The organism is Streptomyces sp. NPDC050617, from assembly GCF_040654795.1.
GTDB lineage: Bacteria > Actinomycetota > Actinomycetes > Streptomycetales > Streptomycetaceae > Streptomyces.
In genome coordinates this window covers 172,214-286,951 of sequence record NZ_JBFAIS010000006.1, presented here as the reverse complement: position 1 = coordinate 286,951, position 114,738 = coordinate 172,214, and the positions used below count along the sequence as shown (strand labels likewise).

The following is a 114,738-nucleotide window of genomic DNA, read 5'->3' as shown; positions in this document are numbered from 1 at the left end:
ACCGGCACGAAGAAGGGCTGCGACCAAGGCCAGTGCGGCGCCTGCACGGTGCTGATCGACGGGCGGCGGGCCGTGTCCTGCCTCCAGCTCGCGGTCGCCGCCGAGGGGCGGGAGATCACCACCATCGAGGGCGTCGCGGACGGCGACACGCTGCACCCGGTGCAGCAGGCGTTCCTCGACCTCGACGGCTACCAGTGCGGCTACTGCACGCCCGGCCAGATATGTTCCGCCCTCGGCGTCATCGAGGAGCACGCCGCCGGCTGGCCGAGCGCCGTCACCGCCGACGTCCGGCCCGAGGCGGGGGCGCCGCAGCTCACCGCCGAGGAGATCAGCGAGCGGATGAGCGGCAACCTGTGCCGCTGCGGCGCGTACGTGTCGATCGTGCAGGCCGTCGCCCGCGCGGCCGGGCTCGCGGCGGAGGGTGCACCGGACGCGCCCCGACAGTCAGGCGACACAGCGGAATCGGGAGCGGCGGTATGAGGGAATTCGGCTATCAGCGGGTGTTCGACGTCTCCGGCGCGGTCGCGCTGCTGGACGCGGACCCCGAGGCGCGCTTCCTCGGCGGCGGCACCAACCTCGTCGACCTCATGAAGACCGGCGTCGAGCGGCCCGCGCGCCTCATCGACGTACGCGAACTGCCCCTCGGCCGCATCGAGTCCACGCCGGACGGCGGGCTCCGCATCGGCGCGACCGTCACCAACAGCGAGCTGGCCGCCGACCCCGAGGTGCGGCGCAGGTACCCCGCGCTGGCTCAGGCCGTCCTCGCGGGCGCCTCCGGGCAACTGCGCAACATGGCGACCGTCGGCGGAAACCTGCTCCAGCGCACCCGCTGCGCCTACTTCGCCGACACGGCCCAGCCGTGCAACAAACGCGCCCCCGGCAGCGGCTGCCCCGCCATCGAGGGCGAGCACCACAACCACGCCATCCTCGGGGCCTCCGCGCACTGCGTGGCCACCCACCCCTCGGACATGGGCGTGGCGCTCGCCGCCTTCGACGCCTCCGTCTCGTACGAAACGGCCGACGGGCCGGGGGAGTTGCCGCTCGCCGAGTTCTATCTGCCCGTGGGCGACACCCCGCACCTGGAGACCGCGCTGCCGGCCGGCGCGCTGATCACCGGCGTCACCCTGCCGCCCGCCCCCGTCGCCGCCGTCTCCCGCTACCGCAAGGTGCGCGAGCGCGCTTCGTACGCCTTCGCCATCGGCTCGATCGCCGCCGCCCTCGACGTCGAGGAGGGCGCCGTACGCGAGGTGCGCCTCGCCTTCGGGGCGGTCGCGTCCCGCCCGTGGCGCGCCCGTACTGCGGAACAGGCGCTGACCGGGGGACCGGCCACCGCCGACGCGTTCGCCGCCGCGGCGGACGCCGAACTGGCCGCGGCCGAGCCGCTGCCCCACAACGGATACAAGGTGACGCTGATGCGCAACCTCGTCGTCGCCGTACTGACCGAACTCACCCAGGAGGCCGCCCGATGACGGTGACGACCGGAACCGCTGCGGTCACCGGCGCCGTTGGCACCGCGCACACCCGAGTGGAGGGCCGCGAGAAGGTCACCGGAGCGGCCCGCTACGCCGGGGAGATCCCGTTCGCCGAACTCGCCCACGGCTGGCTGGTGCTGTCCACCGTCGCCCGCGGCCGCGTCAGCGCCGTGGAGACCGGGCCCGTGCTCGCGATGCCCGGCGTCCTCGCCGTGCTGCACCACGGCAACGCCCCGCGCGTCGAGTCGGAGTACATGACGCCCATGGGGCCGCCCGACCCGATCCTCCAGGTCTTCCAGCACGACCGGGTGCCGCACCTCGGCTGGCCCGTGGCGCTCGTCGTCGCCGAGACGTCCGAGCAGGCGCGCGAGGCCGCCGAGGCGCTGACCGTCCGCTACGAGGAGGAGCCGCACGACGTCGCCTTCTCGGCGGAACACCCCGGCCTGTACGCGCCGGACGCGCCCCAGGGCCCGCCGTCGGACACGGAGAAAGGGGACCTCGAAGCCCAACTGGCCGCGTCCGCGGTCGTGGTGGACGAGCGGTACACCACGCCCGAAGAGCACCACAACCCGATGGAGCCGCACGCGGCGACGGCGCGCTGGGACAGCGGCCGGCTCGAAGTCGTCGACTCCAACCAGGGCAGCATGTTCGTGGCCCAGGAGCTCGCGAGCATCTTCTCCCTCGACGCGGAGTCGGTGCGGGTACGGTCCGAGCACGTCGGCGGCGGCTTCGGGTCCAAGGCGGTCCGCCCGCACCAGGTGGTCGCCGCGATGGCGGCGACCGTGCTGCACCGCCCGGTCCGCGTCGTACTGACCCGCCGTCAGATGTTCTCGCTCGTCGGCTACCGCACCCCGACCGAGCAGCGCGTGCGGCTCGGCGCCGACGCGGACGGCCGGCTGCTCGCCCTCGACCACCAGGCGTTCTCCGTCACCTCGACGTTCCGCGAGTTCGTCGAGCGCAGTGCCGACGTGTCGCGCGTGATGTACGACGCCGAGGCGCACCGCACCGCGCACCGCCTCGTACGGCTCGACGTGCCCACGCCGAGCTGGATGCGCGCGCCGGGCGAGGCGCCGGGCTCCTTCGCGCTGGAGTCGGCCTTCGACGAGCTCGCCGAGAAGTGCGGCGTCGACCCGATCGAGCTGCGGGTGCGCAACGAACCGGCCGCGGGGCCCGTCTCCGGGCTGCCCTTCGCCACCCGCCGCCTGCCCGAGTGCTTCCGGGAGGGCGCCCGCAGGTTCGGCTGGGCGGACCGGGATCCGCGCCCCGGCCTGCGCCGCGACGGACGCTGGCTGCTCGGCACCGGCACCGCGGCGGCCTCGTTCTTCGTCGGAGCCGCCCCGTCCACGGCCGCCGTCACGGCGGAGGCGGACGGAACCTTCACCGTGCGGATCACCGCCGCGGACATCGGGACCGGGGCCCGCACCGCACTGACCCTGGTCGCCGCGGACGCGCTGGAGGTCGCACCGGAACGCATCCATATGAAGATCGGCGACAGCGACTTCGGGCCGGCGATGCTCGCCGGCGGTTCGATGGGCACCCGCTCCTGGTCCTGGGCCATCACGCAGGCCGCGCGCGACCTGCGCGAGCAACTCGCCCTGGGCGGCGCCATTCCCCCGCAGGGGATCACCGCGCGGTCCAACACCGCCGAGGCGATCGCCGCGCTGGCGGCCAAGGAACGGCACTCCTTCGGCGCGCAGTTCGCGGAGGTCGCCGTGGACGTCGCCACGGGCGAGGTGAGGGTCCGGCGGATGCTCGGGATCTTCGCCGCGGGCCGGATCATCAACCCGCTGACCGCGCGCGGCCAGTTCGTCGGCGGCATGATCTGGGGGCTGTCCATGGCGCTGCACGAGGAAGCGGCCAGGGACCGGGCGTCGGGCGGCGTCGTCGGCGCCGACCTCGCGGGCTACCACTTCGCCGCGAACGCCGACATCCCGCACATCGAGGCGGACTGGATCGACGACCCGGACCCGGACGACCCCGTCGGGATCAAGGGGATCGGAGAGGTCGGCATCGTGGGGGTCGCGGCGGCCATCGCCAACGCGGTCTGGCACGCCACCGGCGTACGCCACCGCGCCCTGCCGATCCGGCCCGACCGCGTCCTGCTCGCGGGCGCGGCGAGCGCGTCCGCGGGCGGCGGGGCCGCCTGAGCCCCGAGCCCCGAGCGGCACGCGGGGCGGGGCGGCCGTCGCCGGCCGCCCCGCGTACAGAGAGGAGACCGACATGCTGGACATCGCCGACGACCTGAACCGATGGGTGGAGGAGGGCCGTGACTTCGCCGTCGCCACCGTCGTGGCCGTCGAGGGCAGCGCGCCCCGGTCGCCCGGAGCCGCCCTCGCCGTCGACGGCGACGGCGTGGTCATCGGCTCGGTCTCCGGCGGCTGCGTGGAAGGGGCGGTGTACGAACTGTGCGTACAGGCCCTCCAGGACGGCGAACCGGTCCTGGAGCGGTTCGGCTACAGCGCCGAGGACGCCTTCGCGGTCGGTCTGACCTGCGGCGGTGTCATCGAGGTCCTCGTCACGCCGGTGACTGCGCGGGCGCCCGGCCGGGAGGTGTTCGCGGCGGCGCTGGCCGCCGCCGCGCGCGGCGAGACCGCGGCCCTCGTCCGCGTGGCCCGAAGCCCCGATGGGCCGCCGCCCGCCGGCGTCCTGCTCGTCCACCCCGACGGCACGTACGAGGGCGGGCTCGACGGACCCGCCGAACTGTCCCGCACGGCGGCGGCGGAGGCCCGCGCCCTGCTGGCCGCGGGCCGCACCGGAACCGTCGACGTCTCCACGGCCGGCCGGCACTGCGAACCGGACCGCACCCTGCTCGTCGAGTCCAGCGTGCCGCCGCCCCGCATGATCGTCTTCGGTGCGGTGGACTTCGCGTCGGCCCTCGTGCGTACGGGCAAGTTCCTCGGCTACCACGTGACCCTGTGCGACGCCCGGCCCGTCTTCGCCACCCGCGTCCGCTTCCCCGAGGCCGACGACATCGTGGTCGAGTGGCCGCACCGCTACCTCCGGCGCACCGCGACCGACAGCCGCACGGTCCTGTGCGTACTGACCCACGACGCCAAGTTCGACGTGCCCCTGTTGGAGGAGGCCCTGCGGCTGCCGGTCGCCTTCGTCGGCGCGATGGGCTCCCGCCGCACCCACGAGGACCGCGACCGCCGACTCCGCGAGGTCGGCCTCACCGAGACCGAACTCGCCCGCCTCCACTCACCGATCGGCCTCGACCTCGGCGCCCGCACGCCCGAGGAGACCGCCCTCTCCATCGCCGCCGAAATCGTCGCCGCCAGAGAAGGCGGCACGGGCCGCCCGCTGACGGGCGCGGAGACGCCGATCCACCGCGAGGCGGGCCGCGGTACGGGCCGCGACGCGGACCGGGCGGGGCCGGGTGCGGTGGGCGCGCACGCGGCGGCTTGAGGGGCTGCGCCCCGCCTGTGCCGCCCAGGGACGGCCCCGGCGGCAGCAGGTCTTCGTCCCGTCAAGCGGCTGATCCCGGACGGCCGGTGTGATCGGCCTTCCCAGCGGGTCCCGGTGGGGGCCAGGCTGATCCTCATGGGATTTGATGTAGCAGCCATACGTGCCATGTATCCCGCCCTGCGCGACGGATACGCCTACCTCGACGGCGCCGCCGGCACCCAGGTGCCGACGGCCGTGATCGACGCCGTCGCCGCCGCCTGCCGGGCCGGGATCGGCAACGCCGGCGGGCCGTTCCCGGCCAGTCGACGCGCGGAGGCGGTCGTCGCCGAGGCCCGGAGCGCGGTGGCCGACCTGGTGGGCGGCGAGCCGGGCGGAGTGGTGCTCGGGCCGAACGCCACGACGCTGGTGTACCGCCTCGCGCCGGTCCTCGCCGACACCTGGCGGCCCGGCGACCGCATCGTGCTCTCCCGCCTCGACCACGACGCCAACGTCCGGCCCTGGGCGCAGGCCGCCGCCCGCGCGGGGGTCGAGGTGCGGTGGGCCGAAGCGGACCCCTCCACCGGCGAGTTGCCGGCCGAGCAGTACGACGCGCTCCTCGACGAGCGCACCCGGCTGGTCGCCGTCACCGCCGCGAGCAACATCCTCGGCACCCGTCCCGACGTCGCCGCGATCACCGCCAAGGCGCACGCGGCCGGTGCGCTGACCTTCGTCGACGGCGTCCACGCGACGCCGCACGGCCCCGTCGACGTACGGGAGACGGGCGCGGACTTCTTCATCACCAGCGCCTACAAATGGTCGGGACCGCACGTCGGGGCTCTCATCGCCGCGCCCGAACTGCTGGACACCCTGCGGCCCGACAAGCTGCTGCCCGCGCCCGACGGGGTACCGGAGCGGTTCGAGACCGGCACCCCGCCGTACGCGGACTTCGCCGGGCTCGCGGCGGCCGTGGACCACCTGGCCTCGCTCGCCGCCCCCGACCCGTCGCTCTCCCGCCGCCGGCGGCTGCTCGCTTCGATGGCGGCGGTGGAGCGTTACGAGCACGAGCTGTTCGGCACTCTGCTGCACGGCCTGGAGGAGCTGCCGTACGTCACGCTGTACGGTAAGCCCGCCCGTCGCACCGCCACCGCCTTCTTCCGGGTGGCCGGCCGCACCCCGCGCGAGGTCGCCGAACACCTCGCGGACCAGCGCGTGAACGTATGGCACGGCCACAACTACGCCTGGGAGCTGACCGGCGCCCTCGGCCTGCGGGAGAGCGGCGGCGCGGTCCGGGCGGGACTCGTCCACTACAACGACCGCTCCGACGTCGACCGCCTGCTCAGCGCCGTCGCGGAGCTCGGGGCGGGCGACGGCTGAGGGTTGAGGGACGGGGGAGGGCCGAGGGCTCCGGCATTCCGTACGGGAGATCGCCGGGTTACGGTGATGATCCCTGGCGGAGGCCGGAGCACCAGCGGCCGCGACAGCCCACACAGGAGAGACGGATGACTCTTCCCCCGGCCGCACCCGAGACGTTCGACCAGTTCCTCGCCCGGCTCGAAGAAGGCCAAGCGGCCGGCTCGTACGACGGCGCCCCGGCGCCCTGGCCCGCGCAGGTCATCGGCGCGCTCTTCGACGGCCAGGACGCCGCCGCAGCCGCGAGGTGGGCCCGGCGCGTCCACGGCGAACTCGCGCGCCGCGGCGGGGACGTGCCCTTCGCCGTGGTCCACGACTGGCACGCGGGCACCGTCGCGCCGCTGCTGGCGGAGGCCGCCGCGCGCCGCGGCGACGACGCCGGGCCCCAGGAGGCGGTGCGGGCGCTGCACGTACGGGCGCTGGCGGGGGAGCGGGTCGGGGCGGACGCGTGGGAGGCGGCGCTCGGCGCGGCGCTGGCGGAGGTGTACCGGCACGCCTACGCCTACGGCGAGGCGTTCGCCACGGCCTCCGCCGACGCCCACGCCTACGCGATGGCGAACGACTACGGCGAGCAGAAGGCCGCCGAGTTCGCCGACAGCTACGCGAAGCTCAGCACCGACGCCAACGCCCGCTCCTACGCCGCCGCCAACACGCTCGCGAACGCCCGCGCCGCCGCTGCCGCGTACGCGTCGGCAGACGCCCGCGCCTACGCCGAGACCTACCCCTTCGCCCACGTACGCGCCTACGCCCTGGCCCTCGCCGACGGTGACTGTGCCGAGGGCGAGGGCCCGGACGAGGCCGAGGGCCGCGACGAGCGGCGCCGAGAAGCCTGCGCCCGGCTGGCCGACGGCCTCGCCGACAGCCTGGGCCGGGCGGCGGCCTGAGCCATGGTGCCGTCGCCGCGTGGGGGGCGGACGGGCCGGAGGGCTCAAGCCTGGGGCCGTTGCCCCTTGATGGCGATGCGCTGGCCGTAGCGTGAGTGCGGGTAGTAGTCCCACGTCGCGTGGTGCTGGACGCAGCGGTTGTCCCAGAACACGAGGGTGTTCGGGGCCCAGCGGACTCGGCAGGACAGCATGGGGGTGCCCGCGATGTGGGCGTACAGCATGTCGAGCACCGCTCGGCTCTCGGCGCGGGTGAGCTGCGGTATGTGGGATGTGTAGGCGCCGTTGACGAACAGCAGCTTGCGGCCGGTCTCGGGGTGGCGGGCCACCACCGGGTGCTCGTTCTTGGGCACGACGTAGTCGGCCGGCGGGGTCTCGCCCTGCCAGGGCAGCAGCCCGTCGTGGACCGCCGTCAGCCCGTCGAGGAACGTCTTCATGGCCGGTGACAGCAGCTCGTAGGCCATGTGCATGTCGGCGAACAGTGTGTCCCCGCCGCTGCCGATCTCCGGGGTGCGGGTGATGTAGAGCATCGAGCCGAGCGACGGCTCGGCGTCGGCGGTGCCGTCGGCGTGCCAGCCGTTGCCGGCCACGGCGCGCGAGTCCTTGGTGGTGCTGAGTTCGAGGATGTACGGGTCCGAGTCCTCGACCGGCGCCGCCACAAGGTGCAGTTCGCCGAAGTGGCCGGCGATCCGCTTGTGGTCGTCGCCCGACATGTGCTGGTCCCGGAAGACCAGCACATGGTGGGCGAGGAAGGCGCGCTTGAGCTCGTCTCCCTGATCCTCCGTCAGCTCCTTCGACAGGTCCAGGCCCGAGATCTCCGCGCCGATCAGCGGCGTCAGCGGGTCGACGCCGATGGAGCCGTAGCCCTCCGGCGGCCTGGTGGTGATGCGCTCGACGGCATCCAGTGCGTACTGCTCCATTGCGTCCTCCTGAGGATCGGGGTCGAGGGCGTGTGAGTGGGTGTGGGGTGGTGCCGTGCGGGCTTACAGGCCCCGGTCCAGCAGCTCCGTCAGGATCATCCGGCCGAACGCCAGATTGCCGTGGATCACGTCGTTGCTCTCGCACAGTTCGGGGCGCTGGAAGCCGTCCTCGCCGGTCACGCGCGACCGCAGGTCCACGATCTCCACGCCGGCTTCGGCCAGCGCGCCGCGCACCACGTCCTGCGCCGCCCTGAAGACCACCGGATCGGAGAAGCTCGGCACCCGCTGCGGCCCCATCACGGCCAGCACCCGCAGGCCCACGGCGCGCGCGTGCGCGTAGAAGGCCAGCGCGTCGCGGACCGTGGCGCGGACGACGGCGTCGAACAGCGAACCGGTCAGGAAGCCGGGCGGGAAGCCGCCGTCGCGCGTGCGGTAGATGTGCCAGTTCTGGGTCGTGGCGATGAAGTGCGCGCTGAAGCCGAACGTCGCCACCAGCGGGACCGTCAGCCGGTCGAGTCCAGCCGCGTCCAGCTCGGTCAGGAAGCCGCGGTAGTACGCGTCCGCCTGCGGCTTGCGGAACACGACGTCGCCCTCGCGCACGTCGAAGAAGTCGGCGTTGAAGTCGCGCCCCGCGCCGATCGGTCCACCGCTGAACGCGATTCCGGCCTCCTTCGCGGCCCGACCGATCGGCCCGGCGTGCGAGTCGCCCAGCAGCAGGAACCTGGCCGGGGGCGTCGTGCTAGCGGGGGTTGTAGTAGTCGAGTAGGGCGTCGTCACACCAGATGTCCTCTCCGGCGGCGGGTGTGGGTGTGGGTGCGGCTTCGGCTTGGGGGACGGGGACGGGGACGGGGACGGGGACGGGTGCGGCTTCGGGGCCGGGGTCGGCTGGGCCTTGGGCGAGGCCGTCGAAGAAGTGGCGCATGACGAAGGCGACGCCCTCCGGTGCGACCGTCCGCAGGTTCGGCTCGAAGCACGTCGCCTTGAAGGGGAAGCCCGTGACCAGCTCGTACGCGGGAAAGTAGTCGACGTGGTCCAGTTCCTGGGCCAGTTGGCCGGCCACCGCGCGCAGGACGGACTTGGAGTAGGTGGTGGCCGTGAGGGCGTGGCCGCCGGTGGCCGTCGCGGTCAGCGGCACCGGCGAGACGGTCAGCAGCACCCGCAGCCGGGGGTTGGCGGTGCGGGCCAGCCCGATGGCGGCCGAGAGGTCCTCGTACACCTCGGGGTAGGCGAAGTTGTGGAACGCGTACCGCTCGGCGTCGTACGTGCCGCGCACCGTGCCGGGACACACCGGGTGGACCGTGCCCGTGGCCCGGTCCCGCCACGCCTCGGTCAGGCCGAGGGTGAAGATCAGCACGCCCGCCCCGGACACGGCGCCCCGGACGGCCTTGAGCGTCGCCTCGCGCGCGGCCAGCACCTCCTCGGCCGAAGCGTGGCCCGAGGGCTCGACGGCCGGGCGGAACGGGTCGTAGAAACGGCCGTCCTCGCTCCAGACCTCGTCGGGCGGCGCGGTCTCGCCGTGCGCCCAGGACAGCCACTGCCGCAGCATGGCGGCGGTGTAGATGTTCCCGGTGCGGAAGGAGAACACGCCGTAGTGGCGGGCCGCCCGCTCGGCCTCGGCCAGCCCCGGCGGGGCCGGTTCGGCGTCGCGCCAGTTCATGCCGCGCTCGCGCAGCGCCCGGCCGATATGGCGGGCGAAGCACGAACCGGCGGTCAGGACGGGCTCGTCCTGACCGATGCCGAACTTGGGCGACCACAGACCGCCGATGTCCGCCATGTCCGGCTCGGCCACGGCGGAGCGCCAGAACGAGCGCGGCGGCAGCGATTGATAGGGGTGGCCCGTCGCGGGGTCCGGGCTCGGCCCGGTGCCGGTGGTGTCCAAGTCCAACTCTTCCTGTCGTGGGCGGGGCCGGTCCGTGCCCGGCGCCGCTCCGTGGCCGGTGTCATCCCGTCCGTATCCCGTGTCGTCCCGCAGCGGCTGTCGTCCCGGCTGTCCTCCCATGGCCCGTACCCGGTGTCAGCGCGGCGCGGGGTCCGGCAGCGACGCGGCGTTGATGGCGTCGGCCACCGACTGCACCTGCGGCGGCCGGACGATGCTGTAGTGGGTGGTGTCGAGGACGTACGAGCTCGCGGGCTCCGGCAGCAGCGCCCGCCACCGCTCCTGCTGCTCCCGCGGCGAACCCAGCGCGGGCAGACCCGCCACCGGCCGCCCGGCGAGCCACAGCCGGCTCGGCGTGCGGGACAGCGGCGGCGGTTCGTGGCGCGCCATACCCGCCATATTGGCGCGGCAGCAGCGCGCCAGCCGCTCCGCGTACGCCGCCGCCTCCCGGCTCGCGGACGATCCCGCGCCGCCCTGGCCCAGTTCGTGGGCGAAGACCGCTTCGAGCTGCGACTCGTCGTACGCGGCGAAGCGCGGCCCGGCGTCCGGCGGCGGCGGGTCCACCAGGTAGAGCCCGGCCGCCGGGCGGCCCGCCGCCTCCGCCTCGGCCGCCATCGACTGCGCCACCCAGGCCCCGAAGGACCAGCCCGCCAGCTGCCGGCGCCACTCGCCGTGCGGGAAGCGGGCCTGGAGCGCGGCGTGGTAGCGGCGCGCCCGTTCGGCCAGCGACCAGGCGGGCGGGTCGGGGCGGAGCAGTCCGGGGTCGGCGATCAGGCAGACGGTGAGGCGCGGATCGAGGGCCGAGACCAGCGCCCGGTACGCCTGGATGTCCCCGCCCACCGGGTGGACCAGGCACAGCACGTCGCGTCCCTCGCCCGGCTGCCAGACCTCCAGCGTCACGGGGGCCTCGGCCGACTCCGCGGTGGATGCCGCGGTCTGCTGCCAGGCGGGCGATTCGGCGGGCGCCGCCGCCTCGCCGAGGCGGGCCAGCACCTCGGAGAGGCTGACCTGGTGGCTCAGCTGGGACAGTTCCAGGTCGACGCCGAAGTGCTCCTTCACCTCGCCGATCAGGTCGAGGAGCGTCAGCGAGTCGGCGCCGTGGTCGTAGAGCGAGGCGGCGGGGTCGAGTTCGTCCAGGCCCAGCCAGTCGCACAGCCGGCCGGAGAGCTGATCGGCTGCCGAAGCCGAAGCCGAAGCCGAAGCCGAAGCCGGGGCGGGGGAGGGGGATTCGCTGATCACGGCCTTGAGCGCGTCGGCCTTGAGCGCGTCGGCCTTCGGAACGTCCGCCTTCGCAACGTCGGCGTCCGGTGCGTAGAAGACGCGCGCCCGCTGGATGTCGGTCGTGGAGACCAGCAGCTGCGGCAGTTGCAGCTGGAGCGCCTGCGCGAACAGCCGCTGTCCTTCCTTCACCGCCAGGCCGACCGTCAGATGCGCCTGGTGCCGGGCGTCCGACCGCAGTGCGTGCCGGGCCATGCCGACCTCGCTCCAGATGTCCCAGTCCACGCCGATCCGCACCGTGGTCTCGGACTCCTCGGCCCGGTGCCGGGCGAAACCGTCCAGGAGGCCGCCCGCGGCGGCGTAGTCGAGCTGGCCGATGCCGCCGAACTGCGCGGCCATCGACGAGCAGTACACCGCGAACACCGGCCGGTGACGCTCGATCAGCCGCTCCACCAGCAGGGCGCCGCGCACCTTGCCGGCCATGGCCCGGCCCATCGCGGCGGCGTCGCGCCGGGCGATCAGACTGCCGGCCCCGGCGCCCGCGGCGTGCACGACGCCGTCGATCCGGCGGGCGTATGCGAGACCGTCGAGCCGGTCCATGATCTCCTCGGGGGCCGCCTCGGACAGATCGGCCTCGATCAGCTCGACGCGGTCCGCCCACGGCACCAGGTCGGCCGGCAGCTCCGGCCGCCGGGCCAGCAGGAGCACGCGGCAGTCGGACCGCTCCAGCAGCCAGGCCGCGACGCTGCCGCCGATGCCGCCGGTACCGCCGAGGATCAGATACGTGCCGCCCCGCGCCGGCAGTGCGAAGGGCGCCGTCGCGGCGGGTGCGGGAACCGGCAGCAGCGCCTGATGCCACCAGTAGCCCTGGCGCAGCGCCAGGCGGCGCGGCAGCGCCATGGCGGCGTCGGCTCCGGCGAGGAGGGCCGGGAGCAGCGGCGCCCAGTCGGCCGGGTCGGCGCTGGGCAGGTCCAGCCAGCGGCCGTCGACCGCGCACTCCTGCGGCGCGACCTCGCAGACCCCGGCCAGCAGGCCGGACTCCGGGCGCTCCACGGCCCCTTCGACCGGTTGGGCGCGGTACGAGAGCCACCAGGGGCGCAGCCGGGCGGGCCACGACAGGCCGCCGACCGCCTGGAGCAGGGCGGCCGGGGTGTCCACGCAGGCCCATTGGGCCCGCGCGAGCGCGTCCTCGCCCACCGGGCCGTCGACGGCCAGCGGCAGCGCGTGCAGCCAGTCGACGCCCGCCGCGCCCGCCTCGGACAGTTCGTCCAGGAGCTGCCGCAGCGACCGCGGGTCGGCGGGGTCGACCTCGTACGCGTCCTCGCCGAGCCGGGCGAACGCGTCCGCCGCGCTGACCCGCACCACCCGCTCGTACGCCGCCGCGAAGGGGCGCAGTGCCTCGGGCGGCAGCGGGGCGGCCGTCATCGCCACCAGCAGGCCGGGGGCGGCGGAGGCGGCACCGGCGGTGGCGCGGCCCAGCCGCACCCAGTGCGGCTGGTGCAGCCAGTCGGCCTCGGGCAGCCGCTGCGGCGCCTCCCGGCCGGCCGCGCCGGAGGGCCCGGAAAGCTCTGAGGACGCTGAGGGCTCCGCGGGCTGGGAGAGATCTGATGATTCGGAGGGCATGGAGGGTTTGGCGCGTTCGAAGCCGTAGTCGGCCAGCGCGAAGGCGGGCGGCGGGAAGTCCCAAGGCGCCGACGCCGGTCCGGCGGGCCACTGAAGTGCGGCCCCCGCCAGCCAGGCGGCGACCGTCTCCTCGGACGTCAACTCCTCGGCTCGGACGGCGACTTCCTCCCGCAGTGATCTGGACGTCCGAGCCGTCTCGGAAGGTGCCACGTCACCGGCCCCGACCGCGCGCAGCCAGGTCACCGCGTCCGAAGCGTCGGCGCAGACCGCCGCCGCCCGCAGGCGCCGCTGTACGCGACCGGCCTGGAGGTGGCGCAGCACCCGCCCGTACGCCTCGGGCCGGGCCGCCAGATAGTCGGCGATCCGCAGGGCGTCGGCGCGCAGCCCGGCCGTGCTGCTGCTGGAGAGCATGAGGCACGGTCCGGCGGCGGTCGGCGGCGGCGCGGATTCGGCGGCCTCCAGGACCAGATGGGCGTTGGTGCCGCCGATGCCGAAACTGCTCACCGCCGCGACCCTGGGCCGCCCGGCGGGCCACGGCCCGGAGCGGGTGGGGATGCGGAACGGCGCGAGATCGGCGGCGAGTCGCGGGTTGGGGCGGTGGAAATCGACGTTGGGCGGTATCACCCCGTGGTGGACGGCGAGGGCGGCCCGTACGAGCCCGATCACGCCCGAGGCCGCGCCCAGGTGGCCGATCTGGCTCTTCACCGACGCCAGTGCGCAGCTCTCCGGCCCGGTCGGGCCGAACGCCTGGCGCAACGCGCCGACCTCGACCGGGTCGCCGAGCTGGGTGCCGGTGCCGTGCGCCTCCACGTAGCCGACGTCGGCGCCGCTCCGGCCGCTGCGGCGCAGCGCGGTGCGGATCGCCTCGCGCTGCCCGGCGAGCGAGGGCGCGCTGTAACTGAGCTTGCCCGAACCGTCGTTGTTGAGGGCCGAGCCGGTGATCACCGCGTAGACGGTGTCGCCGTCCCGGCGCGCCAGCCGCAGCGGCTTGAGCACCACCACGCCGACGCCGCTGGCCCCGATCGTGCCGCTGGCGTCGTCGCTGAACGGGCGGCAGTGCCCGTCCTTGGAGAAGATGTGCTGCGGCCGGTACCGGTAGCCGTCCCCGAGCAGCGTGTCGACGAGCACGCCCCCCGCCAGCATCACATCGGCGTCGCCCTGCCGCAGCAGCCCGGCGGCCACGTGCACCGCCGTCAGCGAACTGGCGCAGGACGCCTGCACGGTGAGGGCCGGGCCCGTCAGATCGAGGTGGTAGGCCACCTTGGTGGCGAGAAAGTCCTTCTCGTGGTGGAGAGCGAGCTGAAAGCCGTCGGGCAGCCGGTCCGGATCGGCGTCGCGGAGCATGGACTGGAAGTAGGTGTTCTCGCCACAGCCGGCGACGATGCCGATGCGCCGGCGCCCGGCTGTCGGCGCGGCGTCGGTCGCACCGGGGGCGCCAAGAGTGCCAGGGGGCCCGGCGGTGTCGGCGGAATCGGCGGTTCCGGCGGAATCGGCGGTCGCGGCCGTCTCGGCGGCCCAGTCGGTCCCCGTGATGCCCGCGTGGGCCAGCGCCTGGACGGAGGTCATCAGCAGGTGGCGCTGCTGGGGGTCCATCAGCCGTGCCTCCTGGCGGCTGAGGCCGAAGTGCTCGGGGTCGAAGGAGAGCAGGCCGTTCATCCAGCTGCGGGCGCCGACCAGGCCGTCGGCGGCGTCGAAGTGTTCGATGCCTCGGCCGCCGCTCTCCACCATCTCCCAGAAGGAAGCCAGGTCGTCGGCGCCGGGCACGCGTACCGCCATGCCGACGACGGCCACGGGTTCATCGACCGTTCCAGTCGTTCCGGCCACTTCGGGCCCTCCGGCCGTCTCGCGGGCGGTCGCCTCAGCCGTGGCAGCGGAGGCGGCGGCAGCCGTGGCAGCGGAAGTGGCAGCGGTCGTCGCAGCGGCCGTCGGTCCGTCGAGGAAGCGGGCCAGCCGCCCGATGGTGACGTGCTCGAACAGGTCGGGGATGGAGAAGCGGAGGTCCGGTTCGGCCTGGCAGCGCAGGTGGAAGCGCATCAGGTCGAGACTGGTCGCCCCGGCGTCGAAGAAGCGTTCCTCCGGGCCGATCGGTCTGCCGACGGCCGCCTCGAACAGCTCGGAGAGCCGCGCCTCGCGCGCGGAGCGCACCGCGGGCTCCGCTGCGCGCGGCCGCAGTTCCTCGCCGGGCGCGGTCAGCGCCAGCCGCCGGTCCAGCTTGCCGCTCGGGGTGAGCGGCAGCGCGTCGAGGAGCCGGAAGCGGTCGATACGCGCGTACGACGGCAGCAGCGGTTCCAGATGGGCCGTCAGCTCCTCGCGGGTGGGCCGCGGGGACCCGGCACGGCACTGGAGGCAGGCCGTCAGCCGCTCGCCGTCCCGTACCACCACCGCGTTCACGACGGCCGGATGGCTAAGCAGGGCCGCCTCGACCTGGCCGAGCTCCAGCCGGTGGCCGCTCAGTTTGATCTGCTGGTCGTCGCGGCCGAGGTAGTGCAGCAGGCCCTGCCGGTCGAACCGCGCCCGGTCGCCGCTGCGGTAGAAGGTCCCCAGGCCGGGTACCTCCACGAAGCGTTCCTCATTGAGCGCCGGATCGCCCAGATAGCACGGCGTGACCATCGTGCCGCCGATCAGCAGCCGGCCGGGGCAGCCGGGCGGCACGGTCTCGCCGGACTCGTCGACGACGCGCAGCCAGGCGCCGGGCACGGGGCGGCCGATGGCCGGGCGGGCCGGCCAGTCCGCCGGGTCGCCGTCCAGGCAGAGGCCGCTGACCACGTGCGTCTCGCTCGGCCCATAGTGGTTGAACAGCCGCGCGCCGGGCATTCCCGCGAACCAGCGACGGATGGCGTCGGTGCACAGCAGCTGCTCGCCCGCCGAGACCACCTCCCGCAGCCGGGAGGGGAAGCGGCCCAGCCGCACGCCGTGTTCGGCCAGCATGTGCAGGGCCACATAGGGCATGAACACCCGCTCGGCGCCGGCCGCTTCGAGCTGTTCCAGGAACGCCGGGGCGTCCTGCCGCCAGCGCGGCTGTACGAGCGTGAGGCAGCCGCCCCCGCACAGGGTGCTGAAGACCTCCTGGAAGGACACGTCGAAGGACAGCTTGGAGAACTGCTGCGTGACGGCGCCGCCGGGCAGGCCGCCCGGCCCCGTCTGCCAGTGCAGCAGGTCGCACAGCGTACGGTCCGGCACCTGCACGCCCTTGGGCGTACCGGTGGAACCCGAGGTGAAGAGGGTGTAGAGCGGCCGGCGCCCGTCATGCGGCGGGAGCTGCGGCGCGGCGGCGCCCGACAGCACCACCGGGTGGCGGGGCAGGCCCTCCGGGGCGATCGCGTCGACGTCGGCCTCGCCGCCCGGCGCCACCAGCACGCACAGCGGATCCACCTGGTCCAGGATCTGCCGCAGCAGCGCCGGGGGATAGGACGGGTCGAGCGGCACGATGGTGAGGTTGAGCCGGGCCAGCGCCAGCACCGACACCACGTGCTCGACGGACGGCTCGAAGTGCAGCGCGACGCGGCACGGCAGGCCGTCGTAGTCGCGCAGCGGGAAGCGCGTACGCAGCTCGGCGGCGAGCGCGGCGGAGTACGCGTCGAGTTCGGCGTAGCTCAGGGTGCGGTCGCCGTCCGCGAGCGCCGGTGCCTTCGGCGCCCGGCGGACCTGGCGGGCGAACCCGTCGGCCACCGTGGTGAATTCCGGCGTCAGCGCGGGGGCGCGGCCGGGGTCCGGCAGGCCGCGCCGGTACGGGGCCACCAGCTCGGCCAGGGTCTCCGTGCCGCCTTCGGCCAGGCTGTCCAGGGCGCGCCGGAACAGCCCGTCCAGGGCCCGTATCTCCGCGGCGTCGAACTGGCCGTCGGCGTACTCCCACAGGCAGTCGAAGCCGGCACCGCGCTCGACCACGGACAGTGTGAGCGGGCACTTCGCGTCGGCCGCCGCCGGCCACAGGGGCCGGGAGCGGCAGCCGGGCAGCGCCAGCGCGTCGAAGTCCGTGTTCTCCAGGACGAACATGAAGTCGAAGGGCGGGCCGTCGGCGCGGGGGCCCTGGTCGGCGAGGACGTCGGCCAGCGCCACGTCCTGCCGGTCCAGTACGCGCTGGGCGGCGGTCCCGTGCCGCCGTAGCTGGGCGCGCAGGCGCTCGGCCGGGTCCAGGTCCAGCGGCAGCAGCACGGTGTTGGCGAACATGCCGACGCCGGATTCGAAGTCCTGCACCGGGCGGTTGGCCACCGGTCCGGCGATCCGCGGGCGGCTGCGGCCGGTCACCCCGTACAGGCTCCAGGCGAACACGCCCAGCAGCACCTGGAACCGGGTGAGCCCCAGCTCCGTGCCCAGCCTGTCGAGCGCGTCGCGCCGGTCCGGGCCGAGCGAGGTGTGCAGCAGCCGGCCGGCGCCGCGGGCCGGGACGGGGCTCGGGTCGAACGGCGGCTCGGCTTCGTCGGGTTCGGGGCGGCCGTAGTGCTCCGCGAGCGCGGTGCGCTGGGCCCGGTAGGCGGGCCGGGTGAACCAGTCGGCCTGCCAGGCCGCGTAGTCGAGCGGCGTGGGGACGAGCCCGGTCGCGCTGCCCTCACCGCCCCCGTCATCTTCCGTTCCGCTCAGCGCGGCGGCGTAATCCGCCGAGAGCTCGCGGAAGAGGACGTTGAGCGACCAGCCGTCGACGGCGATGTGGTGCAGGCGGAGCAGCAGCACGCCACCGCCCTCGGCGGGCAGCCAGCACGCCTGGAACAGCCGCGGCCGCCCCAGGTCGAAGGGCTCACCGAAGAACCGGTCGGCGACAGCACGCCAGTCGGCTCCGCCGTCGGCAGTTTCTGGGGCGCTGGCAGGTCCCGCGCCGCCGGGTTCTGTGCCGCGCGGTTCCGCGCGGTCGTGCCCCGCGCCGCCGTGCGCTGCGTCGCCCTGCACCGGGCCGCCGGTCTCCGCGCCGTCCAACTCCGCCCCGCCCGGCGCCGGCGCCGCTATCCAAGGGTCGTACGGCTCCGCCACCACCTGCCGCAGGCCGTCCGGTGCTGCCTCGAAGGCGGTCCGCAGGGCTGGGTGGCGGGTCACCAGTCGGCGCAGTGAGCGGCGGAGCGCGGCGGTGTCGACGGCGCCGTCGATGCGGAAGGCGAGTCCTACGTTGTACGCGCGCGAGTGCGGGGCGCGCTGCTGGAGGAGCCACAGCCGCTGCTGCTCGGACGTGGCGGGCGCGGAGCGCGCGCCCGAGGGCGGGGCGGGCGTCGGGTACGGGGACTCGCCCTCCTCCCGGCCCGCCGCGATCTCGGCGGCCAGCTCCTCGAAGGTCGCGCGCAGGACGAGGGCCTGCGGCACCTCGCGGTCCCAGCGCCGCCGGATCTCGAAGCGCAGCCGCAGCGCCTTGAGGGAGTCGCCGCCGTTCGCGATCCAGCGGTCGCCGAGCCGCAGCCCCGAGGCGCCCAGCACCCGGCCCGCGAGGCCGAGGACCTCGCGCTGGAGGCCGGTGGCGGCCGGGTCGTCCGACTCGTCGCGCCGCCAGGGCGCGCCGGAGCGGCGCAGCAGCGCGGCCTCGTCGACCTTCCCGTTGGCGGTGCGCGGCAGTTCGTGGACCCGGTGGAGCCGGTGCGGGCGCATGTACGCGGGCAGACCGGCGGCGAGGTGCCGGTCGAAGTCGTCGAAGGACAGGTCGGCGCCCAGCACCAGATAGGCCAGCAGCTCGTTCGCCCCGTCGGTCGCGTCGCGGCGGGCGCAGACATGGGCCTGCCGCACCGCCGGGTGGGCGGTGATCCGCGCCTCGATCTCGCCCGGCTCGATGCGGAAGCCGCGTACCTTGACCTGCCGGTCCACGCGCCCCACGTACGTGATGAGCCCGGTGGCGTCCTGGCGTACCAGGTCGCCGCTGCGGTAGTAGCGGGCGCGGCCGCCGTCGAGCCAGGGCAGCCGGACGAACCGGTGCGCGGTCTCCTCGGGCAGATTGCGGTAGCCGGCGGCCAGCGCCTCGCCCGTGATGAGGAGTTCGGCCGGCTCGCCGGCCTCGGCGCGCCGGACGCCGTCGACCACGGGCACCGCCTCGGTGCCCGGCAGTGCGCGCCCGATCGGCACCACCTCCCCGTCGAAGTCGCGGGGGATGGCGTGGCAGACGGCGAAGGTGCTGGTCTCCGTCGGGCCGTACCCGTTGTGGAGCACGGTCCGGCTGTCCGGGTTGTCCCGGTACCAGCGGCGGATGACGCGGGCGTTGAGCTGCTCTCCGCCCACCAGCACCTGGCCGACGGTCGAGAAGCAGTGCGGGACCTTGTCGACCACCGCGTTGAACAGCGCGGCGGTCATGAACAGCGCGTCGATCCGCTCGCGTTCCAGCGCGGCCGCCAGCAGTTCGGGGTCCTGCACGGTCTCGCCGTCGAGGATCACGCAGCTGCCGCCGGTCAGGAGAGGCACCCACACCTCGAAGCTGAGCGCGTCGAAGGCGGGGTTGGACACGCCGGCGAAGCGCAGGGGAGCGTCCAGCCGGATCCAGCCCGGCCGCGCCAGCCGCAGGATTCCGGCGTCGCGGACCTCGACCCCCTTGGGCAGGCCGGTGGTGCCCGAGGTGTAGAAGAGGAACGAGAACGGGGCCTGGACATCCGGCGGTTCGGGCGCCTCGACAGAACCGGCGGCATCAGCGACATCAGCGATATCAGGGGCACCGGAGACACCGGCATCGGCGATATCAGCGACATCAGGGGCACTGGAGACACCGGCATCGGCGACACCACCGACACCGACACTGACACCGCCACCAGCGGCCTCGGCCCCCCGCCCCTCGCCGAGCAGCGCGCCCACGTCCAGCGCCGCGACATCCGCGGGCAGCCCGCCCAGCCCCGCCGCCCCGTGGAGCACCGCGACGCTCGCCGAGTCCGCGAGGATGTGGCGGCGGCGCTCGGGCGGGCTCTGCGCGTCCAGCGGTACGACCGCCGCGCCCAGCCGCAGGATGCCGAGCATGGCGCAGATCAGCTGCCAGGAGCGCGGCAGGCAGACCGCGACGGCCTGGCCCGGCCCGACGCCGCGGCGGCGCAGGGCGCGGGCGACGGCGGCGCTCGCGGCGTCGAGCCCGGCGTAGTCGAGCACCGTCGCGCCGTCGGCGACCGCGACGGCGGCCGGGGTGCGGCGGGCCTGGGCGAGCACGTTCCGGGCGAGGCCGGCCGCCGGGCGGTCGGCCGGAGGTTTCGATGAGGGTGCCATCAGTTCTCCCGCGCCGGGACCGGATCGGGCCTCCGCTCTGGCGGCGGCTGCGTACGGGACGCCGTGATGCGGGCCAGTTCGGCCTCGATCACCGCGGCCACCTGCGGAATCCCGTCGTCCTCCAGGAGCTCCCAGTGGTCGCAGGTCATCGGCTCCACCAGGTAGTCGCCCTCGGCGCGGCGGCGCCAGAAGGCGCGCACGTCGGCCAGGAAGTCCTCCTCCGCGCCCTCGACGGCCTGCATCAGGTACAGCCGGGCCGTGGTCGACGGCGGCTGGTAGTGGCGCGCGGACTCCCGGTTGTGGCAGTAGATGCGGTAGTACTGCTCGATCTGCTCGTCGTCGATGCCCGGGTACATGCCGTTGAACTTGACGAGCTTGTCGCGGAACTCGGCCATGCTCACGTGCTCGATGCCGGGGCGGTTGTCCGGGTCGTCGCTGCCCTGCGCGTCGAGCAGGACGACGCTGAACCCGGTGCGCCCGGCCTCCGCGAGCTGCCGCCCCATCTCGTGGGCGATGAGCCCGCCGAAGGAGAGCCCGGTGATGACCAGCGGGCCGTCCGGCAGCGGTTCGATGAGCCGCAGATAGGACTCGGCCATGGCCTCGACCGTGGGCAGGAACGTCTCGCCGGGGTTCACGCCGGGCGACTGGATGCCGTAGACGCCGCAGTCCGGTCCCAGCGCCTTGGCGAGGGACAGATAGCAGAAGGCGGTGCCGCCCGCCGGGTGGACGCAGACCACTTGGGCCCCGCTGCCCCCGCGGAACTCGATCAGGTTGCTCGGCGGCCTGCCGTCGGCGCCCCGCCGCAGCCGTCCGCCCAGCTCCTCGATGGTCGGGTGCAGCATGATGTCCCGCAGCGGCAGGTTCTCGCCGAACTCCTCCTGGACGGCGTGGGCCATCTTGATCGCGGAGATCGAGCTGCCGCCGATGTCGAAGAAGCTGTCCCGGATGCCGATCCGGGAGCGCAGCAGCAGCCGCTGCCAGATCTGATAGAGCTTCAGCTCGATGTGGTCGCGCGGGCTGGCCGTGTTGACCACGACGGGTCCGCCGTCGGCGGCCCGCTCCAGCAGCGCCGCGCGGTCGAGCTTGCCGTTGACGGTCAGCGGCAGGCTCGGCAGCTCCACGAAGAGCGCCGGGATCATATAGCCCGGCAGCCGCCGGGACAGCGCCTCCCGCCACTCGGCGGCCGACCACGGCTCCTCGTCGCCCCGGCCGACGCAGGCCACCAGCCGCTGCTCGCCGGTCGGCCCGTGGTCCGCCAGCACCGCCGCCTCGCGGACGCCGGGCTGCTCCAGCAGCACCGCCTCGATCTCGCCGGGCTCGATGCGGAAGCCGCGCAGCTTGACCTGGCGGTCGCCGCGGCCGAGGAACTCGATGTCGCCGTCCGGCAGCCGCCGTGCCAGGTCGCCGCTGCGGTACATCCGCTCACCGGGTACGAACGGGTCGGGTACGAACCGCTCGGCGGTCAGGTCCGGCCGGCCCAGGTAGCCGCGGGTCAGCCCCGCGCCGCCGACGTAGAGCTCGCCCGCCACGCCGACCGGCACCGGCTCCAGCCGCTCGTCGAGCAGGTAGACGCGGGTGTTGGCCAGCGGCCGACCGATGGGGCACTGCCGCGCCGCGGGTGTCGGGTCGACGTAGGCGGTGCAGTAGACCGTGGTCTCCGTCGGCCCGTAGCCGTAGAGGACGCGCAGTTCGGGCATCAGCCGCGTCATGCGGTACAGCGCCCCCTCGGGCAGCGACTCCACGCCCGTCAGCAACTGCCGTACCTTCAGCCCCGCCAGGCGCTCCTCGGGGGCCTCGTCGATCCACTTGACGAAGGCCGGCGGCAGGAACGTCTGCACGATGCGGTGCGTGCGCAGCCAGTCCATCAGCGCGCCCGGATCGCCGCGCAGCTCCTCCGGCACCAGGTGCAGGGTGCCGCCGGTGGTCAACGGCAGCAGCGTCTCCTGCACCGAGGAGTCGAAGCCGATGCTCGACCAGAGCGCCGCGCCCTCGCCGGGCTCGGCGCCGAACTGCCCCAGCCCGTGGTCCAGCAGGTTGAGCACATTGCCGTGGGTCGCCGCCACGCCCTTGGGCCGGCCCGTCGAACCCGACGTGTAGATCACATAGGCCAGCCCGTCCGGGTCGTTCACGATGCCGGGCGGCTCCTCGCTCCCGCCCTCGGCCTCGACCGCCGTCAGCGGCGACCAGCCCGCGGGCGGCTCGGCGGCGTCGCTCAGCACCAGGGCGGCGTCCGCCACCATCTCCGTCAGCCGCTCCAGCGGCAGGACGGGATCCATCGGCACATAGGCGGCGCCGGCCTTGAGGACGCCCAGGATGCCGACCACCAGACCGGCGGAGCGCCCGACGTGCAGGCCGACCCGCTGTCCGGGGCGTACCCCGCGGGCGGTCAGCGCGTGCGCCAGCCGGTTGGCGCGCCGCTCCAGCGTGCCGTAGTCCAGCTGCTCACCGGCGCTCACCAGCGCCGCCCGGCCGGGGTTCGCCCGAGCCTGCGCCTCGAAGCGCTCGACGACCCCGCCCGGCGCACCGGCCCGGACGCCGCCGTTCCAGTCCACCAGCGCCTGCCGCCGCTCCCGCTCGTCCAGCAGCGACACGGCCCGCGCCGGGCGCGCGGCGTCCTCCGCCATCCGCGTCAGCACCCGCCGCAGGTAGCCGCCGTAGCGCTCCGCGGTCGCGGCGTCGAAGAGGGCGCCCGCGTAGTCCAGGCTGCCGGTGATGCGGCCGTCCTCCTCCGACAGCGTCAGCGTCAGGTCGAACTTGGCCACCGCGTACGGGGATTCCAGCGGCGACACCTCGACGCCGGGCAGGGACAGGTCGCCGCCCTCGTCGCTCTGCCAGGCGAACATCGTCTGGAACAGCGGCGTATGGGCCTGGCTGCGCGGCGGGTTGACCAGCTCCACGACCCGCTCGAACGGCAGGTCCTGGTGGTCCATCGCGGCCAGCGCGGTGGTACGCACTCGCTTGAGCAGCTCGGCCACGGCCGGCCCGCCGGACAGGTCGATCCGCAGCGCCAGCGTGTTGACGAAGAAGCCGATCAGGCCCTCCAGTTCGCTGCGGCGGCGGTTGGCCACGGGCGTGCCGATCACCACGTCGTCCTGGCCCGACAGCCGGGAGAGGGTCAGCGCCCAGCCGGCCAGCACGGTCATGTACAGCGTGCTGCCGTTGCGGCGGCCCAGCTTCTTGAGCGCGTCGGTGAGCTCCGCGCCGAAGTCGAGCCGCACCGACCCGCCGCGGTAGTCCTGCTCGGCCGGGCGCGGCCGGTCCGCGGGCACCTCCAGCAGCGCCGGGGCCGCCGCCAGCGCCGACTTCCAGTACTCGCCCGCCGCGGCCGGACCGTCCTCGGACAGCCACCGCCGCTGCCAGGCGGCGTAGTCCGCGTACTGCACCGGAAGGGGCGGCAACGGGTCCTCCTCGCCGCGCCGGAACGCGGCGTACAGCTCCCCGAGCTCCCGCGTCAGAACCGTCATCGACCAGCCGTCCGACGCGATGTGATGCAGCGTCAGCATCAGGACGTGGTGGTCTTCGCCCAGCGTGACCAGCCGCCCGCGCGCGGGCGCGGCCCCGGCCAGGTCGAACGGCTCGCCCGCCTCCTCGCGCGCCAGCTCCCCGAGCCGCTCCTCGGCGTCGGGCAGCCCGGACAGGTCGTGGGCGCGCAGGGAGAACCCCTCGTCGGCCGGACCGACCACCTGGAACGGCGTGCCGGCCGTGGCGACGAACCGGGTCCGCAGCACCTCGTGCCTCGCGGCCAGCGCGTCGAGAGCGCGGGTCAGCGCCGTCCGGTCCAGCGGGCCGCGGAGCCGGAGCGCCAGCGGCATGTGGTACGCCTCGCTCGCGCCCGGCAACTGCGCCAGAAACCACAGCCGCTGCTGGGAGAAGGACAACTCCATTGGCGCCGCGCGGTTCTTCAGCGGTTCGATGGCGGTCTGCTTCCGCGTCGCGGAGGGGCGATCGGAAGCAGAATTACGGAACGTCTGATTCGCCGACAAAACCAGCCCTTTCCCTGTGGGGGAGGCTCAATCACTTCGGATCATTGTGGATCGCTGGATGACTTCGGTTCGCTTCGGTTCAGTGGACCACTGGGCATCATGAGGTATTGACGCGATTGATCGCATGTCCCTGCCGCTTCACCGCGAACGGCACAACCCCAACCGCGGCCGTGACAGTCTGTCGAACCCCTTCCGACGCCCCGGAGTTCGTCCGAATGCCGATTCCTGTAAACGTCCGCGCGGCACCGGGCGGCAGGGCGCCGGGGCCGCGGCACCGGCGCCCCGGCGCGTACGGCCCCGTGCCGTGCACGGGCCGGAGCGGGGCGTAACCGGCGCGGGCGCACAGGGATTGACGGGGATTACTGGGAAGTGTCGTTCTGCTCACGGCGGGCTTCTGTTTCCCTCACGGTTTCCTCGCGGCGGCGGTATTCCGGATTCGGGGCTCTGCTCGCGATGCTTCCGCTAACGCATGACCGCCTCCGGGGCCCCCGTGGTCGCTTTGGGCCGCCGGCCGCCGCCGGTCCGGCCGGCGCCGCAAGTGCCCATGGTGCGCACCAACTTTCCGTGCTGCCGGACAGATATCGCTACGGACACGGCGCCCGGTTCGAGTGCTGTGGTGGCCGCTTGGTCACCCAGGGATGATCGATCAGGTTCGCTGAGTGTGTCAATGGTCGATGGTTCCGCTTCCGCTTCCGCCCTGCTTCGGTTTCGGCGATGGCCGCGTAATACGCGCCCCGAACCCGGGAACGTCGTCGCTAAACGTTGCGGATTCCGATCGCAATGAGGCAGATTGAGGGCGCCTCGCAGACGTGGGACCCCACCAGGCCGCAGCACAAGAGCTCAACACCGACCACCACGACGGCTCCAGGACGTGTTCGATGAACGAAGCTCCAGCAAGTCCGCGACCCCCGGAACACCCCGGACACCCCGCGCGCCCCGCGTCCGCCGCGCAGAGCGGGATCTGGTTCAACGAGTCACTCACGGACTGCGGCGCCGTGCACAACATCGCGTTCACCGTCCGCCTCGACGGCGACCTCGACATCCCGGCGCTGCGCCGCGCGTGCGCCGCCGTCGTGCGCACGCACTGGCAGCTCGGCTGCGCCGTCCAGGACCGGGCCGGGGTGCCCCACCTCGTACCGGCGCCGGTCCAGCCGCCGGAACTGGCCGTCGAGCCGGAGCGCCCGGACGCCCTGCGCGCGTACACGGCCGCGCCCTTCGACCTCGCCCGCGGCCCGCTGTTCCGGCCCGTGCTCCAGGTCATCGGCCCCCGCGCGCACCGGCTGCTCCTGAACGTCCATCACATCGTCTTCGACGGCCTGTCGATGGAGACGTTCGTGACCGACCTCGCGGCGCGCTACGAGGCCGAGACCGCGGGCGGCGACCCCGGACCGCCGGTCCCCGTGCCCGAGGAGCCGGCCGGCGCCGAGGAGGAGCGGATCGCCGCCAAGCTGCCCGCCGCGCGCGCGTACTGGGCGCACCACCCCGTCGGCGACGACGACGTCGTGCTCCCCGGCCTGGAGCGGCCCGCCGAGGGAGTGAGCGACGGAGCCACGGTGGAGTTCCGGCTCCCCGACGAACTCCGCGCCCGGCTCCGGCCGCTCGCCGAGCGGATCGGCGTGAGCCGCTTCGAACTGCTCACCGCGGCCTTCCACGCGGTCCTCTTCCGCTACGGCAACAAGACGCCCGTCACCGCCCTCGACCTCGGCACCCGCACCCCCGGCCAGAGCCGCCACATCGGCGTACACGTCAACGAACTGCCCTTCGCCTCCGCGCCCGAGGGCGGCACGCCCTTCGAGGACTTCGCCCGCGCCGTACGGGCCGGACTCCGCGAGCTGTACGAGGTGCGCGAGGTGCCGCTCGGGCGGACCGGGGCCAGGTTCCGGCCGGGCGTCGCGCTCGCGCCCGTGACGATGTCCTACCGCCGGATGGGCCCAGCGCCCCGCTTCGGCGGCCTGGACGCGTCGGTGGAGTGGCAGATCTCCAACAACACCGCCCGCAACGCGCTCCGCGTCGAGCTCACCGACTCCGCCGACGGATTCGACGTGATGATCCAGTACCCGCCCGACGCCATGACGCGCGAGGGCGCTGAGAGCGTCGGCCGGCACTGGCGCGCGGTCCTCGACCACGTCACCGCCGCCCCCGCGACCCCGCTGGCCGACCTGCCGCTGCTCGCCGGCGACGAGCGCGAGCGGCTGCTGACGGGCTGGAACGACACCGCCAGGGATTACCCGGCCCGCACGGTCCCCGAGCTGATCGCCGAGCACGCCGCCCGTACCCCCGACGCCGTCGCCGTCGTCCACGCGGACCGGCGGCTGACCTACGCGGAGCTGGACGCCGACGCGGCGCGGCTCGCCGCCCGCCTCCACGGCAAGGGCATCGGCAAGGGCGCGCTCGTGGCCGTACGGGCGAGCCGCTCGGAGCGGCTGCTCGTGGCCCTGCTCGGCATCCTCAAGGCCGGAGCCGCCTACGTCCCGCTCGACGCGGAGTATCCCGGCGAGCGGCTGAAGTACGTCATGGAGGACTCCCGCGCCGTCGTCGAGCTGACCGACGCCGACCTGGAGCCCTCCGCCGACGACGGCCCGGCGGCCCCCGCGGCGGCCGGGCCCCCGGCCCCCGACGACCTGGCCTATGTCATCTACACCTCCGGCTCGACCGGCCGCCCCAAGGGCGTCCAGATCGAGCACCGCTCCCTGACCAACCTGCTGCACTCCGTCGAGGAACTGCTCGGCGCCCGGCCCGCCGACACCTGGCTGGCGCTGACCTCGGTCTCCTTCGACATCTCCGGCCTGGAACTCTTCCTCCCGCTGATCACCGGCGCCACCGTGGTCGTCGCGAGCGAGAGCCAGACGCGCGACGGCGCCGAGCTCGGCGCCCTCGCGGCCCGGCACGCGGTCACCCATGTCCAGGCGACCCCCACCGGCTGGGCGATGCTCCTCGACAGCGGCTTCGACGCCCCCGGCGTCACCGCCCTCGTCGGCGGCGAGGCGCTGCCCCTGGCCTTCGCCCGCCGGCTGCGCCCGACCGTCGCGCGGCTCGTCAACGTCTACGGGCCGACCGAGACCACGATCTGGTCGACGTCCCAGGAGATCGGCCCCGCCCCGGAGCGGGTCACGATCGGCCGCCCGCTGGCCAACACCCGCACGTACGTGCTCGACGAGCGACTGTCGCCGGTCCCGCCCGGCGTGCCCGGCGACCTCTATATCGCCGGGGCCGGACTCGCCCGCGGCTACGTCGGCAGGCCGGACCTGGACGGCGAGCGGTTCCCGCCCGGCCCGTACGGGCCCGCGGGCAGCCGGATGTACCGGACCGGCGACCGGGTGCGGCACCGCCCCGACGGACAGCTGGAATTCCTCGGCCGCTCCGACGACCAGATCAAGCTCAGGGGCTACCGCATCGAACTCGGCGAGATCGAGTCGCGGCTGCTCGCCGCGGACGGCGTGGACCGGTCCGCCGTCGCGGTGCGCGACGGCCGCCTCGTCGGCTACCACGTCGGCGGCGCGGACCCGGGCGGCCTGCGCCGGGAGCTGGCGGCGGCGCTGCCCGCGTACATGGTCCCCGAGGTCTTCGTCGCCCTGGACGCCCTGCCGACGACGCCGAACGGCAAGCTCGACCGGGCGGCGCTGCCCGAGCCGCCCGAGTCCGCCGCCGCGGCGTCGGCGGGCGCGGACAGCCCGCTGGAGGCGGTCCGCGAGATCTGGTGCGAGGTGCTGCGGCTGCCCACCCTGGGGGACACAGAGGACCTCTTCGACCTCGGCGGCCACTCGATCACCATGACCCAGATATCCACCCGCATACTGGAACGGCTCGATGTGGACGTCCCGCTGTCCGCCTACTTCGACGAACCGACCGTACGGGGCATCGCCGCCGTGGTAGCCGACCTCCAGGAGGCGCAGTGACCGGCACGAGCCGCGACGAGCGGACGGACGTACCGCCGCCCCGCGGGCCCCGGGACGACGGGCGCGGCAGCGGACCCGCGATGCTCGCCGAGCTGCTGCCCGCCGCGGCCGAGTCGGCCGAGTCCTTCGAGGACCCCGCCGACGCCTTCCTCTTCCCCGAAGAGGAGGCGCTGATCACCAGGGCCGTCGACAAGCGGCGCCGCGAGTTCACCACCGCCCGGCACTGCGCCCGGCAGGCCCTCGCCCGGCTCGGCCGGCCCCCGGCCCCCCTGGTGCACGGCGAGCGCGGCGCCCCCGCCTGGCCCGAGGGCGTCGTCGGCTCCATGACGCACTGCGACGGCTACCGCGCGGCCGCCGTCGCACGGCGGGCGGATATCGCCTCCCTCGGCATCGACGCCGAGCCGCACGGCCCGCTCCCCGAGGGCGTGTACGAGTCCATCGCCCTGCCCGCCGAGCAGCGCCGCCTCGACGGCCTGGCCGGGGTCCGGCCCGACGTGCACTGGGACCGGCTGCTGTTCAGCGCCAAGGAGTCCGTCTACAAGACGTGGTTCCCGCTGACCGGCGCCTGGCTGGACTTCCACGAGGCCCACCTGGAATTCGACGCCGCCGAGGGCGCGGCCGAGGGCACGTTCGCCGCCCGGCTGCTGGTGAGCCGCGACGACCCCGAGGGCCGCGCCCTCACCGGGTTCCAGGGCCGCTGGCTCGTACGGGACGGGCTGGTCCTCACCGCCATCGCGTACCCGCCGGCCGCCTGACGCCCGCCTCACGTCCGCCTCACGCCCGTACGAAGGGCTCCGTTCCGCCACCGCTCCCTCTCGCGCACCGGGAGGGGCAGGGCCCTGTCGAGAGGGGGGCGGCCACGGGATATCTTGATATCAAGCAATGTTGCAGACGTGGAGCGGAGCACCGGTGACTGACTCGACCATCATCTACACGCACACCGACGAGGCCCCGGCCCTGGCGACGTATTCGTTCCTGCCTGTGGTCGAGGCATACGCCTCGACGGCCGGGGTCGCCGTCGAGAGCCGTGACATCTCCCTCGCCGGCCGCATCCTGGCGGGCTTCCCGGAGCGCCTCACCGAGGACCAGCGGGTCGCCGACGCGCTCGCCGAACTCGGCGAGCTGGCCAAGACGCCCGGCGCGAACATCATCAAGCTGCCGAACATCTCCGCCTCGATCCCGCAGCTCAAGGCGGCCATCGCGGAGCTCCAGGGCCAGGGCTACGCGCTGCCCGACTACCCGGACGACCCGAAGACCGACGAGGAGCGCGACATCCGCGCCCGCTACGACAAGGTCAAGGGCAGCGCCGTCAACCCGGTCCTGCGCGAGGGCAACTCCGACCGCCGCGCCCCCGCCTCGGTGAAGAACTACGCCAAGGCGCACCCGCACCGCATGGGCGCCTGGACGGCCGACTCGAAGACGAACGTCGCCACCATGGGCGCCGACGACTTCCGCTCCACCGAGAAGTCCGCCGTCATCGCCGAGGACGGCTCGCTCCGCATCGAGCTGGCCGGGGACGACGGCACCACCACCGTGCTCCGCGAGTCGGTGCCGGTCCTCGCGGGCGAGGTCGTGGACGCCTCCGTGCTGCGGGTCGCCCCACTGCGCGAGTTCCTCACGGCGCAGATCGCCCGCGCCAAGGCCGAGGGCGTGCTGTTCTCGGTGCACCTGAAGGCCACGATGATGAAGGTCTCCGACCCGATCATCTTCGGCCACGTGGTGCGCGCCTTCTTCCCGAAGACCTTCGCCGAGTACGGCGAGACGCTGGCCGCGGCCGGCCTGACCCCGAACGACGGCCTCGGCGGCATCCTCAAGGGCGCCGCCGCCCTCCCCGAGGGCGCGGCGATCAAGGCGTCCTTCGACGCCGAGCTGGCCGAGGGCCCCGAGCTGGCGATGGTCGACTCGGACCAGGGCATCACCAACCTGCACGTGCCGAGCGACGTCATCGTCGACGCCTCCATGCCGGCCATGATCCGCACCTCCGGCCACATGTGGGGCCCGGACGGCGGCGAGGCGGACACCCTCGCGGTGCTCCCCGACAGCAGCTACTCCGGCGTCTACCAGGCCGTCATCGAGGACTGCCGGGCGAACGGCGCCTTCGACCCGTCGACCATGGGCTCCGTGCCCAACGTCGGTCTGATGGCGCAGAAGGCCGAGGAGTACGGCAGCCACGACAAGACCTTCGAGATCCAGACCACCGGCACCGTGCGGGTCGTCGACGGCGGCGGCGCCGTGGTGCTGGAGCAGACCGTGGGCGCCGGCGACATCTTCCGCATGTGCCAGACCAAGGACCTGCCCATCCAGGACTGGGTCAAGCTGGCCGTCACCCGCGCCCGCGCCACCGGCAACCCGGCCGTGTTCTGGCTCGACGAGGACCGCGCGCACGACGCGAAGCTCATCGAGAAGGTCCGCACCTACCTCGCCCAGCACGACACCGAGGGCCTGCGGATCGAGATCATGACGCCCGTCGAGGCGACCGCGTTCTCCCTGGAGCGCATCCGCCGCGGCGAGGACACCATCTCGGTCACCGGCAACGTGCTGCGCGACTACCTGACCGACCTCTTCCCGATCCTGGAACTCGGCACGAGCGCCAAGATGCTCTCGGTCGTCCCGCTCATGAACGGCGGCGGGCTGTTCGAGACGGGCGCCGGCGGCTCCGCGCCCAAGCACGTCCAGCAGCTCGTCAAGGAGAACTACCTGCGCTGGGACAGCCTGGGCGAGTTCCTCGCGCTGGCCGTCAGCTTCGAGCACCTCGCGCAGACCACGGGCAACGCGCGCGCCCAGGTGCTCGCGGACACCCTCGACCGCGCGACGGCGACCTTCCTCAACGAGGACAAGTCGCCGAGCCGCCGCCTCGGCGGCATCGACAACCGCGGCAGCCACTTCTACCTGGCGCTCTACTGGGCCCAGGAGCTGGCCAAGCAGACCGAGGACGCGCAGCTCGCCCAGGCGTTCGCGGCCCTCGCCAAGACGCTGGCCGAGCAGGAGCAGACCATCGTCGACGAGCTGATCGCGGTACAGGGCTCGCCCGCCGAGATCGGCGGCTACTACCAGCCCGACCCGGCCAAGGCCGCGGCCGTCATGCGCCCGTCGGCGACGCTCAACCAGGCGCTGGCGACGCTCGCCTGATCGCCCGCTGCTGAGCGCTACGCGCGCGTACCGCCCCGGCCGGAGCCTCGTTCCGGCCGGGGCGGTGTGCTGTGGCCGTCAGGAGACGGGCGTCGGCCGGACGGTCCAGTCGTACGCGGCCTGGGCGCTGAACTCCGACTGCCCGCCCGCGAAGAGCAGCCCGGCCGTCGCGAACGCCGGATCGTCGGCCGTGCCCGGCACGTACGGAATGGCGACGCAGCGCATCCCGGCGCGGTGCGCGGCCTCGGCTCCGGGCGGCGCGTCCTCCAGGACCACGCAGTCCGCGGGCGCGGCCCCCAGCCGCCGGGCCGCCTCCAGGAAGATGTCCGGCTCGGGCTTCCCGGCGGCCACCTCCTCCGCCGACACATAGGTCGTCAGCTGCGCGTCGAGCCCGGTGGCCGCCAGCACCGCGCCGATCGCCTCGCGGGAGGAGCCGGACGCCACCGTCATCGGCACCCCGGCCGCGTACAGCCGCTTCACGAAGTCGCGCATCTCGGGGAAGACCTCGGTACGCGCCCCGGCCAGCTCCAGATACGCGCGGTTCTTCGCGGCGAGCAGCTCCTCGACCGGCGCGTCGATCCGGTACTCGCGGCGCAGCGCGGCGAGCGTCTCGCGGGTGCCGATGCCGATGAAGCGGGTGTGCTGCTCCCAGCTGAAGTCGGTCACGCCGTACTGGGCGAGGACCCGCCGTCCCGCTTCGTAGTAGTTCGGCTCGCTGTCCACGAGCGTTCCGTCGAGATCGAAGATGACCGAGGTGTTCTGGGCAGTGCTCATACTCCCCAGGATGCCAAGCCCGCGATCACGAGGGACGGCGGCCCGCGCGCCCGACGGCGTCCACGAGCGGCAGCATCCGATGCGGTACCCGCTCGCGCAGCGCCACCTCGGTGCTCGTCCGCACCACGCCGGGCAGCTGGATCAGCCGCTGGATGACGTCCTCCAGGTGCGCGGCGTCGCGGGCCACGACGCGCGTCAGCAGATCGCCGCCGCCCGTCGTCGAGAACGCCTCGATGATCTCCGGAACGCCCGCGAGCGCGTCGCCCACGTCGTTGAGCCGTCCCTGGGTCACCTCGATGTGGACGAAGGCGAGCACGGGGTGGCCGAGGGCGGCCGGGGACAGCCGCGGCGCGTACGCCGTGATCACCCCGTCCCGCTCCATGCGGTCCAGCCGCGCCTGCAAGGTGCCGCGTGCGATGCCCAGCGTGCGCGCGTACTCCCGCACGCTGGTGCGCGGCTGCTCCAGGAGCAGCCGGAGGATCTTCGCGTCGAGCTCGTCCACGGCCATGGGCCGCGCCTCCGAATGGTCGGGAAACGGTCCGAGGACTGTACCAATGGCCCAACCGCCGGGCCGTCGGCCCGGCCGCTCGTCGGTGCCGTGGAGGCCGGCACCTCATCATGAGGTGCCAGCCTCCACGGCTGAGGGGGGGAGACGCCTGTCAGCCGAGCGGCACGTCCAGGCGGGCCTTGCGGTGGCTGAACGTGGCGATGGAGTACGGGCCGTGATAGCTGCCGAGCCCGCTCTCGCCGACGCCGCCGAACGGCAGCTCCGATACGCGCAGATGGGCCATCGGCAGCCCGAAGCCGAGCCCGCCGGAGGACGTCTCGTCGGCGAGCCGCCGCCGGGTGGTGTCGTCCTCGGTGAAGCCGTACAGGGCGAGCGGCTTGTCGCGGTCGTTGATGAAGCCGATCGCCTCGTCGAGACCGGAGACGGTCAGGATCGGCAGCACGGGGCCGAAGATCTCCTCCGCCATCACCGGCTCGTCGGGCCGTACCCCGGTGAGCACCGTCGGCTCGATGTAGAGGTCGTCCCGGTCGGTCCGCCCGCCGAAGGCCGTCGTCCCGGAGCCGAGCAGGGCGGCCACCCGGTCGAAGTGCCGCTGATTGACGATGCGTCCGTACGCCGGCGAGGACTGCGGGTCCGCGCCGAACAACTCCTCCACGGCCTCGCCGAGCGCTCGCGCGAGCGCGGGAGCGGTCTCCGGGTCGGTCAGGACGTAGTCGGGGGCGACGCACGTCTGCCCGGCGTTGCGGAACTTGGCGCCCGCCAGCCGCGTGGCGACGGCTTCCACGCTGACGTGCCGGTCCACGAACACCGGCGACTTCCCGCCCAGTTCGAGGGTGACGGGCGTCAGATGCTCGGCGGCGGCCCGCATCACGATGCGGCCGACGGCGCCGTTGCCGGTGTAGAAGATGTGGTCGTACCGCTGGGCGAGCAGCGCGGTGGTCTCCGGCACGCCGCCCTCGACGACGGCGACGGCGTCCGTGTCCAGATACCGCGGCACCAGGGCCGCCATCGCCGCGGAGGTGGCCGGGGTGACCTCGCTCGGCTTGAGGAGCACCGCGTTGCCCGCCGCCAGCGCCCCGGCGAGCGGCGCGAGCAGCAGTTGGACGGGGTAGTTCCACGGCGCGATCACCAGGACCGTGCCGAGCGGTTCGTACCGCGTGCCCGCCGTCGAACCCTCGGGCAGCCCCGCGAGCGCGCCGGCCGCGAGCGGCTGCGGGCTCAGCCACTGGGCCAGGTGCTCAAGGGTGTGGTCGATCTCCCGCACCGTGAAGTCGACCTCGGCGGCGTACGTCTCGGCGTGCGGCTTGTGCAGGTCCGCGTGGACGGCGTCGGCTATCGCCTCGCGGTTCTCGGTGAGCAGGTCGCGCAGCCGGGTGAGCTGCCGTACGCGCCAGTCGAGCGGCTTGGTGCGGCCCGTACGGAAGGCGGCGCGCAGCCGCCCGACGAGCGCCGCGGCGTCCTCGGCGGTGAACTCGGCAGCGGTCTCAGCGGTCTCAGCGGTCTCAGCGGTCTCAGTGATCTCTGTGGTCACAGTCATTTCCTGGGGGAGGGGAGGGGCAGGTGGTGCGAGCGGGCAGCGGAGCTCACCGGCACGCCCAAGAGGCCGGTCAGCAGGGCGTCCACGGCGGGGCCGAAGAGCCGCTCGGCGTCGGGCGCGGACTCCAGGCCGATGACGAGGGCGACGCAGATCCGGGCGGCCTCGGCCGGCTCCGTACCGGCCGCGGTCCCCGCCTCGGCGAACAGCTCGGTCAGCAGCCCGTTGACCCCGCCGGTGAAGCCATGGCACACGTCGCCGAACCCGCGCGCCTTCTCGTCGAGGAGTTCCGCCGCGTGCGGGGAGTCCTGGGCCAGGCGGCGGACCAGGCCGAGTTTGACGGCCAGGACGCCGCGGATGCGCTCCGCGTCCGGGGCGTCCCCGGCCGCCGCCCGCCGGGCCCGCGCGAGCGCCTCGGCGTGCAGCCGCTCGGCGAGCTTGCGGAAGGCGTCGTCCTTGCCGCGGACGTACTGGTAGACCGCCGACCGGGACACGCCCATGGCGGAGGCGATGTCGTCCATCGTGGTGCGCCGCACGCCGTACCTGGTGAGGCACTCGTACGCGGCGTCGAGCACCTCGGGGAGCCGGTCGGAGGCCACCCTCAGGCCAGCTTCTTCAGGAGCTCGGCGGCGAGCGGGGCGGAGGACGCCGGGTTCTGGCCGGTGACCAGCGTGCGGTCGGCGACCACGTACGGGGCCCACGGCTCGCCCTCCCGGAAGTCGGCGCCGATCTCCGTGAGCCGGTCCTGAAGCAGCCACTTCGCCCGGTCCGCGAGCCCGGCCTGGCGCTCCTCGGCGTTGGTGAAACCGGTCAGCCGGTACCCGGCGAACGCGTTGGAGCCGTCCGCCTTCGTGGCGGCGAGCAGCGCGGCCGGGGCGTGGCACACCACGCCGAGCGGCGTCCCGGACTCCAGGGCCGCGACGAGCAGCGCGCCGGAGTCGGCGTCCACGGCCAGGTCCTCCATGGGGCCGTGGCCGCCGGGGTAGAAGACGGCGGCGTAGTCGGCGAGGTCCACGTCGGCCAGCGCGAGCGGCCGGCGCAGCTCGGTGAAGGAGGCGAGGGACGCGGCGACGCGGTCGGCGCCCTCCTGGCCGCCGTTGGCCTCCGGGGCCAGGCTGCCCCGGTCGACGGTGGGCACGACGCCGCCCGGCGTGGCGACGACGATCTCGTGCCCCGCCGCCTTGAACGCCTCGTAGGGGGCGACGGCCTCCTCGGCCCAGAAGCCGGTCGGGTGCTCGGCGCCGTCGGCCAGCGTCCAGTGGTCGGCGCCGGTCACAACGAAAAGGATCTTCGACATGGTGTCTCTCCGAGGGTGCGGGCCCGCGCGGGACCCAAGAGGGTACGGAGCGCGCACACCGGCGGTCCGGCTGGACGCTCTGACACTTCCTGCGCGGAACGTCAGTGTGGCGATGGACCGACCGTAAAACGGCCGACCCATCGAAAACCAATAGGGTGGCCCATATGGTCCATAGAATTTCCGATGACCCCGCCGAAGCGGAGCAGCCCCCCGCCGCACCGCTGGACCTGAACCTGCTGCGCACCTTCCTGGCGGTGCACCGGTCCGGCTCCTTCACCGCCGCCGCGCGCCTCCTCGGCCTCTCCCAGCCGACCGTCACCACCCAGATCCGCGCCCTGGAACGGCAGCTCGGCCGGGAGCTCTTCGAGCGGCTGCCGCGCGGCGCGGCCCCCGCCCCCTTCGCGGACGCGCTCGCCGCCCGGATCAACGACCCCCTCGACGCCCTCGCCGCGGTCACCGGACACGGCGGGCCCCTCGACGGAGCCCCCGCCGAGCCCGTACAGCTGGCGGGCCCGGCGGAGCTGCTGTGCCACTGCGTCCTGCCGTCCCTCGCGCCGCTCACCGAGCGGGGCGTCCGGCTGCGCGTCGCCACCGGAGCGACCGAAACGCTCCTGGACGAGCTGCGCGCCGGCCGCCACGACCTGGTCGTCGCCACCACCCGTCCGCGGGATCGCACCCCGGCGCCCGTGCCGCTGGCCGACACGGAACTCGCCCTGGTGACGGCCCCCGAATGGGCCGACCGGATCGGCGGCCCCGCCCGCGTCGCCGCCGACGGCCCGGCGCCGCTGCACACCATCCCGCTCGTCGGCTACGCCCCGGACCTGCCCCTCGTCCGCCGCTACTGGCGGCACGTCTTCGGCAGGCGCATCACCTGCCAGGCCGCCGTCACCGTCCCCGACCTGCGCGGCGTCCTCTCCGCCGTCACGGCGGGGGCCGGCTTCTCCGTACTGCCCCGCTACCTCTGCCGCGACGCGCTCGCCTCCGGCGCCCTCGTCCTCCTCCACGACCCCGAGGACGCCCCGATCAACACGGGCTACCTCGTCCAGCGCCCGGGCTCCACGGACAACCCCCACGTCGCCCTCGTCCGCGACCACCTCCAACGCGCCGCCCGCGCCTGGTAACGGCGCCGGACGGCCGCCGTACGGGCCGCGGCCACCGCCTGCACCAGGTCTGCCGCGGGCCGCCCTCCGGCACGCGCGGGCCTTACCCGGGAAGCAGCACCACCTTGCCCGTGGTGGCGCGGGACTCCAGTGCACGATGGGCCCGCGCCGCGTCCGTCAAGGCGTACGTGGTGAGAGCCGGGCGCAGCCGTCCCGCGGCCGCCTCTTCGAGGGCGCGCCGTTCCAACGCGCGGATGCCGCCCGGCAGCGCGAACAGGGTCGGGCCCGCCACGAACTGCGACGAGATGCCGCGCCTGGCCAGCTCCTCTGCGGGGAGGACCGCGAAGCTGCCCGGGTCGGAGGCCCATCCGTAGTACAGATGCCTGCCTCCGGAGGCGAGGCTGCGCATGGCGGTGACGCCCGTCCGGCCGCCGACGCCGTCGAACACCACGCTCGCGCCATCCGGGCCCACGGCCTCCGCCAGCCGCGCGGCCCAGCCGTCGGCCGTGTAGTCCACCACCGCGTCCGCGCCCGCGGCGAGAACCTGCTCCGTCTTGCGCCGGCCGCCGACGAGTCCGACCACGACGGCTTCCGCCCGCCGGGCCGCCTGCACCAGCAGGGCGCCCATCCCGCCGGCCGCGGCGGTGACCACGACCGTGTCACGGGCGGTGAGCCGCGCCTGGTCCAGGACGCCGACCACCGTACGGCCGGTGCCGATCATGGCGACCGCCGCCGCGGCGGTGAGCGAGGAAGGGAGTGCGTGCAGCGACGCCGTGTCCGCCACCGCGAACTCGGCGTATCCGCCGGAGCGTTCATGACCGAGGTAGGCCACCACCCTCCGGCCCAGCCAGGAGGGATCGACCTCCGCGCCGATGGACTGGACGGTACCGGCGGCCTCGCGGCCCGGTGTCATCGGCAGCTCCAGCAACGGGAGTCCAAGGTCCGAGCCGGCTCGCAGGAACGTGTCCATGAGGTGGACCCCGGCGGCATCGACCTTGATCAGTACCTCGTCGGCGCCCGGTTCGGGCCGGTCCACCCGTTCGTGACGCAGCATGTCGGCGGGGCCGTAGGCGTACTGGCGTATCGCGTACATGTGAAGACCGTCCTCTACGTTCAGCGCCCGGTCGGCGCGATGCGGGCGAGCAGCATGGCGAGGACGTCCTCCGCCGTGTGCGTCTCGGCGATCAGCTTCGAGGCGGCGGCCGCGGCCTCGGCGTACGACGGGTCGGCGAGTACGCGGCCGACGGCCTCGCCGATGGCTCGCGGTTCCGTCACGACCACGGCCGCCCCGATGTTGGCGGTGCGTTCCGCGTTGACGGGCTTGTCGAGTCCCAGGGGGAGGATCACCATCGGGGTGCCCGAGCCGAGCGCCGCCAGGACCGTTCCGGCGCCGCCGGAGGAGACCACCACGTCGACGCCGTCGAGCAGACGGCTCATGGGGACGAACCCGGCCAAGTGCACGCGCGAGGTGTCCACGCTGAGGCTGTCCGTGTCCGCGGCCGGGTTGACCGCCACGATGGTGTTGACGTCGTGCGCGCCCAGCGAGTCGACGATCGCGGCCAGGGCGTCCGCGTCGTCGACGATGGTGCCCAGGGTGACCAGGACGCGCGGCAGACGGTCGCGGCCGGGGAACTCCGGCCGCGACCAGGAGCCCGTCTCCGTCTCCGATTCGTGGGCCTCCGGGCGCACGGCGATCCGGTCCGGCGCCGCCGCCCAGTCGTCCTGCTGGAGGCACGCGGGCCAGGGGTCGACCGTGGCCACCGGGTCGGTGGGAGTGATGCCGCGCTTCCGCATCCGTTCCGCGGCGGCGGCATCCATCGCCTCGCGTTGAGAGCCGTCGACGGCGATGCCGACGGCGTGGGAGGCCCACGGCACCCCCAGCCCGGCGGCCACCGCCGGCCCCAGGTAGTCCACGTAATCGGACACGACCAGGTCGGGACGGAACTCCCGCGCCGCCGCGAGCGCCTCGTCGATCCCGAGGTCCACCCGGGCGCCGCCGAAGAACTCGCCGACCGTCGCCGCGCTCGTATCCGTTGCCGCGTTCGCACCCGTACGGCGGTGCACCTCCAGCATGATCTCCTCCAGGCCCGCTCCGGCGGGCAGGACCTTCGCCGGCGCGACCACGTCGGCCATGGAGCCGTGGGTGAGCACGGCGGTGTCGTGCCCCTCCTTCCGTGCCGCCCGCTCAAGGGGCAGCAGCGGCAGGAGGTGCCCGTAGGCGGGCGTGCCGGAGAACAGAATGCGCATGGTGGTTCGGTCTTCCTGTCGGATCGGGAGATCGGGAGATCGGGAGATCAGGAGTCGGGCGCCGCCGAGGCTGTGCCCTGCCACGGGGGCGGGGCACGCGCGGACACGCGCCACGGCCCGCGACAGCCGGGGCGCCGACGGGCGGCCGGGGCGGTCCACGGGGCGTGACTCTCGATCATTGTGCGAGGTCAGGACGGTGAAACAGTGCTCATACGGTGCTCACTCGACGCTGACATCATCCGCTTCCGCTCATCGCCGGCCCGCCCCGCAGGACTGCTCGACTCTGCCCCGCAGGACCGCTCGACCTCGGTGATCGTGCCGCTTCTATGCTGGTGACGGCGGCGCGCTTCCCAGCGGGGGGTGCGCGATTCCCTTCCCAGGACCAAAGCCAGCACCAAGACCGGGACCAGCACCAACACCAAGACCAGCACCAGCATCAGGACCAGAACCGGGACCAGCAAGGCATTGATGAACGCGAACGGCATGATGAGACTCGGTGACCGGCTGAAGAAGACCCGTCGAGACTCTTTCATCGGTCGCGACGAGGAACTCCGGCGTTTCGGCAGAGCGCTGGACGGCGGCCTCGACGCTCCTCGCGTACTGTTCCTGCACGGCCCGGGAGGCGTGGGCAAATCCGCCCTTCTGCGGCGCTTCGCCGACGAGGCGGAGCTGCGGAACCGCCCCGTCGTCCAGGTCGACGGACGTACCGCTCCGGCCGACGCGCAGGGCTTTGGCCGCGCTGTCGGTCCCGCGTCCGAGGATCCGCGTGCCGTGCTCCTCATCGACACCTTCGAGGACCTCGGGCATCTGGAGACGTGGCTGTTCGACGAGTGCCTGCCCTGCCTGCCGGACGGCACGGTCACCGTCGTCGCGGGCCGCCAGGCGCCCGACCCGGTCCGGCTCGCCGACCCCGCGTGGGCCGATCTCCTCGACGTTCTGCCGGTGACCGCCCTCGATCCGGCCGAGAGCCGCCTCTTCCTCCAGGGGCGCGGGATCCCCGAGCCCCTGCACCAGGACATCCTCTCCTTCACCGGCGGACATCCGCTGGCCCTCGCCCTGGCCGCCGCCGCGGCGGTACGGCACACCGGTCCGGCGCCCGGCGCCGACCACGCGGTCGCCGGGTCGCCCGGGCAGGATGTCATCGCCGCGCTGCTGCGCCACCTCGTGGGCGATCCCCCCACCCAGGCCCACCGGGCCGCCCTGGAAGTGTGCGCGCACGCCCACATCACCTCCGAACAGTTGCTGCGCGCCCTTCTCGGGGAGCGGGGCCGCGAACTGTTCGCCTGGCTCAGGGAGCAGCCCTACATCGAAACCACGGCGGCGGGCGTCCACCCGCATGACGTGGTCAGAGAGGCACTCGAAGCGGATCTGCGCTGGCGTGACCCGGACGGTTTCGCCGACCTGCACACCAGGCTCAGGGTGCATCTGCTGGAGCGGGTTCGCACGGCCGTACCCGCCCGTTTCCTCCACGCGGTGGGGGAACTCCAGTTCCTGTACCGCAGGGACGGGTTCATGTCCGATACGCACCGCTGGCACCCGTACGGACTGGTGGAGGATCTGCCCTGTCGCCCCGGCCACGAACCCGCGGTCGTGGAGCTGGTCCGGCACCGGGAGGGAACGGACTCGGCGCGCACCGCCGCCCACTGGCTCGCCCGGCAGCCCGAGGCGTTCCGTATTCAGAAGGTGCCGCCCGGCGACGACGTCGCCGGCTGCTCGGCGTGGCTCAAGCTGACGGCGTTCGACGGCGAGTCGCACGATCCGGTCGCGGCCGTGGCCTGGGAGCACGTCCGTCGGCACGGCCCGCTGCGGACGGGGGAACACATCTCCATGGCGCGCTTCCACGTCGGTCGCGGCACCTACCAGCGGCCTTCACCCGTGATGGACCTGGCGCTGTGGCGCATGTTCGGCGAGATCGTCCGGGACGAGAAGCTCGCCTGGACCTTCATCGTCATGCGGGACGACGGATTCTGGGACAAGCACCTGCTCCACTGCGACATGCGGCCCGTGGACACCGCGGTGGAGATCGGCGGCCATCGCTACCGCCTCTTCGCCCACGACTGGCGCCCCCTGCCCACGGCCTCCTGGCTGGCGGAGAAGACGGACGGGATGCTCGGCACCGCTCTCGCGGACTCCGCGACCGCGGGAGCGGGAACGGAGTCCGCGGGCAGGCAGGGCGGTGACGCCCTCGTGATGACGCACGCCGAGTTCACCGCCGCGGCCCGCTCCGCGCTGCGCACGCTGCGCTGGCCCGACGAGCTGGCCCTCAGCCCCCTGCAGAACAGCCGCCTCGTACGGGCCCACGCCATGCCGCTGGAGGACGTCCTGTGCAACGCCATCCACCATCTCCCGCTGGAGCGGGGAGGCGAGAAAGGTCACCGCGCCGCCCTGGCCGCGTTCGTCGAAGGGGCCCCGACCCAGGAAGCCGCCGCCCGGCGGCTGGGCCTGCCGTTCAGCACCTACCGGCGCCATCTCGCCGGCGCGATCGAGCGGATCACCGACATCATGTGGCGCCACGAGATCGACGGGACACCGCTGCGGCGACCGGGGGCGCCTGCCACCGGGTGAGTCCCGCGTCGTAGTCGTAGTCGTCATCGTGGTCGTGGTCGTAGACGGCCGCGGGGTTGCGGAGGGCTACACCAGACGCGACCGGACCGAGCAGCTTCACCCTCAGCCCTGAAGCCGTGCCGCCGGGCCTGTCGACACTGATGCGCTGTGGCGGGCCATCACCACGTCCGACACCTCCAGCGCGAGCCGGACGAACCGTGCGACGGCCCGGGAGGTGCTGGACTCGTGCCAGACCAACTGCAAGGTGTTGGGCGAGAGGTCCCGTACGCGCACCATCTTGACGCCCCATGGCTGGGTGTCCGCCGGCAGCACGGACCTGGGGACGAACGCGATCGCCTGCCCGAAACCGACCGTCGACAGAATCTCCAGGGAGTCGCGTATCGCGGGCCCTTCTCGCCACGGACGGTCGCGCAGGTCGGCGCCGGCCCCATAAGCACGCTCCTGCTCACTGGCCACCGGCCCCATCACCACCGTCTCCCCGTCCAGTTCGTCCAAATTCACCTCGGCGCGGCAGGCGAGCGGGTGGTCCTTGGGCAGGAGCGCGACACGGGGTTCTGTCAGCAATGTCTCGCTCGCCAGCCCCCATGCGCCGTACGGCGCCCGGATCAGAGCCAGTTCGCACCCTCCCGAGCGGACCGCTGCGGGCTGCGCCAGCGGTTCGGTGAACACCAGGTCCACTCGCTGGCCGGGCAGGCGGGCCGCGCACTCCTCGACGAGGCGGCCCGCCAGCCCTCCGTCACAGCCGCGTACCGCCAACCGAAGGGGTGGGCTGGTGTCCCGGGCCGCGCGCTGGGCCTCGCGGAGCGCGCCCGCGACACGCTCGTCGAGACCGGAGACCTCGGTCATCAGCACCCGTCCGACCTCGGTCAGTTCGACTGAGCGCGGCCCGCGGACGAAGAGTTCGGCGCCCACCATGTGCTCCAGTGACCGAATGGCGCGGGACAGGGCCGGCTGTGTCATGGACAGGTGCCGGGCGGCGCGCGTGAAGTTGCGCTCACGCGCCACGGCGAGGAAGTACCTGATCTGCCGAAGGTCCATGTCTGTCACTCACATAGCCTAAATTGCTGCGCTACCCAGGCATATCGGCCGAGCCTGCGCCGCCTCCACGGGGATCGGGGGCTCTCGCGATCCTTCGACCGGGTCGGGACAGAGTCCGTCCTGCGTCCTGTGCGCGGACCGGCGGCGCCGCATGCGCGGTTCCATGCCCGGCGGGCATGAGCGCCCATGCCGGATCGGAACTTCCCCGCCCGCGGGCCGGATGGTTCGCTGACTGTGCGCCGGACGGACCGGTGTGTACAGCAAGGGGCACAACCAATGAAACCTGTGATCGTGGTCGGGACGGCGCGGCTTCGGGCCGACCGGGCGGACGAGGCCCGGAAGCTCATCACTTCGATGGTGGAACGCTCCCGCCGGGAACCGGGTTGCCTGTCCCACGAGGCCCACGAGGCCGTGGGCGATCCGCTGACCCTGGTCCTCATCGAGAAGTGGGCCTCACAGCAGGACCTGGACAGCCACAATCAGGAGCCCTGGCTCGCCGAGTCCCTGGGCCGGCTGGTCGAACTGCTCACCGGCGCACCCGAGATCCAGGTGTTCACCCCGCTCGGTCACGGCACCGCCGACCAGGACACCTCGCGCTGACGGCTTCCACGCTTCCGCCTGCTCGACGCCGCACCAGGTGGCGTAGCGAGCGAAAGAGCAAGAGGCACGACGGAGGCACACGGAACCAGCGGTGACCGTTTCGGCGCAGTCGGGGTGGCGTCGCGTGACCGCTTCCGCTGCGAGTGCGGCGCTGACGTGCAGCGGGAACTGCCGTCCGATCTCTGCTGCCGAAGCAATTCGACAAGATTTATCGAGGTGATTCAACGTGACGGAAAACAAGGTCGCGGTCGTGACGGGGACTTCGAGCGGTATAGGTCTGCACACCGCGCTCGGCCTGGCGCGCAAGGGGCTGCACGTCGTCGCGACGATGCGCGACACCGGCCGGTCCGCCGATCTGCGGGCCGAGGCCGAACGCCAGGGCGTGGACCTGACGGTGCGGGCCCTGGACGTCACGGACCACGACGGGGCGCGCGCGTGCCTGGACGACGTGACGGCCGAGTTCGGGGACATCGACATCCTCGTCAACAACGCCGGCAGCGCGACCTTCGGCACACTTGAGCAACTGAGCGACGCCGCTCTGCAGAGACAGCTCGACGTCAACTTCCTCGGCGTCGCCGCGCTCACCCGGCATGTGCTGCCGTCGATGCGGAGCTCCGGCGCGGGACGGATCGTCACCGTCACGAGCAATGCGGGAGCCGTCGGCGAGCCGTTCATGGACGCGTACTGCGCCTCGAAGTTCGCCGTCGAGGGCCTGATGCAGTCCCTCGCGCCGGTGGCGGCCCGCTTCGGGGTCACCGTCAGTGTGGTCGAGCCCGCGGCCGTCGTGACGAAGATGATGGAGAACCTCGACACCGAAGCACTCGCCGTCCCGGACGACCCTTACCGTGACCTGGCGAACACGTTCTTCACGGCGGCGGGAGCGGCCATGGCGAGCGGGCAGGCGGCTCAGGACGCGGCGGCCGTGGTGGTCGAGGCGGCGACCACGGACACCCCCCGGTTCCGCTGGCAGACCTCCCAGGCCGCCGTCGATTTCGTCGGGCTGTCTCTCGCGGATCTGGACGGCGGCAACGTGCTTCGCGCCATGTCCACATGGCTGGACTGAGCGGCACGGGGCGAGAGAGCGAGGGCACGGGGGACGGTGCCGCCGTCTGCGAAGCGAGCTTCCTGCCGGTCAGGGGAGTTGGAAGGTGTCGGCCAGGAGCGCTGTCTGCACGTCGAGCAGGGTGGCGGGGTCGTGCCCCATGCCGGTGAACTGACCTGTGATCTCCAGACTGACCGTGCCGTGCATCTGCGGCCAGGTCATCACGGCCCCGGTCAGCGAGACGGCCGCGGCGGAGCCGTCTGCGGCCTGGCCCGTCCACTGCTCGACCCAGGCCGCCACCTCGGGCTCCTCACGCAGCCACACTTGTAGCTGCGTGAGGAGCGGGTCCACGGAGACCAGTGGCCGCCCCTGGGCGAAGACGGACAGGAACGGGCCCAGGACGGAGCGCGCCTTCAGCACGGTCTCGGCCGGCGCCGTGAAACCCGCCACGGGGGTGCCCTGGATGAGCAGGTACAGGTGCGGCTGGTCGAGAGCCCACGCCCTGTAGGCGCTGGTCAGGGCGTGGAGCGCGGCCCGCCCACCGCCTTCGGTGTCCACCGCGTGGACGGCTGCGGCCGCTCCCTGGTAGGCGTCGAGCACCAGCTCCGCCAGCAGGTCGTCGCGGCTGGCGAAGTAGCGGTAGAGCGCCGGGCCTGACAGCCCGATCTCCTTCGCGATCCGCAGGAGCGCCACGCCCTCGACGCCGGCGGCGGCGAGCTGCCGTACGGCCACTTCCTTGATTTCTGAACGGGTCTGCTCCCGGTACCGCGCACGCGGACTGTCCGCACGGACTGTCATTCCACGCCTCCTGTCGTTGTTCGCGCCGGACCGCATGGTCAGCTCATATCGTATGCGTCACCATATCGCTTTTGCGATAGAGCGAAACTCTCTCCTGTTCGCAGAAACTCATTCCAGGCGGATCTGGCAAGCAACCGCCGGACCAGCTCCAGTCCGATCCGACGAGAGGCGCAGGTGCCGAACCAGGTGGCGGGAGCGATGGTGGCAGGCATGAGTGTTCCTCTTCCGTAAGCGCTGGATGGGAAGCCGGACCACGGCTGCTGTTCCGGCGCTGCCTCAGGCGTGAACCGCCGCGGAGCGCCCTTCGAGGCCATGCCCTGTGCGTCGTCCTAGGCCGCTGCTGACTGGACCTGACAGACCCAGTTTTAGGCGGCCATCAGCGCTTTTCGTGCCACAGACTTGATCCTATGGCTTCCGTCAACCGCGAACTCGCCGATTTCCTCAAGCGCTCCCGCGCCCAGTGCGACCCCGAGCAGGCGGGGCTGCCACCGGACGGACGGGTCCGGCGCGTGCCGGGACTACGGCGAGAGGAAGTCGCCCTCCTGGCGGGGGTCTCCGCCGATTATTACGCCCGTCTTGAGCAGGGCCGCCCCATCACTCCGTCCCCTGCCGTCGTCGAAGCCATCGGGCACGCCCTGGGACTGGACGAGGCAGGCATGGCCCACCTCAAGAACCTCGTCGGCATCACCGCCACCCGCCCCCCGGCGCGTACGCCCAGCGTCCAGCGCCTGCGCCCCGGGCTCCACCGGCTCCTCGACTCCCTGGACAGCGCCGTTCCCGCCCTCATCCTGGGACGCCGGTCCGCCGTCCTGGGGGCGAACCGGATGGCCAGAGCCCTGTTCGCGGATTTCGACGCCATGCCGGCCACCGAACGCAACTACACCCGCTGGCTCTTCCTCGACGAGGACGCGCGCGACCTGTTCGTCGACTGGGAAGTGCAGGCCCGCGCCGCGGTGGAGAACCTGCGCCTGGACGCGGTCCACGCAGCGGAGCGGCAGGCCACGCAGGCGCTCGTTGCCGAGCTGCGGGAACTGAGCGACGACTTCGACCACTGGTGGCAACAGCATCGCGTGCACCAGCGCACGCACGGTTCCAAGCGGCTGAGGCACCCCTTGGTCGGCGAACTCACGGTGGAATACGAAACTCTCGCACTTCCCGGAGACACCGAGACCACCCTGTTCCTCTACACCGCCGAACCCGAGTCGGCGTCCGCCCAGGCGCTGAGCCTGCTGGCGTCGTGGACCTTGGCGGAACCGTCGACCTCTCCGGCACGGACGCGCGACTGATTCGGGGAGCGCCATCTGTCTGCCGGATTACCGCAGGTGTGCTGATCGGTCAGGGGGGGTGCGCGCCGTGGCGGGCTGCGGCGCAACCGATGCCCCTTAACTCCGACGGCTACAGCGACCAACTTTAGTTATGGTGTATAACTGAAATGTGTGGCGATAACAGCGAAGGGCTTCGTCGCCTCTGTCGAAGGGATCACGTCATGACTGCAGCACCGGGTTCGCTCCACACCGTTCTGGGGGCCGGCCCCGCGGGCACCTCCGTCGCCTTGGAGCTCGCGCGCCGCGGACACGCGGTCCGGCTGGTCGACCGCACCGGTTCCGGTGAACCGCTGGACGGCGTCGAGCGGTTCACCGGGGATGTCGGAACGGTGAACGGGGCACTCGCCGCGATCGAGGGCGCGGCCGTCGTCTACCACTGCGTCAACGTCGCCTACCACCTCCAGGTCGACGTCATGCCCGGCATCCAGGAGGCGGTGCTGGGTGCGGTGGCGCGCACCGGCGCGCGCCTGGTCGTTCTGGACACGCTGTACCCGTACGGCGAGACACACGGCGAGGTCATGACGGAGGACACCCCGTGGCGGGCGGCCACGGCCAAGGGCAGGATGCGCGCCGCACTGGATGAGCGTTACCTGGCCGCACACCAGGAGGGTCGCGCGAGGGTCGCGCTGGGCCGCTCGGCGGACTTCGTCGGGCCCCGGGTGCTGAACTCCACGCTGGGCGGGGCCGTCTTCCCGGCCGCGCTCACCGGCGGCGAGGTTCTGGCGCTGGGCGACATCGACCTCGGGCACAGCTACACCAACATCCTCGACGTGGCCCGGGGCCTGGCCGTACTCGGCGAGAACCCTTCAGGGGACGGCCGGGTCTGGCACCTGCCCACCGCCCCTGCCCGCACGACACGCGAGATCCTCACCGCGCTGGGCGACCTGGTCGGCCACCCGCTCCAGATCGTCGCGATGGACGAGCCGCGCCCCTTCGGGCCGTTCGACGAGACGTTCATGAACTCCTACGCCGAGCTGTTCTACCAGCACACCGAGCCGCAGATCATGGACTCCACCGCCTTCCAGCAGAAGTTCGATGTCGCGCCCACCCCGATCGAGACCACCCTGAGCCAGACCCTGGAGTGGTACCGGGGCTTCCTCGCCGCCCAGGCGAAGAGCTGAAGTCTGCGAACGGTCCGCGTACGCGGTACTGACAGCAGACCCGCTCATTCGGGCCCGGCCCCCGGCAGCGTTCACGTGGACGGGAGAACAGTGCTGCCCGGGGCGGCCCCGGCGGGGTTTCTTTCGGCTTGCCCGGCCCAACCCGCCCAGCTCGTGCGCACACCAGCCACCTCGATGACGAAAAACAAACACCGAAAGGGAACACTCTGATGATTCACCACTGCGTCCGCTTCACTTTCAAGCCCGGCACGACGCCGGAACAGCGCGAAGACGCCCTTGCCAGCCTGCGCAACCAGGGCGAGGCCATCCCCTCCGTACAGTCATTCCTCGTCGGCCGCGACCACGGCGGCGCGTATGAGTGGGGTGCCACCTTTCAGATAGCGGACCTGGAGGGCTACTGGGAGTACCTCATCCACCACGCCCACCGTCGCACCGACGAGATCGGGCTGCCCTTGGTCGACAAGTTCGTCTCCTTCGACATCACCGACGACCTCGACCCCGAGATCGGCAAGAAGATCGCCGCCCTCCACCAGCGCCGTTACGACACCGACCCCGACCTCACCGAACTCGTCTCCAACATCAACCAGTACGAAGGCAGCGCCGCCCCCGGTCCCCACGCCGCTTGACACTCAGCCGAGCGGCGGCCCTCTCTCCCCCGCCCTCGCCCTCGCGCAGCTGATCCGCACGGCCACACGGTTGTGAGCCTTGTCCCGGCCTCGCGCGACCCTCGCACCGATGACTGTGTGCGAGGGCCGCGCGAGGCCATTCGGCCATGCCCCGCAAGGTGTGTCACGCACCGCGCCCGGCGCGGACCCGTTCCCGTACGGAGGGCGATCCCGCACACTCCGGCGGCGATGAGCGTCGTCGTATGCACGGCGCTGCGGAACGTGGGCGCGGCGGCCTTCGTCGCAGCGAGGTCGCCCGTGGCCTGTTCGAGGTGGCCATGAGGTCACGAGGCCAGTGTGGTCCGGTTCGCCGCGGTCATGGGCGTCTCGACAAGGACTGTCAGTCCTAGGCGGGGCGGACCTATGCAGGTCAGGGTCAGTGATGGCCGCCTTGAGGCGGCCGGGGCAGGGGGACAGTGGATGTGGCAGGCACCGGATCAGCCGATCCGGTGGCCGGTCCCGCAGATGACCGGCTGATCGCCACAAGCCGCACAGGTTTGAGAAGTTGAGGGAGAAGTCATGAGTCGCATTCTGATCGTCATGTCCGCCGCCGCCGTGTGGGAGCGCACCGACGGCTCGCAGTACCCCACGGGCTACTGGGCCGAGGAACTGGCCGCGCCGCACGAGGCGTTCGTGAGCGCCGGCCACACCGTCGACTTCGCCTCCCCCGGAGGCGTGCTGCAGCCGCTGGACCAGCACAGCGCCGACCCGACGCTCGCCGGTGCGGACTGCGCCCGGCACGTGGCCCACGCCCAGAAGGCGCTCAGCGACTTCGGGCCGCTGCTGAAGCTGGACGAGGTCTCGGCCGCCGACTACGACGCCGTGGTGCTGCCGGGCGGGCACGGTCCCGTGGTCGACCTCTTCCAGGACTCGGACCTGGGTCGGCTGCTGGTCGAGACCGACCGCGCCGGGAAGATCGTCGGTGCGGTCTGCCACGGTCCGGCCGCGTTGCTGTCCGCCGTGGACGAGCAGGGCAAGTGGATCTTCACCGGCCGGCGGATGACCGCGTTCACCGATGAGGAGGAGCAGCTGTTCGGCACCGCGGACAACGCTCCGTGGCTGCTGGCGAGCCGTCTGCGCGAGATGGGCGCCCGGCACGAGCAGGGTGCCGCCTACGAGGCGTTCACCGTTCAGGACGGCAACCTCTTCACCGGCCAGAACCCGGCCTCCAGCACCCCGATGGCCGACGCGATCAACGCCGCGCTGGCAGCGGGCTGATCCCTCGCCCCGGGGACACCGGCCGCCTGGGGGGCACCGTCCCCGGACCACTGCCCCAGGCCCCAGGCCCCAGGCCCCAGGCCACCGACCCCGGGGCACCGGCACCCGGCCGCCGCCGCGCATTCTCCAGGCAGCGGCGGCCCGGGGGCCACTCCTCCCGCGCTTTTCCTCCGACGACGCGCTTCCCTCCTCCGACGACGCGCTTCCCTCCTCCGGCGACTCGCTTCCCTCCTTCGACGACAGGTGAGAAATCCACCATGACGGACCGCACACCCCGCCCCCACGGCGTCGACGCCCTCCCTCAAGGGCTGCTGATCGACGGAAGATGGCGGCCCGCGGCAGGCGACACCACCTTCCCCGTGGAGAATCCCGCGACGGGCGAACCGCTGGCCCGGGTCGCCGATGCCGGCGCCGCGGACGCGCTCGACGCCCTCGACGCGGCCGTCGGCGCCCAGCCGCAGTGGGCCGCGACATCACCGGGGGAGCGCAGCCGCATTCTGCGCCGTACCCACGACCTGCTGCTGGAACGCCGCGAGGACTTCGCGGGGCTCATCACCCTGGAGATGGGCAAGTCCCTCGACGAGGCCCGGGCGGAAGTCGATTACGCGGCCGGATACTTGCGCTGGTTCGCCGAGGAAGCCGTACGCGTCGACGGGACGTGGAAGGTCAGCGAGGACGCGTCGGCGCGGGTGCTGGTCACGCGCCAGCCCGTCGGACCGTGCCTGCTGATCACACCGTGGAACGCGCCGCTTGCCATGCCGGCCCGTAAGATCGCCCCCGCCGTGGCCGCCGGCTGCACGATGGTCCTCAAACCCGCCCCGCAGACGCCGCTGACCAGTGTCGCGCTGGCCGCCCTCCTGGTCGAGGCCGGCCTGCCCGCCGGCGTTCTGAACCTCCTTCCCACCACCGGCGCCGCCGCGGTGTCCGAGGCGCTGATGAGGGATCCGCGGCTGCGCAAGGTCTCCTTCACCGGCTCCACCGCGGTCGGCCGGCTGCTGCTGGCCCAGGCATCCGCCAACGTACTGCGCACCTCGATGGAGCTGGGCGGCAACGCCCCGTTCATCGTGTGCGCCGACGCCGACCTGGACGCGGCGGTGGACGGCGCCATGACCGCGAAGCTGCGCAACATCGGCGAAGCGTGCATCGCGGCGAACCGCTTCCTCGTCCACGCCGACGTCGCACGGGAATTCACCGAGCGTCTCGTGGACCGGATGCGCGGCCTGACCCTCGGCAGCGGCACGGAACCCGGTGTCGACCTCGGCCCGCTGATCGACCGTACCCAGCGCGACCGTGTCGCCCGCCTGGTGGACGAGACCGTCGCCGACGGCGCGCGGCTGCACACCGGCGGCAGCGTCCCCGACCTGCCCGGCTACTTCTATCCGCCGACCGTGCTCACCGACATCCCCGCCGGCGCGCGCATCAACCGCGAGGAGATCTTCGGCCCCGTCGCCGCCATCCGGACCTTCTCCAGCGACGACGAGGCCCTCGCGCTGGCCAACGCCACCGAGTTCGGTCTCGTCGCCTACCTCTACACCCGCGGTCTCGACCGGGCGCTGCGGATGAGCGAACGGATCGAGAGCGGCATGGTCGGCCTCAACCGCGGCTACGTCTCCGACCCCGGAGCACCCTTCGGCGGCGTCAAGCACTCAGGTGTCGGCCGTGAGGGCGGCAACTCCGGCATCGAGGAATACCTGGAACAGAAATACATCGCCATCGACGCCCCCGCCGACGCCCGCACCCCCGCCGACGCCCGCACCCCCGCCCTCTCCCAGGACCGCTCATGAACTCGCCCTCGCTGCCGGGCCCCCACCCCTTCTCCCTGACCAGCCGGCTCGCGACCGACCCCGGACAACACGCCCTGTTCAGCGAGGACGCGACCCTCGACAGCTGGCTCGCCGCCGAACGGGCTCTCGCCCAGGCCCAGGCGGACGTCGGAGTACTCACCCAGGCCGAGGCCGCGGCCATCCGCGACGCGGCGCAGTCGCAGCACATCGACCGCGAAGAGCTGTGGCGCACCGCCCGCACCGTCGGCTACCCCATCCTGGGCCTGGTCCGGCAGATCAGCCGTCGGCTCCCGCCGGGGCCCGACGGCCGGGTGCACTACGGCGCCACCACGCAGGACATCATGGACACCGGTCTCGCCTTGCAGATGGTCCGCTCACTGGCCGCTCTCGAACGACGGATCGCCGAACTCGGCGACGTCCTCGCAGACCGTGTCACCGAGCACGCCTCCACCGTGATGGCGGCCCGCACCCACGGCCAGCAGGCCGTACCCACCACGTTCGGCGCCACCTTGGCCACCCTCCTGGCGCAGTTCGCCCGTCACCGGCAGCGCCTGACCGAGGCCGCGCCGCGCATCGGCGTGATCTCCCTGTCCGGAGCCGGCGGCACCGCGGCGGCGTTCGGTCCGCACGCGGCAGCCGTCAGAAGCGGCATGGCCCGGCTGCTCGGCCTGCGCGACACCACGACCCCCTGGCATGTGGCCCGCGACGGGGTCGCCGAATTCGGCTGGCTGTGCTCGTTGCTCACCGCGACATGCGCGCGCCTGGCCCGCAACATCGTCGATCTCTCCCGGACCGAGATCGCCGAGGTCTTCGAGCCCTATGACGATCACCGCGGCGCGTCCTCGACCATGCCGCAGAAGGTCAACCCGATCACCTCGGAGAGCATCATCGGACTGAGCGGCACGGCCGGCGCCCTCACCTCCGCGCTGCTCCGAGCGCAGGAGGCGGGTCACGAGCGCGCCGCCGGGGAATGGCACACCGAATGGCGGGTCCTGCCCGAACTCGCCGTCACCGCCGGAACGGCCCTCACCGAGACGACCGCCCTCCTGCGCGGACTCCGGGTCGACGCCCGCCGCATGCGCGCCAACCTCAACATCGACGGCGGCCTCGTCATGGCGGAATCCCACATGATCACGCTGGCCGGACCGGTCGGCCGGGAACGCGCGCACGACCTTGTGCACGAAGCGGCGACCCGCACCCGTACCACCGGTGCACACCTCACGCGGACACTGCGCGAGGTGCTGACCGAGCACAGCCTCGACACGCTCCTGCCCGGCCTTCAAGCCGAGCCGGAGAACTACCTCGGACAGGCCCGCCAGATCGCCGAAGCCACCGCCCGCCTCTGGCACGCCCACACCACGCCGCTCCCCGACCCGCCCATTCCCCTCGCCCGCCTCGCCTCCGACTGACCGCGTCCGTAAAGCTCAACCCGGCAGGGAAACGCACCGCCGGACAGCCGTCGCTCCACTACCAGGGCCTGTCCGATGTGTCGTGTCACCGCCCTGGGTGTCCCCCGCCCCGACGACGTGCTGCGCAAGCTGCCCGGCGCCGCGCGCCGGGCAGCTTCGAGGGCACCGGTCAGTCGACCTCGCTCATCCGGGGCGTCTCAGCCGTCGACGCCGGCGTCACCGCAGTCTGTCCTCCTCGACGCCCCAGTACGCGCTCGACGACCACGGCGGAGACGCAGAGGAGGGCGGCGAGCACGGAGAAGACGGGGAAGATCACGGTGTCGCTCCAGACCGTGGCGCCGATGCCTACGAGGAGCGTGGGCGTGATGAGCGCGCCGTACGCGAGCAGGTAGAACATGGACATGACAGCTCCGCGTCGCTCGGCGGGAATGTGAGCGGTCAGGTGGCGCAGGGAGCCTCCGAAGGCGAGCCCGTAGGCGCCGCCCTGGAGTGCGACGGTGACGACGATGACGCCGGCGTTGCCGGTCGCGAAGCCGGCCACCCCGGCCAGCATGAGCACGGCGAGCGCCGTGTCGCCGACGAGCGCGACCGTGCGGGCCGGGTACCGCGCGCTGACGACCTGGGCGCAGGCGGCGGCCAGGGTCACGGCCGCGATGACGACACCGCCGAAGAACGGTCCGTCGACATGCGCCGCGTGGGCGGCGATCGAGGGTTCCAGCGAGAAGCAGACCCCGAGTACGGCCCAGGCGGCGCCGGCGCCGATCACGGCGAAGACGAAGCGTCCACGGATCTCCTTGGGCACGTGCGGGCGAGGGATTCCCAGAGGCGCGGTCCCGGCCGAGGGGTGCGGCTCCCGCATCACCAGGAGGAGCACGAACAGGACGAGGGCGATGAACGCGTCGGCGAGGTAAGGCAGCAGCAGCGGATGGAAGCCGGTCTGGGCGAGGCCCGCGGTACCGAGCGCGGCGGCGGCGATGCCGACGTTGAACGCGATGGCGGTGAGGGTCCCGCTGCGGGCCGCCCGCTCGGGACTCACGTCCAGCAGAGCGGCCCCGCCGACGACGACGATCGCGCCGATCCCCAGGCCGTTGAGCATCCGGGCCACGACGAGAGATCCGGGACCCGCGGCGAAGACGAAGACGGCCAGCCCGGCGAGCAACAGCAGGACCGCGACGAGAAGCACGGGCCGACGGCCGTACCGGTCGGACAGAGGCCCGGAGGCGAGGATCGCGACGACCGCGACAGCCCCGTACGCGGCGAAGATGACGGTGGTGAGGAAGGGCGGGTAGCCCCATTTCTCGGCGTACAGGGAGTAGAGCGGCGAGGGGATGGCGGACGTCGCCTGCCCGAGCATGAGAAGAACGAGGAGGGTCGCATAGCTCCATGGCTGGGGACGTCGCCTCGGGGAAAGCACCGGCACAAGGACTCCTGGGAAGTATGATGTGTGTCGTACTTCGTGGATGTTAGGGAGAAGTATGATGAACGTCAAACTTGGAGTTGTCTGATGCCGCCCTGGGAGACCCCCTCCGACCAGCTGCCGCCCGTCGCCCCGGTCCTGAAACTGCTGCGCGCACTCGCGGATCCCGTACGCCTGGAAATGGTCCGCCGACTGGCCGTGGACCCCGCCGCCGAAGCCCCCTGCTCGGATCTCTACGAGGGCTTGAACAAGTCCACGGCGACCCACCACTTCAAGATCCTGGTCGAGGCGGGCGTTTTCCACCCGGTCATGGTCGGACCTTCGCGCGGGCACCGCCTCCGCCGCCCCGCCCTCCAGGAGGCCGCACCGGGTCTACTGGACGCGCTGATGGCGGCCATGGCGCGAGAGGACTGACGGCCTCCCCGGCCGGCCGGGGCGTAGGAGGTGTCCCGGCGACGGCGCCGATGCCGCTGCCGATCAGGGCGGCCCGCCGTTCAGCCCGGCTCTGCGGATGTCATCGGCGGTTGCGTCGGTTGGGCATCCGCCAAGGCTGAGGTTCACGGGAGTGACGAGCCGGGGGTCGGCAGTGTGGCTGGGGTGCCCTCGTGTGGTCCGTTGGCCTCCTTCAAGTGCGGAGTGGCGAGGTCCAGGTGGGCCATTGGCTCAACGAGTTGGGGGTCGGTTGAGCCAAAGGGTTCATGGATGGTGTGATGTATCTACCGATGGCGCTGCGGATATCCGCGGCGCCTTTTTCATGTGAGCAGGTCGAGACGGACGCGGGAGAGGCGGTAGCCGTGCTGAAGAGGGCGTTCGTGGCGCCGGACCCGGGGCGGCTGCGGTTGCGGTTCGCCTCGCGGGCGGTGCTCGGCATCGTGCTGGCGGTGGCTGTGTGCTGGGTCGCCGGACACTCGCTTGCCGCAGCGACCACTGGTGGGCTCGCGGCGCTCCTCGCCCTCTTTACCGTCACGGACGCGACAGTGCGGGGACAGGCTGTTACTACCGCGCTTCTGCCCGTCGTCGGCTTTCCCGTGTTGGCCCTGGCGGTAGGGCTGCATGATTACCCGGTCGCCCGGGACGCTGCCTTCCTGGCCACTATGGGGCTCGGAGTGTACGCACGGCGGTGGGGGCCGCGCGGGCACTCGCTCGGTGTGTTCGCCTTTATGGCCTTCTTCAGCACTCAATTTCTTCATGCCGAGCTTGGGCAGCTACCGCAGCTTTACGCAGCGGTCCTCCTCTCCTTGGCCGCGACCTCGACGGTGCGCTTCGGGGTGTGGTGCTACGAGCGTCGGCTGCCTATCGCCGCCGTGCCCACTCCAGCCGGAGGCAGGGGGCTGATGCGGACCACCACCAGGCACGCGATACAGGCCACAGTCGGTGGCGCCTTCGCGCTCGCCGTGGGGCAAGCGCTGTCCGGCGAGCGCTGGTACTGGGCGTTGGGGGCCACATGGTGGGTCTTCGTGAACACCACCTCGCGGGGTGACGTGCTGGTTCGGGGCTTCCGTAGAGCCCTCGGGACATTCTTGGGGATCGTCGCCGGTCTCGTGCTCATCGTGCCGTTGAACGGTGCGGCCGTTCCCAGTGCGTTGCTGATTTGCCTCGGCATCTTCGGCATCTTCTACACGGCCGCAGTTTCGTACTCGTGGATGATGCTGTCGGTAACAGTGTTGGCCGGCTCCCTCTACGGACTTCTCGGGGTGCTGGACGCGGGCTTGCTTGGATTGCGGCTGGCCGAGACCGGTGTAGGCGCCCTTGGTGCGGCACTTGCCGTGCTGTTCATCCTGCCGATAACGACCCACTCGACGACTGATGCCTGGATCGAGCGAGTGCTTCTCTGCGTGCATTCCTGTACCGCAGAATCCGCCGCCCGGCTTGCGGGATCAGCGGACGCCGATCCCGCAAGCCGGATCGCTGAATTGGAGTCGATGCTGGGAAAGGTGCGCCTGTCCCTTGCCCCGCTCGTGCATCCGCTGAGTCCATTGAGGATGCGAAAGGGCCGTGCCCTGCGAGTGCTCGCCCTACTCGACGACTGCGCACGCGAGGTACGCGGGCTCGCCGCCGTGGCCGCCGACCCCGACGCCTCGCACGACGCCCGGCTGACCGCCGCCTGCCAGCGCGTCGAAGCCGCCGTGCGCAGCCTCGTCGCCCCGGGCTCCTGGACGTATTCCCAGGCCGCCGTGGCGAGCGGCACGTCCCACCACCCCGGCGCCGAACGGGCCCTCGCACACCTCCACGACCTGGAAGCCGCCCTCGTCTCCCTGGCCGCACCGCTGCGCAGCAGCCCCCGCGCGCCGTACGCGGAGGCGTGAGCGCGGACCCGGACCCGTACGCGCCCCGGCCCACCCGGCGCGTATGTGCTCCGCCCGGCCGCCCTGTTAGCGTCTGCCCTCACGGAGACGGGCACTGACCAGCACATACGAAGACCGGTGCAGACCGGTCCAGACCGTGCTGGACACAGACAGACCGTCAGAACAGAAGAAGCGGCGGAAGGCGGCGCAGTGGGCGGCACGGAACAGCGGGCGTACATCGGATCGTTCAGCACGGGCGGCGGCCTCGGCATCACCGTCGCCGACGTCCACCCCGAGACGGGCGCGCTGACGGCCGTGCACTCCACCGACGCCGTCGAGAACCCCTCCTACCTCGCACTCTCGCCCGGCGGGGACGTCCTCTACGCGGTGAGCCAGACCGACGACGGCGCGGCCGTCGCCCTCTCCCTCGCCGACCCGGCCCGCCCCGTGCCGCTCGGCGCGCCGGTGCCGGTAGGGGGCGCCGCGCCCACCCATCTCGCACTCGCCCTCGGCCACCTGCTGACCGCCAACTACCGTTCGGGCAGCGTCAGCGCGCTCCCGACAGCCGCCGACGGGCGGCTCGGCGAGCCGGTCGCGGTGCTCCAGCACGAGGGCAGCGGCCCGGAGCCCGACCGGCAGCGCGGCCCGCACGCACACGGCGTGCACCCCGACCCGTCCGGCCGCTGGGCGCTCGGCGTGGACCTGGGCACCGACTCCGTGTGGATCTACGCACTCGACGCGCCCGGCGGCCGGCCCGTCGTGCACCACGAGACGCGGCTGTGGGCGGGCAGCGGCCCCCGGCACCTCGCCTTCCACCCGCGCGGCCACCGCGCGTACATCGTCAATGAGCTGGACTCCACGCTCACGACCTGCCGCTGGGACGCGGAGACCGGCGAGCTCACGCCGATCGGCACGACACCGGTCGCGCCCCAGGACACCGACGCCGTCAACTTCCCCTCCGAGGTGGCCGTCGCGGCGGACGGCCGCTTCATGTGGGTCGCCAACCGCGGCCACGACAGCATCGCCACTCTCGCCCTCGACGAGTCGGGCGACGCCCCCGGCCTTCTCACCACGGTCGACTGCGGCGGCCGCCGCCCCTGGGACCTCGCCCTCCACCCCTCGGGCCGCCGCCTCTACACCGCGAACGAGGGCAGCGGCGACGTCAGTTGGTTCGACGTCGACCCGGCTACGGGCGTCCTGACCCACGCCGGCTCCATCCCCGCCCCCGGGGCCTCCTGCGTCATCCTCGGCTGAGACCGGCCGCCTGAGACCGGCCGCCTGAGACCGGTTGCCTGGTACCGGCCGCTGGCTGTAGGCACCGCCGCCGAAAACGCCCGAAGGGCCCCAAGTGGGGCCCTTCGGGCACAGGCGATCCCTGTGTTGTGCGCAGGGGAGTGGATAGCGGGATTACTGCCGGGGAGCCTCGGCGTACGGCGCGCCCTGGCCCGACGGCTGCGTCGGAATGCCCAGCACCGTCGCGTACTTGGCCAGCACCAGCTTGCCGACCGCGCCGTACGCGCCCAGCGCCTCCGAGGCCGAGCAGTCCGCCTCGGCGGCCGCCGTGCCGGGCACGCCCGCCGCGACCTCGGGGCCGATCAGGTAGGGCGCGAGAGCCAGTTGGCGCGAGCCGGACTCGCGCAGTTCCTCGGCCGTACGCGCTATGGCGCCGTCCTCGTCCAGCGCGGCGGCCATCACCGGCACCGCCAGCCGGGCGGAGAGCAGCATCCCGGTGATTCCGGCGGCCTGGACGGCCTCGTCACCGCCGACCGTCGCGAGGATGATCCCGTCCGCAGCGGTTGCGACTGTGAACAGGCGGGCTCTGTCGGCGCGGGCGAGACCCGCCTCCGAGAGCCGTACGTGCAGGGCCTCGGCGAGCAGCGGGTGCGGTCCGAGCGCGTCGGTGAGCTCCGCGGCGGAGCCGCTGTTCATGACCGCGTGGCGTATCCGGCGCAGCAAGGCGTTGTCGGGACCCGCCAGGAGCGGCACGGTGACGGCGGCGGGGGCCGTCCCGTCCTCCTGTCCTTCCTGGTCGTCGGCGTCGCGGGCCGCGTCCACACGCGCGTCGCGCTCGGCGGCGACGTGGGTGAGCACGGCCTCCAGGGCCGGGAACTCGTCCCCTTCGCCGTCCACGTAGCCGATGCGGGCGTCGAGCCCGGGGAGTTCGGAGCGCGCGATGCTCAGCACCTCCTCGGCGAGGCCGCGGGTGGCGTCGTCGGGGGTCCCCGGCACGGCCAGGACCAGCGGCGGCGCCCCGACGGGCGCCGCCACCGGTTCCGGCCGCCGGTGCCGTCCGGGCTGGCGGGGACGTGGCATTCGTACAGGCAGGCCAGGCGCGGGCCCTGTGGGGGAGCTCATGGCGCCGCATGTTATCCGCTCGCGGAGGCCGACCGTTCGGGAGGGGGCGACTGCGTGCGCTCTGTCCGGATATGTTCGGCGGTTCGTACGACTTGATGGGGAAGTGGTCACCCCGAAATGGAGAGCATGAACGGATCCGGCGGCAGCCGCAGCGTGCCCGCGGCGAGCGCCGCGGCGATGCGCAGCGCGCCGTCCAGCGGGCCGCCCGCGGCCTCGACCAGCTCCGCGTGCGGCAGTTGCTGCTGCAATTCCGCGCGCAGCGGTACGAGCAGGGGCTCGCCGATTCGGAACAGCCCGCCGGTGAGCGACACTTCGTACCGCGCCGCGCCCCGGGCGTCCGCGGCCGGTTCCTGAGGGCGCGGGCAGACAGCCGCCGCGGTCTCGGCGATGTGGCGTGCGGCCGTGGCGAGGACGCGCCGTGCGACCGAGTCGCCGGCCTCGGCGCACCGGGCGACCTCGGGCGCGAAGGAAGCGAGCACCGCGGGCCGGTCGGCGCGCGGATACAGCTTTCCGGGCAGGCCGCCCGCCGGGCCGAAGACGGCTTCCGCACGGGCCAGCAGTGCGGCCGAGCCGCCGGTACGCCCGTCGTGGGCGCGCATCGCGGCGGTCAGCCCGGCCTGGCCGATCCACGCTCCGCCGCCCAGGTCCCCGAGCAGATGCCCCCAGCCGTCCGCGCGCCGCCAGCCGCCCCGCGGGGTCAGGTCGGAGCCGATGGCGATCATCCCGGTGCCGGCGGCGACGACCGCGCCCGGCCGCTGGCCGATCGCTCCGGCGTAGGCGGTCACCGCGTCGGCGGCGAGGGCGAGGCGGCGCGTTCCCAGCTCCGCGCGCAGCGCGTCGGGCAGTACTTTCCGCAGGTCGCCGCCGAGAGAGGCCATGCCCGCGGCGCCCACGCAGGCCGCGTCGAGGCGGTCCGTGCGGTCTGCTCCGGCCTCGCGCAGCAGGTCGCGGGCGGCGGGCAGCACCTGGGCGAGGAAGGCGCGGGCGTCGATGCCCGCTTCGCCGGTCGCCACCGGGTCGGGGGAGTGCCAGGTGCGGACGGGGCCGTCGAGGTCCGCGCGGGCCACCGCGATCCGGACCCCCGAGCCGCCCGAGTCGACGGCGAGCACCAGGCCGGGCGCGGAGCCCGGCGCGGGGTCGGCCGCAGGTCCGGCCGCGGCGTCGCTCACGTCCGTACGCGCGCCCGCGTCCGCGCACAGGCCCTCGGCGTCGCTCGCTCCCGTACGCGCGTCTGCCCGCGTGTCCTTGCTCGCGTCCCTACTTGCGCCCGTACCCGTATCCGCGCCCCCGTCGACGTTGTCGGTGCGCATGTCCTCGGCCACCGGCTCAGCCGAACCCGCGGGCGTCCTGCTTGAGCGCGGTGTCGACGGTCAGGGCCGTGGCCACGACCAGGCTCAGCAGCGGGTCGGGGAGCTGGCGGTGGATCTGCAGCACGTAGTTGTCCGCCGTCGTGAACATCGTCTTGGCGAGCCCTTCCCAGGTCTTGGTGATCCGGGCGATCTCGGTGTCGGTGTGGTCGACGATGGCGAAGTTCCAGGCGCGCCAGTTCTCGGCCTTGATCGCGCCGATCTGCTGCCCGCCGGAGACCAGCGCGAAATTGATCTTGCCGATCGCGTTCTGCTGGACGATCTCCCCCAACGGCTGCCCGTCGGGGCGTTCGACGGTCACCCGAGACTTGATCAACTTGGCCGGCCGGGTCAGCAGGAGCTGCGGACGGCCCTGGGCGTCCCGGATCTCCAGCTTGTGCGTCATGTACTGGTCGAGGCTGGAGACGAAGCGGAGGACCTTCTTCGCCGCGCTCTGGCCGACCTCGACCACCGTGCCGAGCGTGCGGCCGTGCTGGTCGAAGACGCTGTACTCGTTGGTCACCTCGATGAGCTTGGCCTTCTGGTTCACCACCAGGACCGGCTCGGTGAACAAGGAGCCGCCGCCCTGCGCCTCGGGCGCCACCTTGGCCTGGCGCTGGACCTGGTCCTGGATCCGCGCCGGGTCATGCGTGGCCTGAACCGCACCACCCGACGGCGCCTGCCCAGGGTGGGTGTGCTCGGTCCACTGGCTGCCGTCCCACCATCTCAGCTGGTGAGGGGTGCCCTGCGGGTCGGCGTACCAACCCGCGGGAATGTTCGTATGAGTCGTCATGGCCGGACACCCTATCGCCGAACGTCAGGGAATCAGCCAGTTCACCGGGGCCGCTCCCTGCCGCACCAGGAGGTCGTTGGCGCGGCTGAACGGGCGCGAGCCGAAGAAGCCGCGGTCGGCCGACATGGGGGAGGGGTGCGCGGACTCGACGGACGGCACCTGCCCGAGCAGCGGCCGCAGATTGCGGGCGTCGCGCCCCCACAGGATCGCCACCATCGGACCGCCGCGCGCGACCAGCGCCCTGATCGCCTGCTCGGTGACCTCCTCCCAGCCCTTGCCGCGGTGCGCGGCGGGCTTCCGCGGCGCGGTGGTGAGCGCCCTGTTCAGCAGCAGGACACCCTGCTGGGTCCAGGGGGTGAGGTCGCCGTTGGACGGCCGGGGCAGCCCGAGGTCGGTGTGCATCTCCCGGTAGATGTTCTCCAGGCTGCCGGGCAGCGGCCGCACCTCGGGCGCGACGGAGAAGCTCAGCCCCACGGCGTGGCCGGGGGTGGGGTACGGGTCCTGACCCACGATCAGAACCCTGACGTCGTCGAAGGGTTGCTGGAAGGCGCGGAGCACATGGGCCCCGGCCGGCAGGTACGTACGGCCCGCCGCGATCTCCGAGCGCAGGAAGTCGCCCATCGCGGTGATCCGTCCGGCCACGGGCTCAAGTGCCTTCGCCCAGCCAGGTTCGACGATCTCGTTCAACGGTCGTGCAGCCACGGTCCGTCACTCTACTGGCTCCGTCCGGCGCCCCACGACACGCCCCCGAACCACCCCGCCTCACCCCCGAGACACCGCCTCGCTCCGCCCCTCCATAGCCTCGCCCCACCCCTCCATAGCCGGGCTGCGCCTCACCCCCTCGTAACCGCGCCGCGCCTCACCCCACGACCGCGGCCCGTACGCACAGCACATCGGGCAGATGCGAGGTGACGAGCCGCCAGCTGTCCCCGTCGTCCGCGCTCGCGTAGACCTCGCCGTTGCGATTGCCGAAGTACACCCCCGCGGGATCGGCGTCGTCGAGACACATCGCGTCGCGCAGCACCACGCCGAAGTGCGGCGCCTCGGGCAGCCCGGCGCCCAGCCCCTCCCAGCTCGCCCCGGCGTCCTCGGTACGGAAGACTCGGCAGTGCCGCCCGGCCGGCACCCGGTCGCTGTCGGCCTCGATCGGGAAGACATAGGCGACATCGGCCCTGCGCGGGTGCGCGGCGACGGCGAAGCCGAAGTCGGAGGGGAGCGAGGCGCCGATGGACGACCACGCGCCGCCCGCGTCGTCGCTGCGGTAGACGCCCCAGTGGTTCTGGAGATACAGCCGGTCGCGGTCCACCGGATCCTGCGCGATCTTGTGCACGCACTGGCCGAACTCCGGGTACTGGTCGGGCAGGAAGACCGCCTGCACCCCGGCGTTCGACGGATTCCAGCTGGCCCCGCCGTCCAGTGAGCGGTACACACCGCCGGTGGAGACGGCGATGGTCACGGCGTCGCTGTCGCGGGCGTCCGTGATCACGGTGTGGATGCCCTGCCCGCCGAAACCGGCGCCCCACTCCTGTCGCGTGGGGTGGTCCCACAGCGACCGTACGAGCTCGAACGTCTCGCCCCCGTCCACGGAGCGGAACAGCGCGCCCGGCTCCGTCCCCGCGTAGACCACATCGGGCGCGTCCGCCTCCGCCGGATGCAGCTGCCAGACCCGCTCCAGCGAAGCGCCGGTGTCCTTCGGGAACTTCACCGCGGGCTGCGGGGGCTCCTGCCAGGTGGCGCCGAGGTCGTCGGAGTGGAAGACCGACGGGCCCCAGTGCGAACTGTCCGCGCCGACCAGTATCCGGGGCGTGGCGCGACGCGTGTCGATCCCGATCGAATAGACCGACTGCGCGCTGAAGCGGGGCTCGTCGACCTCCCACCCGCCGCCACGCCGCCGGGCGAGGAACAGACCCTTCTTGGTGCCGATCGCGAGCATGACCTCAGCCATGGACAGCCACCTCCGGGACGCCGTTGTCTCAGTTACGGGCCAGTCTGCACCCACCCACTGACAACGGCCCCCGGAATCGCGTCACCGCAGGTCAGGACGGTTGTGGGCGGTCATGGCCGGGTACGGGCGCGGGCGACTCGCACGGGTGCGAGCGCATGCCTTCGATCGCGATGTCCATCAGCCGTGCCGCCTGCGCCCCGTCGTGGCCGCCGGAGCCGTCGCGGCTCCCGAAGCCGTCGTGCCCCTCGGAGCCGCCGCGTTCCTCGGAGCCGTCATGAGCTTCCGAGACGCCGCGGGTCTGCGAGCCGCCGCGGGCTTCCGAGAGGTCGGCGGGTTCCGGGTCTCCCTGGCTCTCCGCGGCGAGCGAGATGGCGTTGACGAGCGCGAGCACGTCCTCGGTGCGGAGGCCGGGGCGTACCGCGCCCGCTCGTCTGGCCCGGTCCAGGAGTTCTCCGGCCGTGTTGGTGATCATCGTTACGCAGTCGTCGTCCTCCTCCACCAGGTCGGCGTCCCGGCCGTCGCGCAGCAGCGAGGCGATCAGCCCGCGGCTGGCAGCCGCGTAGGCGTTGAAGTCCCGCAGCCAGGAGAAGAGCGCGGGGCCCGGTTCGCTTGCCCGGCTGTGCTCCCCGGCCCTCGCGCAGAGCGTTTCGACGCGGTCGTGGAAGACGGCTTCCAGCAGCGAGCGCCGGGAGGCGAAGTGCCGGTGCAGGGTCGCCGAGCCCACGCCGGCCTGCCGGGCGATCTCCTCCAGGGAAGCGTCGGCGCCGTGGGACGCGAACGCCTCCTCGGCGGCGGCCAGGATGCGCGCGTAGTTGCGCCGGGCGTCTGCCCGCATGGGCCGTCGCGCTGCCGTGCCGACCACCGTGACCTCCTGCGTTTGCTAATCGGGGTGGCTCTCCGGTTATCGTAGCGAACCTAAGTGGGGTGCCGCCCCACTTACCTGTCCCGCCTGCCGCGAGAGACGCCCGCTCGCGGGATGTACCCCAAGGAGAGTGACCATGCGTGCTGCTCAGTACGACCGTTTCGGCCCGCCCGAGGTGCTGCGTGTCAACGAGGTGCCCACGCCGGATCCGGGGCCGGGGGAGGTGCTGGTCGAGGTGCACGCCGCGAGCGTGGACGCGGGGGAGGCCGCCTTCCGCGCGGGCAAGCTGCGCCGTATCGCCCGCGGCGCGTTCCCGCGCGGCGTAGGCGGCGACTTCACCGGACGCGTCGCGAAGGCGGGGCCCGGAGTGCACGCGTGGCGGGCCGGGGACGCGGTATGGGGCCTCATGCCGCACTTCGCCTTCGGAGCCATCGCCGACTTCGTCGCCGTGCCCGAGCAGCGCCTCGCCGGCGCTCCCGAGAATCTGAGCCTGCTCGACGCCGCTGCCCTTCCGACGTCGGGCACCACCGCGCTGACCGCGCTGACCGACAAGGCCCGCATCACGCCCGGTGAGCGCCTCCTGGTCCGCGGCGCCGCGGGCGGTGTCGGCAGCGTCGCCGTGCAGCTGGGCAAGGCGCTCGGCGCCAACGTCACCGCCCTCGCGGGCGCCCGCAACCTCGACTGGGTCGCGGAACTCGGCGCCGACACGGTCCTGGACTACCGCACGACCCGGCCGGAGGACCTCGGCCGCTTCGACGTCATCGTCGACGTGGTCGGCACGGACCTCGGCGCCTACCGGGCGCGGCTCACCCGGCAGGGCCGCATGGTCGCGCTCGCCTTCGACTCGGACCGCATCGTCAGGTCCATGCTCGGCACGGGGCTGCGGGCCGCCGCTCGGCCCGGCCGGATCAAGCTCTTCAGCAACAACCCGTCGGCCGACCGCATCGCGGAACTCGCCCGGTACGCGGAGGCGGAAAGCGTCCGGCCCGTGATCGACACGGTCTTCCCGATGTCCGGCATCGCAGAGGCCCACCGCAGGCTCGAAGCGGGCGGAGTGCGCGGGAAGTACGTCATCGACATGCGACTTCCCTGAGGCCGGTGCGGCGCTCGCGGGGCGGGTCTCAAGGGGGGCGCGGCGGTTAGTGGGGCGGTCCTGACGCTGGCGCGGCGGTTCGTGGGCGGGCCTCAGGGGCGGCGCGGCGGCTGGCCCGCGCCCGTACCCTCGTTGTTTGACAACCTTCGTACTACGACGGTTATCGTACAAGGGTAATGGGGTTCATCCACGCACGAGCGGAGCCTTAGATGAGCACTCTCTTCCAGCCGTACACGCTGCGGTCGCTGACCATTCCCAACCGTGCCTGGATGGCCCCGATGTGCCAGTACAGCGCGGACGCCGACGGCCCCCTCCTGGGCGCGCCGAACGACTGGCACCTGGTGCACCTCGGCGCCCGCGCCGTCGGCGGCGCCGGGCTGATCCTGGTGGAGGCCACGGCCGTATCGAGCGAAGGGCGGATCACGCCCACGGACCTCGGGCTGTGGAACGACGAGCAGCTCGACGCCTTCAAGCGGGTGACCCGCCTCCTCGAAGCGAAGGGGGCCGTTCCGGGCATCCAGATCTCCCACGCCGGCCGCAAGGGCTCGACGACCGCCCCGTGGGACGGCAGCAAGCCGGTGAGCGAGGACGAGGGCGGCTGGCAGACGGTCGGACCCTCCCCGCTGCCCGCCAGGGACGGCCTCCTCGTGCCGCGCGAGATGACCAAGGAGGAGATCAAGGGCGTCGTGGCGGACTTCGCGAAGACCGCCCAACGCGCCCGCGACGCCGGGTTCAAGGTCGTGGAGATCCACGGCGCCCACGGTTACCTCGTCGGCAGCTTCCTCTCGCCGCACAGCAATCAGCGGACCGACGAGTACGGCGGCTCGTACGAGAACCGCACCCGGTTCGCGCTGGAGGTCGTCGACGCCGTGCGGGCCGCATGGCCCGAGGAACTGCCGCTGTTCTTCCGGATCTCCGCCACCGACTGGCTGGAGGAGAACCCCGAGGACCCGCGCGAGGGCTGGACCGCCGACGACACCGTGCGCTTCGCGAAGGACCTGCTGGCCCACGGCGTGGACCTGCTAGACGTGTCCACGGGCGGCAACGCCTCCAAGGCGGTCATCCCCGTCGGACCGGGTTACCAGGTCCCCTACGCCGCCAAGGTGCGCGAGGAGACGGACCTGCCCGTCGGCGCGGTCGGCATGATCACCGACGCCCGGCAGGCGGAGGAGATCCTCGTCGGCGGCCAGGCGGACGCCGTGCTCATCGGCCGCGAACTGCTGCGCGACCCCTACTGGATCAACAGCGCCGCCGCCGAACTGGGCGACGAGCCGCGCCGCCCCGTGCAGTACGCCCGCGCGTACTGACAGCGGCGGCCGTGCGCGACCTCACCGAGCGGGACCTCACCGAGCGGGACCTCACCGTGCGGGACCTCACCGTGCAGACCTGCGCGTAGGGACCTGATCGTACGGGCCTGCGGAACCGTACGGGCCTGCGGAGCCGTACGCGCCTGCGGAACCGTACGGGCCCCAATCCGTACGGGCTCCCGTCGGTGCGGTGTCCGCCAACGGGGGCGGCATTCCTGCGAACCCACGTATTACGGTGAGTCTCGTACCATTGAATCGGCCGACGGCCCGGCAGCCTGACGACCGGTGGATCGGGCGGGCCGAACAGCCAGGAGGAGCAGCCGTGCGGACACAGACCCAGCCTCAAGCGCGGATCGGCGGCCGCTCTCTCGAACACCCCGCGCCGGAGGAGATCCGGCTGGAGAACGTGCTCCACGCGCTCTCGGACCCGATGCGCCTGCGGATGGTGCGGACACTGGCGGAAACCGGCACCGAGCAGTCGTGTTCCGTCTTCGAGCTGCCGGTGTCCAAGTCCACCAGCACCCACCACTTCCGCGTGCTCCGCGAGAGCGGCGTGATCAACCAGATCTACCGCGGCACGGCCAAGATGAGCGTGCTGCGCCGCGACGATCTGGACGCGCTCTTCCCCGGCCTGCTCGACAGTGTGCTGACGGCCGCGCGCCACCAGGACGAGCGGCTCGAAGGGGGCCGCCAGAACGCACTGTCCGACGAGTCGCCCGACGAACTGCCCGACGAGAGCTGAGAACTGCTGGCGGGCGGAGGCGTGTACGCCCGCCCACGCCCGCCCGTTCACGTCACGCTCATTCACGACCACGCCTGGATCTGGACAGCGCCCGCCCGACCGCGCCGCCGAGGCTGCCTGCTCACCCCCGCCCGTTCGCGGCCGTCAGCAGCCCCTCCCAGTCGGCGATCTTCACCGTCGTACGCCCCAGCGCACGCCCCAGTTCCGCCTCCGCCGCCTCGATGCCGAGCCAGCCCGGCCACTCCACCACGCCCTGGCCCGACCGTCGCAGCACGGAACGCGGATCGGCCGCCGGGCGCCGTTCCGCCAGGGCCCCGGCGTCCGCCAGGAGCGAGGCGACCGTCTCCTTGGCGCAGGAGCGGTTGGTGCCGATCACCCCTGTCGGGCCGCGCTTGATCCACCCGGCGACGTACTCGCCGGGGGAGGGCGTCCCCGCCCGCAGCACCCGTCCCTGCGCGTGCGGCACCGTCCCGCGCTCCGCGTCGAACGGCAGCCCCGCCAGCGGCACGCCCCGGTACCCGACCGACCGCAGGACCAACTGCGCCTCGATGTCCTCGAACACGCCCGTACCGACCACGCCGCCCCGCCCGTCCGGCGCGGTCCGCTCGAAGCGCACGGCGCGCACCGCGTCCTCGCCGAGCAGGGCGACCGGCCGCAGGAAGAACCGCAGTCGAATGCGGCGGGGGAGACCGCTGGGCGGAACCTCGCACCAGCCGCGGACGACGTCCACGTTCCGCCGGTTGACGGCGGGCAGCCCCGAAGGGTCGGCGAACGCCGGGTCCAGGGCGGCCTCCTCGCCCCGTACGGACACCTCCGCGCCCGGCAGCGCGCCCAGCTCGCGCAGCTCCTTGGTGGTGAACTTGGCCTGCGCCGGGCCCCGCCGCCCCACCAGGTGGATGTCCGCCACCCGGCTGTCGGCCAGGGCCCGCAGCGCGGCGTCCGGCACGTCCGTGGGGCGCAACTCCTCGGAGCCGCGCGCCAGTACGCGCGCCACGTCCACCGCCACATTGCCGACCCCGATGACCACGGCGGAGCGCGCCCCGAGCACGAAACCGCCGGGCAGGGCGTCCGGATGGGCGCTGTACCAGGAGACGAACTCGGTGGCGGAGAAGCTGCCCGGCAGGTCCTCGCCGGGCACCCCGAGCCGCCGGTCGGTACCGGCGCCCACGCAGTAGACGACCGCGTGATAGAGGTCCAGCAGCCGGCGCGCGGGCACCCCCGCGTCCCCGACCAGTACATTGCCGAGAAAGGAGATGCGTGGATGCTCGAGCACCGAACGCAGGTTGTTCTGGAGGGACTTGATCTTCTCGTGGTCGGGGGCGACGCCGTACCGCACCAGACCGTACGGGCAGGGCAGCCGGTCCAGGACATCCACGGTCACACCCGGCACGGACTCCTGCTGGACGAGCGCCTGAGCGGTGTAGACCCCGCTCGGACCTGACCCGACGACCGCGACACGAAGCACGGAGGAGCTCCTTCCCGAGGGATGCGACCAGCATCCCACCGGGGAGCGCGACGGGGGAGGCGCGCATGCGGCGCGTCCCGGTACATCGGGGCCCTCTGGCGAAGGCCGTGTCCCATCAGATGAAGAGCGTGTTTCCGGCTATGAACGTGTTCAGACGAAGAAGGCGTTCATCCCGGTCACATCCGAAAGATAGGTCTCGATCGCGCTGATCCGGCCGTCGCGCAGGAAGCAGACCGTGGCCAGGTACTCGTCCAGCACCAGCCCGTCGCGGGAGGCGGTGTTGTGCAGGGAGAGCGCCAGGTTGTCGCGGCTGACCAGGACGCGTTCGAACGCGAAGTGCACGCCGTAGCCGGCGATGAGCCGGGCCCGTTCGATCACCGCGTCCGCGCCGCGGGCCGTGCCGGAGATCTTGTTGTCGCCGGGCAGCGTCCAGACGGCGTCCTCGGTGAGCAGGGAGCGGATCAGCTCCCAGTCGCCGGTGACGAGCCCGGTGTGGAAGCGCTCGGCGATACGGGCCTTCTCGGCGTCGCCCGGAACGGCGGCGGCCGGGGCGGCGGGAGCTGCGGAAGTGGTGGGTGTGGCGGGTGTGGTGGGCTGATCAGACATGCGGTTGTCCTTCGATGGTCGTGCGGTCGGTCGTGAGATCGATGCGGGCGCCCGTGGAAACCACCCTCCCCGGGGCGGCCGGAAAAGAGAAATGCCGCGATGAGCAGCACCTTATGCGTCTCCTGCATAATGTGATGATGAGCATGGACGAGCTGCGCTGGTTCCTCGCGGTGGCGGAGACCGAACACGTCACCGAGGCCGCCGCGCTGGCCGGCGTCTCGCAGCCCACCCTCTCCCGCGCGGTCGCCCGCCTGGAGCGGCGGCTCGGCGCCCCGCTGTTCGACCGGGACCGCAACCGGCTGCGGCTCAACGACTACGGCCGCGTCTACCGGCGGCACGCCCGGCGCGCGCTGGAGGAACTGGAGACGGCCGAGGACCGTATCGCCGCCCTGCGCGCCCCCGCCGAGGACGCCCTGCGGCTGGCGTTCGTGCACTCGCTCGGCGGCTGGCTGGTGCCCGAACTCCTCGCCGGTTACCAACGCGACTGGCCAGAAGCGCGGCTGACGCTGCATCAGGAATCCGCGGAGAACGTACGGGACCTGCTGCTGGAAGGCGCCGCGGAGCTGGCGCTCACCGGCCCGCGGCCGGCCGGCGGCCAGTGGGAGTGGCTTCCGCTGTACGAGGAGGAGCTGAAGCTCGTCGTACCGGTCGGGCACCGGCTCGCGGACCGCGCCTCGGCGCGCCTGACCGATCTGGCCGACGAGCGGCTGATCATCATGCGCCAGTCCACCGGGCTGCGGGAGATCACCTGCCAGATCTTCCACCGGGCGGGGGTGACGCCCTCGGTGGCCCTGGAGGCGGGCGAAGTCGCCACCATCGTGGGCCTGGTCGGCAGCGGACTCGGGGTGTCGGTCGTACCGGCCGGGGGAGGCGCCGCGCCGCCGAGGCCCGACGTACGGCTGGTCACCCTCGACGAGCCCGACGCCTTCCGCGGCGTCGGGCTGCTCTGGCGCCGGGACCGGCCCACGTCCCCCGCCGGCCGCCGCTTCCGCGACTTCGCGACGCGTTGGAGCGAGCGCCGGGGCGGCCGGTAGGCGACGGCGCCCACCGGGCCGCACGCTCGGCTTCGGCTTCGGCTTCGGCCTCGGCTGGACGGGGCGGGGAGGCGCGACGGCCGACCGCCTGCCCGCCCCGTGCCCGTACCCGTACGCTCCGCCCTGGTGCGAAAAGCTCAGCCTCTTTCCGCCAGCAGGAAATCCGAAACCGCATTCGTGAACTCTTCCGGCGCCGCATGGTGGACCAGATGGCCGACCGGGATGGTGACCACGCGGCCGCCCGGGAGCCGCCGGGCCAGTTCGGCGACGCCGTCCTGGGGCACATGGCTGTCGGGCCCGCCGCCCACCACCAGGGATTCGGCGGTGATACGCCCGAGGCGCCCCAGCCACTCGGGGTCGGGCGTGTCGATCTGCCGCCTGATGGCCGGAACCACCTCCCAGTCGAAGGCCAAGTCGCCGTCCGGCCTGGTCGGGGTGGTCGGCCGGCGGGGGAGCGGCAGCGGGACGTCCTCCAGGACCAGCCGGTTCACGCGCTGCGGATGCGAGGCCGCGAGCAGATAGGCCACAGCGCCGCCCATGGAGTGCCCGATCAGGTCGACGCGGTCGAGCCCCAGCGCGTCCAGGAACCGGACCACGTCGGTCCGCATGAGGTCGAGCGAGTACGTACCGGGCCAGTCGCTTCGGCCGTGTCCGCGCAGATCGGGGGCGTACACCCGCCGCTCGCGGGCGAAGGCGGGCGTGACGGCCGCCCAGTCGGCGGAACTCTCGCCGAGCGCGTGCAGCAGGACGAGCGGCGGCGCGTCCGGCGGCCCTGCCGCCCGGTAGGCCAGCCGGACTCCGCCCGCGTCGACCGCATCGACCGCGTGATGATCAATCATGCTCGGAGCGTAAGCAGCCGGAGCGCCGGGGCGGAACGCCGTTCACCACCGGCCGAACCGCCCTGCTGAACCGCCCCTCCGAACCACCCTCCTGAATCGCGCTGCTGAACCTCCCGGCCGAACTACGCCGCCGCCCCCCGCCGAACCTCCCCGTCGAACCGCTCTGCCGGTCCGTCGCCGGGACCCGCCTCGAACCACGACTTTCGGCCAATGACACGCGCCCGTGATCACGCCTGTCGCCCGACGATTCATCGCTCAACCACTGCTGTCCGCCGACGGCTACGGCCCGGAACGCGGCTGTCGTCGGAGGGTACGTCCCGGAATGCGGCTGTTCGCCGATGGCGTACGTCCGAATCGTGGCTGTCACTCAGCTTCTCCCGGCGCCTCCTGGCACCTCCCGACGTCTCCTGAAATCTCCCGAACTACCGCGCCGGGTCGGCTTCCTGAGCCTTCCATCGCACGGTCCAGCGTCGGGTTTCTGGTTTTCCAAGATCGTTTGAAGTGTGTGGCCTGTGAATGTGATGCTGGGCGCGGGCCTGCCCGAACCCCCGCCGAGCAGCGGATTCGGCAGCGCGGAGGATTCGGCGGCCCCGCACGGAACACGGAGTCAGGGAGCGGCGTGGAGCAGGACCTCGAACGCGCAGGACGGCGGCATGACGGAACGGAGGCGGTGAACGGTTCGCCGGACCGGGAGCCCCGTACGTCGCTGCGGTCCGCGGGCGGATCGACGCGCGTCAGCTTCCGCGCCGGGCGGTGGCGGGGAAGCCCCCGCGCCACCGCGGTACGGGTCGAGGCCGGGCCCCCCGCGGACGCCGCGGCTCTGCTGCTGCGGGAACTGCCCGGCTGGCTGGTGGTCACCGACGACAGCGTGGCCGCCCCGCTCGCCGAGGCGGGGGCCGACGTCCTGCGGCGGGCCCACCGCTACGGCTGGGACCTGTCCGTACGCCCTCCCGACCCGCGATGGGCGCACTCCGCCCTTCCCGCCCCGCTCGGCCTGCGCCCCGTCGCCGAGACGCCCGCGGACAGCCTGCGGGACCTGTGGCTGGCCGCGTACGCCTCCGGCCACCCCGACCGGGCGCGCTACGAGAACGCGGACGACGGGCTGGCGACTCTGACGAGCCTGTGGCGCGGTGAACTGCTGGGCCCGACGCTGCCCTTCAGCGCGGTGGCCGTGGACGACGAGGGCCCCGTCGCGGTGCTGGCCGTCCACGTCCTGGAACGGCCCTGGATCACCCAGATCTTCAGGGACCCCACGCCGCGCGGGCGCGGGCTGGGGTCCGCGATGCTGCGGTACGCGCTCACCTCGGCGGCCGAGTACGGGCTGTCCGACCTGGGGGCGACGGTGACCGCCGGAAACGTCCGGTCCAGCCGGATGTTCGAGCGCGTCGGCTTCCAACAGCTGCACGACAGCGTCGACTTGAGACTCCCCGCCGGCTCCTGAGCCCGGCCCACGCCCCGCCCGGCTGAGACCCGACCGGAGCCCCCCACCGCCACACCCCCCAACTGCCACGCCCTCCGGCCGCCCTCAGCCATGCCTCCGCCCCACCTCCCGGCGGGCCCTTCCCGGAGCCCGCCAGTCCCACCTGCCGATCCAACTGATGAGAGCCCCCCATGCCCCACCCGACCCTCGTCATCATCGACGGCCCCGGCGGCCCCACACCCGAGTGGTACCTGTCCCGGCTCTGCCCCGCGTACGACGTCCACGTCCTATGGCGGCCCGGCCCCGATCCCGCCGCCGTCGAACGGCGCGGGCGCACCTTCGACTCCTGGTGCGCGAACGTCCGCGTGCCCGCCGACGCCGACCTCACCGACTACACGGTGGAGTACGCGAGGCGGCACTCGGCGGACGGCATCGCGGCGTTCAGCGAGATCCCGGTGGTCGAGGCGCACACCGCCGCGGCGGAACTGGGCCTGCCGGGCAACCCGCACGCGTCGCTGCCCGCCCTGCGCAACAAGACACGGCAGCGGGCCGCGCTCCGGGCGGCGGGCGTGCCCGTACCCCGGTTCGCCGAGGTGCGCACGGCGCGGGAGTTCCACGAGGCCCGGCATGCGGTCGGGCTGCCCGCGGTGCTGAAGCCCGTCGTCGGAGCGGGCAGCATGGCCACCCACGCGGTGGACGCGGACGACGACCTGGACGAGATCTGGGCCCAGGCGTGCCACGCGTTCGTCAACGACCCGCGCGGCGGCGCGCGGCCCCTGTTCATCCTGGAACAGCGGCTCATCGGCTCGAAGTGGTACCCGGACGCCCGGTACGGCGACCACGTCAGCGTCGAGTCCGTCGTGCGGCGCGGGCGGACCACGCATCTCGCGGTGACCGACAAGTTCCCGCTGTCGCCGCCCTTCCGCGAGAACGGCGGCATGCTCCCCTCGGTGCTGCCGCCCGACCGGGTCCGCGAGATCGAGGCGTGCGCGACGGCCGCCGTCGAGGCCCTCGGCCTCACCGATTCCGCGGTCCACACCGAGTTCAAGCTCACCGCCGAGGGCCCGATGGTGATCGAGGTGAACTGCCGCATAGGCGGCGGCGCGGTCGAAATGCTGCACCACAGCGCCGGTTACGACTACGTGGCGGCCACCGCGGCCGTGGCGACGGGCGGGGACCTGCCCGCCGCCCCCGAACCGCGCCGCTACGCCGGCCGCCTGATACCGCAACCCCCCGACCGCCCCGTCGTCCTCTCCCGCGTGCCCTCCGCCTCCGAGGTGCTCGCGATCCCCGGCGTCCGCGAGGTCGTCCTCCCCCACGAGGTCGGCGCCCGCCTCTCCCCGGAGCGCGGCAGCACCAACTACCTCGCCGCCGCCATCGCCGTATCCGACCGCCCGGAACAGCTCCTCGACTGCTTCGACCTGCTGACCGCCCCGGGCCTGTTCGCCTTCCACTGCCCCGACGAACCGGCGGCCGGTTGACGGCGGCGGCGACGACGGCCCGCCGCCCGACAGGATTCCGCCAACGCCCCTGGCCCGGCTCGCCGTTGTCGCTGCCGGGCGGGGGAGACTGGGCGGCATGACCGTCAAAGGCGTCCTGTTCGATTTCTCCGGCACCCTCTTTCACGCCGAGCCCACACAGTCCTGGCTCCGCGCCGCCCTGCGCGACACCGGAACCCGCGTCGACGAGGAGGAGTCGGCACGGCTCGTACGGCTGCTGGACGAGGCGGGCGCGATGCCCGGCGGCCCCGCTCCGCGCGCCGTGCCCGCGCACCTGGCCGACGTATGGGCCAGGCGCGACGAGAGCGCGGCCCTGCACCGCGCCGCGTACACGGGGCTGGCGCGTGAAGTGCCGCTGCCGCGGCCCGAGTTGTACGAGGCGCTGTACGCCCGCCACATGGAGCCGGCCGCCTGGTCTCCGTACGAGGACGCGGCCGCCGTGCTGGCCGAGTTGCGGCACCGGGGCGTCCGTACCGCCGTGGTCAGCAACATCGGCTGGGACCTGCGTCCGGTGTTCCGCGCGCACGGGCTGGACGGCGGCGTCGACGCGTACGTCCTGTCGTACGAGCACGGCGTGCAGAAACCCCATCCGCGGCTCTTCCACGCGGCCTGCGACGCCCTCGGTCTCGCGCCCGGCGATACCCTCATGGTCGGCGACAACCCGTGCGCCGACGCGGGAGCGGGCGCGATCGGCTGCGCGGTGCACCTCGTGGACAACGCGCCGGTGGCCGAACGGCCCGACGCGCTCCGCCGCGTGCTCGACCTCATCGGATGACGCGCGCTCCGAGCGCACCGGCCGCGCCGCCGGGGCGACTTGGCCGCCGCCGGAGCCATTCGCGGGTGCGGTCGCGGACGTGGTCGCGGATACGAGCGCGGTTACGGGCGCACAGGGAAAGACCGCCGATTTCGGGCGATCCCCCGCGTCGCCCGAAATCGACGGAGATACCGGACTGCGCCTGCTCAGGAGGGCAGGCGGGCCGGATACCCTCTGAGTATATTGGCTCGGAGCCAGTCAACGCAGGAGTTACAGCATGTCCCCGCGCAGCGCGTCGGTCAATGAGGAGTTACGCCGCCGTTCCCGTGAACGTCTGTTGCAGGCGACGGTGGAGCTCGTCGGCGAACGGGGATACGAGGCGACCACGCTCGCGCACATCGCCGACCGGGCGGGCGCCGCGCGGGGCCTGGTGTCGTACTACTTCCCCGGCAAGCGGCAGCTCCTGCAGTCCGCGGTGCACCGGCTGATGCACCTGGAACTGGCGGCCGGGCTGGAGCGGGAGCCGCGGACCGAGGACGGCCGGGAGCTCCTCGCGCGGGCCATCGACGCCATCCTCGGCCTCGCGCGGGACCGGCCGCTGCTGATGCGTACGCACATGGCGGGCATCCTCCAGGCGGAAGGTTTCATCCAGTGCCCGGAGCAGCAGCGGCTCGCGGCGCTGCTGCACGGCACGGTGGTGAGTTACGGCTCGCCCGACCCGGACACCGACTACCGGCTGCTGCGCGCGCTGCTGATGGGCGCGGTGGTGGCGGTGCTGCTGCCGGGGGCGCCGATGCCCACGTCCCGGCTGCGGGCCGAACTCTTCCAGCGCTACGAACTCGACTGGGCGCTCGGCGTCCCGCCGGCCGACGCGCCGCCGAACTTCGCGCCCCCGGGCGCGGGGCTGCCGACGGTGTACGGGCAGGGGTAGGGCGGGGGAGCCGGGGCCGGGCGGGCCGGCCGGTTCCCCCGCGCCTGCCGCTGGCCGGGGCCGGGCGGCCTCAGTCCGTGGCGACGGTGTGCAGGACGCGGCGCGGCGCCGGGGCCTCCTCGCCGTTCATGGCGGCGGCGAGCCGCAGATGCGGTACCGCCTCGGCGGCCCGGCCGGCCCGCTCCAGGGTGCGGCCGAGCATCAGGTGCGCGTACGCCTCGACGGGGTCGCGCTCCAGGACGCGCCGCAGCTCGGACTCCGCCCGGCCCAGCTGGGCCGAGTGGAAGTACGCGCGGGCGAGCAGCAGCCGGGCCGCGAGGTGGCCGGGCTCCCGCTCGACGACCGGCGTCAGGATGCGGGCGGCTTCGGCGTAGTCCCTGGCCTCGATGTAGAGGTGGGCGCGCTCGTACTCCTCGGCGGGCGCGAGGGGGGTGGCCGGGGTGAAGGTCGGGAACTGCGTCATGGGTCGCTCCTTTCACCCGCCCCAACATGAGTGAAGCTTGAACTATTTCCGGTGGGGTGCCGACCGAAGGGGGCGACTCACGCGGCGTCGGTCCGCAGTGCCGTGGCCGCGACCGTGGTGTAGCACATGGTGAAGCTCCCTCCCGCCGCGTCCACGGCGGCGCCGACGCCGGACAGGACCTCCGCGAGCCGCGCGGCCGGGAGCGTGGTGTGGGCGCCGGTCGTGGGCAGCAGGTCCAGCCACTCGTCCCGCGTGTAGCTCCACTCCCAGTCGAACCGCCACTCCTCCGGATCGCCGTACGCGCCTGCCTCCCGCATCCCGTCGGCCGCCTTGGCGCCCAGCTCCGCGTAGGCATCGGCCGGTGAGGCCGCCCACTGGTGGGCCGCAAGCGAGCCGGGCAGCACGCGGCTGTAGACGTCGGCGAAGGTCTTCGCGAGTCCGGGCGGGGGCTGCCCCGCGTTCCAGAACACGGCGAGCCGCCCGCCCGGCCGCAGCGCCCGCGCCGCCTTGACCGCACCGGCGACCGGGTCCACCCAGTGCCACGCCTGCGCGGCGGCGACCGCGTCGAACGTCCGGCCCGCCGGGTCCCAGGTCTCGAACGTCGAGACCTCGACCGGGAGCCCGTGCCGCCGGGCGAGTTCGGCCATCCGCGCGTCGGCGTCGACGCCCAGGACCGCGCAGCCGGCCGCCGTGAACTGCTGGGCCGCTATGCCCGTACCGCAGCCGACGTCGAGAACGCCGGGGGCGGAGTCCGGGCCTGTGCGCACCTCGGCGATCCGGTCGATCAGCGCTTGGGGGTAGCGGGGGCGGGCCCGGTCGTAGCGTTCGGCGTCCGTACCGAACGACTCCGCCATTTCGCGGTGCTGATGGGGCTCCAGGGCGGATCGGGGCTGCTGCCCCGAAGATATGGTGGGCATGTGCCCACTATGAGTGGGCGATCGCCCACTCGTCAATGAGGAGCCGTACCGTGCCGACAGGCGTAGCCATCCATGACGCGCGCGAGCAACTGTTCGTCGCCGCCGAGCGCGTCCTGCTCCGGGACGGGCCGAGCGCGCTCACCAGCCGGGCGGTCACGACCGAGGCGGGCTGCGCCAAGGGCGTGCTGCACCGGCGCTTCGCCGACTTCGACGCGTTCCTCGCCGAGCTCGTCCTGGACCGCGTCGCCCGGATCGACGCCCGGACCGCCGCACTGCGCGGCCGGGCCGGGACCGGCTCCGTCGCGGACAACCTCACCGAGGCGCTCACGGACGTGTTCGAGTCGGTCGCCGTGGCGATCGTCGGCTTGGTCATCTCGCGGGACGGTCTCCGCGCCCGCCTCCGCCGGACCACCCCGACCGGCATCCCGGTGCTGATGGAGGCCGCGGCCATGATCGCCTCCTACCTCGCCGCCGAGCGCGACCTGCACCGCATCGCGGCAACCGCCGACATCGACACCCTCGCCCCCACGCTGATCGGCACAGGCCACCTGCTCTTCGCCGACCGCAAGGGCACGCCGCCGGAGGCTGCCGCCGTCCGCAGGGCCGTCGCGTCGGTGATCGCGGGGGTCGTACGGGAGCCGTAGGGACGAGCGGTCCGGGGTCCGCCCGCCCACTCGGCGCGTACGGCAACACCCCTCAGCCTTAACCGCCCCGCGCCCGCCGCCCCACAAGTCCGTACGCCCCCACCGCCCCCAGCAGCAGCACCGCCCCCAGCAGCGTGCCGCCGGTCACGTCCGACAGCCAGTGCACGCCCAAATAGACCCTGGTGAGGCTCACCCCGACGACGGACACCGCCGCTACGGCCACGGCGGCGCGGATCCATGCCCTCCGGGCGCCGTGCAGCACCAGCAGCCACACCAGCAACCCGCACACCACTGTCGCCGTGAGCGCGTGGCCGGAGGGGAACGCGGAGTACTTCGCCGAGTCCACCGGGTCCGGCCAGCGCGGGCGGTCCCGGCCGATCGCGAACTTCAGGCCCTGCTGGAGGGCCGTGCCCAGGACCGCCGTGCCCGCCGCCCACAGTACGAGCGGCAGTTCGCGTCGCCATGCGAGCCAGGCGGCCACCGCGACCAGCGCTGCCCTCATCGCGGTCGGCGACCACACCCAGTCGGTCAGCACGCGCGCGGTACGGGTGAGGCCGGGGTGGGTGACGGCCACGCGATGCAGGCCGTCGGCGACCCACCGGTCCAGCGACTCCAGCGGCCCCCACTCCGCCGCGACCAGCGTCAGGAGTACGGCGGACACGGCGGCCAGCAGCGCGCTCGCGCGCAGGCAGCGGACCGTGCAGCGGGCTCGCGGTGCGCCGGCGGCAGGCGGCGGAAGCGGAATCGGCATGCGCAGATCGTCGCCGATCGCGGGCTCGTCCGCTATCGCGGCACCGTCGCGAAGGCTCCGGCTTCGTCCGCTATCGCGGCACCGTTGCGAAGGCTCCGGCTTCCTCCGCTATCGCAGCGCGCTCAGTCCCGGCATGAACGCGACCAGCAGCGGTACGACCGGAACCAGCGCCGCCGCGGCCGTCAGCCGCAGCCGCCGACCCGCCGTCAGTCGCGGCGCGGCCGACAGCAGCCGGTGAACGCGCTGCGGAACCTGGGCCAATTGGCTCGGGCAGGGCCCGAACACGCCCCGCTCCTCGTTGAGTTGGACCAGCGCGAGCGCGATCGTCAGCCGTCCGAAGCGCCGCGAGGCGACGTCGTCGGCAGCCAACTCGACCAGCCGGTGCACCTGGTCGCGGAACCCGGCGAACACCGGCACCTGCGGAAATCCGGCCGCCAGCGCCGACGAGCAGTGCAGCAGCCAGTCGTGGCGGGCGCGCGCGTGCCCCTGCTCATGCGCGAGGACCGCGTCGAGCTGCGATCCCTTGAGCCGCCGCAGAGCCGCCGTCGTGATCACCAATTGGGCCGAGGCGCCGCCCGGCAGCCACCACGCGTCCGGCCGGTCGCCCTCCAGGACGACCAGGCGGTCCGCGCCGGCCTCTTCGCCGGGCAGCAGGGGGGAGCGTACGAGCAGTTCGGTGCGGCGCCGCCTGCGGCGGGCGCGCGCCCCGCGGATCTCGCGCGTCAGCATCGCGGCGGTCCAGACCGCGCCGCAGGCGAGGGCGACGGCCACCGGCGCGGCCCACGGCCCGTACGCCGTGAGCGCGTAAGCCTCCATCACCCCGCGCGGCGCGGGCGCGAAGACATTGCCGCGCACCGCGTCCGACGCCGCCGCGGCGCTCAGCGCCATCGCGAGGGTGCAGCAGAGCAGCACGGCCACCACCACGCACTGCCATACCCACAGGGCCAGCACGGGTTCGCGATCGGGCCAGTCGGAGCGGGTCAGCACGCGCGGCGCCATTGCCGCGACCAGTCCGCCGAGGACCAGCAGGGCGAGCGGGACCATCATGACCGTCAGCCTATGAGTGCGGGCGTACGCCGGGGTACGGTCCCGAGCGGGAAGTGACGTATGCCACTCGGGTGCACTCGGTCACCGTGCAGCGGCTCACGGCGACCGCGGAGGAAGGCCGGGGAAGGCGGGGCTCAGAGCGTGAGCAGCATCGCGAGCATGCCGATGCCCATCGACAGCCTGCACGCGTTGGTCAGTTCGGCCCGGCCCGGTATCGGCAGTTCACCGGCGGCGATGGCCACCGCCGGCACCAGATGCGCCATGGTCCGTACGACGTACACCGCGAAATAGACCATGAGCAGCCCCGTCAGCAGCGGCGTGCCCGCCGGTACGTGCGCGGCGCCGCCGTGTCCCGTGTGCCCGCCCCCGCCGCCGCCCGTCATCGACAGCGCCATATAGACCATCGCGAACGCGCCCACGGCGTGGTGCAGATGGTGCGCCTGCGCCGTCGTGCCCCGCGACAGCAGCAGCGCCCGCAGCCCGGCGGCCCCGAAGACCACGCCGAACAGCGGCGGCCCCCACGGCCGCTGGTCGAGCACCGCCGACGGCACCGCCATCACCGCCATGCCCAGCCCCATCAGAGCGTCCGCGCCCGTGGCCCGGCGCCGCTCCGCCGCGCCCCGTATCCGCAGCAGGCAGTACGCGCCCGTCAGCGCGCACAGCGTCACCAACAGCCAGCCGACCAGCGGTGGTCCATGCACGGCGCACCTCCCTGGGGACACTCATCACGGATGCCCGGAAGATGCCCGCCGCCGCGCGGACACAAGCAGCGCACGGGCGCAATGGGGGAGCGCGCCGACGGTGATCACCGTGCGCGGGGCACCCCGCCGCATGCCCGACCGGGCTCTCCCGCGGCTCCCGCGAGGCGGCAGGACCTCATCGGCCAGGGGCGGCGCGGCCGTTCAGGGCCGCTCGGCGGCGAACGGCCCCTCGGCGGCGAAGACCCGGGCCGCGAAGCGCTCGCCGATGCGGCGGTGCGCGGCGGCGTCCGGGTGGAGCTCGTCGGGCAGCGGCAGCTCGGCGAAGTCCGCCTCGCCGTAGAGGTCCCGGCCGTCGAGGTAGTACAGATTCGCGTCAGTGGCGGCCCGCTGCTTCACGATGCGGCTCAGTTCGTCCCGGGTGACGCCCAGCGTCAGCTTCCCGGCCGCCCGCTCGGCCGGGTCGCCGACCGCCCGGAACCGGATCTTCCCCTCGCTGATGTCGCTGAAGTCCGGGGCGCAGGGTCCGGGGGTGTCCTCGTGTATGGGGCACAGGATGGACGAGACGACCAGCAGCGGCGTGGTGGGGTGGCCCTCGCGGATGGTGTCGAGGAAGCCGTGCATCGCCGGGGCGAAGGCGCGCAGCCGCATCAGATCGGCGTTGACGATGTTGATGCCGAACTTGACGCTGATCAGGTCGGCCGGGGTGTCCCGCATCGAGCGCGCGGTGAACGGGTCGAGCAGGGCGCTGCCGCCGAACCCCATGTTGATCAGTTCCACGCCGCCGAGCGAGGCGGCCAGCGCGGGCCAGGTGGTGGTGGGGCTCGCGGCGTCGGAGCCGTGGCTGATCGAGCTGCCGTGGTGCAGCCACACCCGCCGGCCGTGGTCCGGGGCGGCCTCGACGGGGGCGTCGGTGCGCAGCGCGAGGAGTTCGGTGGCCTCGTTGTACGGCAGCCAGATCTCGATGTCCTTGACGGCGTCGGCGAGCCCGTCGAAGCGGAGGGAGCCGGACGGGCCGGACTGCTGCACGACGGTCCCGGCCGCCATGTCGACGGTCAGGGTGTCACCGCCCGGCACGCTGGCCTGACCGGCGGGAACGCCGTCGACGAGGAGGTCGTATAGGCCGTCCGGGCGGGGCGGCGCGCCCACGTACACCCGCTTGGTGCGCCGGGCCTCCAGCTCGATCGCGGTGGCCCGGGTGCGGAAGACCAGCCGTACGCCCGAGGGCTGGACCTCGGCCATGGCTAGCTGCCCGTCCGTGTTCTGGGCGCGGGCCCAGGCGGGCAGCCGGTGCGGCAGCACGCCGTGCTCGGTGCGCTCCAGGTCGAGGGCGCCGCGCAGGAGTTCCGCGGTGATGGGGGTGGTGATCCACTTGTGCTCGGTGCTCAGGGATCCGGCCTGACTCATGTTTCCCGCCTGTGGGTCGAGGTGTTCGGTCGCGGTGTGCGGAGTGTTGGGCTCCGCCGCCCGCTCGCCGCGCGGAATACGGCCTCCGGGCGGCACGGGCCCCGGCTCGCGAAGCCAGGTGGTACGGGCCCCGGCTCACGGAGCCGGGCGGTACGAGCTCCGGCTCACGCCGCGGGCCAGTTCCGCAGCAGGGCGTCGAGGGCGTCGAGGACGCGCGACCAGGACTCCTGCGAGTCGGGGGCGCTGTGGCTGAACCCGCCCGTCGCCTCCAGGCTCACGTAGCCGTGGAAGACGCTGCCCAGCAGCCGGACCGCGTGCGTCTGGTCCGGTTCCGCCAGGTCGTAGCCGCGCAGGATCGCCCGTGTCATCTGCGCGTGTCTGACGCCGGCGCTGGCGAGCGCGGTCTCGTGGTCGAGCTTCAGCTGGGCCGCCGTGTAGCGGCCGGGGTGCTCCCGGGCGTAGTCGCGGTAGACGTTCGCGAAGGCGGTGAGGGCGTCCTTGCTGGCCCGCCCGGCCAGGGCGGCGGCGCACCGGTCGGCCAGCTCCTCCAGAGCGAGCAGGGCGATCTTGGTCCTGAGGTCCTGGGAGTTCTTCAGGTGCGAGTACAGGCTCGCGACCTTGACGTCGAACTGCCGGGCGAGCGCCGAAACGGTCACCTGGTCGAAGCCGACCTCGTCGGCCAGTTCCGCGCCCGCCTGGGTCAGGCGCTCCGCGGTCAGTCCTATGCGTGCCATGCCGGTCCTCTCATTCGCCAGAAGCGATTATGTATTTGCCTAATAGGTTTAGGCAAATCGGCGTACCTCCTAGCGAAATCGCTGATGCGTCCTCGCTCCGGCCGTTCACCCGGATGGCCTAACGAAGGGTCCGACCAGGAGGAAACGGGCGGGGAGGCGGCCGGACGCCACGGCCGTACGGGCCCGTGGCACCGGACAGCGCGGAGGCGCCCCCGCACGGGGACGCCTCAGAATCGGCCGGCCGGACAGCACGCGTCAGGCGCGGAACCGCAGCGGATGGTCCGCCGGCACCTCCACCAGGACGATCCGCACGCCGTCGGGGTCGGAGATCCACATCTCCACGAGCCCCCAGGGCTCCCGCACGGGCGGCCGCAGGATCTCGACCCCGGCCCGTACGAGCTCCTCGTGCGCGGCCGCGACGTCCGCCACCTGGAGCCAGAGCCGCATGCCGGGCGCGGGCGGCTCGGGGGAGCGTCCGGAGAGTTCGAGGAAGCCGCCGCCGAGGAAGTAGACCGTGCCGCGCTCGGGGCCCGTACCGAACTCCCGGTAGACCGCCAGGCCCAGCGCCGTGCCGTAGAAGGCGCGGGAGCGGTCCGGATCGGTGGGGCGCAGAAGAGTCCTGCCGCTGAGTACGTGAACCATGCCGCGACCCTACGCACCGCCTCCGGGTTAGGCTCGTACGCCGCGAAAGATCGTACGGAGAGTACGGGGAGCGAAGCCCGTACGGAACGTACGGGCAGACGGAGAGGACGCCACCGCATGGACGCCGCACAGAGCCGCACCGCCGAAGCCGACCCGGCCGCCGCGCCGGCCTTCCGGACCGCCGTGACGGCCGATACGGCGGCCGTCGTGGAGCTGATCGAATCGGCGTACCGCGGGGACGCCAGCCGCGCCGGCTGGACCACGGAGGCGGACCTGCTGGACGGACAGCGCACCGACCCCGAGGGCGTCGCCGCCGTCCTGGCCGCGGAGCGCGGCCGGCTCCTGCTGGCCGAGCGGGACGGCGCGCTCGTCGCCTGCTGCCAGCTCGAACACCGCGGCGACCACGCCTACTTCGGCATGTTCGCGGTGCGCCCCGAGCGGCAGGGCGGGGGTCTCGGCAAGGCCGTCATGGCCGAGGCCGAGCGGTTCGCGCGCGAGGAGTGGGGCGCGAACGAGATGCACATGACCGTGATCCGGCAGCGCGACGACCTGATCGCCTGGTACGAGCGCCGCGGGTACGCGCGCACCGGCCGGATGACGCCCTTCCCGTACGGCGACGAGCGGTTCGGCATCCCACGCCGCGCCGACCTCGAATTCGAGCTGCTGATCAAGCCGCTGACCTGAACCGCGGCCGCCGGACCCGGTCCGCCCCGGCCCGAGCCGGGGCGCGGGCCCTACAGCCGGCCCGCCTCCACGATCCGCCGCAGGAAGCGCCGCGTGCGCTCCTGGTGCGGCGCGCCGAAGATCTCCCGCGGCGTCCCGCGCTCCAGCACCACCCCGCCGTCCAGGAAGCACACCTGGTCGGCGACCTCCCGCGCGAACCCCATCTCATGGGTGGCCAGCACCATCGTCATGCCGTCCTCCTTGAGATCGCGCACCACGCCGAGCACCTCGCCCACCAGCTCCGGATCGAGCGCGGCGGTGATCTCGTCGAGCAGCAGCAGCCGGGGGCGGACCGCCAACGCCCGTACGATCGCGACGCGTTGCTGCTGACCGCCGCTGAGCCGGTCCGGGTACTCGGCCGCCTTGTCGGCGAGTCCGAGCCGCTCCAGCAGTTCGCGCGCCCGCTCCCGCGCCTCCTCGCGGGGCACGCCGTGCACCCGGCGCGGGGCGAGCGTGATGTTCTCCAGCACGGTCATGTGCGGGAAGAGGTTGTACGCCTGGAAGACCACGCCGATCCGGCGGCGCACGGCGTCCGGGTCGACGCGCGGGTCGGTGATCTCCTCGCCGTCCAGGAAGATCGCGCCGTCGTCGATCTCCTCCAGCAGATTCGCGCAGCGCAGCAGCGTGGACTTGCCCGAGCCGGACGCGCCGATCAGCGCGGTCACGGTGTGCGAGGGCACCGCCAGATCCACGTCGCGCAGCACGAGGGACCGGCCGAAGCTCTTGCGCACCGCCTCCAGCCGCAGCACCGGCTCGGCCGGCCGGTCCGCCTCTCCGGCCGCGTGGTCCGGCTCGGCCGTCCGCGCCGGTCCCGGCTCGCTCATACGATTCCTCCCTGCGCCCGGCGGCGGTCCGTGCGCGCCGTGATCCAGTCCGTGAACCGCGTCATGGGGATCGTCAGCGCCACGAAGATCACCCCGGCGACCACATACGGCGTGTAGTTGAAGCTCTTGCCCGTGATGATCTGCGCCGCGTACACCGCGTCCACCGCGCCCGCGATGGAGACCAGCCCGGTGTCCTTCTGGAGCGACACCAGGTCGTTCAGGAGCGGCGGCACGACTCTCCGTACGGCCTGCGGCAGCACCACATAGCGCAGCGTCCGCCCGGCCGAGAGGCCCAGCGAGCGGGCGGCCGCGCGCTGGCTCGGATGCACGGACTCGATGCCCGCCCGGAAGACCTCCGCGACGTACGCGGAGTACGTCAGGGTGAGCGCCGCGCCGCCCAGCAGCACCGGGTCGGTGGTCACCCCCTGGAGCCGCAGCGCCGGGACGCCGAAGACCACCAGCAGCAGGCAGATGATCAGCGGCAGCCCGCGGAAGAAGTCGGTGTAGGCGGTGGCGAGCGCGCGCAGCGGGAAGAACACCGGGCCGCGCAGGGTGCGGGCGACGGCGAGCAGCAGGCCCAGGGCGAGGACGCACGCGCCGCAGACCACCAGCAGGCGGACGTTGAGCCAGAGCCCGTCGAGCACCTTGGGCAGCGCCTCGCGCGCGTAGTGGGCGGAGAAGAACGTGTCGCGGGTGCGCGGCCAGCCGGGCGAGCGCGTGATCACGAGGTAGAGCACCACGGCGGTCGCCAGCGAGCTGCCGGCCGCGATCGCCGTCGCCCGCCGGGTCCGGGTGCGGTGGAACCGCTCGCGCTCGAGCCGCCGGGCGGACGGTACGTACTCCTCGGCCCCGTCGGGTACGGCCTCCCGCGCGCTCACTTGAGCACCGGCGCGTCGACCGCCTCGGACAGCCACTTCTTCTCGATCCTCGCGAGCGTGCCGTCGCGGCGCAGCGCGTCCACGGCCCCGCTGACGCAGGGGGTCAGCCGGGAGCCCTTGTCCAGGACGAGCCCGAACCGCTCGGCCCTGCCGCCGGTGTTCTCGAACTGCCCGACGACCTCGGCGTCCTCCACCTCGCTGGAGGTGATGTAGAAGGCGGTCGGCAGGTCCACGACGATCGCGTCGACCTGGCCGTTCTTCAGCGCCGACTTGGCGAAGTCGCTCTTCTGGTAGACGGCCGGCCGCCGCTCGGGCCGGACGACGTCGGTGAGCACGTCCAGGCTGGTGGTGCCGACCTGCGCGCCGAGTTTCGCCTTGCGGAGGTCGGCCACGGTCTTCGCCTTCGCGGCGGGGGAGCCCTTGAGGGCGATGACGGCCTGGCGGACGTCGTAGTAGCCGGACGAGAAGTCGACGGCGTTCTTCCGCTCGTCGCTGATGGAGATCTGGTTGAGGTCGAAGTCGAATTTCTTCGCGCCCGGCGCGAAGGCGTTGTTGAAGGCCACCGTCTGCCACAGCACGTCGGAACGGCCGTACCCCAGCCGGTCGGCCACCGCGTACGCGACCGCCGACTCGAAGCCCTTGCCGCTCGCCGGATCGTCGTCCTGGAACCAGGGGGCGTAGGCGGGCTTGTCCGTTCCGACGGTCAGCTTGCCGGGCGTCTGCGTGGTCAACTTCCCTCGCGCACAGGTCTCCTTCGTCGTCGCGGAGGTTTTGGAGGCGTCGGCCTCGTCCTGCGGTGCGCAGCCGGTCACCGCCGCGAGCAGCAGGACGGCGGCGGTGGCGGCGAGTCGTACGTGCTGGTTGGCGACGGGCATGGCGGGAGACTCGCAGGCGGACCGGGGTCTGTCCAGATCATTTCGGCATCCGTCCGCATACCGGAATTTCATTGCGGGTTCATGAATTCCGCCCGTGTCCGCGGGGGTTCGGAGACGGCGGCCCCTGCGGTGCGGGCGGCGAGGGGCTGTGGCGCGGCGGCGGCAGCGGCCTATGCCGTATAGCGCGCCGCGTTCTTGATCTCCGGGAAGTCGGTGGTGCCGCCGTCCAGGCCGAGGCCGCGCGCCAGTTTGAGGTGCTCGGGGGTGTTGACGACCCACCCGATGACCTTGAGCCCGGCGGCGTGCGCGAGCTCCACCAGCTCCAGGGTGAGTCTGCCGATGTCGAGTACGAGCACGGCAGCGCCCACGGCCTTCGCCCGGTCGATCACGTCGAGGCCGTAGTACTGGGCGACCAGCCCGGTCCGTACGCCCGGCAGCAGCTTCGCGATCTCCGCGAGCGCCGCGTCGTGGAAGGAGATCACCTCGACGCGGCCGGTCAAATCGCGCCGCCGCAGCACCTCGGCGAGGGCGCGGGCCGCCGCCGCGTCCTTGATCTCCGCCTGGATCGGGGCCCGCACCGCGTCGAGGACCTCCTCGAAGACGGGGACCCGCTCACCGCGCCCCGCGTCCAGCCCGCGCAGTTCGTCGAGGGTGAGGTCGGCGACGCGGCCCTCGCCGTCCGTGGTGCGGCCGACGTCCGCGTCGTGCATCACGACGAGCGCGCCGTCCTTGCTCAGGTGCAGGTCCAGCTCGATGACGTCCAGTCCCGCACGGTCCGCGCGGACGAAGGAGCGCAGGGTGTTCTCGGGCTCCACGCCCATCACCCCGCGGTGGCCGATCGTGAGGAAAGACAAAGCTCTCTCGCTTCCGTCGTCGGTGGCTGGAGCGGACACGGCCGCAGCCTAACGGGGGCCTCCGACAGCGCGGTCCGCGCCGACGGGCCCGTACGCGGGGGCCGTTGGGCGCCGGAGGCCACGCGGCGGCGGGGCGCGTACGGGTCGCGAACGGGGCGGTGATCCCGGCGGCGGCCCGGCCCCGTCACCCGTGGGTGGGCGAGTCCCCCGCGCGCTGACGCCCGGGGCCGCCGGGGGTCTTTCCCGGCCTCCGGGACCCTGCATATCCGCCCCGATCCCGCAACCCCTACTCCTGCGCCATAAGTGATAGAACCCGGTCCGCGAGCCGATTCCGGCAGGAAAAACGGCGGTGAGATAGGGGGGTCAGCAGGATAATTTATGGCGGCTGCCCTTGAGTGAGCGAAGGACACATGGATACGGTGTCTTAACGCCAGGTTCTCCAGTGGAGGGATCAGTCATGACACAGACGCTTACGTCCGCGATCGCGGAGTCCGGTTCGCCGACCGCTGAGCGCGTGGTCGACCACCCGGCCTGGTCTGCCCTCAAGGACGCCGTGGAGACGATCCGCCCCTGGCAGTCCAAGGACGGCTCCATCGACTTCGAGGCGGAGGGCGCACCACCGGGCGACGACGTCGCGGCGCTGGTGGAGCGGGCCGTAGCGGCCGTCGAGCAGCTCGCCCCGCTGCTCCCGCACGACGCCGCCTACCACGCGGCCCTCGTCGCGGACCTGCGCCGCTGGGCGGCGGAGGGCTTCGGCGTGCCGGACTTCCTCGACTCGCTGCTGGCCTTCCAGCCCGCCGCCCAGCGCGTCGACGGCCGCCAGCACCTCGTCGTCTTCCCGATGTACACCCAGAACGGGAACCCCGACCGCAACCTCGAAGCGGTCGTCCTGCGCCTCGTATGGCCGGACTGGCTGGCCGAGCTGGAGCGCACCCGCTACGACAACCCGCTCTACCTCGGCATCACCTTCGAGGACTTCACCTCCGGCTACGACACCAACTCGGCCGTCCTCTTCCCGGAGACGATCGCCGTCCGCGAGGCCCCGGAGCGCTTCTCCTGGGGCGGCATCTTCTGCGACCGGGAGGCCGCCCGCTTCCGCCGGGTCACCGAGTCCGCCGTCGAGACCCTCGGCCTCGAACTCCCCGCCGACATCGCGGAGATGGTCGGCGACCAGGACCGCTGCCAGCAGGCGTTCGTCCTGTGGGACATGGTCCACGACCGCACCCACAGCCACGGCGACCTGCCGTTCGACCCCTTCATGATCAAACAGCGCCAGCCGTTCTGGATGTACGGGCTGGAGGAGCTGCGCTGCGACCTCACCGCCTTCCGGGAGGCCGTCAAGCTGGAGGCCGACGGCTACCGCCAGGGCCGCGACGTGCAGTACGCCGTCCTCTTCGACCGAATGTTCCGCTTCCCCGTCACCGGCGAGCGGGTGCGCAACTACGACGGGCTCGGCGGCCAGCTGCTCTTCGCCTACCTCCACCAGCACGACGTCGTACGCTGGACGGACAACACACTGCACATCGACTGGGACCGCGCACCGCAGGTCACCAACCAGCTGTGCGGCGAGATCGAGCAGCTCTACCGCGACGGCATCGACCGGCCCAAGCTCGTCCACTGGTTCGCCGCGTACGGGCTCGTCTCGACCTACCTCGCCCCGCACCCCGGCTCGGTCTGGGCCAAGGGCCCCGACGCCCTCGACCTGAACCAGCCGCCGCGCAAGCTCGTGGACGACGTGCTTCCGGACGAGTTCCCGCTCAGCATGTTCTACGAGGCCCTCTCGAAGAAGCTGCGCAAGGTGATCGCCTCCACCAAGGGCATCACCGCCGAGAGCGCCGGGCGAGTGGCCGCGTGAACGAGCACGGAGAACAGCCGGAAGGGGCGAAGACCATGAGCACTCCCACGTACGGCGGCCGGCTCGACGGGGCCGTCGTCGCGGTGGCCGGGGCCGCGGGCCCGGCCGGCCGCGCCGCGCTGCTGCGCCTCGCCGAGTCCGGGGCGACCGTCGTCGCCGCCGACGCGGACCCCGCGCGCCTCGCCGAGGCCGTGGACGCGGCGCGGTACGCGCACGGCGGGGCCACGGTCACCGGCGACACGGTGGACCTGCTGGACCTCGACGCGACCCGCGCCTGGGCGGACCGCACGGAGAAGGAGTTCGGCCGCGTCGACGGCCTGGTGCACCTGGTGGGCGGCTGGCGGGGCTCCGCCACGTTCGCGGAGACGGACCTCGCGGACTGGGCGAAGCTGGAGAAGCTGCTGGTCCGTACCGTGCAGCACACCTCCCTCGCCTTCGAGCCCGCCCTCAAGCGGGCCGGCAACGGACGGTATGTGCTGATCAGCGCGGCAGGCGCGTCCAAGCCCACCGCCGGGAACGCCGCCTACGCCGCCTCCAAGGCCGCGGCCGAGGCGTGGACCCTCGCGCTCGGCGACGCCTTCCGCAAGGCGGGGGGCGAGAGCGGCCCGTCGGCGGCGGCTGTCATCCTGGTGATCAAGGCACTCGTGCACGATCAGATGCGCGCCGAGCGCCCGAACGCGAAATTCGCGGGCTTCACGGACGTCAAGGACCTGGCCGAGGCCGTCGTCGGCGTCTGGGACCGCCCCGCCACCGAAGTGAACGGAACCCGTCTGTGGCTGACCCCCGAACCGTGACCGAGGCCCCGGCGGCCACCGACGCCGTCCGCCGTCACGACCCCGAGCTGCGCGGCTTCGCCAGCGACAACTACGCCGGCGCGCACCCGGAGATCCTGGCGGCGCTCGCCCTCGCCAACGGCGGTCATCAGATCGCCTACGGCGAGGACGTCTACACCGAACACCTCCAGGACGTCTTCCGCGCCCACTTCGGGCCGCGTGCAGAAACGTTTCCTGTGTTCAACGGGACCGGCGCCAACGTCGTCGCCCTGCAAGCCGTCACCGAGCGCTGGGGAGCGGTGATCTGCGCCGACGGCGCGCACATCAACGTCGACGAGTGCGGCGCGCCCGAGCGGGTCGGCGGGCTCAAGCTGCTGACCGTCCCCGCCGAGGACGGCAAGCTCACGCCCGAGCTCATCGACCGCGAGGCGTTCGGCTGGGACGACGAGCACCGGGCCATGCCCCAGGTCGTCTCGATCACCCAGACCACGGAGTGCGGTACCTGCTACACGCCCGAGGAGATCCGGGCGATCTGCGACCACGCGCACCAGCACGGCATGACGGTGCACGTCGACGGCTCCCGGCTCGCCAACGCGGCGGCCACCCTCGGCGTCCCCTTCAGCGCGTTCACCACCGACGCCGGAGTCGACATCCTCTCCTTCGGCGGCACCAAGAACGGCCTGCTGTTCGGCGAGTGCGTCGTCGTGCTCAACCCCGACGCCGTACGGGCCATGAAGCACCTGCGCAAGCTGTCCATGCAGCTCGCCTCCAAGATGCGGTTCGTCTCGGCCCAGTTCGAGGCCCTGCTCGCCGGGGACCTGTGGCTGCGCAGCGCCGCGCACGCCAACGCCATGGCGTCCCGCCTGGCGCGCGGCGCCCAGGCCGTGGACGGCGTCGAGGTGGTCCACCCGGTGCAGGCCAACAGCGTCTTCGCCCGGCTGCCGCGCGACGTGAGCGAGCGGCTCCGCAAGCGCTACCGCTTCTACGACTGGGACGAGCCGACCGGCCTGGTCCGCTGGATGTGCGCCTTCGACACCACCGAGGCCGACGTGGACGCCTTCACCGCGGCCCTCGCGGAGGAGATGGGCGCCCAGCGCTAGCGCCGACGCCTACGCGCATGACAGTGCGCCCGGCCGTACGAGCCGAACGGCTCGTACGGCCGGGCGCACTGCGGCGTCTCCGGACGATGTGCGGCGCCGCCTCGGGCTCGCGTCGGACCGCACAGCCCCGGCGTGAGCCCGAGGCGGCGCGGTCCGGTCCGTCACCGCCGGTCGAGAGCCTTGGCCTCCGCCGGAGTCGGCGCGCTGCCGCCCAGGTGGGCGGGGACCCACCAGGTGTCCTCGGGGCCCTTGGGACGTACGGGGTAGGCGCGCTGTGCCGCCTCCAGGAGCTCCTGGACGCGCGTCCGCAGCCGCTCGGTGATGGAGTCGGCGTGCTCGGCCGGGTCGGCGGCCATCGGCTCGCCCACCCGCATCGCGATCGGGATGTGGTGGCGGCCGAAGTCGCGCTTGTGCCCCTTGGTCCACAGCCGCTGCGTGCCCCACAGGGCCATCGGCAGCAGCGGCACCCCGGCCTCCTGCGCCAGCCGCGCCGCGCCGGACTTGAAGTTCTTCAGCGTGAACGACTGGGAGATCGTCGCCTCCGGGAACACCCCGATGATCTCCCCCGAGCGCAGCGCCTTGAGCGCGTGCTTGTACGCCTCCATGCCCGCCGCCCGGTCCACCGGGATGTGCTTCATCGCGCGCATCAGCGGACCCGAGATCTTGTGCCGGAACACCGACTCCTTGGCCATGAACCGCACCAGCCGCTTGGCGGGCCGGGCCGCCATTCCGCAGAAGACGAAGTCGAGGTAGCCGATGTGATTGCTCACCAGAACCGCCCCGCCGCGTCGCGGGACGTTCTCCGTGCCCTGGGCGTCGAAGCGCAGATCGAGCACTTTGAACATGGTGCGGGCCGTACCGATCACCGGGGGATAGACGAGCTCTGCCATATCGGGGGACCCTTCTGTTCCTCGGGAGGGTTCTCCCGACGGAAGTTACGCGGCCGTAGGTTCTCGGCTTTCGGCAGATCGTGCCTGATGTCCGGCCTGTCGGCCACCTCGTGGGCTGTCGTCGCCGGGAGATTCTCATCACGTCGCGTGCGGCTGTCCGGTGCAGCAGAAGCTACACCCGCGGCGGCCGGGATATCAGGGACAGCGGATTTTTCCGTCGCGGGAATCCTCAGGGCCGCCGCGGTGCTGCACGGTTGACGGAGTGACGAGAAGCGATCGGGTCGGCGCAGGGAGGCCGCGGTGCGGGAGCGGGACGGCGGGGAGCGGCTGAGCGCCGCCAAGATCGGCGCGGAGCTGGGGGAGCGGGCGACGCTCGTGCAGTTCTCCAGCGCCTTCTGCCAGCCTTGCCGGGCGACCCGCCGCACGCTGGGGGAGGTGGCCCGCATGGTCGAGGGGGTGGCTCATGTCGAGATCGACGCGGAGGCCCGGCTGGAGCTCGTACGGGCGCTCGGAGTCGACCGCACGCCGACCGTCCTCGTCCTCGACGCGGCCGGCCGCGTCGTGCGCAGGGCCGCGGGGCAGCCGCGCACCGTGGACGTCATCGCCGCGCTCGGCGCGGCCGTCTGAGCGGCGGCGGGCGATGAGGCGAGCGGGCACGGTCCCTGGAGCGGGGGTCCCACGGCCGTCGTGCGTACCGCGTCCGGCGGCCGGCGAAGCCGCCGCGTACCGGTTAAACCTCCGCGTGACACGTCTCCCACCTGGCAAGAGGCCCTTGACGGTGCGTACCGCGAATCGTCAGGGTGACGACATGCGGCCTGGACCCCTCCTTCTCTACGGACGTGCGCACGTCGATCTGCTGCGGACCGCGAGCGCCTGCTGTCCGAGCGCGTGAGCGGACGCGACGGCACCTCTCCCGGCTCGAACCTCCAGCAGAAGGACATCTCCATGACGGCCTCACCCGGCCTCGGCACGCCCCTGCTCGCCGCCCCCGATCTCCTGCGCTCCGTCTTCCGGCAGCACGCCGCGGGCGTCGCCGTGATCACCGCGCAGGGCGCGAAACCGGTCGGCTTCACCGCGACCTCGCTCACCTCCGTGGCCGCCGAGCCCCCGCTGCTCTCCTTCGGCGTCGGCACCGGCTCCTCCAGCTGGCCGGTGCTGGCCGAGGCCGAGCACGTAGGCGTGCACATACTCGGCGAGCACCAGCGGGAGCTGGCCGCGACCTTCGCCCGCAGCGGCGCGGACCGCTTCGCCGAGCCGACCTCCTGGCGCACGGGCCCCGAGGGCGTGCCGGTGCTCGACGGCGTACTGGCGTGGCTGGTGTGCCGGGTGGTGGCCAAGGTGCCCGCCGGCGACCACCGGCTGGTGCTTGCCGAGGCGGTCGTCGGGGACCCGGCGGGAGCGGGCCGCCCGCTCCTCTACCACCAGGGCCGTTTCAACGCTCTGCGCGACTGATCCCTCGTCCCGTCCCGCCGTTTCCGCACCGTTGGCAAGGTCACAGTTCAGTGGCCTTGCTTCCGGGGAATGACCTGGATGTACTGGCGAGTAATATTTCGTTCGGAGCGGGGCCGCCCCGACCGGAATCCGCCCCACAAGGCGCCTATGCTGCCTGCACAAGGCAGCTGAAGAGACGATGCAGTAGGAGAGCCGGCGTGAGCTTGAGGATCGTTGTCTGTGTGAAGTACGTGCCCGACGCCACCGGCGACCGGCACTTCGCCGAGGACCTGACCGTCGACCGCGACGACGTGGACGGCCTGCTCTCGGAGCTCGACGAGTACGCGGTCGAGCAGGCGCTGCAGATCGCCGACGAGGCGGATGAAGCCGAGATCACCGTCCTGACCATCGGCCCCGACGACGCCAAGGACGCGCTGCGCAAGGCGCTGTCCATGGGCGCGCACAAGGCCGTGCACGTCGAGGACGACGACCTGCACGGCACCGACGCGCTGGGCACCTCCCTGGTGCTCGCCAAGGCCGTCGAGCACGCCGGCTACGACCTCGTCATCTGCGGCATGGCCTCCACCGACGGCGGCATGGGCGTGCTCCCGGCGGTTCTCGCGGAGCGCCTGGGCGTGCCGCAGGTGACCCTGCTCTCCGAGGTCTCCGTCGCCGACGGCAAGGTCACCGGCCGCCGGGACGGCGACACCGCCAGCGAGCAGCTGGAGGCGGCGCTGCCGGCCGTCGTGTCCGTGACCGACCAGTCGGGCGAGGCCCGCTACCCGTCGTTCAAGGGCATCATGGCCGCCAAGAAGAAGCCCGTGGAGTCCCTGGACCTCTCCGACCTGGGCATCGAGGCCGACGAGGTCGGTCTCGAAGGCGCCTGGACCACGGTCGACGACGCCGCGGAGCGTCCGGCCCGTACGGCGGGCACGATCGTCAAGGACGAGGGCGAGGGCGGCAAGCAGCTCGCCGAGTTCCTCGCGGGCCAGAAGTTCATCTGAGCGTCCGACGGCCCGTACGAACCCTCACCCGCCCTCGTCATTCCCGCAGGAGAGCAGAACCATGGCTGAAGTCCTCATCTACGTCGACCACGTGGACGGCGCCGTCCGCAAGCCCACCCTCGAACTGCTGACGCTGGCCCGCCGCGTCGGCGACCCCGTCGCCGTGCACCTCGGGCCGGGCGCCGAGGAGGCCGCGAAGGTCCTCGGCGAGCACGGCGCCGTCAAGGTCCTGGCCGCCGACGCCCCGGAGTTCGGCGACTACCTCGTCGTGCCCAAGGTGGACGCGCTCCAGGCCGCGTACGAGGCCGTCTCCCCGGCCGCCGTGCTCGTGCCGTCCTCCGCCGAGGGCAAGGAGATCGCGGCCCGCCTCGCGGTCCGCATCGGCTCCGGCATCATCACCGACGCCGTCGACCTGGAGGCCGGCGACGAGGGCCCGGTGGCCACGCAGTCCGTCTTCGCGGCCTCGTTCACCACCAAGTCCCGCGTCACCAAGGGCACCCCGGTCATCACCGTCAAGCCCAACTCCGCCGCCCCCGAGGCCGCCCCGGCCGCCGGCGCGGTCGAGCAGCTCGCCGTCTCCTTCGGCGAGCAGGCCACCGGCACCAAGGTCGTCTCCCGCACCCCGCGCGAGTCGACGGGCCGCCCGGAGCTGACCGAGGCCGCGATCGTGGTCTCCGGCGGCCGCGGCGTCAACGGCGCCGAGAACTTCCCCGTCATCGAGGGCCTGGCCGACTCGCTCGGCGCGGCCGTCGGCGCCTCGCGCGCGGCGGTCGACGCCGGCTGGTACCCGCACTCCAACCAGGTCGGCCAGACCGGCAAGTCCGTATCGCCGCAGCTCTACATCGCGGCGGGCATCTCCGGCGCGATCCAGCACCGGGCGGGCATGCAGACCTCGAAGACCATCGTGGCCATCAACAAGGACGCCGAGGCCCCGATCTTCGACCTCGTCGACTACGGCGTGGTCGGCGACCTCTTCGACGTCGTCCCGCAGCTCACGGACGAGGTCAAGACCCGCAAGGGCTGACCGCGCGGGTGAGGCGGCGGTCCGTACGACCCGGTCGGGGCCGTACGGGCCGCAGCTCCGTATCCGGCGCCTCCGGAGCGGCTGTTGACCCCCGTTTGCCGGGCCGTTAGCTTCGCCCCACGGACTTCCACAAAATGTTGATGTGGGTGGCGGGCAGCGGGAGGGCGCCGGATGGGACAGCAGGAGACGGTCGCGACCAGCCTCGGCAGGGCCGTACGCGACGAGATCGACGCGTCCCTCGCCGAGACCGACGCGGACCTCGCGCGCCGCTATCCCGGCGACCCCGGCACCCGGCAGCCCGTCCACACCGTCTACGTCCCCGCCGACGCCTTCACCGCCGGAACCCTACGCACCTGGGGCGACCGGGCCCTCGCGGCGCTCGACGAACACGCCCCCGACGCCGCGGCCCTCGCCGCCGTCCTCGGCACCCCCGACGAGCTCGCCGAACCCGTGCACGAGCGCGTACGGGCCAAGCTGGAGCACGAACCCGTCGAAGACCTGCGCATCGACTTCGAGGACGGCTACGGCCCGCGCGACGACGCCGAGGAGGACGCCGATGCCGCCCGCGCGGCCGAACTCACCGCCGCCGCCTGCCAGGACGGCACCGCCGCCCCGTACATGGGCATCCGCGTGAAGTGCATGGAAGCCGCCGTCCGGGACCGCTCCATCCGCACCCTCGACATCTTCCTCACCGGCCTGATGGACGCCGGCGGGCTCCCCGCGGGGCTCGTGCTGACCCTCCCCAAGGTCAGCCGCCCCGAGCAGGTCGCCGCCATGGCGCACCTGGCCGGGGAGTTCGAGAAGGCGCGCGGACTGGCCGCCGGCCGGATCGGGTTCGAGATCCAGATCGAGACCGCCCAGGCCGTCCTGGGCGCCGACGGCACCGCCACCGTCGCCCGCATGATCGACGCGGCACAGGGCCGCGCCACCGCGCTGCACTACGGCACCTACGACTACAGCGCGGCCTGCGGCATCAGCGCCGCCCACCAGTCCCTGGACCACCCGGCCGCCGACCACGCCAAGGCCGTCATGCAGACCGCCGCCGCGGGCACCGGGGTCCGGCTGTCCGACGGCTCCACCAACGTGCTGCCCGTCGGGGCCACCGGACAGGTCCACGACGCCTGGCGGCTGCACCACCGGCTCGTACGCCGCTCACTGGCCCGCGGCTACTACCAGGGCTGGGACATGCACCCCGGCCACCTGCCCAGCCGCTACGCCGCCGTCTACGCCTTCTACCGCGAGGGCCTGGAACAGGCCGCCGCCCGCCTCGTCGCGTACACGCACCGCACGGGCGGCGGCGTCCTGGACGAACCCGCCACCGCCCGCGCGCTCAGCGGCTACCTGCTGCGCGGACTGGACTGCGGCGCGCTGGACGCGGGCGAGACGGCCCGGCTCACCGGCCTCACCCGCGCCGACCTCGAAGCCCTCGCGGGCCGGCCCGGGGCGTGACCCGGGCCCCTATTCCCGGCGCGTCACGCGCAGCCGGCCGCGGTGCCGGAACAGCCGCGCCCGCTGCGAGAGCCTGCTGCGCATCCGCACCGTCACCGCGAAGGCCACCAGCAGGATCAGCACCCCCAGGCTCGCCGCCTGCCACACCAGCGACTGGAGCACCGTCACGACTCCTATGAAGGCGAGCCCCAGCAGGAACACCATCTCGCGGAGTTCCTTCTTGAGCTGGTACGAGCGGCTGGAGCGGATACGGACCGTCGCCAGCCACTGCTCGCCCAGGCCCAGCCCCCACCACAGCCGCCGGTCCAGGAACACCCACGGCAGATCCGGGAACGTGCCCAGCGCGTCCAGAGAGCTCGGGTAACGGCTCGTCATATCCCCGCCGTGCAGCTGCGTCCGCCGCTCCTGCACCTCCGAACTGGTGCGGATCGCCTTCAGCTCCAGGGTCGGGACGATGCCCTCCCGGTCCGGGAACCCCTCGATCACCACGCTGTCCCCGCTGGCGACGCCCAGCAGCTCCAGCGTCATCTCGTCCAGCAGGCACACCTCGTGCTCGGCGCTCGCCCGGTCCCCGTCCTGTACCCGGCAGACGACGTAGTTGGGCGAGCCGAAGAAGAACCCCGTCCACCGGCTGCTGCCGTGCCGCACCTGCGCGGGCGCGACCGTGACGGCCTCGCCGGGCTCCAGGCCCAGCCCCACCCGCAGTGAGTGGTCGACCTGCATCGTCCGCGTGTCGTCGGTCGCGATGTCGGGCGCGATCACCACGCTGGCCAGCGCACCGAGCCGCTCGTGCCGGGCCGTCGGCAGCTGCGCGTTCTGCACCATCAGATGGGTCGGGTCGCCCAGCTCCCGCGCCAGCCGCGCCGAGACGCGCACGACCCCGGCGCCGCGCTGGTCGAAGAGGTTCGGCGTTCGGCACGCCGGATAGTGATCGGCGGGCAGCTCGTTGAGCGGGTGGATGTCGTCGTAGACGGTGCTCGCCGGGGCCTCGGCCACGTACTCCTCCAGGCCCGAGCGGGTGGCGCGCCCCTCGTCCGCGAAGAGCCGGGTGCCCTTCTCGCACAGGTGCCGGTCCCCGCGGGCCGCCGCGCTGAACTCCTCCGGCGTGGCGCCGAACCAGTCCCGCAACTGCCTTGACTCCGCGATGAGTTCGGTCAGCAGCTGCCGCTCGCCCGGGTGGTCGCGCGGCGCCCCGGAGCCGTCGCGCAGCACCCCGTACCGGTTCACGTACGCGTACATGCCGCCCAGCAGCTCGCCCGACGCCAGCTCCGCGCGGAACACATCCCCCGGCAGCACCACCCGGTCGTACTCGCCGACCGGGTCGAAGATCCCCTCGCTCGCGTCCACGAGCTCCAGCTGCGCCACGTCCAGCCAGGTCACGAACAGGTCCATGGTGCGGCCCGGAGCGCGGTACGGCGACGAGGACACATAACCCATGGGCGTCACATAAGCGGACACCCCGACCCCGATCCCCGACACCCGCACCTTGGCCATCGGAATCGTCGCGGAGACGCCCGCGCCCTCCATCTTGTGGCACAGCTGCGCCGGACAGGCGTTGGACCCCACCGAGAGCACGGGGAAGCGGTCGCCGACGAGCGTCTGGTTGGCGCTCATCAGCGCGTAGTTGAGCGGCACGGGCTCCTCGGCGCCGGGGTCGCCCCGGAACCCGCCGGGCGGCGGCTGCACCTGCCACTTGGCGAGCCGGCGGCCCGCCACCGGGCGCAGCGGCAACAGGCGGCGCTGGTGCAGCAGTCCGGACTCGGCGGGCCAGGCGCCGGGATAGATCAGCGGATGTTCGCGGGGCGCCTCGGCGAGGCCGAGCGCTTCGAGCGTACGGTCGTCCACGGTGCTCCTGGTCGGTGAGGCGATGTGAGACCGAGCTGATTCCGGAACGGACGCCGAACGCGGTACTCCGTCCCGGTGAGGAAGGGATACCCAACTCGGCGCCGAAAGCGCGCTGTCGACGCCGAAGGTACTCCGGTCGTGGGACGCCGTCCGTGGTTCCGCGCCGCACCCGACTACGACCCGCGGGTGCGCGGTGCGCGGTGCGCGGCGCGTCGCGATCCTCAAGCCGGGCGCCGCGTGCCGGGTGGGCGTTACGCGCCCCGCGCCGGCGGGATCTCGCCCGAGCCGCGGGCGACGAGACGGGTCGGCAGCACCGTCTGCTTCGGCGCCTCCGCCGCCCCCTCCAGCCGGCGGAAGAGCTGCTCGGCGGCCGTGCGCCCGAGCCGCGCGGCGTCCTGGGCTATTACCGTGATCCCCAGCAGGTCGGCGAGTTCCAGATCGTCGAAGCCGACCAGCGCCACGGGGTGCGGCCGCTCCGCGAGGACCCGCACGGCGGTCACCGTCACCCGGTTGTTGCCCGCGAACACGGCGGTCACCGGCTCGGGCCCGGACAGCACCCGGCCGACCTCGGCCCGTACGTGCTCGGGAGCGGTCGGCCCCAGCGACACCCAGGACTCGTCGACGGGCAGCCCCGCGTCGGCCATCGCGGTGCGGTAGCCGCGCAGCCGCTCGCTCGCGGTGTGGATGCGCGGCTGGTCGCCGACGAAGGCGATGCGGCGGTGGCCGTGGGCGATCAGGTGGGCGACCCCCTCGCGGGCGCCGCCCATGCTGTCGGAGAGCACGGCGTCGGCGTCGATCCGCCCGGCCGGGCGGTCCACGAAGACCGTCGCGACCCCGGCGGCCATCTCCGGCTCCAGATACCGGTGGTCGTCGCCGGCCGGGATGACCAGCAGGCCGTCGACCCGGCGGGCGCAGAAGGCGAGCGCCAGCTCCTGCTCGCGCTCGGGGTCCTCGGCGCTGGAGCCGTTGATGAGCAGCGCGCCGTGGGACCGGGCGACCTCCTCGACGGCGCGGTTGAGCGGCGCGTAGAACGGGTCGGCGAGGTCTTCGAGCACCAGGCCGATCGAGGCCGTGCGGCCCTTGCGCAGGATCCGGGCGCTGTCGTTGCGGCGGAAACCCAGGCCCGTGATGGCCTCCTGCACGCGCCGCTCGGTGTCGGGCGTCACCCCCGGCTCGCCGTTGACCACACGGGACACGGTCTTCAGGCCCACCCCGGCGCGCGCGGCGACGTCCTTCATGGTCGGCCGGGCGCCGTAGCGGGGCTGCGGACTGCGGGGGGTGTCGGCCACGGTGACTCGTCCTGTCGTTGCTGCTGTATGTACCGGAGTGACGTCGAGCATAGAGCCTGGACAACGTTGTCAAATGTGGAGAGACTTGTCGCTCTGCAACTCTGCCCTCGCCTGTGGACCAGGAGACATCGCACCCATGCACACCGACCTCGTCGCCGCACTCGACATCGGCGGCACCAAAATAGCGGCCGCCCTCGTGGACGGGCGCGGGCAGCTGCTCGTACGCGCCCAGCGGCCCACCCCCGCCCGTGAGGACGGCGCGACGGTGATGCGCGTGGTGACCGCGGTGCTGGAGGAGCTCAAGGAGTCCGGCGACTGGTCGCGGGTGCGGGCCGTCGGCATCGGCAGCGCGGGCCCCGTCGACGCGTCCGACGGCACCGTCAGCCCGGTCAACGTGCCCGGCTGGCGCGGCTTCCCGCTGGTCGCGGAGGTCACGAAGACGGCCGGCCCCGTCCCCGTCGTGCTGGTCGGCGACGGGGTGGCCATGACGGCCGCCGAGCACTGGCAGGGCGCGGCCCGCGGCCATGACAACGCCCTGTGCATGGTCGTCTCCACCGGCGTCGGCGGCGGGCTGGTACTGAACGGCCGGCTCCACCCCGGCATCACCGGCAACGCGGGCCACATCGGGCACATCAGCGTCGATCTCGACGGCGACCTGTGCGCCTGCGGCTCGCACGGCTGCGTGGAGCGCATCGCCAGCGGCCCCAACATCGCCCGCCGCGCCGTCGAGAGCGGCTGGCGGCCCGGCCCGGACGGCGATGCGAGCGCCGCCGCGGTCGCCGCCTCGGCCCGGCTCGGCGACCCGCTCGCGCTGGCCTCCTTCCAGCGCGCCGCACAGGCCCTCGCGGCCGGCATCGCCGCCACCGCGACGCTCGTGGAGCTGGAGGTCGTGGTCATCGGCGGCGGCGTCGCGGGCGCGGGGGACACGCTCTTCGTCCCCCTGCGCGAGCAGCTGCGCCGCTACGCCACGCTGTCCTTCGCCGCCGGCGTCGAGGTCGTTCCGGCGCAGCTCGCCGGGGACGCCGGGCTGGTGGGCGCCGCGGCCGCGGCGGCGCAGGAACTGGGGCTGTGGAGCGCGGGACACGAGGCGGCGGCGCCGACGGCGTAGGCCGTCCGTCGGCCGCGCCGCGCGTCACGGGACGGCCCGCGTCGCCGAGCGGTGACGCGCGCGGGCCGACCGCTACGGGCCGATCACCGGCGCGGGCCGGGCTGCTGTTCGTGGGCTTCCCGCCGGTGCTCCCCGCTGCCCGTGGCGCGCCGCGCTCAGTGCTTCACCGTCGAGAGCCGGAAGACGGCGGTGCCGTGCGCGGGGACGGTGGCGCTGATCTCGCCGTGCGTGTTGTGCTGCTTGTGCTGCCAGAGGTCGCGCAGCCGGTACGTGGGGGCCGCGGGCATGCCGACGGCCTTGGCGGTGGTCGTGATGGTCTGCGGCTGGCCCGTCTCGTTGAAGAGGGCGACGGCGCGGTCGCCGTCCTTCAGCTGCTTGACGACGGTCCAGCGCCCGGCGTCGGAGGACAGGACCGTGCCCTGCTTGCCGAGCGGGTCCTGGTCGAGCGCGATGATGTCGCGGTTGGAGACGATCTCGTACGTCTCGGGGGTCGCCGTGCGCAGATCGGTGCCGATGAGCAGGGGCGCGGCCATCATCGACCACATGGAGAAGTGGGTGCGGTACTCGGTGTCCGTCATGCCGCCGTTGCCGACCTCCAGCATGTCGGGGTCGTTCCAGTGGCCGGGGCCCGCGTACGGGGCGAGCGGCAGGTTCTGCTTGAGGATGGCGAGCATGCTGCCCCACTGGTCCCTGATGTCGCCGGTCGTGCGCCATAGGTGGCCGACGTCCGCGGCCCACTCCCAGGGCTTGTTCTGGCCCCACTCGCAGAGGCCGTAGACGATGGGGCGGCCGGTGGCTTTGAGCGCGTCGCGCATCGTGGTGTACCGCTTCTTGGCGTCCAGGCCGAGGTTGTTGCAGTTGTCGTACTTGAGGTAGTCGACGCCCCAGTCGGCGAACTGCTGGGCGTCGGATTTCTCGTGGTACAGCGCGCCGGGAAGCCCCATCGGGTTGCAGGTCTTGACGCCCGCGCTCGTGTAGATGCCGAACTTCAGCCCCTTGGAGTGGACGTAGTCGGCGACGGCCTTGATGCCGTTCGGGAAGCGCTGGGGGTCCGCGACCAGCTTGCCGTTCGCGTCGCGCTGCGGGAGCGCCCAGCAGTCGTCGAGGTTGACGTACTGGTATCCGGCGTCCTTGAGCCCCTTGGCGACGAAGATGTCGGCGATGGACTTGACCATCGACTCGTTGAACTCGGCCCGGCAGTGCGTCGAGTTCCAGTTGTTGAAGCCCATGGGCGGGGTGGCGGCGAGCCCGTCGGGGAGGCGGGGCGAGCGGCCCCCGGCAGTGCCGCGGGTTTCGCCGTTCTGCGCGGCGGCGTTCTGCGAAGCGGCCTTCTGCGATGCGGCGTTCTGCGCGGCGGCGTTTTGCGCGGCGGTGTTCTGCGCGGCGGCGGGCTCGGCCAGTCCGGACGGGCCCGCCGTACAGAGCAGCGCGGCGGCCAGCGATCCGATGACTCTTCGGCCGGTGAAAGCGGCGGGAAGATGGCGCATCATGCGGTACTCCGTCCTTCAGAGGAATACATGACGTCATGTACGTGTCACGTACGCGCGTTTACGGTAGACCGTGTTGGACTCTGTTGGAAGAGATGCGGTAACGGTTACCCCGCTTCGTGTCAAAACCCTTGACGGTGCCCGAACTTGACGGTGAGATCCCAACACTTGCGTTCGGTTGTGTTCGATTGCACCCCTGAGGAGGGGGACATGGCACAGTCATCGTTCAGCGGTATGGCCGGACAGCGCGAAGCCACAGGAGTCCCGGAAGGCGCGGGACATCGGATGTCCCGCCGGACGCTGCTACGGGCCTCAGCGCTCGGCGCCGGATCGGTCGCCCTCCCCGCCCTGCTCACCGCCTGCGGCAACGGCCCCGGCGGCGGCGACATCACCCTGGGGTCCAATGCCTCGGACCCGGTTCCGAAGAAGGCGTTCGCCCAATCCTTCGCGGCATATGAGAAGGCGTCGAAGAAGAAGGTCAAAGTCAACACCGTTGACCACAACAGCTTTCAGCAGAACATCAACCGCTATCTCAAGGGCAGCCCGGACGACGTATTCATGTGGTTCGCCGGTTACCGGATGCAGTTCTTCGCCAAGAAGGGGCTGCTCACCGACGTCAGTGATCTCTGGACGGGGTTCCAGGGCTTCTCGAAGGCGCTGAAGGACCAGTCCACCGGCGAGGACGGCAAGCAGTACTTCGTGCCGTACTACTACTATCCGTGGGCCGTGTTCTACCGGAAGAGCGTCTTCCAGCAGCATGGCTACGAGGTGCCGAAGACCTTCGACCAGTACACGGCGCTCGCCCGGCGGATGCGCGGGGACGGGCTCATACCGATCGCCTTCGGCGACAAGGACGGCTGGCCCGCCATGGGCACCTTCGACTACCTCGATATGCGCGCCAACGGCTACGACTTCCACCTCGCGCTCATGCGCGGCAAGGAATCCTGGACCGACCCCAGGGTCAAGCGCGTATTCGACCTCTGGCGCTCCATCCTGCCCTATCACCAGCAGGGCGCCAACGGCCGCACCTGGCAGGAGGCCGCGCAGAGCCTCGCGCGGAAGAAAGCCGGCATGACCGTGCTCGGACTCCCGCACCCCGGCCAGCAGTTCACCGCCGCCGACCGTGAGGATCTCGACTTCTTCCCCTTCCCGGAGATCGATTCGCGGTACGGCCAGGAAGCGGTGGAAGCGCCCGTCGACGGATTCCTCATGGCGAAGAAGGCCAAGAACAAGAAGGGCGCGAAGGATCTGCTGAAGTACCTCGCCACGCCGGCCGCCGAGGAGCGCTATCTGAAGAGCGACCCCAACAACGTCGCCGTCAACGACCGGGCGTCCACCGGCTTGTACAACACGCTGCAGAAGAAAGCGGCCGAACTCGTCTCCGGCGCCAAACAGATCTCCCAGTTCATGGACCGCGATACCCGGCCCGACTTCGCGCAGACCGTGATGATCCCGTCCATCCAGCGCTTCATCAACGACCCCGCCGACATCGACGGCCTGCTCAAATCCATCGAATCCCAGAAGAAGTCGATGTTCGCCAGTGAGTAGGAGCCACGCGCCGTGCCTTCCGCCACCACACGGCGCGCCCGGCGGCGTGGCCCGCGGCGATTCACCCGCCGCGACCTCGCCGTCATCGGCGTGCTGCTGGGCATACCCGTACTGCTCGACCTGGCCGTCATCTGGGGCCCGACCCTCGCCTCCGTCGGCCTCTCCTTCACCAGTTGGGACGGGATCGGCGATATCACATGGGTGGGCGGGCAGAATTACCACGACCTGTTCACCGACTATCCGCCGTTCTGGCCGGCCGCCCGCAACAACCTGCTGTGGCTCGCCTTCCTCGGGCTGATCGCCACCCCGTTCGGGCTGCTGCTGGCCGTACTCCTCGACCGCGGCGTCCGCTTCAGCCGCTTCTACCAGTCCACCCTGTATATGCCGGTCGTGCTCTCGCTCGCGATCGTCGGATTCATCGCGCAGCTGATCCTCTCCCGTGACCAGGGCGCGCTCAACGCCGTACTCGCCCGCGGCAATCCGGTGGACTGGCTGGGCGATCCCGACCTCAATATCTGGATGATCCTGCTCGCGGCGGGCTGGCGGCACACCGGCTATGTGATGATCCTGTACCTCGCCGGGCTGAAATCCGTCGACCCCGTGCTCAAGGAGGCCGCGGCCATCGACGGCGCGGGCCCGCGCCAGACGTTCTTCCAGGTCGTACTGCCGACCCTGCGTCCCGTGAACGTCATCGTCGGCGTCATCACCGTCATCGAGGCGCTGCGCGCCTTCGACATCGTCTATGCCGTGAATCAGGGCCGCAACGGACTGGAACTGCTCTCCGTACTCGTCACCGACAACATCATCGGCGAGGCCGGCCGCATCGGATTCGGCTCCGCCATCGCCGTCGTCCTGCTCGTCGTGTCCTTGGGGTTCATCGTGACGTATCTGGTCCAGGAATTGAGAGGGGAGAAACGCCGATGACCGCCCCCGCCCTCTTCCGCGTCCGGCCGGGCCGCCTCGGTCTGCACGCCTTCCTGCTCACCGTCTCCCTGGTCTTCCTGGCGCCCCTGCTGCTGGCGGTATACGCCTCGCTCCGCCCCTACGAGGAAACCGCCGAACACGGCTATTTCTCGCTGCCCCGCCACCTTTCCTTCGACTACTACCGCCAGGCGTTCAGCGACTCGGGGATGAGCAAGTACTTCGCCAATTCACTGATCATCGCGGTGCCCGGCGTCCTCGTCACCCTCTTCCTCGCCTCCTTCGTCGCCTTCGCCGTCTCCCGCCTGCGGCTGCGCGGCGGGACCTTCCTGCTCATCGTCTTCACCGCCGGAAACCTGCTCCCGCAACAGGTCATCGTCACCCCCCTCTACGTGCTCTTCAACCGCATCCCCCTCCCGTACTGGATGTCCGACTCCCTCACGATGTACGACTCCTACTGGGCCGTCATCACCGTGCACATCGGCTTCCAACTGGGCTTCTGCGTCTTCGTCCTGGCCAATTTCATGCGCGCCCTCCCCATCGAAATCCTGGAGGCGGCAGTCGTGGACGGCGCCGGAGTCTGGACCCAGTACTGGCGCATCACCCTCCCCCTCTGCCGCCCCGCCCTGGCAGCCCTGGGCACCCTCCAATTCACCTGGATGTACAACGACTTCCTCTGGGCCCTCGTCTTCATCTCCAACGGCGACAAACTCCCCGTAACCTCAGCCCTCAACAACCTCCGCGGCCAATTCTTCACCGACTACAACCTGCTAGCAGCAGGCTCGGTCCTCGTCGCCCTCCCGACGATCCTGGTGTTCCTGCTACTGCAACGCCACTTCATCGCGGGGCTGACGTTGGGGGCCGGCAAGGGGTAGCGGGGGTCCGGACGTCCGGGCGTTGGGGTGCCCGTGTGAGACTTGCGTGATGGTGTCCCATCTGATCGCGGTGATCGGCAGCAGTCCCGGCGTCGGCAAGTCGACCCTGTGCGGCGCGCTCGCGCGTCGGCTTCGTGGTGCTGGTGCGAGCGTCGACCATTTCCAGGAAGCCGACATTCTCACGCGGCCCGCTTTCGGCGCTGTGGCGGAGGAGTTCGCCGGGGGAGCCGGCAGCGTGCGGCCCGAGACGTTGGTGAAGGCGACGCGGGCGTATGTGTCGCAGGCTCGGGCGGACGGGGTGGAGGCGCTGGTGACGGATGCGCTGATTCCGTTCGTGCCGTCGCTGGTCGCCTGGGGGCATGAGGAGCCGGCGATCTCCGCGGTCGTACGCGACTTGGTGGAGGCGGTCGAGCCGACGAGGGTGACCGTGGTGTACCTGCGCGACGACCCGGACGCGGCGCTGCGGCGGGCGGTCGACCGGGAAGGGCCGCAGTGGGAGGACTGGTTCGTCGGCCGGCTCGCCGGGTCGCCCGGTACGTCCTCCGTGGACAGCCTGGCGGCGGCGGCCGAACACCTGCGCCGCGAGGCGGAGCTGACGCTGCGGCTGCTGGCGGCGACGCCGTGGTCCGTGCTGACCGTGGAGGTCGGGGAGCGTTCCGCTGCCGAGGTCGAGGAGTGCGCCTGGCGCGGACTCGCCGGCCCGCTCGGGAGGTAACCGGCGGCGCGTCGCCCACCGGTGTGCGCCCCCGCGCACATACCGGCGCTCGGTCCGCTGCCGTGTGCCCCCGTGCCGCCCCTTCGTCCCTCCTTCCGCAGCGCCGCTCGCACGCGTTTTCGTGGCAAGGTGTTCCGGGAAATTCACTGGGGGCTACGGAAAAGGGGGCACCGTGATCGTTTGGCTGAACGGTCCGCACGGTGCGGGGAAGACCCGTACGGCGCGAGAACTGGTGAGTCTGATTCCGGGCAGTACTCTCTACGACCCCGGCGTGATCGGCAGCCTCCTCCGCTCACTGCTCCCGCCGCAGCGGCTCGGCGGCGCCGTCGGCTATCAGGACCTGCCGGACCTGCCCATTTGGCGGCGGCTGGTCATCGACGGCGCCGCCGCGCTGCTCGCCGAGGTCGGCGGGGTATTGGTCGTGCCGATGACGCTGCTCCGGCAGGAGTACCGCGACGAGATATTCGGCGGGCTCGCCGCTCGCCGCATTCCCGTTCGGCATGTGCTGATGTCACCCGACGAATCGATACTGCGATCCCGTGTCCTGAATCATGCGGAATTCCGGGCCCCTTCCACCGTGAACGCCGTGAACGCCGTGAACGCGGTGAACGCCAACAGCAGCGGGAACGCCGTGGGCACGGAGACGAAACAATGCGCGCTCGACCACATCGCGCGCTATCGCGAAGCCCTCCCGTGGCTCGGCGCCGACGCCTACGTACTCGACACCGGCTCCCTCACCCCCCGCCAGGCCGCGGAGCGGATAGCCGACGCCGTACGGACCGGCGCGGCCGGCTGCTGCGAGATCGTGCAGACCCCGGAGCCGAGGGGCGAGACGACCGCTGCCGGGGTGCTGCTCTTCGACGAGGACGACCGCGTGCTCCTCGTCGACCCCACGTACAAGCCGGGCTGGGAGTTCCCCGGCGGCGTCGTGGAACCGGGAGAGTCGCCCGCCCGCGCCGGCATGCGCGAGGTCGCCGAGGAGCTGGGCCTCGAACTCGCCGACGTCCCCCGGCTGCTCGTACTCGACTGGGAACCGCCCCGCGCCCCCGGCTTCGGCGGGCTGCGCCTCCTCTTCGACGGCGGCCTGCTGCCCCGCGGCTCGGCGGACCGGCTGCTGCTGCCCTGCGCGGAACTGCGCGGCTGGCGCTTCGTCACCGAACACGAGGCCGCGCGCATGCTGCCGCCCGTACGGCAGACCCGGCTGCGCTGGGCCCTGCGCGCACGCGAACAGGGACGCCCGCTCAATCTCGAAGCGGGCGTCCCTGTCGGCTGACCGGCCCGGACCGGCCCGGACCGGCCCGGCCCGGACCGGCCCGGACCGGCCCGGCCCGGACCGGCCCGGCCCGGACCGGCCCGGCCCGGACCGGCCCGGGCCGGCCCGGCCCGGACCGGCCGGAGCCGGTCCCCGAGCGCTCCCGGGGAAGCCGGCCCCGTCGTCTCAGCTCACCGCTTGCTGTCCGCGTAGTTGATGAGGAAGACCGCCTCCGCCAGCGACAGCCGCTCCAGCTCCTGCGGCGAGACGCTCTCATTGACGGCGTGGATCTGCGCCTCCGGCTCGCTCAACCCGATGAGCAGGATCTCCGCCTCGGGGTAGAGCTGCGACAACGCGTTGCACAGCGGGATCGAACCGCCCATGCCGGCGGTCTGCATCTCCTCGTCCGGGTACGCGACGCGCATCGCCTCGGCCATCGACGCGTACGCCGGGCTCTCGGTGTCGGCCCGGAACGGCTGGCCCTCGCCGACCTGCTCGACCTCGACCCGCGCGCCCCACGGCGCCGCCGACCGCAGATGCGCCGTCAGCAGCTCGGTGGCCTCCACCGCGTCCTGGCCCGGCGGCACCCGCAGGCTCACCAGCGCCCGCGCGCCGGCGTGTACGGACGGGGTGGCGCCGACGACGGGCGGGCAGTCGATGCCGAGCACGGTGACGGCCGGGCGCGCCCAGACGCGGTCGGCGACCGTACCGGAGCCGATCAGTCCGACGCCGTCCAGCACCCTGGCGTCCTTGCGGAACTCCTCCTCCGGGTACTGCAGCCCCTCCCACGACGCGTCCGCCGCCAGGCCCTCGACCGTCGTCGAACCGTCCTCGGCGCGCAGCGAGTCGAGGATCCGGATCAGGGCCGCGAGCGCGTCCGGCGCCGCGCCGCCGAACTGGCCGGAGTGCAGATTGCCTTCGAGGGTGTCGACCTGGACGCGGACGAGCGTCATCCCGCGCAGCGTCGCCGTGACGGTCGGCAGACCCACCCGGAAGTTCCCGGTGTCGCCGATGACGATGGTGTCGGCGGTGAGCAGCTCGGGGTGCGCCCGCGCGTACTGCTCCAGGCCGCCCGTGCCCTGCTCCTCCGAGCCCTCCGCGATCACCTTGACGTTCACGGGCACGCCGCCGTGCTCCTTGAGCGCGCGCAGCGCCGTCAGATGCATGATCAGGCCGCCCTTGCAGTCCGCGGCGCCACGCCCGTACCAGCGGCCGTCGCGCTCGGTCAGCTCGAACGGCGGCGAGAGCCACGCGGACTCGTCCAGCGGCGGCTGCACGTCGTAGTGCGCGTACAGGAGCACGGTCGGCGCGCCCTCGGGGCCGGGCAGGAAACCGTAGACCGACTGGGTGCCGTCCGGGGTGTCGAGCAGCGCGACGTCCTGGAAGCCCTCGGTGCGTAGCGCCTCGGCCACCCAGTTCGCGGCGGCCTCGCACTCGCTCCGGGGGAACTGGTCCGGATCGGCGACCGACTTGAAGGCCACGAGCTCGGCCAGTTCGGCCTTGGCCCGCGGCTGGAGGGAGGCGACCGTCCGGGCGAGCGCGGGGTGGGCGGTCGGCGGGGTCGAGGCGTGCTCCATGGAACGCTCCTTGTGGGCGCGACGTTATGTCCGTACGTGGGCGTCCGTAAGCGAGGTCCGTACGTACGGACGATTTCAGAGGTCCGATCTTCCCACAGGGGGATCGTCGTACGGCGGCCCGTAGGATGCGGGCGACAGCCGGAGCCAGGCAGCGAGCGGGAGTAGAAGCACAGGTGAGCAGCGACAACGCAGCCCAGGACAGCGGAGCGACCGACGAGTCGGTGTGGGACGTCGTGGTGGTGGGCGCCGGGCCCGCGGGGGCCTCGGCCGCCTACGCCGCGGCCGTCGCCGGCCGCAGGGTGCTGCTGCTGGAGAAATCCGAGCTGCCCCGGTACAAGACCTGCGGCGGCGGCATCATCGGGCCGTCCCGCGATTCCCTGCCACCAGGCTTCGAGCTGCCGCTGCGGGACCGCGTGCACGCCGTCACCTTCTCCCTCAACGGCAAGCTCTCCCGCACCCGGCGCTCCAAGCAGATGCTCTTCGGGCTCATCAACCGGCCCGAGTTCGACGCCTCCCTGGTCGAGACCGCCAAGGACGCGGGCGCCCGGGTGCGTACGGGCGCGACCGTCTCGCGCGTCGAGCAGCACGGCTCCTCGGTGCCCGACCGGCGGACCGTCGCCGTCGTGCTCGCGGACGGCGAGATCGTGCTGGCGCGCGCGGTGATCGGCGCGGACGGCAGCGCCAGCAGAATAGGAGCGCACGTCGGGGTCAAGCTCGACCAGGTCGACCTCGGGCTGGAGTCGGAGATTCCGGTGCCGCCGACGGTGGCGGAGGACTGGGCCGGCCGCGTGCACATCGACTGGGGCCCGATCCCCGGCAGCTACGGCTGGGTCTTCCCCAAGGGGGACACCCTGACCGTCGGCGTGATCTCGGCGCGCGGCGAGGGCGCGGGCACCAAGCGCTATCTGGAGGACTTCATCGCCCGCCTCGGCCTCGCGGGCTTCGAGCCGAGCGTCTCCTCCGGACACCTCACCCGCTGCCGCTCCGACGACTCGCCGCTCTCCCGCGGCCGGGTGATCGTCTGCGGCGACGCGGCCGGGCTGCTGGAACCGTGGACGCGGGAGGGCATCTCCTTCGCGCTGCGTTCGGGACGGCTCGCGGGGGAGTGGGCGGTCCGCATCTCCGAGGCGCAGGACGCGGTCGACGCGCGCCGCCAGGCGCTCAACTACGCCTTCGCGATCAAGGCCGGGCTCGGCGTGGAGATGGGCGTGGGCCGCCGGATGCTGACCGCCTTCGAGCGCCGCCCCGGCGTCATGCACGCGGCCGTCACGAGCTTCCGGCCGGCCTGGCAGGCTTTTGCGAAGATCACCCGAGGGACGACGACGCTCGCCGAGATCGTACGGACCCACCCGATGGCCCGCCGCGCGCTCGCCGCGATGGACCGGCCGCAGCCGGGGAACCGGGCGGGCGGCCGGGGCGGGAACCGCGGCGGAGGGCGGGCGGAGCAGCAGGCCGAGGAGCAGCCGGGGGACCGGGCGGAGAACCAGCCGGGGACGCAGGCGGGGTAGGGGACCGGTGCCGGGCGGGCCGGCGCCCGGGGGACCGGCGCCCAGCCCTTTCCGGTTCCTGTTCCGGCCGCCCGTACTCCCCGGGGAGTACGGGCGATCACCACGCGTGGCTGACGCGCCCCGCGCCCCCGCCGTCTAGCGTTGCCGGCATGAGCAGCGAGAGGCGGGCGCCGTGGGCGCGGCCGGCGCGAAAGCGCGGTGGCCGCGGCGGTGGCAGCGGCGGCGGTCCGCCGTGGACGCGCGAGAGCGACGGCCCCTCGCCACGGTCGCGGGAGCGCGACGGCGGCGGCCCGCCATGGACGCGGGAGCGCGACGGCGGGGGCCTGCCATGGATGCGGGACAGCGACGGGGGCGGCGGCCCGCCATGGATGCGGGACAGCGGCGGAGGGGGCGGCCCGCCGTGGGAGCGCTGGCTCCGTCGCCCCGCCGATCGCCTGCCCTGGCTCTCCTCGCTCGCCGTCGCCGTGATCCAGCAGGTCGGCACCGGCTTCGCCGCCCACAGCCAGGCCGACCGCGCGCCCGTGGACCTGTTCGCGAGGGCGCTGCTCCTGATCGGGCCGCTCTTCATGGTGGTGCGCCACCGCCATCCGGCCCTCGCGGTTTTCGGCGCGTCCATCGCCGCCACGGTCTACCTCGGCGCGGGCTACCCGTACGGACCGGTCTACTTCAGCGTCGTCATCACCTGCTTCGCCGCCGTACTCGCCGGACACCGCCACGCGGCCTGGGGAGCGGTGGCCCTGCTGTGGGCGGGCCAGGTGCTCGCCGCGCACTGGCTCTACCGCTGGCTCCCGCCGTCCGGCGACGGCCCCGGCAGCTGGGTATCGGACTCGGGGACCGCGGCCTGGCTGCTGGTCGTCGTCGCCGTGTCCGAGCTGGTACGCGGCCGGCGCGAGCAATGGGTGCGCGACCGCGCGGAACGGGCGGCCGCCGAGCGCCGCCGCGGCGACGAGGAGCGGCTGCGGATCGCCCGCGAACTGCACGACGTACTGGCGCACAGCATCTCCGTCATCAACGTTCAGGCGGGCGTCGGCCTCGCACTCCTCGACCGGGACCCCGAGCAGGCCCGTACCGCCCTCACCACCATCAAGGCGGCCAGCAAGGAAGCGCTCGGCGAGGTCCGCCAGGTGCTCGGCGCCCTGCGCGCGCCCGGCGACGCGCCCCGCTCGCCCGCGCCGGGGCTCGACCGGCTGCCGGAACTGACGGAGCAGGCGGCGAGCACCGGGCTCGGCGTGAACGTCGCAGTCGAGGGCGTACGCGCCGAACTGCCGCCCGCCACCGACCTGGCGGCCTTCCGCATCGTCCAGGAAGCCCTCACCAACATCGTCCGCCACTCCGGCTCGCGCACCGCGCGCGTACGCCTGCGGTACGCGCCCGACCTCCTCGAACTCCGCGTGGACGACGACGGCCCCGCCACGGCGGACAGCGACGCGCAGGGCGTGACGGGCGGCGGCAACGGCCTCGTCGGCATGCGCGAACGCGTCGCCGCCTTCGGAGGGGACCTCGACGCGGGGCCCCGGCGGGACGGCGGATTCCGCGTCGTCGCGCGCATTCCGCTCAGGACCCCGCCGGCCGGGCCGTCGGGCGGCTCGCAAGGCAGCCCGCCGGGCGGGGGCGGGGCTACGGTGACCCCACCCCAGGACAAGGAGATCCCGTGATCCGCGTGCTGCTCGCCGACGACCAACTGCTGGTACGCGCCGGGTTCCGGGCGCTGCTCGACGCCGAGCCCGACATCGAGGTGGCGGGCGAGGCGGCCGACGGCGAGCAGGCGGTGGACCAGGTGCGTGCGCTGCGCCCCGGCGTGGTCCTCATGGACATCCGCATGCCGGTACTCGACGGCCTCGCCGCCACCCGCCGCATCACCGAGGATCCGGCGCTGGCCGAGGTGAAGGTCGTGATGCTCACCACCTTCGAACTGGACGAGTACGTCTTCGAGGCCCTCCGCTCCGGCGCCTCGGGCTTTCTCGTCAAGGACACCGAGCCGGAGGAACTGGTGCGCGCGGTACGGGCCGTGGTCGACGGCGACGCGCTCCTCTCGCCCGGCGTGACGCGCCGCCTGATCGCGGAGTTCGCCGCCCGCTCCAAGGAACCGGCCGCCGCGGCCGGGCTCGCGGACCTGACCGAACGGGAACGGGAGGTGATGGCGCTGGTCGGCGTCGGCCTCTCCAACGAGGAGATCGCCCGCCGCCTCGTCGTCTCCCCGCTGACTGCCAAGACCCACGTCAGCCGCACCATGGTCAAACTCGGCGTCCGGGACCGCGCCGGGCTCGTCGTCCTCGCCTACGAGTCGGGGCTGGTACGGCCGGGCTGGCTGGGGTGAGGAGACCGACAGCCCCGGTAGCCCCGACAGCCCCGGTAGCCCCGACGGGCAGGTGGGGCGGGCGGGGGAGAGGGCCTCGGCGGGCGAGGAGCCGCGGGCCGATCATCTGCAATGCAGGGGAGAGCAGGCCCCGGGCGGGGGCGGGGCCGGGCCGGGACCGGACCTACCCCGCTGAGGCGTGCGCCGTGTCGGCGGCGCGAACGCGCTGACCAAGGAAGAGAGCCGCGCGGTCCAGTGCCTCATCCGCCTCGTCCAGTACGCCGGCGAACGACTGGAACACGTGCGGCACATCGGCGGTGACGTCCAGGATGACGTCCACTCCGGCCGCCCTGGCGCGCGCGGCCAGGCGCGTGGAGTCGTCCAGCAGGATCTCGTTGGCGCCCACCTGGAGCAGCAGCGGGGGGAAGCCGGTCAGGTCGGCGAGGACGGCCGGGCTGAGCAGGGGCTGCCGCGGGTCGGCTCCGGCGAGGTACATGGCCCCGGTGCGTTCGACGGCCTGGCGGGTGAAGATCGGGTCGATGTCTTCCTTGGTGACCATGCTCTCGCCCGATCGAGTGGCGTCGAGGCCCGGGGAGAAGGCCACTATGGCGGCGGGCAGCGGAAGCCCCGCGTCGCGGGCGGCGAGGCAGGTGGTGATGGTGAGGCCGCCGCCGGCGGAGTCGCCGGCGAAGGCGATGGACGAGGGGTCTTCGCCGCTGTCGAGTAGGGCGCGGTAAGCGCCCAGGGTGTCGTCGATCGCGGCCGGGAACGGGTGCTCCGGGGCGAGCCGGTAGTCCACCGAGTACGCCCCGAAGCCGGTCTTGGCCGTCAAGTTCCCCGTCAGCGACAGGGCGGTCTCAGGAGAGCCGAACACCCAGCCGCCGCCGTGGAAGTACAGGATCGTCCCGGCGCGGCGCCCGTGGTCCGGCTCGACACGCAGTGCGGGTCGGTCGCCGAGCGTCGCCTGCGTGACGCTGATGTCGTCCGGCACGTTCATCTGGGCCATCAGCGCCTTGAATCCGGCTCGGAGCTCGTCCACCGACCGGGGTCCCTCGGCCCGCGGCTGCCGCATCATCGCATCGATCCGGGCGCGCTGTTCCTTGCTCATAGGTGTGCTCCCGTCGTAAGTAGATTCCGCTACACTATATGCCATGGCATCTAAATCGACTGGCGGAACAGAGGACCTCCTGAGCTTCTTCGCCGATCTGGTCCGATGCGAGACGCGTCTGTACAACGCCCTCAACGACCGGCTCCGTGACCGGCACGGGATCGTCACCTCGCAGTTCGAGTTCCTGCGCTACTTGCGCGACCACCCCGGAGCCCGCGTGGCGGACCTCGCCGCCGAATTCGCCATCGGCATCGGCGCGACCAGCAAGGGCGTCGACCGTCTGGAGAGGCAGGGGTGGGCCGTCCGGCAGCCGAACCCCTCCGACCGCCGGTCCTCACTGCTGGCCCTGACCGACGACGGCTCGCAGCTCGTCGACGCGGCGGAGGCGACCGTCGCCGACGCGCTGGCCGAGCTGATCGGGGGCGCTCTCGACGGCCCCTCAGGGGCGGCTGTCCTGCTGGCCATCTCGAAGCTGCGCTCCGCGCTCGAACGCGACCAGACCGGCACCCCCACGGGCTGACGGACACCTGCTGGACCCAGCGGCAGCGGCGCTCGCTTGGGGAGCAGCACCCGGTTCCGGCGCGACCCCGTCACCGCCACCGCGACCGCGTGCTTGAACAGCCTCACCTGCGTCCCGGCGTACGCCCATCAGGCCGCCCGTCCGAAGACAGGAAGCCGCGGGACCCCTGCCCCAACTCCCGCTCGGCGAAGGCCCGGCACCCGAACGGTCGTGGGTCTCCGCCGCGTACTCGCACTCGTACGGTGCCCTGCGCCGCTCCAGTTCCGGGCGGGTGGGTGCAACGGGGGGGGGAGGAGCAGAGGTTTCAGCGGGGCAGTGACTCAGCGGGGCAGCGGTTTTGACGGGCCAGCCTTTCGGCGGGTCGGCGGTTTCGATGGGCCAGCGGTTTCGGCGGGAGGGCGGCTGTGATGGGCCAGCGGTTTCGGCGGGTCAGCGGCTGTGATGGGTCAGCGGTTTCGATGGGTCAGAACAGTGCGTCGGGGCCGGAGGGCGCCGGGGCTCGTACGGTCACGGTGGTCGTCGCCCCGGGTGGGGCGGCCGACAAGGGCCAGCCGGCCAGCTGCCGCGCGTCGGTCAGCAGCAGCCGCCCGTCGCCCGTTCGGACGTACAGATCCGGTCCGGCGACCGCCGCCACCGTGCCTGTCAGCGTCCGCCCGGCGGCCGGCTCGACCGTGCCGTCGGGCGGACGCAGCCGCTCCAGATGGAACGCGGCATCGTGGTGCACGGGCCGGAAGTCCATGACGGACAGCGACTCCGGCAGTCCGGGCAGGCCGCGCGCCCGCTCGTGCAGGGCCGCCAGTTGGGCCGCCCGGAGCGATTGCGGCGGCAGCGCGTGCCGGGCGGAGCGCTTCGCCGCGTACGGGAACCGGTCCGGCACCGCCAGCGCCGCGCCGAGCACGGCCTCCGCCCTGCGCGCGGCCATCAGCGGACCGCGCCCCAGCAACGCGTAGGACAGCGCCGCCTGTTCGAGCAGCCGGACCCCCTCACGCTCGGTGGCCGTGATGCCCACCTTGATCAAGTCCGGCCCGAACCAGGCCAGATAGACGT

The 114,738-nt window shown here is 72.8% G+C and carries 93 protein-coding genes and 1 pseudogene (2 of these 94 only partly in view); 50 read left to right on the top strand and 44 right to left on the bottom strand.

Annotation, left to right across the window (positions count from 1 at the left end; translation table 11 throughout):
- The 6 genes from AB0I49_RS11410 to AB0I49_RS11385 form a co-directional block, all read left to right on the top strand.
- Positions 1-480 carry the 3' portion of a 2Fe-2S iron-sulfur cluster-binding protein gene (locus AB0I49_RS11410; RefSeq protein ID WP_363226649.1) on the top strand. Its footprint begins 114 nt before the window's first position, so only the last 480 of its 594 coding nucleotides appear in the window; the start codon falls outside the window, past its left edge; the stop codon is at positions 478-480.
- Positions 477-1,469 (top strand): xanthine dehydrogenase family protein subunit M, encoded by a 993-nt coding sequence (locus AB0I49_RS11405; protein ID WP_363226648.1) that lies wholly within the window; start codon positions 477-479, stop codon positions 1,467-1,469. The genes AB0I49_RS11410 and AB0I49_RS11405 overlap by 4 nt, the downstream gene beginning before the upstream one ends.
- Complete coding sequence (locus AB0I49_RS11400; RefSeq protein ID WP_363226647.1) at positions 1,466-3,619, top strand: xanthine dehydrogenase family protein molybdopterin-binding subunit; 2,154 nt, start codon at positions 1,466-1,468, stop codon at positions 3,617-3,619. The genes AB0I49_RS11405 and AB0I49_RS11400 overlap by 4 nt, the downstream gene beginning before the upstream one ends.
- 73 nt (positions 3,620-3,692) lie before the next feature.
- Complete coding sequence (locus AB0I49_RS11395) at positions 3,693-4,877, top strand: XdhC/CoxI family protein (RefSeq protein WP_363226646.1); 1,185 nt, start codon at positions 3,693-3,695, stop codon at positions 4,875-4,877.
- 135 nt (positions 4,878-5,012) lie between these two features.
- The gene (locus AB0I49_RS11390; protein ID WP_363226645.1) at positions 5,013-6,230 is read left to right on the top strand and encodes a cysteine desulfurase-like protein; all 1,218 of its coding nucleotides are present in this window, start codon (positions 5,013-5,015) and stop codon (positions 6,228-6,230) included.
- A gap of 125 nt (positions 6,231-6,355) precedes the next feature.
- Positions 6,356-7,150: a SpcZ gene (locus tag AB0I49_RS11385; RefSeq protein WP_363226644.1), complete on the top strand. Its 795-nt coding sequence runs from the start codon at positions 6,356-6,358 to the stop codon at positions 7,148-7,150.
- Between the two features lie 44 nt (positions 7,151-7,194).
- Here AB0I49_RS11385 and AB0I49_RS11380 read toward each other — a convergent pair whose 3' ends face one another.
- The 5 genes from AB0I49_RS11380 to AB0I49_RS11360 form a co-directional block, all read right to left on the bottom strand.
- Complete coding sequence (locus AB0I49_RS11380; protein WP_363226643.1) at positions 7,195-8,067, bottom strand: TauD/TfdA family dioxygenase; 873 nt, start codon at positions 8,065-8,067, stop codon at positions 7,195-7,197.
- Between the two features lie 63 nt (positions 8,068-8,130).
- Positions 8,131-8,844 (bottom strand): hypothetical protein, encoded by a 714-nt coding sequence (locus tag AB0I49_RS11375; protein WP_363226642.1) that lies wholly within the window; start codon positions 8,842-8,844, stop codon positions 8,131-8,133.
- The gene (locus tag AB0I49_RS11370; protein WP_363226641.1) at positions 8,807-9,946 is read right to left on the bottom strand and encodes a GSCFA domain-containing protein; all 1,140 of its coding nucleotides are present in this window, start codon (positions 9,944-9,946) and stop codon (positions 8,807-8,809) included. The genes AB0I49_RS11375 and AB0I49_RS11370 overlap by 38 nt, the downstream gene beginning before the upstream one ends.
- A gap of 135 nt (positions 9,947-10,081) precedes the next feature.
- The gene (locus AB0I49_RS11365; protein ID WP_363226640.1) at positions 10,082-19,933 is read right to left on the bottom strand and encodes an SDR family NAD(P)-dependent oxidoreductase; all 9,852 of its coding nucleotides are present in this window, start codon (positions 19,931-19,933) and stop codon (positions 10,082-10,084) included.
- Positions 19,933-23,817, bottom strand: a complete 3,885-nt coding sequence (locus AB0I49_RS11360; RefSeq protein ID WP_363226639.1) for an amino acid adenylation domain-containing protein — start codon at positions 23,815-23,817, stop codon at positions 19,933-19,935. Before AB0I49_RS11360 ends, AB0I49_RS11365 begins: the two co-directional genes overlap by 1 nt.
- Positions 23,818-24,794: 977 nt before the next feature.
- Here AB0I49_RS11360 and AB0I49_RS11355 point away from each other — a divergent pair.
- The 3 genes from AB0I49_RS11355 to AB0I49_RS11345 all read left to right on the top strand — a co-directional run bounded on the left by AB0I49_RS11355 (position 24,795) and on the right by AB0I49_RS11345 (position 30,941).
- Positions 24,795-27,812 (top strand): amino acid adenylation domain-containing protein, encoded by a 3,018-nt coding sequence (locus AB0I49_RS11355; protein WP_363226638.1) that lies wholly within the window; start codon positions 24,795-24,797, stop codon positions 27,810-27,812.
- Between the two features lie 80 nt (positions 27,813-27,892).
- Positions 27,893-28,567 (top strand): 4'-phosphopantetheinyl transferase superfamily protein, encoded by a 675-nt coding sequence (locus AB0I49_RS11350; protein WP_363226720.1) that lies wholly within the window; start codon positions 27,893-27,895, stop codon positions 28,565-28,567.
- 154 nt (positions 28,568-28,721) lie between these two features.
- Entirely contained in the window at positions 28,722-30,941 is a 2,220-nt protein-coding gene (locus tag AB0I49_RS11345) for an NADP-dependent isocitrate dehydrogenase (protein WP_363226637.1), read from the top strand.
- 78 nt (positions 30,942-31,019) lie between these two features.
- Here the strand turns inward: AB0I49_RS11345 and AB0I49_RS11340 are convergent, their stop codons facing one another.
- The 5 genes from AB0I49_RS11340 to AB0I49_RS11320 form a co-directional block, all read right to left on the bottom strand.
- The gene (locus tag AB0I49_RS11340) at positions 31,020-31,715 is read right to left on the bottom strand and encodes an HAD family phosphatase (protein ID WP_363226636.1); all 696 of its coding nucleotides are present in this window, start codon (positions 31,713-31,715) and stop codon (positions 31,020-31,022) included.
- A 25-nt stretch (positions 31,716-31,740) separates the two neighbouring features.
- Positions 31,741-32,223: an Lrp/AsnC family transcriptional regulator gene (locus tag AB0I49_RS11335; RefSeq protein WP_363226634.1), complete on the bottom strand. Its 483-nt coding sequence runs from the start codon at positions 32,221-32,223 to the stop codon at positions 31,741-31,743.
- 151 nt (positions 32,224-32,374) lie between these two features.
- A complete protein-coding gene (locus tag AB0I49_RS11330; protein WP_363226719.1) occupies positions 32,375-33,742 on the bottom strand; it encodes an aldehyde dehydrogenase family protein in 1,368 nt (455 codons plus the stop codon).
- A gap of 14 nt (positions 33,743-33,756) precedes the next feature.
- Positions 33,757-34,356, bottom strand: a complete 600-nt coding sequence (locus AB0I49_RS11325) for a TetR/AcrR family transcriptional regulator (protein ID WP_363226633.1) — start codon at positions 34,354-34,356, stop codon at positions 33,757-33,759.
- Between the two features lie 2 nt (positions 34,357-34,358).
- On the bottom strand, positions 34,359-35,054 hold the full coding sequence (locus AB0I49_RS11320; RefSeq protein WP_363226632.1) for a type 1 glutamine amidotransferase domain-containing protein: 696 nt from the start codon (positions 35,052-35,054) through the stop codon (positions 34,359-34,361).
- Positions 35,055-35,218: 164 nt separating this feature from the next.
- Between AB0I49_RS11320 and AB0I49_RS11315 the strand changes: the two genes are divergently transcribed.
- Positions 35,219-36,175 (top strand): LysR family transcriptional regulator, encoded by a 957-nt coding sequence (locus AB0I49_RS11315; RefSeq protein WP_363226630.1) that lies wholly within the window; start codon positions 35,219-35,221, stop codon positions 36,173-36,175.
- 82 nt (positions 36,176-36,257) lie between these two features.
- Here AB0I49_RS11315 and AB0I49_RS11310 read toward each other — a convergent pair whose 3' ends face one another.
- From AB0I49_RS11310 to AB0I49_RS11300, 3 genes are all read right to left on the bottom strand, one after another.
- Positions 36,258-37,247, bottom strand: coding sequence for a zinc-binding dehydrogenase (locus tag AB0I49_RS11310; RefSeq protein ID WP_363226629.1), 990 nt, complete (start codon positions 37,245-37,247; stop codon positions 36,258-36,260).
- A gap of 20 nt (positions 37,248-37,267) precedes the next feature.
- On the bottom strand, positions 37,268-38,401 hold the full coding sequence (locus tag AB0I49_RS11305) for a glycosyltransferase (RefSeq protein WP_363226628.1): 1,134 nt from the start codon (positions 38,399-38,401) through the stop codon (positions 37,268-37,270).
- 188 nt (positions 38,402-38,589) lie between these two features.
- Positions 38,590-38,886, bottom strand: a complete 297-nt coding sequence (locus tag AB0I49_RS11300; protein WP_363226627.1) for a hypothetical protein — start codon at positions 38,884-38,886, stop codon at positions 38,590-38,592.
- Here AB0I49_RS11300 and AB0I49_RS11295 point away from each other — a divergent pair.
- Complete coding sequence (locus AB0I49_RS11295) at positions 38,885-40,966, top strand: AAA family ATPase (protein WP_363226626.1); 2,082 nt, start codon at positions 38,885-38,887, stop codon at positions 40,964-40,966. The genes AB0I49_RS11300 and AB0I49_RS11295 overlap by 2 nt on opposite strands.
- A gap of 102 nt (positions 40,967-41,068) precedes the next feature.
- On the opposite strand, the gene AB0I49_RS11290 is transcribed toward AB0I49_RS11295, so the two are convergent.
- Positions 41,069-42,004, bottom strand: a complete 936-nt coding sequence (locus tag AB0I49_RS11290; protein WP_363226718.1) for a LysR family transcriptional regulator — start codon at positions 42,002-42,004, stop codon at positions 41,069-41,071.
- A gap of 276 nt (positions 42,005-42,280) precedes the next feature.
- On the opposite strand from AB0I49_RS11290, the gene AB0I49_RS11285 reads away from it, so the two are divergent.
- Together AB0I49_RS11285 and AB0I49_RS11280 are read left to right on the top strand one after the other, a co-directional pair.
- Entirely contained in the window at positions 42,281-42,604 is a 324-nt protein-coding gene (locus AB0I49_RS11285; protein ID WP_363226625.1) for a putative quinol monooxygenase, read from the top strand.
- Positions 42,605-42,830: 226 nt separating this feature from the next.
- Positions 42,831-43,667 (top strand): SDR family oxidoreductase, encoded by an 837-nt coding sequence (locus AB0I49_RS11280; RefSeq protein ID WP_363226624.1) that lies wholly within the window; start codon positions 42,831-42,833, stop codon positions 43,665-43,667.
- A 69-nt stretch (positions 43,668-43,736) separates the two neighbouring features.
- On the opposite strand, the gene AB0I49_RS11275 is transcribed toward AB0I49_RS11280, so the two are convergent.
- Positions 43,737-44,444, bottom strand: coding sequence for a TetR/AcrR family transcriptional regulator (locus AB0I49_RS11275; protein WP_363226623.1), 708 nt, complete (start codon positions 44,442-44,444; stop codon positions 43,737-43,739).
- Between the two features lie 407 nt (positions 44,445-44,851).
- Here AB0I49_RS11275 and AB0I49_RS11270 point away from each other — a divergent pair, with 407 nt between their 5' ends.
- The 6 genes from AB0I49_RS11270 (at position 44,852) to AB0I49_RS11245 (ending at position 51,966) form a co-directional block, all read left to right on the top strand.
- A complete protein-coding gene (locus AB0I49_RS11270) occupies positions 44,852-45,730 on the top strand; it encodes a helix-turn-helix transcriptional regulator (protein ID WP_363226622.1) in 879 nt (292 codons plus the stop codon).
- Between the two features lie 200 nt (positions 45,731-45,930).
- On the top strand, positions 45,931-46,890 hold the full coding sequence (locus tag AB0I49_RS11265) for an NAD-dependent epimerase/dehydratase family protein (RefSeq protein ID WP_363226621.1): 960 nt from the start codon (positions 45,931-45,933) through the stop codon (positions 46,888-46,890).
- Positions 46,891-47,099: 209 nt separating this feature from the next.
- Positions 47,100-47,516 carry a Dabb family protein gene (locus AB0I49_RS11260; protein ID WP_363226620.1) on the top strand — a complete coding sequence of 139 codons (417 nt, stop codon included), beginning with the start codon at positions 47,100-47,102 and terminating at the stop codon, positions 47,514-47,516.
- 558 nt (positions 47,517-48,074) lie between these two features.
- Positions 48,075-48,773, top strand: coding sequence for a type 1 glutamine amidotransferase domain-containing protein (locus tag AB0I49_RS11255; protein ID WP_363226619.1), 699 nt, complete (start codon positions 48,075-48,077; stop codon positions 48,771-48,773).
- Between the two features lie 257 nt (positions 48,774-49,030).
- Positions 49,031-50,557: an NAD-dependent succinate-semialdehyde dehydrogenase gene (locus tag AB0I49_RS11250; protein WP_363226618.1), complete on the top strand. Its 1,527-nt coding sequence runs from the start codon at positions 49,031-49,033 to the stop codon at positions 50,555-50,557.
- Positions 50,554-51,966 (top strand): lyase family protein, encoded by a 1,413-nt coding sequence (locus AB0I49_RS11245; protein WP_363226617.1) that lies wholly within the window; start codon positions 50,554-50,556, stop codon positions 51,964-51,966. The genes AB0I49_RS11250 and AB0I49_RS11245 overlap by 4 nt, the downstream gene beginning before the upstream one ends.
- A gap of 169 nt (positions 51,967-52,135) precedes the next feature.
- Here AB0I49_RS11245 and AB0I49_RS11240 read toward each other — a convergent pair whose 3' ends face one another.
- Positions 52,136-53,320, bottom strand: a complete 1,185-nt coding sequence (locus AB0I49_RS11240; protein WP_363226616.1) for an MFS transporter — start codon at positions 53,318-53,320, stop codon at positions 52,136-52,138.
- A 150-nt stretch (positions 53,321-53,470) separates the two neighbouring features.
- Between AB0I49_RS11240 and AB0I49_RS11235 the strand changes: the two genes are divergently transcribed.
- From AB0I49_RS11235 to AB0I49_RS11225, 3 genes are all read left to right on the top strand, one after another.
- A complete protein-coding gene (locus AB0I49_RS11235) occupies positions 53,471-53,797 on the top strand; it encodes a helix-turn-helix domain-containing protein (RefSeq protein ID WP_363226615.1) in 327 nt (108 codons plus the stop codon).
- A 380-nt stretch (positions 53,798-54,177) separates the two neighbouring features.
- Entirely contained in the window at positions 54,178-55,689 is a 1,512-nt protein-coding gene (locus tag AB0I49_RS11230) for an FUSC family protein (protein WP_363226717.1), read from the top strand.
- 189 nt (positions 55,690-55,878) lie between these two features.
- Entirely contained in the window at positions 55,879-56,922 is a 1,044-nt protein-coding gene (locus AB0I49_RS11225; RefSeq protein ID WP_363226614.1) for a lactonase family protein, read from the top strand.
- A 153-nt stretch (positions 56,923-57,075) separates the two neighbouring features.
- Here the strand turns inward: AB0I49_RS11225 and AB0I49_RS11220 are convergent, their stop codons facing one another.
- From AB0I49_RS11220 to AB0I49_RS11195, 6 genes are all read right to left on the bottom strand, one after another.
- The gene (locus AB0I49_RS11220) at positions 57,076-58,023 is read right to left on the bottom strand and encodes a hypothetical protein (protein WP_363226613.1); all 948 of its coding nucleotides are present in this window, start codon (positions 58,021-58,023) and stop codon (positions 57,076-57,078) included.
- Between the two features lie 107 nt (positions 58,024-58,130).
- The gene (locus AB0I49_RS11215) at positions 58,131-59,345 is read right to left on the bottom strand and encodes a BadF/BadG/BcrA/BcrD ATPase family protein (protein WP_363226612.1); all 1,215 of its coding nucleotides are present in this window, start codon (positions 59,343-59,345) and stop codon (positions 58,131-58,133) included.
- 4 nt (positions 59,346-59,349) lie between these two features.
- Entirely contained in the window at positions 59,350-60,162 is an 813-nt protein-coding gene (locus AB0I49_RS11210; protein ID WP_363226611.1) for a phospholipid scramblase-related protein, read from the bottom strand.
- A gap of 24 nt (positions 60,163-60,186) precedes the next feature.
- Positions 60,187-60,864, bottom strand: coding sequence for a uracil-DNA glycosylase (locus tag AB0I49_RS11205; protein ID WP_363226610.1), 678 nt, complete (start codon positions 60,862-60,864; stop codon positions 60,187-60,189).
- A 157-nt stretch (positions 60,865-61,021) separates the two neighbouring features.
- The gene (locus AB0I49_RS11200) at positions 61,022-62,107 is read right to left on the bottom strand and encodes a sialidase family protein (protein WP_363226609.1); all 1,086 of its coding nucleotides are present in this window, start codon (positions 62,105-62,107) and stop codon (positions 61,022-61,024) included.
- Positions 62,108-62,198: 91 nt separating this feature from the next.
- Entirely contained in the window at positions 62,199-62,969 is a 771-nt protein-coding gene (locus AB0I49_RS11195) for a TetR/AcrR family transcriptional regulator (protein ID WP_363226608.1), read from the bottom strand.
- Positions 62,970-63,105: 136 nt separating this feature from the next.
- Between AB0I49_RS11195 and AB0I49_RS11190 the strand changes: the two genes are divergently transcribed.
- From AB0I49_RS11190 to AB0I49_RS11180, 3 genes are all read left to right on the top strand, one after another.
- On the top strand, positions 63,106-64,062 hold the full coding sequence (locus tag AB0I49_RS11190; protein WP_363226607.1) for an NAD(P)-dependent alcohol dehydrogenase: 957 nt from the start codon (positions 63,106-63,108) through the stop codon (positions 64,060-64,062).
- A gap of 209 nt (positions 64,063-64,271) precedes the next feature.
- Positions 64,272-65,369, top strand: a complete 1,098-nt coding sequence (locus AB0I49_RS11185; RefSeq protein WP_363226606.1) for an NADH:flavin oxidoreductase/NADH oxidase — start codon at positions 64,272-64,274, stop codon at positions 65,367-65,369.
- A 322-nt stretch (positions 65,370-65,691) separates the two neighbouring features.
- Positions 65,692-66,111: a helix-turn-helix transcriptional regulator gene (locus tag AB0I49_RS11180; RefSeq protein ID WP_363226605.1), complete on the top strand. Its 420-nt coding sequence runs from the start codon at positions 65,692-65,694 to the stop codon at positions 66,109-66,111.
- 121 nt (positions 66,112-66,232) lie between these two features.
- Here the strand turns inward: AB0I49_RS11180 and AB0I49_RS11175 are convergent, their stop codons facing one another.
- Both AB0I49_RS11175 and AB0I49_RS11170 read right to left on the bottom strand, forming a co-directional pair.
- Positions 66,233-67,576 (bottom strand): FAD-dependent oxidoreductase, encoded by a 1,344-nt coding sequence (locus AB0I49_RS11175; protein ID WP_363226604.1) that lies wholly within the window; start codon positions 67,574-67,576, stop codon positions 66,233-66,235.
- Positions 67,577-67,726: 150 nt separating this feature from the next.
- Positions 67,727-68,182: a nuclear transport factor 2 family protein gene (locus tag AB0I49_RS11170; RefSeq protein ID WP_363226603.1), complete on the bottom strand. Its 456-nt coding sequence runs from the start codon at positions 68,180-68,182 to the stop codon at positions 67,727-67,729.
- 137 nt (positions 68,183-68,319) lie between these two features.
- Between AB0I49_RS11170 and AB0I49_RS11165 the strand changes: the two genes are divergently transcribed.
- Positions 68,320-69,216, top strand: a complete 897-nt coding sequence (locus AB0I49_RS11165) for a LysR family transcriptional regulator (protein WP_363226602.1) — start codon at positions 68,320-68,322, stop codon at positions 69,214-69,216.
- A 137-nt stretch (positions 69,217-69,353) separates the two neighbouring features.
- Here AB0I49_RS11165 and AB0I49_RS11160 read toward each other — a convergent pair whose 3' ends face one another.
- The gene (locus AB0I49_RS11160) at positions 69,354-70,055 is read right to left on the bottom strand and encodes an alpha/beta fold hydrolase (protein WP_363226601.1); all 702 of its coding nucleotides are present in this window, start codon (positions 70,053-70,055) and stop codon (positions 69,354-69,356) included.
- 619 nt (positions 70,056-70,674) lie between these two features.
- Between AB0I49_RS11160 and AB0I49_RS11155 the strand changes: the two genes are divergently transcribed.
- From AB0I49_RS11155 to AB0I49_RS11140, 4 genes are all read left to right on the top strand, one after another.
- Positions 70,675-71,496: a GNAT family N-acetyltransferase gene (locus AB0I49_RS11155; protein WP_363226600.1), complete on the top strand. Its 822-nt coding sequence runs from the start codon at positions 70,675-70,677 to the stop codon at positions 71,494-71,496.
- A 170-nt stretch (positions 71,497-71,666) separates the two neighbouring features.
- The gene (locus tag AB0I49_RS11150; RefSeq protein ID WP_363226599.1) at positions 71,667-72,956 is read left to right on the top strand and encodes an ATP-grasp domain-containing protein; all 1,290 of its coding nucleotides are present in this window, start codon (positions 71,667-71,669) and stop codon (positions 72,954-72,956) included.
- 97 nt (positions 72,957-73,053) lie between these two features.
- Positions 73,054-73,749 (top strand): HAD family hydrolase, encoded by a 696-nt coding sequence (locus tag AB0I49_RS11145; protein ID WP_363226598.1) that lies wholly within the window; start codon positions 73,054-73,056, stop codon positions 73,747-73,749.
- A gap of 256 nt (positions 73,750-74,005) precedes the next feature.
- Positions 74,006-74,659, top strand: coding sequence for a helix-turn-helix domain-containing protein (locus tag AB0I49_RS11140; protein WP_363226597.1), 654 nt, complete (start codon positions 74,006-74,008; stop codon positions 74,657-74,659).
- Between the two features lie 70 nt (positions 74,660-74,729).
- Here AB0I49_RS11140 and AB0I49_RS11135 read toward each other — a convergent pair whose 3' ends face one another.
- Positions 74,730-75,122 (bottom strand): tetratricopeptide repeat protein, encoded by a 393-nt coding sequence (locus tag AB0I49_RS11135; RefSeq protein WP_363226596.1) that lies wholly within the window; start codon positions 75,120-75,122, stop codon positions 74,730-74,732.
- A gap of 77 nt (positions 75,123-75,199) precedes the next feature.
- A complete protein-coding gene (locus tag AB0I49_RS11130) occupies positions 75,200-76,039 on the bottom strand; it encodes a class I SAM-dependent methyltransferase (protein ID WP_363226595.1) in 840 nt (279 codons plus the stop codon).
- Between the two features lie 50 nt (positions 76,040-76,089).
- Between AB0I49_RS11130 and AB0I49_RS11125 the strand changes: the two genes are divergently transcribed.
- Positions 76,090-76,683, top strand: coding sequence for a TetR family transcriptional regulator (locus tag AB0I49_RS11125; RefSeq protein WP_363226594.1), 594 nt, complete (start codon positions 76,090-76,092; stop codon positions 76,681-76,683).
- 58 nt (positions 76,684-76,741) lie between these two features.
- On the opposite strand, the gene AB0I49_RS11120 is transcribed toward AB0I49_RS11125, so the two are convergent.
- The 6 genes from AB0I49_RS11120 to AB0I49_RS11095 form a co-directional block, all read right to left on the bottom strand.
- The gene (locus tag AB0I49_RS11120; protein ID WP_363226593.1) at positions 76,742-77,434 is read right to left on the bottom strand and encodes a phosphatase PAP2 family protein; all 693 of its coding nucleotides are present in this window, start codon (positions 77,432-77,434) and stop codon (positions 76,742-76,744) included.
- Between the two features lie 108 nt (positions 77,435-77,542).
- The gene (locus AB0I49_RS11115) at positions 77,543-78,481 is read right to left on the bottom strand and encodes a M56 family metallopeptidase (RefSeq protein ID WP_363226592.1); all 939 of its coding nucleotides are present in this window, start codon (positions 78,479-78,481) and stop codon (positions 77,543-77,545) included.
- Between the two features lie 134 nt (positions 78,482-78,615).
- A complete protein-coding gene (locus AB0I49_RS11110) occupies positions 78,616-79,182 on the bottom strand; it encodes a DUF5134 domain-containing protein (protein ID WP_363226591.1) in 567 nt (188 codons plus the stop codon).
- 201 nt (positions 79,183-79,383) lie between these two features.
- Positions 79,384-80,586 (bottom strand): GDSL-type esterase/lipase family protein, encoded by a 1,203-nt coding sequence (locus AB0I49_RS11105; protein ID WP_363226590.1) that lies wholly within the window; start codon positions 80,584-80,586, stop codon positions 79,384-79,386.
- A 164-nt stretch (positions 80,587-80,750) separates the two neighbouring features.
- Positions 80,751-81,320, bottom strand: a complete 570-nt coding sequence (locus AB0I49_RS11100; RefSeq protein ID WP_363226589.1) for a WHG domain-containing protein — start codon at positions 81,318-81,320, stop codon at positions 80,751-80,753.
- A gap of 255 nt (positions 81,321-81,575) precedes the next feature.
- Complete coding sequence (locus AB0I49_RS11095) at positions 81,576-81,962, bottom strand: VOC family protein (protein ID WP_363226588.1); 387 nt, start codon at positions 81,960-81,962, stop codon at positions 81,576-81,578.
- Positions 81,963-82,079: 117 nt separating this feature from the next.
- Between AB0I49_RS11095 and AB0I49_RS11090 the strand changes: the two genes are divergently transcribed.
- Positions 82,080-82,646 carry a GNAT family N-acetyltransferase gene (locus AB0I49_RS11090; protein ID WP_363226587.1) on the top strand — a complete coding sequence of 189 codons (567 nt, stop codon included), beginning with the start codon at positions 82,080-82,082 and terminating at the stop codon, positions 82,644-82,646.
- Between the two features lie 50 nt (positions 82,647-82,696).
- Here the strand turns inward: AB0I49_RS11090 and AB0I49_RS11085 are convergent, their stop codons facing one another.
- The 4 genes from AB0I49_RS11085 to AB0I49_RS11070 all read right to left on the bottom strand — a co-directional run bounded on the left by AB0I49_RS11085 (position 82,697) and on the right by AB0I49_RS11070 (position 86,116).
- The gene (locus tag AB0I49_RS11085; protein ID WP_363226586.1) at positions 82,697-83,509 is read right to left on the bottom strand and encodes an amino acid ABC transporter ATP-binding protein; all 813 of its coding nucleotides are present in this window, start codon (positions 83,507-83,509) and stop codon (positions 82,697-82,699) included.
- Positions 83,506-84,387: an amino acid ABC transporter permease gene (locus AB0I49_RS11080; RefSeq protein ID WP_363226585.1), complete on the bottom strand. Its 882-nt coding sequence runs from the start codon at positions 84,385-84,387 to the stop codon at positions 83,506-83,508. The genes AB0I49_RS11085 and AB0I49_RS11080 overlap by 4 nt, the downstream gene beginning before the upstream one ends.
- Entirely contained in the window at positions 84,384-85,262 is an 879-nt protein-coding gene (locus tag AB0I49_RS11075; RefSeq protein WP_363226584.1) for an ABC transporter substrate-binding protein, read from the bottom strand. Before AB0I49_RS11075 ends, AB0I49_RS11080 begins: the two co-directional genes overlap by 4 nt.
- 170 nt (positions 85,263-85,432) lie before the next feature.
- Complete coding sequence (locus AB0I49_RS11070; protein ID WP_363226716.1) at positions 85,433-86,116, bottom strand: glycerophosphodiester phosphodiesterase family protein; 684 nt, start codon at positions 86,114-86,116, stop codon at positions 85,433-85,435.
- 457 nt (positions 86,117-86,573) lie between these two features.
- Here AB0I49_RS11070 and AB0I49_RS11065 point away from each other — a divergent pair, with 457 nt between their 5' ends.
- The 3 genes from AB0I49_RS11065 to AB0I49_RS11055 are packed head-to-tail and all read left to right on the top strand — an operon-like array spanning position 86,574 to position 89,844.
- A complete protein-coding gene (locus AB0I49_RS11065) occupies positions 86,574-87,971 on the top strand; it encodes a DUF6421 family protein (RefSeq protein WP_363226583.1) in 1,398 nt (465 codons plus the stop codon).
- A 35-nt stretch (positions 87,972-88,006) separates the two neighbouring features.
- Positions 88,007-88,765 carry an SDR family NAD(P)-dependent oxidoreductase gene (locus AB0I49_RS11060; protein WP_363226582.1) on the top strand — a complete coding sequence of 253 codons (759 nt, stop codon included), beginning with the start codon at positions 88,007-88,009 and terminating at the stop codon, positions 88,763-88,765.
- Complete coding sequence (locus AB0I49_RS11055; RefSeq protein WP_363226581.1) at positions 88,744-89,844, top strand: low specificity L-threonine aldolase; 1,101 nt, start codon at positions 88,744-88,746, stop codon at positions 89,842-89,844. The genes AB0I49_RS11060 and AB0I49_RS11055 overlap by 22 nt, the downstream gene beginning before the upstream one ends.
- Positions 89,845-90,005: 161 nt before the next feature.
- Here AB0I49_RS11055 and AB0I49_RS11050 read toward each other — a convergent pair whose 3' ends face one another.
- The gene (locus AB0I49_RS11050) at positions 90,006-90,734 is read right to left on the bottom strand and encodes a lysophospholipid acyltransferase family protein (RefSeq protein WP_363226580.1); all 729 of its coding nucleotides are present in this window, start codon (positions 90,732-90,734) and stop codon (positions 90,006-90,008) included.
- Between the two features lie 300 nt (positions 90,735-91,034).
- On the opposite strand from AB0I49_RS11050, the gene AB0I49_RS11045 reads away from it, so the two are divergent.
- The 5 genes from AB0I49_RS11045 to AB0I49_RS11025 all read left to right on the top strand — a co-directional run bounded on the left by AB0I49_RS11045 (position 91,035) and on the right by AB0I49_RS11025 (position 95,642).
- On the top strand, positions 91,035-91,361 hold the full coding sequence (locus tag AB0I49_RS11045; protein WP_363226579.1) for a thioredoxin family protein: 327 nt from the start codon (positions 91,035-91,037) through the stop codon (positions 91,359-91,361).
- A 318-nt stretch (positions 91,362-91,679) separates the two neighbouring features.
- The gene (locus AB0I49_RS11040) at positions 91,680-92,186 is read left to right on the top strand and encodes a flavin reductase family protein (protein WP_363226715.1); all 507 of its coding nucleotides are present in this window, start codon (positions 91,680-91,682) and stop codon (positions 92,184-92,186) included.
- A gap of 197 nt (positions 92,187-92,383) precedes the next feature.
- The gene (locus tag AB0I49_RS11035; protein WP_363226578.1) at positions 92,384-93,169 is read left to right on the top strand and encodes an electron transfer flavoprotein subunit beta/FixA family protein; all 786 of its coding nucleotides are present in this window, start codon (positions 92,384-92,386) and stop codon (positions 93,167-93,169) included.
- A 61-nt stretch (positions 93,170-93,230) separates the two neighbouring features.
- The gene (locus AB0I49_RS11030) at positions 93,231-94,193 is read left to right on the top strand and encodes an electron transfer flavoprotein subunit alpha/FixB family protein (RefSeq protein WP_363226577.1); all 963 of its coding nucleotides are present in this window, start codon (positions 93,231-93,233) and stop codon (positions 94,191-94,193) included.
- A gap of 171 nt (positions 94,194-94,364) precedes the next feature.
- Entirely contained in the window at positions 94,365-95,642 is a 1,278-nt protein-coding gene (locus tag AB0I49_RS11025; RefSeq protein WP_363226576.1) for an aldolase/citrate lyase family protein, read from the top strand.
- Between the two features lie 9 nt (positions 95,643-95,651).
- On the opposite strand, the gene AB0I49_RS11020 is transcribed toward AB0I49_RS11025, so the two are convergent.
- Positions 95,652-97,487, bottom strand: a complete 1,836-nt coding sequence (locus tag AB0I49_RS11020) for a hypothetical protein (RefSeq protein ID WP_363226723.1) — start codon at positions 97,485-97,487, stop codon at positions 95,652-95,654.
- 251 nt (positions 97,488-97,738) lie between these two features.
- Positions 97,739-98,776, bottom strand: a complete 1,038-nt coding sequence (locus tag AB0I49_RS11015; protein ID WP_363226575.1) for a LacI family DNA-binding transcriptional regulator — start codon at positions 98,774-98,776, stop codon at positions 97,739-97,741.
- Between the two features lie 136 nt (positions 98,777-98,912).
- On the opposite strand from AB0I49_RS11015, the gene AB0I49_RS11010 reads away from it, so the two are divergent.
- The gene (locus tag AB0I49_RS11010) at positions 98,913-99,884 is read left to right on the top strand and encodes an ROK family protein (RefSeq protein WP_363226574.1); all 972 of its coding nucleotides are present in this window, start codon (positions 98,913-98,915) and stop codon (positions 99,882-99,884) included.
- A gap of 170 nt (positions 99,885-100,054) precedes the next feature.
- Here AB0I49_RS11010 and AB0I49_RS11005 read toward each other — a convergent pair.
- Positions 100,055-101,371, bottom strand: a pseudogene (locus tag AB0I49_RS11005) (glycoside hydrolase family 27 protein); the annotation flags it as partial.
- Between the two features lie 285 nt (positions 101,372-101,656).
- Between AB0I49_RS11005 and AB0I49_RS11000 the strand changes: the two are divergent.
- The 5 genes from AB0I49_RS11000 (at position 101,657) to AB0I49_RS10980 (ending at position 106,703) form a co-directional block, all read left to right on the top strand.
- A complete protein-coding gene (locus AB0I49_RS11000; RefSeq protein WP_363226714.1) occupies positions 101,657-102,919 on the top strand; it encodes an ABC transporter substrate-binding protein in 1,263 nt (420 codons plus the stop codon).
- A gap of 12 nt (positions 102,920-102,931) precedes the next feature.
- Positions 102,932-103,843 (top strand): sugar ABC transporter permease, encoded by a 912-nt coding sequence (locus AB0I49_RS10995; RefSeq protein WP_363226573.1) that lies wholly within the window; start codon positions 102,932-102,934, stop codon positions 103,841-103,843.
- Positions 103,840-104,715, top strand: coding sequence for a carbohydrate ABC transporter permease (locus AB0I49_RS10990; RefSeq protein WP_363226572.1), 876 nt, complete (start codon positions 103,840-103,842; stop codon positions 104,713-104,715). The genes AB0I49_RS10995 and AB0I49_RS10990 overlap by 4 nt, the downstream gene beginning before the upstream one ends.
- 49 nt (positions 104,716-104,764) lie before the next feature.
- Entirely contained in the window at positions 104,765-105,430 is a 666-nt protein-coding gene (locus AB0I49_RS10985; RefSeq protein ID WP_363226571.1) for a hypothetical protein, read from the top strand.
- Between the two features lie 172 nt (positions 105,431-105,602).
- Complete coding sequence (locus AB0I49_RS10980; protein WP_363226570.1) at positions 105,603-106,703, top strand: NUDIX domain-containing protein; 1,101 nt, start codon at positions 105,603-105,605, stop codon at positions 106,701-106,703.
- Between the two features lie 170 nt (positions 106,704-106,873).
- Here AB0I49_RS10980 and AB0I49_RS10975 read toward each other — a convergent pair whose 3' ends face one another.
- Positions 106,874-108,259, bottom strand: coding sequence for a dipeptidase (locus AB0I49_RS10975; RefSeq protein ID WP_363226569.1), 1,386 nt, complete (start codon positions 108,257-108,259; stop codon positions 106,874-106,876).
- Between the two features lie 173 nt (positions 108,260-108,432).
- On the opposite strand from AB0I49_RS10975, the gene AB0I49_RS10970 reads away from it, so the two are divergent.
- From AB0I49_RS10970 to AB0I49_RS10960, 3 genes are all read left to right on the top strand, one after another.
- Positions 108,433-109,767, top strand: coding sequence for a geranylgeranyl reductase family protein (locus AB0I49_RS10970; protein WP_363226568.1), 1,335 nt, complete (start codon positions 108,433-108,435; stop codon positions 109,765-109,767).
- A 368-nt stretch (positions 109,768-110,135) separates the two neighbouring features.
- Positions 110,136-111,422 carry a sensor histidine kinase gene (locus tag AB0I49_RS10965; RefSeq protein ID WP_363226713.1) on the top strand — a complete coding sequence of 429 codons (1,287 nt, stop codon included), beginning with the start codon at positions 110,136-110,138 and terminating at the stop codon, positions 111,420-111,422.
- Positions 111,419-112,084 (top strand): response regulator transcription factor, encoded by a 666-nt coding sequence (locus AB0I49_RS10960; RefSeq protein WP_363226567.1) that lies wholly within the window; start codon positions 111,419-111,421, stop codon positions 112,082-112,084. Before AB0I49_RS10965 ends, AB0I49_RS10960 begins: the two co-directional genes overlap by 4 nt.
- A gap of 163 nt (positions 112,085-112,247) precedes the next feature.
- Here the strand turns inward: AB0I49_RS10960 and AB0I49_RS10955 are convergent, their stop codons facing one another.
- Positions 112,248-113,171 (bottom strand): alpha/beta hydrolase, encoded by a 924-nt coding sequence (locus AB0I49_RS10955; RefSeq protein ID WP_363226566.1) that lies wholly within the window; start codon positions 113,169-113,171, stop codon positions 112,248-112,250.
- 43 nt (positions 113,172-113,214) lie between these two features.
- Here AB0I49_RS10955 and AB0I49_RS10950 point away from each other — a divergent pair, with 43 nt between their 5' ends.
- The gene (locus AB0I49_RS10950; RefSeq protein WP_363226565.1) at positions 113,215-113,691 is read left to right on the top strand and encodes a MarR family transcriptional regulator; all 477 of its coding nucleotides are present in this window, start codon (positions 113,215-113,217) and stop codon (positions 113,689-113,691) included.
- A 463-nt stretch (positions 113,692-114,154) separates the two neighbouring features.
- On the opposite strand, the gene AB0I49_RS10945 is transcribed toward AB0I49_RS10950, so the two are convergent.
- Positions 114,155-114,738: the 3' portion of a DUF2797 domain-containing protein gene (locus AB0I49_RS10945; protein ID WP_363226564.1), read on the bottom strand. The gene runs 310 nt beyond the window's last position; only the last 584 of its 894 coding nucleotides appear in the window; its start codon lies beyond the right edge, outside the window; it ends in the stop codon at positions 114,155-114,157.

What these genes read in the sequence shown, in the direction of transcription:
- AB0I49_RS11405 (WP_363226648.1), top strand. Translation starts at nt 477, where the DNA reads ATGAGGGAATTCGGCTATCAGCGGGTGTTCGACGTCTCCGGCGCGGTC.
- AB0I49_RS11400 (WP_363226647.1), top strand. Translation starts at nt 1,466, where the DNA reads ATGACGGTGACGACCGGAACCGCTGCGGTCACCGGCGCCGTTGGCACC.
- AB0I49_RS11395 (WP_363226646.1), top strand. Translation starts at nt 3,693, where the DNA reads ATGCTGGACATCGCCGACGACCTGAACCGATGGGTGGAGGAGGGCCGT.
- AB0I49_RS11390 (WP_363226645.1), top strand. Translation starts at nt 5,013, where the DNA reads ATGGGATTTGATGTAGCAGCCATACGTGCCATGTATCCCGCCCTGCGC.
- AB0I49_RS11385 (WP_363226644.1), top strand. Translation starts at nt 6,356, where the DNA reads ATGACTCTTCCCCCGGCCGCACCCGAGACGTTCGACCAGTTCCTCGCC.
- AB0I49_RS11380 (WP_363226643.1), bottom strand. Translation starts at nt 8,067, where the DNA reads ATGGAGCAGTACGCACTGGATGCCGTCGAGCGCATCACCACCAGGCCG.
- AB0I49_RS11365 (WP_363226640.1), bottom strand. Translation starts at nt 19,933, where the DNA reads ATGGCACCCTCATCGAAACCTCCGGCCGACCGCCCGGCGGCCGGCCTC.
- AB0I49_RS11360 (WP_363226639.1), bottom strand. Translation starts at nt 23,817, where the DNA reads ATGGAGTTGTCCTTCTCCCAGCAGCGGCTGTGGTTTCTGGCGCAGTTG.
- AB0I49_RS11355 (WP_363226638.1), top strand. Translation starts at nt 24,795, where the DNA reads ATGAACGAAGCTCCAGCAAGTCCGCGACCCCCGGAACACCCCGGACAC.
- AB0I49_RS11350 (WP_363226720.1), top strand. Translation starts at nt 27,893, where the DNA reads ATGCTCGCCGAGCTGCTGCCCGCCGCGGCCGAGTCGGCCGAGTCCTTC.
- AB0I49_RS11340 (WP_363226636.1), bottom strand. Translation starts at nt 31,715, where the DNA reads ATGAGCACTGCCCAGAACACCTCGGTCATCTTCGATCTCGACGGAACG.
- AB0I49_RS11335 (WP_363226634.1), bottom strand. Translation starts at nt 32,223, where the DNA reads ATGGCCGTGGACGAGCTCGACGCGAAGATCCTCCGGCTGCTCCTGGAG.
- AB0I49_RS11320 (WP_363226632.1), bottom strand. Translation starts at nt 35,054, where the DNA reads ATGTCGAAGATCCTTTTCGTTGTGACCGGCGCCGACCACTGGACGCTG.
- AB0I49_RS11315 (WP_363226630.1), top strand. Translation starts at nt 35,219, where the DNA reads ATGGTCCATAGAATTTCCGATGACCCCGCCGAAGCGGAGCAGCCCCCC.
- AB0I49_RS11310 (WP_363226629.1), bottom strand. Translation starts at nt 37,247, where the DNA reads ATGTACGCGATACGCCAGTACGCCTACGGCCCCGCCGACATGCTGCGT.
- AB0I49_RS11305 (WP_363226628.1), bottom strand. Translation starts at nt 38,401, where the DNA reads ATGCGCATTCTGTTCTCCGGCACGCCCGCCTACGGGCACCTCCTGCCG.
- AB0I49_RS11295 (WP_363226626.1), top strand. Translation starts at nt 38,885, where the DNA reads ATGATGAGACTCGGTGACCGGCTGAAGAAGACCCGTCGAGACTCTTTC.
- AB0I49_RS11300 (WP_363226627.1), bottom strand. Translation starts at nt 38,886, where the DNA reads ATGCCGTTCGCGTTCATCAATGCCTTGCTGGTCCCGGTTCTGGTCCTG.
- AB0I49_RS11290 (WP_363226718.1), bottom strand. Translation starts at nt 42,004, where the DNA reads ATGGACCTTCGGCAGATCAGGTACTTCCTCGCCGTGGCGCGTGAGCGC.
- AB0I49_RS11285 (WP_363226625.1), top strand. Translation starts at nt 42,281, where the DNA reads ATGAAACCTGTGATCGTGGTCGGGACGGCGCGGCTTCGGGCCGACCGG.
- AB0I49_RS11275 (WP_363226623.1), bottom strand. Translation starts at nt 44,444, where the DNA reads ATGACAGTCCGTGCGGACAGTCCGCGTGCGCGGTACCGGGAGCAGACC.
- AB0I49_RS11270 (WP_363226622.1), top strand. Translation starts at nt 44,852, where the DNA reads ATGGCTTCCGTCAACCGCGAACTCGCCGATTTCCTCAAGCGCTCCCGC.
- AB0I49_RS11265 (WP_363226621.1), top strand. Translation starts at nt 45,931, where the DNA reads ATGACTGCAGCACCGGGTTCGCTCCACACCGTTCTGGGGGCCGGCCCC.
- AB0I49_RS11260 (WP_363226620.1), top strand. Translation starts at nt 47,100, where the DNA reads ATGATTCACCACTGCGTCCGCTTCACTTTCAAGCCCGGCACGACGCCG.
- AB0I49_RS11255 (WP_363226619.1), top strand. Translation starts at nt 48,075, where the DNA reads ATGAGTCGCATTCTGATCGTCATGTCCGCCGCCGCCGTGTGGGAGCGC.
- AB0I49_RS11250 (WP_363226618.1), top strand. Translation starts at nt 49,031, where the DNA reads ATGACGGACCGCACACCCCGCCCCCACGGCGTCGACGCCCTCCCTCAA.
- AB0I49_RS11245 (WP_363226617.1), top strand. Translation starts at nt 50,554, where the DNA reads ATGAACTCGCCCTCGCTGCCGGGCCCCCACCCCTTCTCCCTGACCAGC.
- AB0I49_RS11240 (WP_363226616.1), bottom strand. Translation starts at nt 53,320, where the DNA reads ATGCTCGGGCAGGCGACGTCCGCCATCCCCTCGCCGCTCTACTCCCTG.
- AB0I49_RS11235 (WP_363226615.1), top strand. Translation starts at nt 53,471, where the DNA reads ATGCCGCCCTGGGAGACCCCCTCCGACCAGCTGCCGCCCGTCGCCCCG.
- AB0I49_RS11220 (WP_363226613.1), bottom strand. Translation starts at nt 58,023, where the DNA reads ATGAGCTCCCCCACAGGGCCCGCGCCTGGCCTGCCTGTACGAATGCCA.
- AB0I49_RS11210 (WP_363226611.1), bottom strand. Translation starts at nt 60,162, where the DNA reads ATGACGACTCATACGAACATTCCCGCGGGTTGGTACGCCGACCCGCAG.
- AB0I49_RS11200 (WP_363226609.1), bottom strand. Translation starts at nt 62,107, where the DNA reads ATGGCTGAGGTCATGCTCGCGATCGGCACCAAGAAGGGTCTGTTCCTC.
- AB0I49_RS11190 (WP_363226607.1), top strand. Translation starts at nt 63,106, where the DNA reads ATGCGTGCTGCTCAGTACGACCGTTTCGGCCCGCCCGAGGTGCTGCGT.
- AB0I49_RS11185 (WP_363226606.1), top strand. Translation starts at nt 64,272, where the DNA reads ATGAGCACTCTCTTCCAGCCGTACACGCTGCGGTCGCTGACCATTCCC.
- AB0I49_RS11170 (WP_363226603.1), bottom strand. Translation starts at nt 68,182, where the DNA reads ATGTCTGATCAGCCCACCACACCCGCCACACCCACCACTTCCGCAGCT.
- AB0I49_RS11165 (WP_363226602.1), top strand. Translation starts at nt 68,320, where the DNA reads ATGAGCATGGACGAGCTGCGCTGGTTCCTCGCGGTGGCGGAGACCGAA.
- AB0I49_RS11160 (WP_363226601.1), bottom strand. Translation starts at nt 70,055, where the DNA reads ATGATTGATCATCACGCGGTCGATGCGGTCGACGCGGGCGGAGTCCGG.
- AB0I49_RS11150 (WP_363226599.1), top strand. Translation starts at nt 71,667, where the DNA reads ATGCCCCACCCGACCCTCGTCATCATCGACGGCCCCGGCGGCCCCACA.
- AB0I49_RS11145 (WP_363226598.1), top strand. Translation starts at nt 73,054, where the DNA reads ATGACCGTCAAAGGCGTCCTGTTCGATTTCTCCGGCACCCTCTTTCAC.
- AB0I49_RS11140 (WP_363226597.1), top strand. Translation starts at nt 74,006, where the DNA reads ATGTCCCCGCGCAGCGCGTCGGTCAATGAGGAGTTACGCCGCCGTTCC.
- AB0I49_RS11135 (WP_363226596.1), bottom strand. Translation starts at nt 75,122, where the DNA reads ATGACGCAGTTCCCGACCTTCACCCCGGCCACCCCCCTCGCGCCCGCC.
- AB0I49_RS11130 (WP_363226595.1), bottom strand. Translation starts at nt 76,039, where the DNA reads ATGCCCACCATATCTTCGGGGCAGCAGCCCCGATCCGCCCTGGAGCCC.
- AB0I49_RS11120 (WP_363226593.1), bottom strand. Translation starts at nt 77,434, where the DNA reads ATGCCGATTCCGCTTCCGCCGCCTGCCGCCGGCGCACCGCGAGCCCGC.
- AB0I49_RS11115 (WP_363226592.1), bottom strand. Translation starts at nt 78,481, where the DNA reads ATGATGGTCCCGCTCGCCCTGCTGGTCCTCGGCGGACTGGTCGCGGCA.
- AB0I49_RS11105 (WP_363226590.1), bottom strand. Translation starts at nt 80,586, where the DNA reads ATGAGTCAGGCCGGATCCCTGAGCACCGAGCACAAGTGGATCACCACC.
- AB0I49_RS11100 (WP_363226589.1), bottom strand. Translation starts at nt 81,320, where the DNA reads ATGGCACGCATAGGACTGACCGCGGAGCGCCTGACCCAGGCGGGCGCG.
- AB0I49_RS11095 (WP_363226588.1), bottom strand. Translation starts at nt 81,962, where the DNA reads ATGGTTCACGTACTCAGCGGCAGGACTCTTCTGCGCCCCACCGATCCG.
- AB0I49_RS11090 (WP_363226587.1), top strand. Translation starts at nt 82,080, where the DNA reads ATGGACGCCGCACAGAGCCGCACCGCCGAAGCCGACCCGGCCGCCGCG.
- AB0I49_RS11085 (WP_363226586.1), bottom strand. Translation starts at nt 83,509, where the DNA reads ATGAGCGAGCCGGGACCGGCGCGGACGGCCGAGCCGGACCACGCGGCC.
- AB0I49_RS11075 (WP_363226584.1), bottom strand. Translation starts at nt 85,262, where the DNA reads ATGCCCGTCGCCAACCAGCACGTACGACTCGCCGCCACCGCCGCCGTC.
- AB0I49_RS11065 (WP_363226583.1), top strand. Translation starts at nt 86,574, where the DNA reads ATGACACAGACGCTTACGTCCGCGATCGCGGAGTCCGGTTCGCCGACC.
- AB0I49_RS11060 (WP_363226582.1), top strand. Translation starts at nt 88,007, where the DNA reads ATGAGCACTCCCACGTACGGCGGCCGGCTCGACGGGGCCGTCGTCGCG.
- AB0I49_RS11050 (WP_363226580.1), bottom strand. Translation starts at nt 90,734, where the DNA reads ATGGCAGAGCTCGTCTATCCCCCGGTGATCGGTACGGCCCGCACCATG.
- AB0I49_RS11040 (WP_363226715.1), top strand. Translation starts at nt 91,680, where the DNA reads ATGACGGCCTCACCCGGCCTCGGCACGCCCCTGCTCGCCGCCCCCGAT.
- AB0I49_RS11030 (WP_363226577.1), top strand. Translation starts at nt 93,231, where the DNA reads ATGGCTGAAGTCCTCATCTACGTCGACCACGTGGACGGCGCCGTCCGC.
- AB0I49_RS11025 (WP_363226576.1), top strand. Translation starts at nt 94,365, where the DNA reads ATGGGACAGCAGGAGACGGTCGCGACCAGCCTCGGCAGGGCCGTACGC.
- AB0I49_RS11010 (WP_363226574.1), top strand. Translation starts at nt 98,913, where the DNA reads ATGCACACCGACCTCGTCGCCGCACTCGACATCGGCGGCACCAAAATA.
- AB0I49_RS11000 (WP_363226714.1), top strand. Translation starts at nt 101,657, where the DNA reads ATGTCCCGCCGGACGCTGCTACGGGCCTCAGCGCTCGGCGCCGGATCG.
- AB0I49_RS10990 (WP_363226572.1), top strand. Translation starts at nt 103,840, where the DNA reads ATGACCGCCCCCGCCCTCTTCCGCGTCCGGCCGGGCCGCCTCGGTCTG.
- AB0I49_RS10985 (WP_363226571.1), top strand. Translation starts at nt 104,765, where the DNA reads ATGGTGTCCCATCTGATCGCGGTGATCGGCAGCAGTCCCGGCGTCGGC.
- AB0I49_RS10975 (WP_363226569.1), bottom strand. Translation starts at nt 108,259, where the DNA reads ATGGAGCACGCCTCGACCCCGCCGACCGCCCACCCCGCGCTCGCCCGG.
- AB0I49_RS10965 (WP_363226713.1), top strand. Translation starts at nt 110,136, where the DNA reads ATGCGGGACAGCGGCGGAGGGGGCGGCCCGCCGTGGGAGCGCTGGCTC.
- AB0I49_RS10955 (WP_363226566.1), bottom strand. Translation starts at nt 113,171, where the DNA reads ATGAGCAAGGAACAGCGCGCCCGGATCGATGCGATGATGCGGCAGCCG.
- AB0I49_RS10950 (WP_363226565.1), top strand. Translation starts at nt 113,215, where the DNA reads ATGGCATCTAAATCGACTGGCGGAACAGAGGACCTCCTGAGCTTCTTC.